This is a genomic window from Arthrobacter sp. 05T420 (genome assembly GCF_056396305.1).
Map to the genome: position 1 here is coordinate 1 of NZ_JBFTLG010000012.1, position 115,343 is coordinate 115,343.

Below are 115,343 nucleotides of genomic sequence, written 5' to 3' on the forward strand. Positions count from 1 at the left end.
CGGCGAACCTGAACGTGGACATGGCGGCCTCGCCCAACGGTGTGCGGTCCGTGCATGACGGGGACGGATCCGATTTCGGCCACGCCGGCCCGGCTGGGTCCAAGGCGATCGAGGACATCCTGTTCCGCTACTTCCAGGAGAACGCGCTGACCGCCGAGACCACGCCCTTTGACGGCGGCTCCGACTACGACGCCTTCCTCTCGGCCGGCATTCCCGGCGGCGGCTTGTTCACCGGCGATGTGGAAAGGAAGACCCAGGCCCAGGCGCAGTCCTTTGGCGGGGCGGCCGGCAAGGTCCTTGACCCCTGCTACCACGAGGCCTGCGACACCGTCGCCAACACCAACCCGGAACTGCTCAAGGAAATGTCGGGCGCCCTGGCCTACGCCACCGTGGCCTACGCGATGGGCAAGCCCAGCTAAACGACTGCTCCCATCAGCCGTTCCAAAAGCCGTCCCATCCGCCGTCATCGGGCGTCCCGGGCGTCTGCGAGCCGGGCGTCCGGGCCGTCGGCGTCCACGTCCAAGGGTGCCCCGCCGCCGGCGCATTTTTCCAAGGAGCCAGGCGCGGCTAGAGGCTTTGGACCTTCGCTGATTCGGGTAGTTAATCAGCCATTTCAGCGGAAAAAACAGGTACCCGCTACTCAGGTGCTGTGAGATTGCTGAGTTTACGATAAGGAACGAATAAGCAGTCGGGCAGCGCAAGTGATCTGCCCAGTTCACGTATAGAAAACCTCAATACGTGAATAAATAGGGGCCCGTAAACCAACGGTCAGTGCGCCACAGATGCTGCGCTGTCTCCATTCCGAGCCCGTCATCTAGAAAGCCTGAGTTGGGTTTACGCTCAGGAAACTTCGCTAGTCGGAAGTACGGGGGATCGACAGATGGATATCTTCGAAAGTTTGGAGTCTGAGGTTCGCAGCTACTGCCGCGGCTGGGACACCGTGTTTGATCGTGCGGCCGGCAGCAGCCTCTACAGCGAAGACGGCAGAGAATATCTGGATTTCTTTTCCGGCGCCGGCGCGCTGAACTACGGACATAACAATCCGGCACTGCTGCGGCCGCTGGTGGACTACCTCCTGTCGGGCTCAATCGTCCACTCACTCGATATGAAGACGCCCGCCAAGCGGCGCTTCCTGGAAACGTTCCGGGAGTTGATCCTCAAACCGCGGGATTTGGACTACAAAGTCATGTTCCCCGGTCCGACGGGAACAAACTCCGTGGAGGCGGCCCTGAAGCTCGCCCGGAAGGTCACCGGCAGGCAGCATGTCGTGAGCTTCACCAATGCCTTCCACGGGATGACGCTGGGATCGCTGTCAGTTACGGGCAATTCAATGAAACGGCAAGGAGCCGGCGTTCCTCTGACGAACACCTCCAGCATGCCCTATGACGGCTTTTTCAACGGTCAGGTACCGGACTTTTTGTGGCTCCGGCAGGCCTTGGAGGACAGGGGCTCGGGACTCGACAAGCCCGCTGCGGTGATCGTGGAAACTGTCCAGGGCGAGGGTGGGCTCAGGGCCGCCCGGGCGTCCTGGCTGCGAGGCCTTGCGGAGCTCTGCCGCCAACACGACATCCTGCTCATCGTGGATGACGTTCAGGCCGGATGCGGACGTACCGGGACATTTTTCAGTTTTGAAGAGGCGGGCATCACCCCTGATATCGTCTGCCTGTCGAAATCCATCTCGGGCTTTGGACTGCCTTTGTCACTGACCCTGTTCAAACCCGAGTTGGACATTTGGCAGCCTGGCGAGCACAACGGAACATTCCGGGGGCACAACCCGGCGTTCGTCACCGGCGCGGCTGCCCTGGAACACTACTGGCAGGACGGCAGCTTCCAGTCGAAGGTCGCAGGGCTCGTTTCGCAACTGCACGAGGGGCTTACACAGATCGCGGCGGGCGTCGAAGGCGCCACCGTCCGTGGCCGGGGATTGCTCGCAGGTGTCTACTACCCCGACTCTCAGACGGCGGGAAGGATTGCGGCTGAATCGTTTGCCAGGGGCCTGCTGGTGGAAACTTCGGGCCCGGAAGGTGAGGTCCTCAAGACGATGCCCGCGCTGACAATCAGCCCCGCAGACCTGCAGAAGGGACTCGATATTCTCGCTGCAGCCGCAGTGACAGTGACCGGAGAGCCGGTGGCCTTGGGATCAACCATTTGAGGATCCGTACAGAGGGCAGAGAGGGCCCACAGGGGCCAGTACCGCTTGCAAGAATCGAAGTAGATTTCGGGGAGAGAAATGGGTACCCGCAAGGAAACAGCTCTTAACGACAGTGATCTAGCGGAAACCGACCGGGCGATTCGCCCGGGAAGTGTCATCGTACAAAAATTTGGCGGTTCATCCCTGGCGGATGCCGCGGGTATTCTCCGGGCAGCCGAGCGGATCGCCAAAACGCGGACCAACGGCTACCGGGTCGTGGCCGTGGTGTCCGCCATGGGGGACACCACCGATGAACTATGCGACCTTGCTGCGGAAGTTTCCGCCCGGCCGCTTGCTGTGGACCTTGACGCCCTTCTGAGCATCGGCGAACTTGTGTCCTCGGCACTTTTGGCGATAGCCCTGGCGGATCTCGGCCAACTGCCCCGCACCTTTACCGGCAGTGCGGCCGGCCTCATTACCGACAGCATCCATGGCAAGGCACACATTACTGATGTCAGGCCGGACCGCGTCCGCAACAGTTTGAACCGTGGTGAAGTTCCCATCGTGGCAGGATTCCAGGGCAGGACGCAGAAGCGGAACAGGGTCACCACGCTCGGTCGCGGCGGCTCGGATCTCACCGCGGTCGCGCTGGCCGCAGCACTCGGGGCCGACATTTGCGAAATCTACACGGACGTCGACGGCGTCTACACCGCGGACCCGCGGGTTGTCCCGACAGCGCGAAAGATCGAGGTTCTTTCGAGCGAGGAAATGCTTGAATTCGCGGCCTCCGGGTGCAAGGTACTGCATCTGCGGTGTGTTGAATATGCCCGCCGGTTCGGTCTTCCAATCCATGTGCGGTCTTCATTCGTGCCCGAGCCTGGGACGTTGATCCTGCCAGGCCTTGACCGTCATCCAGTCCTCCAGCCCGCGCGGGAGCAACCGGAGGTGACCGGCGTGGCCGGGGTCAACTCGGCGTCGAAAATCACAGTTGTTGGAATTCCTGACCAGCCGGACAGCATGGCGCGCATCCTGCACGTCCTCTCGCGTTCGGGAGCGCACGTCCAGGCAATTGTCCAGAACACGGCCGGCCCGGGCTCGAAGCGTTCCGACGTTGCCCTGATCGTGCCGGCCGCCCATGCGGGCACAGCCCTGGCGGTGCTGGATGCTGAAAAGGGAACAATTGGTTTTCAGGGTTTGCAGCACGACAGCGAGGTGGGCAGGGTGTCCATCACCGGGCTGGGTATGCGCTCTTCCCCTGAAATTTTCTGCACCTTTCTCAAGGCCCTCTCGGACGCCAACGTTGACCTCGATCTCTTCGACATATCCGAGACCTCCGTGGGTGCCGTCACACCCGCCCACCGGCTAGCAGACGCCGAGCGGGCCGTCCGACGGGCATTCGGCATGGCCCCGGCGGCCGAGGACGCGATGGTGGCTCATGAGGACCACCTCATGCCCACTGTTGGCCCCCCGATCGAGACGTGGGCTGCAATTTCTGACGAGGATCTGACCCCTGTCCCGCAGGGGGACAGAACAGTGGCACGTCACTTCTAGCGAAGGAGCTAAAGGATGGGCAAGACCGCGAGGATCGGCAACAGCCTCACCAAACCCCCTGAGTTGCGCGGAAAAATGTCGGTGATCGGTGGTTCGGCGGGGGGAACCATCCTGACGTCGGCTGCGCTGGATCACGCGGCGCGGTGGCGCCGGGGCGAGCGGTTGGACCAACTTTTTGAGGACAGCTGTGACCGGTTGCGGGAACAGGGGCTGGGAGCCCAGGTTGCCGTGGATGCCGGGGACATCGTCCTGACCTACACAGAACTGGACGAACGGGCCAACCAGCTGGCGCGCCATCTCCTGGTGTGCGGGGCCCGGCCCGGTGACCGCATCGCGCTGCTGTTTGACCAGCCCTGGCGGGCCTATGTGGCGATGCTTGCCGTGCTGAAGATCCACGCGGCTTATGTTCCCCTTGATCCGGGGTTTCCGCCCGACCGTCTCCAGTACATTGTGGAAGACGCCAACGCGGCGATGATCCTCTCACTGTCACATTTGAAGGACCTGATGCCCGAAGTGGCCGCTGTGACGGTAAGTGTTGACGAGGTGCAGGCGCAGATTGACGCTCAGGACACCGCCCGGCTAGACGATGCGGAACTTGGCGGGACGAAGGATGAGCTGGTCTACATTATCTACACCTCTGGTTCGACGGGCCGGCCGAAGGGCGTGGCGGTGGACCAAGCAAGCATCTGCAATTTTGTCCGGGTGGCCTCCGACATTTACGGCATTCAGTCCACCGACCGCGTGTACCAAGGCATGACGATCGCTTTTGACTTTTCGGTCGAGGAAATCTGGGTGGCCTGGATGGTCGGAGCCACCCTGGTGCCTAAGCCGGGACGTTCCAGCATGCTCGGTGCCGAGCTCGCGGACTACCTGCAAGAAAAACGGATCACAGCTCTTTGCTGTGTTCCCACGCTGCTCGCGACACTTGACGAAGATCTGCCCGATTTGCGGTTCCTGCTGGTCTCCGGGGAGGCTTGCCCCAAGGACCTCGTCATGCGCTGGCATCGCCCCGGCCGTCGCTTCCTTAATGTTTATGGCCCGACTGAAGCTACCGTAACCGCCACGTGGTCGGTCCTCGACCCGGACCTGCCCGTCTCCCTAGGTGTACCGCTGCCCACCTACACGGCAGTTATTGTGGATCCCGCTGAGCTCCGGGTCCTGCCGCGCGGCGAAACAGGGGAAATCGGCCTGGCAGGGGTTGGCCTGGCGCGGGGGTACGTAAACCGTCAAGACCTGACGGACCGCGCGTTTGTCCCGGATTTCCTGGGAATCGAGAACAACCCCTCCGGCCGGATCTATCGCACCGGGGATCTCGGACGGGTGAACGACGACGGGCAACTCGAATACTTCGGCCGGATCGATACCCAGGTCAAAATACGCGGCTACCGCATCGAGCTGAGCGAAATCGAATCGGTCCTCCTGCAGCTCCCCGGGATCGCGCAGGCAGTCGTTCAGACCTATGAGCCGGAACAGGGAACCGTGGAACTGGCCGCCTATTACACGCTGCGCCAGGACGTTGCGGGCGTTGACGCCCACGACCTCCACCGGATGCTGCGCACCAGGCTCCCCGGGTACATGGTCCCGGCCTATTTTGAAGAGCTGGACGCAATTCCCATGATGGCCAGTGACAAGGTGGACCGGAAGCGGTTGCCTCGTCCAGAGCACAGGATCAGCCAGGCGGCCGCCGGAACCTATACCGCCCCAACGACCGCCGCTGAAGAGGCCCTGGCGGCGCAGCTTGGCGCCGTGCTGAGTCTTGACAAGGTCTCCACCGATGCCCATTTCTTCAACGACCTGGGTGCCGACTCATTGTTGATGGCGCGTTATTGCGCCCGTATTAGAAAAGAAACCGCCCTGCCGGCAGCTGCAATGCAGGATATCTATGAGAACCCAACGGTTCGGCAGCTTGCCGCGTGTCTGGAAGCCAGGCACAGTGAATCGGTTCTCAGCGCCGCTGTACCGGAGAACGACGCTGTGCTCCCGGCGCCGATGCCCCCGGTCAGCTCCTTCCGGTACGCCATGTGCGGTGCAATCCAGTTGCTGGTATTCCTGGGCTACTTGCTGTACTCGGCCTGGTTGCTGGTTTTTGGCTACGAATGGACGGTAGCGGGAACCAGTCCCCCCGACATGTGGCTCCGTTCTGTCGGTTTCGGTGCCGCCATGTTCGTGATCCTGTCCGTCACGCCGATCATCGCCAAATGGCTCCTCGTTGGGCGGTGGAAGCCCGGCACCATCCGGATATGGAGCGTTGCCTATCTCCGTTTCTGGACGGTCAAGACACTGACTCGGGCAAATCCACTCGTCTTGTTCGCCGGGTCTCCGCTCTACGTCGTGTACCTGCGGCTCCTGGGCGCAAAGATTGGCAAAGGTGTGGTGATCTTCTCCCGGCAGGTGCCCGCGTGCCCGGACCTGCTCACCGTTGGCGACAATACCGTCATCCACAAGGACGCCTCAATGCTGTGTTACCGGGCACGTGCCGGCATGATCGAAAAGGGTCCGGTGACGCTGGGACGAAACGTTCTTGTCTCTGAGCGGACTACCCTCGACATCGGAACGTCCATGGGCAATGACACCCAGCTCGGGCATGCTTCCTCGCTGCAGTCTCCACAGGCCGTACCGGACGGACAGGTCTGGCACGGTTCCCCTGCCGCACGCACCAGCACGAATTATCGGAGAGTCCCGGCCGCCCCCTGCAGCACGCGCCGGAGAGTCATTTTCACCCTGCTCCAGTTGTTCAACCGTCTGGTCCTGGTTGTTCCGGCCGCGGTTCTGGGCCTGGCCTTGTTCCTGCCGGCTTACTTGAACACCGGGCACCTGCAGCTGGGCGCCTACACATTTTTTGTCGAAGTCGCGGCCGTATCACTCATCGTGTTCATTGCCGGGCTGGTCACCGGACTGGTGATCGTCGTCTGCGTTCCGCGCTTCCTGAACATCTTCCTTAAGCCTGATGTGGTGTATCCGCTCTACGGGTGGCACTATTCGATCCATCGGCTGATTCTCCGGATCTCGAACGTCCGGATGTACAAAGACATCTTCGGCGACAGCTCCTACATCGTGCACTACCTCAAGGTCCTCGGCTGGAACTTGGGCAAGGTGGAACAAACGGGATCGAACTTCGGCCCCACCCTGGGCCACGAGACACCATTCCTCAGCTCGGTAGGGACCGGGACCATGGTTTCCGACGGCCTCAACATGATGAACGCCGACTACACCAACACCTCCTTCCGGCTCTCGCGGGTCCAGATCGCCGGCCGCAACTTCCTGGGCAACAGCATCACGTTTCCGATGGGAGCCCGGGTGGGGGAGAACTGCCTGCTGGCCACGAAGGTAATGATTCCGATTGACGGCCCGATCCGCAGGGATGTGGGACTGCTGGGGTCACCGGCCTTTGAGATTCCCCGGTCCGTCCAGCGTGACGCACAGTTTGACGAACTCAAGATCGCGGACGAAATGAAACGGAGCCTTCCTGCCAAGAACCGGCACAACATTTTGAGCATGGTGCTGTTCCTGGCGGTACGGTGGTTCCTGCTGTTCGTCGCCACAGTCGCCGGCGCCATCGCCGTATCGGCCCATAGTTTTCTCGGTGCGGTGGCCGTGGCCGGGTCAATGTTCGGTTTGATCGTTTTCCGCGTACTGTTTGGCGCCCTGGTGGAGCGTTCGGTCATGGGGTTCCGCCGCCTGAAGCCGCAATACTGCTCCATCTACGACAGCTACTTCTGGCGGCATGAACGTCTCTGGAAACTGCTCTCCGTGGGAGCCTACAACGGGACCCCGTTCAAACCCATGATCTGGAGGCTGTTGGGCGTCAAGGTAGGCAAGCGGCTCTACGACGCCGGCCTGAACATGCCGGAAAAGACCCTCGTCACGATAGGCGATGACTGCACGATCAACGAGGGAACACACGTCCAGGGCCACTCCATGGAGGACGGTACGTTCAAGTCCGACTACATCGTGATTGGCAACCGGTGTTCCCTCGGCGCGAACAGCTGGGTCAACTACGGAGTGACGATGCAGGATGGTTCGTCACTCGGTGCCGACGCCCTTCTGATGAAGGGCGAAGACGTCCCGGAGAATGCTACGTATTCCGGGAACCCGGCTCGCGAGGTAAACCCGTCCGCGCCAGCAACCGTCGCGGCCCTGGCGTCCAGCGGACCCCGTCACAGGGACGCAGCCGCGGCGGCCAGTGGCCGGCCGAAACTCCCCAAGGGAGCCCACGGAACCCATGGTGCCCACGGAACGCACCGGGCATCGCGGGACAAGGCAGGGGCACCGAGTTCTGGTTCCTAGTGCGAACCCGTTGGCAGGGCAGCGTCTTCGGGGAAGTCATCGGGGAAGTCCTCGGCCACGGCCGGCGCGGAATGACGCCCGCGGGGCAGGGACTTTTGCAGGGCCATGCGCTCACGCCGTCCTTCCACGAGCCGGTAGAGCACGGGGACCAGGATGAGCGTGAGGGCGGTTGAGGAGATCAGGCCGCCGATCACCACGATTGCCAGGGGCTGGGAGATGAAGCCGCCGCCGCCGGTCAGGCCCAGTGCCATCGGTGTCAGGGCAAACACCGTGGCCAGGGCCGTCATGAGGATGGGGCGGAGGCGCTGGCGGGCGCCATGCGTGATCGCGTCCGCCACGCCCATCCCGGGCTCCCCGTTGCGGGGCTGGCGGTACTGGTTGATGAGGTCGATCAGCACAATCGCGTTAGTCACCACGATGCCCACCAGCATCAGCATGCCGATCAGCGACGGCAGCCCCAGCGGCACACCGGTCACGACGAGCAGGGCGATGGCTCCTGTCGCCGCAAATGGGATGGAGACCAGCAGGATCAGCGGCTGGATGAGGGATTTGAACGCAGCCACCATGATCACGTAGACGATCGCGACGGCGGCCAGCAGCGCGAGGCCCAACTGCCGGAACGAGTCGGCCTGCTGGGTGGTGGCGCCTCCGATGGTGGCGGTGACCCCAGGTGGCAGCTGGACTGATTTGAGGCGGTTCTGCACTTCGGTGCTGACCGCGCCGAGGTTGGCACCCGACGGCGTCACCGAGACCCGGGCGGTGCGCTGGCCGTTACTGGCGGTGATGGAGACAGGCACGTCGACCTGTTCCACGGAGGCGATGCTGCCCAGCGGCACCGTGCCGGCCGCCGTCGGGAGCGGGATCGCCCTAACCGCCGCGATACTCGTGAAGCGGGTGCCTTCGCCGATCCGGACCGGGAAGTCGTTGGTGTCGATGCGGATCGTCCCCGCCGGAATCGGGCTGATCGTGGCGGCCAGGACCCCGGCCACGCGCTCCTCGTTCAGGCCGGCGGCGACGGCCTTGGCCCGGTCCACCTTGACCTGGACCACCGGTTGGCTGGCGGCCAGGTTGGTGGCCACCTCGCTGCTGCCCGGGACCCCGTCCATGGCCTTGACCATCGCGTCACTGGCCGTCCGGAGGTCGGCGGTCGAGGCCGCCTTGAGAGTGATGTCCACGGTCGATGACGTCCCGAAGCCGCCCTGCTGGGAACCGACGGTGATCTTGCCGGCGTCGCCGAGTTGGGCGAGCTCGCTGCGGACAGTGTCCTGGAGCTTGCCCTGGTTGGCCTTCTCGTCCGTCACCACCGTAAACGTCGAATTCGATGCGCCGCTGGAGAGCAGGGCCGAGAAACCGGTCTGGGCGTTGCCGGTGGTGGACTGGACGTCCTTGACCCCGTCGATGCCCCGCAGGACACTCTCAACCCGGATCGCCGATGCGCTGGCCTCGGCCAGGCTGGTGCCCGCCGGCATGGCCTGCCGGACGGTCATGCTGTTCTCGCCGGAGCGGCCGAGCAGATCGGTGGCGAGCAGCGGGGACATCGCCACGGTTCCGCCGAGCACCAGAGCCGCGGCGATCAGCGTGAGGACCGGGTGCCGCTGGGTACCGGCGAGGACGGGCAGGTAGCCGCGCTGCAGGAGCGTGCGCTGCTCGGCTTCGTGCGCCTTTGCCGCAATGCCAGCGGCAGGCCCAGCGCCTGAACCATCCCCAGAACCAGCCGCAGAACCAGCGGCACGGGCACCGGCAGCGGAGTCGGCGGGCGTGCGCAGGAACCAGTACGCCAGCACCGGCACGATGGTCAGCGAAACCAGCAGCGACGAGAGCAGGGCAATGGTCACAGTCAGGGCGAACGGCCGGAACAGCTCGCCGGCCAGGTCGCCCACGAAGGCGATCGGCAGGAATACGGCCACAGTGGTCAGGGTGGAGGCCGTGATGGCGCCGGCCACTTCGCGGATCGAGGTCAGGATTGCCGTGATCTTGGTTTCGCCGTAGCTCAGGTGCCGCTTGATGTTCTCGATGACGACGATCGAGTCGTCCACGACGCGGCCGATCGCGATGGTGAGCGCGCCCAGAGTCAGGATATTGAGCGAGTAGCCGGTGGCCGAGAGGCCGATGAACGTGATCAGCAGTGACAGCGGGATGGACACGGCAGTGACCAGGGTGGAGCGCACGGACATGAGGAACACCAGGATCACGGCGACGGCGAAGCCAAGGCCCAGCAAGCCCTCGGTGGTGAGGTCCTTGATCGACTTCTCGATGAACGGTGCCTGGTCGAAGACCGGGGTGAACTTGGCGTTGGAGCCAAGCTCTGCCTCGAGCTGCGGGATGGCGTCCTTGACCGCGTGGGAGATCGCTACAGTGTCGCCCTCGGGTTTCTTGGTCACGGACAGGGCGAGGGTTTCCTTGCCGTTCGTCCGCGTGATGGACGTGCGGGCGTCCTCGACCAAGCTGACGTCCGCCACGCTGCCGATGGTCGCCGCATCGCGGGCCGCGCCCAGTGGGAGGGCCTTGATGGCGTCGAGGGAGTCGACAGGGCTGCCGATCTGCAGCGAGAGGGTCTTGCCCTGTTCCTCGATGGTGCCGGCCGGAACCAGCGCGCCGTTGTTCTTCAGCGCCTCACTGATGGACTGGATGCTCGCACCCGACGCCGCCAGGTCCCGGGGCCGCGGCAGGATCTGGATGTGCTTGGTGGCGCCGCCGGTGACGTCGGCGCCCCTGACGCCGTCGAGCTTCTGCAGCCGGGGGACACTGAGCCGGGCGAGGTCGGCGTTCAGTTCGCTGAGCGGTTTATCCGAGGACACGGCCAGGAACACGATCGGGAAGTCGCTGATGCTCCCGGCGATCGCCTGCGGCTGGACGTCCTTCGGCAGGGCCTGCTTGGCGTTGGAGATTGCGCGGTCGATCTGATTCCGGGCCCGGTCCAGGCTGGTGCCGTACGTGAACGCCAGGGTGATCTGGGAGACGCCGTTGCGCGAAGTTGACGACGTCGACTCCAGGCCCTCGACGCCGTTGAGGGCCGTTTCCAGCGGGGCGCTGATCTGTTTGTCGACCACCTCCGGCGACGCGCCAGGCATCGAGGAGATGACGGTGATCTGCGGGAACTCGATGGACGGGATGAGCTCCTGCTTCAGCGAGGACATCGTGATCACGCCGAATACCGACGCGAACACGGTGATCAGCGCGATCAGGGCCCGGTTGGCGAGGGAGAGCTTTGCGAGCCGGAACATCTCATGGTCTCCTGGTGGGTCGAGAACGTACTGCCAACGGGGACGTCAAGGAGTTGCAGCGGTCCCAAACCAGCAGTGTAGACCAGCCAGGGCCCGACGCCCGGCTTAGTTGCGGGCGGAGACCTGCTCGAGTTGCAGCGTCTTGGCCGTCTCGGCCTCCAGGCGCGCGGCGAGCTCAGGGTTGTCGTTGAGCTTGACACCGTAGCCGGGCATCATGTCCTTGAGCTTGGACTGCCAGCCCTTGAAGTTCTTGGGGAAGGACTTCTGGAGCAGCTCGATCATGATCGGCACGGCCGTGGACGCGCCCGGGGAGGCGCCGAGCAGGGCACCGATGGTGCCGTCACGTCCGGCAATGACCTCGGTGCCGAACTGCAGCACGCCGCCCTTCTTCGGGTCCTTCTTGATGATCTGGACCCGCTGGCCGGCGGTGATGAGCTCCCAGTCGCCGTCCTGGGCCTCGGGGTAGTACTCGCGCAGGGCCTCGACCTTGTCGCCGTGGCGTTTGGCGACCTCCTTGATCAGGTAGGCGGTGAGGTCCATGTTGTCCTTGGCCACGGCCAGCATCGGGATGATGTTGGAGGGGCGGATGGACAGCGGCAGGTCCAGGTAGGAGCCGTTCTTGAGGAAGTTCGTGGAGAAGCCGGCGTAGGGGCCGAACAGCAGGGAGCGCTTGCCGTTGACGTAGCGCGTATCCAGGTGCGGCACGGACATGGGCGGGGCACCGACAGATGCCTGGCCGTAGACCTTCGCGCTGTGCTGGGCCGCGAGGGCCTCGTCGGTGCAGCGGAAGAACTGGCCGGAGACGGGGAAGCCGCCAAACCCCTTGCTCTCCGGAATGCCGGAAGCCTGCAGCAGGTGCAGGGCGCCGCCGCCGGCGCCGACGAACACGAATTTCGCGTGGATGGAGCCGTGCTCACCGGACTGCGGGTGCTTGAGCGACAGGTCCCAGCCTCCGCCGGATGCGCGCTTGATGTCACTGACGTTGTGGCCGTAGTTGATCTCCACGCCGTTGTTGCCCAGGTACGTGGTCAGCTCGCGGGTCAGGGCGCCGAAATCGACGTCGGTGCCCTCGGCTGCGCGGGTTGCCGCGACGCGCTGCTTGGGGTTTCGGCCCTTGACGATCAACGGGGCCCACTTGGCGATCTGGGCGTGGTCCTCGGAATACTCCATCGACCGGAACAGCGGGTTCGGCTTGAGCGCCTCGTAGCGGGTGCGGAGGAACTTGGCGTGGTCCTCGCCGATTACGAAGCTCATGTGCGGAACGGTGTTGATGAAGCCCTTGGGGGAGCCGATCAGGGAATTCGAGACGAGGTGGGACCAGAACTGGCGGGACAGCTGGAACTGCTCGTTGATGTTCAGGGCCTTGCCGGGGTCCACCGAGCCGTCTTTGGCTGCGGGGGAGTAATTAAGCTCACACAGGGCCGCGTGTCCGGTGCCGGCGTTGTTCCACGGGCCGGAGCTTTCCAGTCCCGGCTCGTCGAGCTTCTCGAAGAGCGAGATGGTCCAGTTCGGCTCAAGCTGCTTGATGAAAGCACCGAGAGTGGCGCTCATGATGCCGCCGCCAATCAGGACGACGTCGGCATGTTGGGTCTTGGAAATGAAAGTCACAATCAGTCTCCGATAGCAGCGGCTCTGGCTGTCACAGAATATCCCGCACCGCCCACTAACTGAAATTGGCCCCGTGCGTCAAGGCTTTAGCTCGACCTTTGTGAAAACTTCATTAAGCACCGGCGACGCCGGGTACTTCAGGACCCGGTCCGAGAGCGCCAGTGCCGAGATCGGGAAGGCAATGGGCACCGCGGGCACCGTGGCCGCGATCTGCGCATTGATGGTCTGGTACTGCGCAGTGCGGTCCGTGCCGTCCGGCAGGCCCCGGGCCCGGGCGATCTTGGAGAAGACCTGGGGGTCCTGGTAGCCGAATTCGCCGGTGTTCGCGCCAAAGAGCGGGCCCACGAAATTGTCGGGGTCTGAATAGGAGCCGTTCCAGCCCAGCAGGTGCAGGGCGTGGTCGCCCGGGGAGGTGACCTTCTGCAGATAGCCGTCCGCCCAGTCCACGGGCACGGGCTTGATGTTGAGCCCGATGGCGGTCAGTTGCCGGCTGATTTCGGCGTACACCTTCTCCGGCGTCGGCAGGTAGGGCCGCGTGACGTTGAGCGGGTAATAGAACTTCAGCACCTCACCCTTGTAGCCGGCCTCGGCGAGGAGTTCCTTGGCCTTGCCCGGGTTGTAGCCGAGCGCAGCGGCGTTGTTGTTGAAGCCGCTGAGCTTGGGCGGAACGAACTGGGACGCCTGGGCTGTGTTGTCGATGAAGAACCTGCGGATCAGCGTGTCTTTGTCCAGGCCCATCTCGATCGCCTGGCGCACCTTGAGGTTTTGCAGGATGGGAACTTCCTGGTTCATGCCCAGGTACATCACGGAGAAGGGGTCCCGCTGGATGATCTGCTTACCGCTCTTGACCAGCTGATCGAAGTTTCCGACCGTAACCGCGTCGTAGGCGTCGATCTTGCCTTCGAGGAGTGCCTGCATCCGGGTCTGCGGCTGATCGTAGGTCACGAACTTGATGGTCCCGATCTGACCCTTGTCGCCCCAATAGTCCTTGTTGCTGGCCAGGGTGACTCTGTCCGAGTCCCAGGAGCCGAAAACGTAGGGTCCGGTGCCCACCGGGTGGAGGCCGTAGGCGGACATCGGCTGCCCGCCCCGGCTCTGGTTCAGGACGTCCGCGTGCTCGGCGGCGAGGGCCTTGGGCGAAGAGATCGCAAAGGCCGGGAGGGTGAGGGCCTGGAGAAATCCCGTGAAGGGCTGGGTGAGGCCGATCCGCACGTTGTCCGGCGCCACGGCTGTGCATCCCTTGTAGATGGACAGCGGGGCCTGGTCCGCGTGGGCCTTGAACACACCCTTGAATGTGGTGCCCGAGGCCTGTTTGCGGAGGGCCGGCGAAAAGTTGAACCAGCGGTTGAAGTTGGTGCAGACAGCGGCGGCATCAAACGCCGTCCCGTCCTGGAACTTGACGTTCTCGCGCAGTTTGAACTCGTAGGTCCGGCCGTCATCGGTCTGGGACCACTCGGTTGCCAGCAGCGGCGTGGGCTCGCCAGTGGTCTGGTCCACGCCCACAAGGCCTTCCAGGACCTGCCGGGTGACGCGGTAGGACTCGACGTCGGAGACCAGGGCAGGATCGAGCCCCAGCGGTTCCGAGCCGGTGCCAAAGGTGAAGACCGCGGTGGGTGCCGCGCTGGACGTGGGTGAGGCGGTTGAAGAGCTGGGTGCCGGGCCGAGGCTGCCCGTGCAGGACGCCAGCGGCAGCACAAGAAGAGCGGCCCCGATGCTGGCGGCAATCCGCCGCACTGTCCTGCTGGGCACTGTACTGCTGGGCACTCGAGAATCACCTCTGGGAACTGGAAGGTCCGCCGGCTGCGGAACAGCCCCAGTCTAGTTGACGGCCGGGGCCGACAGCTTTTGTGGCACACCGTCGCCGGCCAACAGCCACGGTTCCCGCAGCACAAAAAAGCGAAGGCCCGCACCTGGTGGTGCGGGCCTTCGCTTCTCCTAATGGTCCAGGGAGTCAGGCTGGAGCCGGGGCAGGAGGGCTTTGACTGCCTACTTGGGCATCAGGACTGAGTCGACCATGTAGACAGTGGCGTTGGCGGTCTGGACGCCGCCGCAGACAACGTTGGCGCCGTCGACCTTGAGGGCATCCTTGGTGCCGGTCACCGTGACCGAACCGCCCTGAACCGTCTTGTGGGTGCCGACAATCTGGTCCGGGGTGATCTTGCCGGGGACCACGTGGTAAGTCAGGATCTTGCTCAGCGTGGCGTCATCCGTCTTCAGGGCCGCGATCGTGGCCGGGTCGATCTTCTTGAAGGCGTCATCGGTCGGGGCGAAGACGGTGAATTCGCTGCCGTTGAGCGTGTCCACCAGGTTGACCTTGGGGTTGAGCTTGCCGGAAACAGCGGCGGTCAGGGTGGTCAGAATCGGGTTGTTGGAAGCCGCGGTGGCTACCGGGTCAAGTGCCATGCCCGAGACGGAGCCGGCACCGCTCGGAACCTTGGCGGCGTAGGCCGCGCAGCCGGAGCCGACCAGGTTGGCAGCCGGATCCATGGCCGCGGCGGAGGCGCTCATGGACGGGGACGGCGCCATGCTGGATGCCGACGGCGCCGCGGAAGCGGGGGCCGAGGAGGCGGTGGTGCTGGATCCGCCGCAGGCAGTGAGGCTGAGCATGGCGGCAGCTGCGATACCTGCAACGGCGAACGTGGTGCGCTTGATGTTCTGCATTTCGGTTTCTCCTTTGTTGTGCCGATGGTTGCCTGCGGCGAATATTGCCGCTGCGGCCTTTCCCGACTGTTGGGCACCGACCCTTGGTTGGTGTCTCAATGGGTATTCGGCTGCTCGGAGGAAACGGATGGGTGCAGATGTGAAATTCTTTTTGACCCATTTAAAACCGCTGGAACTGCTGGTTCACGCCCGCTAGGAAACGCTGAAAACTGCTGGAAACGACGAGAACCCCGGTCCGAAGACCGGGGTTCTCTCTGTGCGCAAGGGGGGACTTGAACCCCCACGCCCGAAGGCACAGGAACCTAAATCCTGCGTGTCTGCCAATTCCACCACTCGCGCGCGGCGCCGTCGTCTTCCCGGGGTAAGTTCCCCGGCGGCGGTCGCCAGGGTCCATTGTACCTATCAGGCGTCGAGTTTCAGGTCCCGGCGAAGTTTGGCGACATGCCCGGTGGCCCGGACGTTGTACTGCGCGACTGCGACCTTGCCCTCGGCGTCGACAACGATGGTGGAGCGGATGAGGCCTTGGTAGGTCTTGCCGTAGTTTTTCTTTTCGCCCCAGGCCGCATATGCCTCGGCGACGGTGTGGTCCTCGTCGGAGAGCAGCGGGAAGGTCAGCCCCTCGGTGGCCGCGAACGCCGCAAGCTTCCCGACAGGGTCTGGGGAGATGCCCACCACGTCATAACCTGCGGCCTGAAGCGAGCCAAGGGAATCCCGGAAATCGCAGGCCTGCTTGGTGCATCCCGGTGTGGAGGCCGCCGGGTAGAAATAGATCACGGTCTTGCGGCCCCGGAAATCGCGCAAGCTAACGTCCTGTCCTTCGGCGTTCTTGAGGGTGAAATCCGGTGCTGTGGCACCGGCAGTGAGTCGCTCAGGCACGGGTGTCTCCTTGGGTGGGGTATGTGGTGAAGTGGGGTGACTATCCAGCGTAGTGAGCAGGTGGGCGCCGGACGAATCCGCTGCTCGCTATACTCTTGGGTATGCCTGATATGGATCGCTGGCCCACGGGCCGCCTATTGTCCACGGCAGCACGTCTTGTAGAACACTCCTGGAACGAAAAATTGGGGGCCATTGGCCTGACCCATGCCGGGGTGATCGCCATGGAAGTGCTTTCGGCGAATGGGCCTATGACACAAGCCCAACTGGCCCAACTCGTTCGGGTCCAGGCCCAGACCATGGGCAAGACTCTGAGCCGGCTGGAGGCGCACGGCCACATTTCGCGGCAGCGCAGCACTTCCGACCGGCGCAGCCACGTGGTGTCCCTGACTGACCAGGGGCGGCAGGCCGTCGCGGCGGCTGCCGATATGGAACGCTCCGTGCTCGCCGCAACGCCCATTGACCCGGACCTGCTGCGGCAGGAGCTCCAGGCTGTGGTCCGGGTGCTGGCAACGAAGTCCGCGTCTCCAGAGGCCACGGCCATCGTCACGGGCGCCGAGCCAGGCGTCGCTGCGGCCCCGGGCGTAGCTACCGACTCCGGCGTCGCCGCCGGGACCGCCCCGCTTAACTAGCCGGCGCCCCAAGGGGCTGTACTTCCCTCAGGCCCGCCTGCCCCTTGCCGCTCCCTAAATCGTCGCGGCCTGGTTGGCCAGGGTGGCCGCGATGGCGGACATCTTGAGACCGGTGAGCACCACGGTGAGCAGGATGACGCCGATCGTGGCCCATACCGGCGCGAGTCCGCGCCGCGGGGCCACCTCGTGGACAATCACCGAGCGGCCAATCACGTAGAGCTCCCGGCTGAGGAACACCCACGCCCAATGGAATGGCCGGATCACGCCGTCCTTGCGCAGCCGGTCCCAGTCCAGATACGCCAGAAGCGCGGACACTCCGTAGGCCACAAGGCCGGTCGCCAGCAGGAGGAAGTAAGGCGCCGTGAAGATCGACGCCGGGTCAATGATCTGGACTTGGCGCGTGCCCACGGTGCGCAGCCGGAACACCGGGTTCCAGAACATGAGCAGGATGAGGGGCACCAGCGGCAAGGCCACAATCATCCAGATATACGGGTTGTAGACCGGCGTCCCGGCACTGATGCGCGTGCGCGGTGCCACCCGGTGTTGGGCCGGCGCCGCCTGGAACTGGGGTGCGCTGAACTGTCCGGTCCACGCAGAACCGTTCCACCACTGATGCCGGCCGGAGCCAGCAGGGTCGGGATACCAGCCAGGGCCGGGGGCTGACGCTTTGGGCGGGACGGTCATGGGCTCTACATCCTTTGCGGGGCATGGTGCGTGCGCTGGTTCAATGCACTCTCCGGTTCTAAGACAGAGAGTACCCCAGTGAAACCCAAGGGCTGGCCGGCCGTTCAGGCGGAAATGAGCGGCCGCGAAGTATCGACGCGGCACTGCTTCGGAGGGACCATTAAAGGGCAGTCACCATGAAGGAGGTCAGTGATGTGCTACCAGTACAACAAGGATTTCCGCCGGGATGCCAGAAAGGATGCCGCGCGGGAACCTGAGGAACGCCCGGAGCCCCGGGTGGAGGCAAAGGAAGGCCGGTTCTGGGGCTTCCCGCGCCGCAGCAAGGAGTTCACAGTCGAAGAGCCGGAGACGGTAGTTGACCGGCCCCGCGAGAAGGTCTGAGGCCACGATGTGACTCGACGGCCGCTGAACCCCACATTGACATGTGATGGTTCGGCGGCCGCTTCACGGTTGAGCCGGCCGGCGGAGGCCAATCGCTCCGGAGAGCCCGATGAGGAGGCCACTTAGCGCAAGCAGGGATCCGGCGACGCTGAGCTGCCCGTCCGGTTCCGCATTACCATGCCCGGCCGCCGCGCCCAGCGGCTGCCCCGTTGAGTGGTCCTGGCCGGCGTCCGCCGCTGGAGGCGCGGAGGCCGCCGTCGTGATCGCTGCAACAGACTCCGTGGCCGGTGAAGGCGTCTTGTCCGGGTCCGCTGTTGAAACAGGGTCCGACGTCGGCGGCGCCGGGAGCTGCGCTGGCTTAGTGGGTTGTGCCTGGGACGGCGTTGCCTTCGGCTTTCGGGGAGGCGCTGGGGAAGGCGCAGCCCCTGACGGTGGCGGGGCGGAGATGCCGGGGACGGTCGGGCTGGGTGACGGGGAGGCCGACGGCGGGCCTGGAGTCGGTGGGGTCGGGCAGAATTTCGCCGGGAGGAGGCCGGCTGGCCCGCAGGGACCGGCCGCTGCGGGCAACGCCAGGATCAGCGGGGATGCGGCGAGCAGAAGGGCCACGGCGGATGCGTAACAGGCCTTCCGCATTGAGTTCATCCTCACCATCGTAGGGCTACGCCGCCCGCCGGCAGGGAACCCAGGCCCGGTGATGCTGCCTTTCACTGCCAATAAAGAACTGCCGGGAGGCACATGTGGCGGCAGTGGGTGCCGTCGAGTCGCTGTCCAATCCCTCAGAGGCCTTGTAGCTTCGCGGTAAGAACAGCTTGGGCGGTCTTCAGTCCCTGCGTTTCCGGGCCCGGCGCACGGCCAGGACGATAAAGACCGCTATGAACGCGACTGGCAGGAGCGCCAGCGGGTTCCAGCCTTTAAAGCTCATGTGGTTCCCCTTCCCGTCCGATGCGTGACACCGACGCCCGGACCGCCTGTTATCTGTTGCTGGCGAATATCGTGATCACAATAATGCCGCCGATGATGTCCAGCAAACCCAGGACTTTTCCGGCGGTGGCCTTGACCCCGGCCGCTTCGGCCCGGCGAGCCATGATGAATGCCATGACCCCCATGGCGATACCGAACAGGAACAGGCCGATGAGGCCGATGATGATGGAATTGCGGCGGTACTTCAATCCCTGCTGCAAGTGGAAGGCAGCCGCCTCCGACTCCGTCGGGAGTTCCTGCGTCGTGGCGGTGTGAAGATCGTTCGGCTCGTTCATGTGTTTCCCCCAATATTGTCGCCAAAGTCGGCGCAATTGAGAGGCTACTACCTAATGGCTTGCTCGGATAGGCGAACTCTAAGCAATTCCCGTTTCTCCGATTCGGAGATCCCGACCTTGACTGACCTGTCATGGGTCGGCCCTGAAATTGTCAAACCATTTCCCTAGAGGCAGGCTCCACTTCGCCACCGGCGAGCCTAGCTTGAACCTCATCGAAGAGCGGTTCTAGGCTCTGCCCATGCCGACCAGTGAGGGGCCCAAGAGTCGACACGCACTTGTGCGCCTGCTTGCTTCCCGCCACCGGTCTGCTTGCATGGAGTCACCTGCTCCGGTCGTGGTTAAGAGCTCTCCCAGTATTTTTCGCCAATAGCTTCGAGGTACCGGGACAGGAACTCGGATAGCGTCGACGCCACCCGTGGCCAGTCGGCGCGCGGATCCAAGGGCAGCGCGACCAGGACGCCGCCGTTGGCCTCCAGCACTAGGAGGTCGCTGTCGCCGAGGAACTCGCCGATCACGGCGTCGGTTGCCTCAAAGTCGCCCGGTCGCCTTCCTCGCTCGGCGTTGGTGAGCGCCGCCGCCGCGGCGGGGTCGAGGATGTGCAGGCCCCATTGGCCGTAGTCGATGTCCCGAAAAAGCCACGCCTCACGACTTGATAGCCAGAGTGCCTCCAGCTCGGGCAGTGCGTGAGCGGGCCAGGCTTCTGAAATTTCGTTGAGGGAGGCTTCTGACTCCACCTTGCTGGCGAGCCGGAATGGGTTCGACCCCACTCCGTCGCGGGGCTCGGTCCAGTTGCGATAGGGATCGAGAGCAGCGCTCGGGGTCGGCATCGGCAGTCCCTCCACTAGGCGTTGAGCTGGGCCTTAGGTACGGGGACTGGCTTAGAGGCCGGCCGGGAACTTGAACGCCGTGGGCAGCGGCTCCGGTGCCGTCCCATGAAACAGGACCACCTCGTCATGGGCTTTCAGGACGACAGCCTGGGCGGGCCCTTCCTGCTTCGCACCGTTCACGGCGACCGACCAGTCCGATGTGCTTGAGTGGGCGGTCCCGGGCTTGCCGGTGCCGCCCAGGACGCCCCATTCGGTCAGAAGCTGGCCAAGGGTATACGTGTCGCCGGCGACCGGCGCCTCAATGTGGACGATGCCGGACTCGTCGTGGGTGTGCAACGCCGAGATGCCGTTCGGCTGCCCGGTGGCGGAGAAGCTGAAGCCGATGTCCGCCGGGACAGTAATGGGCTTGCCGTCCACGAAGACGTCCAGATGGGCGTGGAAGTGCTCGGCTGCCCCTTCCGTGTTGAGGACCGGCAAGCCTGCTGCCTTGATCCGTTCGGCACCGCCTTTGGTGTCCAGCTCCCAGCCCGTGGTCGGAGTCGCGGCTGCGGCGGATGAGGCCACGCTCGGAGTCGGAACGGCTGTGCCTGGGCCAGGGGTGGCGGTTGAACATCCGCCAACGGACAAGACGACAGCGCCCAGCACGGCGAGGGGGAGGAGCTTCTTCACGGAGACATCTTTCATTCGGCCACAGGTTTTCAGCGTATGTGTGCGGACAGGACAGGAGCGCTTACAGTGCGCCCGGGGCGGGACACCTGAGGCGACTACCGGCTCACTCAGCCACGAGACGATGCTAACCGAACGAGTCGTTGGCCCCGCCTTTTGGATAATGGCGTCGACACGACCATCAGGCCCCCGGAACCCGGGCCGCGTAACGCTGACACTAGAACCATGTCCTTGTTGGGTTGGCAGGGAACGAACGGTTGGCCGCCTGCGTGTGGCCTAGATGTCCAATCCTCGAACGTACGGTAGCCAGGTCAGCTGACGGCAGCTGTTGCGGCGGCACTTGAGGGTCCAGGCACAACGAAGGGCGCACCTCGTTGTCGGAGATGCGCCCTTCGCCTGCGTTGGGGTCAGTCCTTCTTGAAGGCGTCCTTGACCTTCTCGCCGGCCTGCTTCAGGTCGCCTTTGGCCTGGTCAGTCTGGCCTTCGGCCTTCAGTCGGTCGTCGCCCGTGGCGTTGCCGGCAGCTTCCTTGGCCTTGCCGCCAGCCTTCTCAGCAGCGTTCTCAATCTTGTCGCCTAGTCCCATGGTGATTCCTCCTGTGGTGTTGGCAGCCGTTCGATCCGGCCATGACACTATCCTAAGCATGCTTAGGACCAAGAATTCAAGTGGGAGCATGCCCGGGCCGGCGATTATGGGCCGGTACGCCTGAACTTAGCTCGTCGCCCTGGCGGGGGAGCAGTGGCGTTACACGGTGCATGGAGGCGGCGTGCCAGTCGGGATCGGATGAAAGGCCTCGGCATCGTTCAAGGGCTCGGGGCTGCCCGAGAAACTCTGCGGCGGCTCGACCAAATCGTCTGACGAGCTCTCCAGCCTCACTGGCTCGTGATCTTTATCCCGGCCACGGCCCCTTTCCATGCACCGGTCGGGTCGTGCCGGGTCAACTGGGGCCCCGATGTACAAGGCGCCCGGGCCGGCCCCGCAACGTTCAACAGTGCGGGGCCCTTCCATTCCTACGTGACCGGCACCATCAACCTGGCTGCCGTGCTCGGGTAGTTGCCGCGGGTAGCCTGTTCAAGCCCGCCGCACAAATGAAGGAACATGATCATCACCCGCTCCGCAGTCACCAAGTCCCTAACCGTTCTCACCTGCCTGGTCCTGGCAGGTTCCCTCGCCGGCTGTAACGCCGCAGCCCATGTTGGTGCCAAGGTCGCCGACGCCATCCACAGCGCGGGAGCGTCCCAAGCCCCCGCTGCCGGTTCCAGCAACCCGGGCCAAACCGCCGCGGCCGTAGCCCAGCTGGCGTCCATCCCAGTGAAGGGCAAGGCCCCGAAGACCGGCTACAGCCGAGGGCAGTTCGGCCCCGCCTGGTCTGACGTGGACCACAACGGCTGCGACACGCGCAACGACATGCTCCGCCGCGACCTCACCGAGGTAACGACCAAACCGGGTACCAAAGACTGCGTCATCGCCTCCGGGAAGCTCGCCGACAAGTACACCGGCAAGCCCATCAACTTCACCCGCGGCCAGAACTCCGCCGCCGTCCAGATCGACCACATCATTCCGTTGTCCCTGGCTTGGCAGACCGGCGCCCAGCAGATCAGCGCCGAGCAGCGCCTCCAGCTCGCGAACGACCCCTTGAACCTCATGTCAGCCGATGGGTCCGCCAACCAGCAGAAATCGGACTCCTCGGCCGACGCGTGGCTGCCGGCGAACAAGGCATTCAGGTGTGAGTACGTCGCCCGCCAGACCGCCGTGAAGGCCAAGTACAAGCTCTGGGTCACCCAGCCAGAGCACGACGCCATCGCCGGTATCCTCGCCGCCTGCAAGTAACCGGCACCGTGGCCGGGGTAAAGCGGCCATAGATGTGGTGCGCCGCCTCGGATTCCCTTACGCTGACACCGGAGCCGACGACGATGGGGGTACAGGCGCTGATGAGTGAGCCGGGGGAGCTGGGGGAACCGAAGCGAATTCCGCTGCGGAAGCTTGAATAAATGGCCGGCAACCCGCTCCCGCCCGAGGACTGGCACAACCCCACACCGCTGCCACCGGGCTGGAACGCCAACCAGGTCCAGACATACTCCTCCTTCCAGGACCCCCGTGCCTGGGTTGCCCCGCGACCGATCCGGCCCTTCCGGGCCGTGCTCAAGATCACCGCAGCCCTTAGCGCCGGCGCGCTCCTGTTCGCCTTCAGCCTGTACCTGCACGGTTACCTGAAACCGTCGGCGTTCCTCGGCGGCCCCGCGAAAGCTCCTGGCATCAGCGAGCCCAGTACCAACGAACCAGGCCCTCTGATTTACCACACCGGCCAGAACCCCGCCGGCTCTAGGGCACCGGCTGACGCTGACGGGTCCGAGCCTTTCACCGACTACCCGACCCCGGGCCGGGAAGAGGCCGCTGCCCCGCTCGGACGCCCCGCAGCGGTGCCCGCCACGTCCGCCGCCTACGCCTTCAGCGACACCAGCGACGACGGGAACCCGGTCGGGTATGACCCGTGCCGGCCCATCCACTACGTCACCCGCGCCGCCAACTCACCCGCTGCCGGACCGGAGCTCATCAAGGAGGCCATCGCCGCGGTCTCCCGCGCGACCGGGCTGGTGTTCATCGACGACGGCGCCACCACGGAGGCTCCGTCGGCGCAGCGCGAGTCGTACCAGCCGGGCCGGTACGGGGACCGGTGGGCGCCGGTGCTCATCGCCTGGGAAAGTACAGCCGAGGAGTCCAGCTTCACCGACCTCGAGGGCCAGGGCACCATCCTTGGCCAGGCTGGCAGCGAGTCGGTCAGCGTCGGGGGAAGTGACTACACCTACGTCAGCGGCCAGCTGGAACTGAATGCTCCCGCCCTAAAGTCCCTGATCAAACAGGAAGGCCCGGCCCAGGCCAGAGGCACCATCGAACACGAACTCGACCACCTCGTGGGGCTGGACCACGTCCAGGACCCGACCCAGCTGATGAACCCGACCGACTCTGCGGGCCTGAACACCTACCAGGCCGGGGATCTCAACGGCCTGGCCCTCCTCGGCCAGGGGGAGTGCCGGCCCGGAGTCTGAGCGGGGGCGGTCCTGCCGCACACATACGAAGCATGAGTTCTGACGCGCCCGACACATCGACAACGCTGTCCCTTTGTCCTCAACGACGGTGGGGACAAGGAAGCGCCCGTGCAGCAGCCCCTCCCTGGCGAATTAGACTAGGGATCGTCTGCCTTCGGCATCGGCCAACGGAGCTCTCTGCACCTGAGAGCAGTGTCAGCCCAAGCAAAGGAAGGCCCCCAGTGAGCCAGATCGATCTCACCGCCCCCGCCGAGACCGGCCGCAAGTCCCGGCCTGTCCTCTGGATTTCGGGGCTGATCCTCCTGACCCTGGTTGCCGGTATCGCCGGGGCCCTGACGGCGCACGCCGCGTTCCCTGGCGCCGAGACTGCGCCCGCCACCTGGACGGTCGCCACTAAAACCACGCCGCAACCATCAACAACCGCACAGGCCAAGCCGGCCGACGCCGCAGAGAAGACGTTCCACTTCACCAACTGCAACGACGCTTGGGCCAGCGGCCAGGGGGCCTTCAAAAGAGGCGAGCCGGGCTACACCGAACAGCTGGACCCGGACGGCGACGGCATCGCGTGCCCGACCAGCCCGCAGCGCCCGACCAGCCCGCAGCGTTAGTACCTAGTAAACAACAGCCAGCGGTTCGTTAGCCTGTGGAGTTCCGGCATCGGACCCGCAGAACTGCCCAACAACGAAGTCCGTCATGTTGCTGTCCGCAGATTCCGCATTTCCACCCCGTTGCGCCCTGTCCGTCCATCTAAACCCCTGCTAGCTCTCTTGCCGTTCTTCCAGGCAGGTTCATCGGCGCTTGGGCTCCCAGTCCATCTTTAGGCGGCCAGCGCCAAATTCACGCAGAACCATTTCCGCCTCTAAGGACCCGACGCCGTCCGATCTTGCGAGAGTCTCCAGATAGGCCCGCCCTTCGATTTCAGCCCAGAACAGAGAATGAGCGGCGGACCATTGGGCCACGGTCGGGGTGGGATGGGCGATCATCGCCGTGATTGCCGCGCGCCCTTCAGCAGTCCTCCTCAGCTCTAGCTGGGCACGTTGCATCCGATGGACCTGCCTGTTCCATTGTCCGGCGCGCGCGTCGCCTGCCAAGGAGATCGAGTCCATTGCCTCCAGCGCGGCCAGATACGCATCGGCCCACTTGGCGACGTCCTCAGGCTTCATAACGTACCCCCGTGTGGATGTGCCGCCATTTTCATGATGCCCCACGCCGCTGCCGCGATCGCCTCAGCCGGTGCAGCAGCGACGAACTGGTGGTCCGCCGGCCCGGGCACCTCCCGGGCCGGCAGGTTTTCTTCCTATCGGCGGTTGATGCTGGTCGGATTCGGGACCCGGGAGCTTTTCAGCACTCCGCTCTGTGCCGTTGGCGCCGGAGCAGGAGTCGAAAGCGTGACCGTGAACTTTCCGTCCAGGCCGCGCGTCACCGACCCGTGTTCGAAGGACACCGCCGTCCCGCCGGCCACTGCGTGGACGCCGCTCGTGGGATAACCCAGGGCCTCCAGGTCCGGGACGCTGACTCCACCCAGCCAGGCGTTGGGCAGGTAGTGGACTCCAGCCCCGGTCTTGGAGACGATGGCGCCGTTCTGGAACCACTGGCCGGCAACCGAGATGGCGCCGGTCTCGTCATGGCCGATGCCCTGGTTGCTGGAGAGGTAGCCGACCACCTTGACCCCGCCGGCTGCGAGATACTCCTTGTAGTAGTCGCCGAACACGGCGTGGGCATGGGTCGGGTCCTCATTGAAGACAGGGACCCGCACCCCGTTCCAGGCGATCATGCCGTGCTCGAAGGTCTGGTAGACGAAGCTTGCGCCCGTGTTCTTGGCGGTGATCTCACCCGAGGTGGGGAACCCCAGTGCGCCCCGCTCAGCACCGGCCTGGGCATACAGCGAGCGAATCGCCCCCAGTGTGGAGTGGGCGCCGGCGGTCGGCGTCCAGTAGATGATCCCGCCCTTGAACTGCTGGTAGACGCCGCCTCCGACCGTCCGCTTTTCCTCGGTGATCGGCAGACCGAGCTTGCCGGCGTCGGTACCCAGGCGCCTGTATTCGCCGAGGATCCCGCCCCGGACCGAATGGGCGCCGGTGGCCGGGGACCAGTAGATGAGCCCGTACCGGAAGTTCTGGACCCGGTCCGCGTGACCGCTGTACTCGTTGGACGTCGGGGCCCCCAAGGTGCGTACCTGGGCGTTGTAAAGGGAGCCGATGGCCCCGCCGGTGGTGTATCCGGCCGCTTCAGCGGGGGCGGACACGGCAACAGCGCTGCCTGCGAGGGCCAGGACGGCCATGGCGAGCGTGAGCGGGCGTTTCTTGAACACTGCAGACCTCATTTTTCCGCAGCGCTCGGCGCTGCCTCGAACCGGTGATGTCGGGCTTGACGCGCCGGCTGAGACAGTTCCCCCCGCCTGATTGTTTCCCCCAGAGTGGAGACTACTTTCAACTCACGCATTTGGGAATAAAGAATCTGGACCAAAAAACTCCATCTGGACGCTCAAGGAGCCGCCTTCCGGGAGCGGCCAGCGCCATGCGGAATATGACACGGCCCGCCAGCCTGACTTTTGTCACGAAAATGACAAGCATACTTCTCTAGTCATTGGACAAAACCCGTGTCTAAAGTGATCGACATCACTCACTTCCAAGAGTGGAGCCACGATGTTTGTTGCGGTAGGCGGGGTCGGCGGAGTGGTTGGGGGACTGATCACCTGTGCCGAATAAGACGACCAAACCGTGGGTAGTCCGTGCTCTCGTCGCGGTGGTCGCATTTGTGATCTTCATGGCAATCTGGCTAGTCATCGTCGGGATTTCAACGCAGACAGTAATTGCCGGAGCTGTGGTTGGTGCCGTAGTGGTTGCAACCCTGTCGATGGTCTTTGCCATCAAAGGGGGACGACGATGACACCGGGTCATTTGACAGCTCGCGGAGAATCGTGGCTGTAGCGATTGCCACTGTCGTTGCTTCACCGCTCACGGCCAGTGCTAGCGGTGCGGCTGCCACGATCGTAGAGGAGTAGGTGCGGACATGGCTGTCGAGATGCTGAAGCCCTCACCCCGGGGCAGGTGGGAAAAGGCCGCTGTCACCTCACAGTTCTGGCTGCTCTTCGTCGCGACTATGGCCTCAAGCGTCGTCCGCGACGACCTGGGTTTCTGGGGATCCACTGCATTAACTGTTGTCATCATGGGCCTCGGATCGTTCCTGCTTGCCTACAAGGCGGTCCCCGAACGGAAAGAGCGTCTGGCCCGCGACGCCGAGCGCGGCGTGATCGAATGCGCACTCCGGTACGCGGACTCGCATCCCGATTCGCTCCGCGGCCGGTGGCTGCCGGGCTTCGCCGAAATCGGCACCGGCACGTTCAAGTTTCAGCCCGACTACATCGACAAGGGTGAGCCCGCAGGCAAGATCACGGTGTTCTCCGACGTCGCCCGCCAGGGCCAAGTCGAGCCGCCCCCGAAGCGGCCTCGCGAGCTGAAGAAGAACTGGGGGATTGTGGCCCTGACGACCGACAAGGGGCGGCTGCATCTGGCCACCGGCGAGCCTGGCGTGAAGGTCATCGATGAGCGACTGCGGTAAGCGTGGCGTGCGGTGGCCGACGTCGACGGTTCCACTTCTCCTGCTGTCTCGCGGCTGTCCCCGAGCTACTTGTGCCCGACGGTCGCCGCGACCTCGGGCGTAATGGCTGTGCCGGCGGCTGAGGAGACGTAGGCGGCGCCGGTGCAATGATGGTGGCCTGCAAGAATGGGCGCATGTCCCTGCACGACTATCCGATCCGCCGACTGACAGAGGATCCGAGCAACGTTCTGGACCGTCGGATATGGCCGGCGTCCCTGGCTCCCGTCGCCCAGGTCCTCGACCACGGACTCGATCTGACATCCGCCACCATCCTGGTCGGCGAAAACGGGTCCGGTAAATCCACGCTTGTGGAGGCCATCGCCTTGGCCTACGGCTTGTCGCCGGAAGGGGGATCAACTGGAGCGCGGCACACCACCAGGTCCACGGAATCCAAGCTCTCCTATCACCTCCGCCTGGTCCGAAACGCCGGCACCACCAGGCGGGGCTACTTTCTGCGCGCCGAAACCATGCACGGCTTCTTCACCTATCTCGAGGAAAACCCGAGCAGGACAGGGGACATCCCATTCCATGACATGTCACATGGGGAGTCTTTCCTGGAGCTGGCAGTGGATCGTTTCCGAGGACGCGGATTGTGGGTGCTCGACGAACCCGAATCCGCATTGTCCTTCAACGGATGCCTCACCCTCCTCGCCGTCTTGAAGGACCTGTTGGCCGCGGGCAACTCGCAGATCATCATGTCTACGCACTCACCCGTTCTGGCCGCCCTGCCTGGGGCGCAGATCCTGGAAGCCGGACCTTGGGGTCTACGGCCTCGGACATGGTCAGACTTGGAAATGGTCACAAACATGCGATCGTTCCTTGAAGCACCCGAGCGCTACCTTCGCCATCTCTAATGCCGACTCTAATGCCGAGACCTCGCGAATTGCCGCCCATGAAGCGAACCGGAAAGCCCAGGGCACTGATTTTCCTGACCACGCGGTCAGGAGTCTGCTGACACAGACTCGATGATCAGTCTGCGCCGCTTCATAACGGCGCCGATGAACATCGAGCGCACCCGGTCACCGCCCCGCCGCCGATGCAGTTGAGCAAATAGTCGGGCGGGAACGTCCTCACGTCCAGAATTTCTCGGGAGGCTGTTTTTCGACAACAAAAAAGAAACCCCGTCCTGCCGGCCGTTAGGCCTGCGGGACGAGGTTTCTCTGTGGTGCACCCCCCGGGACTCGAACCCGGAACCCATTGATTAAGAGTCAATTGCTCTGCCAGTTGAGCTAGAGGTGCAGCTGTTGTTTCGTTCCCCGCGGGCTTTTTATTTCCCGCGTTGTTCTCCGCAACGACATGAAACTCTACACGAGATTGGCTGTCGTGTGAAATCGAGACCCGCATGGCGGTTGCGGCTAGCCATGGAGGTCCAAAACCAGCGCGAAATCAGGGTTTTGGCCGTTGCTGAGGAGCCATAGCCGACCGTCAGGAGCGAGTGAAACGTTGCGCACCCGCCCGTACTTTCCGGTGAAATAGCTCACAGGTTTGTCGGCGAATTCGCCCCGGAGCGGAACAACCCAGAGTCTTTGGCCGCGCAGTGCGCCCAAGTAGGCGGTATTGCCGACTATTTCCAGTCCGCTGGGGGACGATTCCGCCGTCGACGGCCACACCACTTTGGCGTCCAGGAAGCCGGAGCGGTGCGGGGCGCCCGTTACGTCCGGCCAGCCGTAGTTGCCGCCGGGCACGATCAGGTTGAGCTCGTCGTCGACGGTGGGGCCGAATTCGCTGGCCCACAGCCGGCCCGCGCTGTCCCAGGCCAACCCCTGGACGTTCCGGTGGCCGATGCTGTAGACGGGGTTCTGGCCGAACGGGTTTCCCGGCGCCGGCCGGCCGTCGGCGGTGATCCGGAGGATCTTTCCGCCCAGTGCCGCTCTGTTTTGCGGCTGGTCGCGGCGCTGGGAGTCGCCCGTTCCCACATAGAGGAAACCGTCGGGCCCAAAGCGGATCCGTCCGCCGTTGTGCGTGCCGGCCTTTGGAATCCCCGTAAAAACGGGCTGCGGGGCGCCGAGCTCCAGCTGTCCGCCGTGCTCCTCCAGCCGCATGCGGGCGATTCTGTTGTCCGCCGCCGCGGTGAAGTAGGCGTAGAGGTACCGGTCGTTGGCAAAATTGGGGGAAAGGGCAAGGCCCAGAAGGCCACCTTCTCCGCCGGGGACGACGCCGGGCACCTTGCCGATCGTCCCCAGCTGCCCGCCTTTGATTGTCCTGAGCAGTGCGGTGTCGCGCTCGGAAATGACGGCGGTGCCGTCGGGCAGGTACACGGTGGACCACGGCAGGTGCAGCCCGTCTATGCGGCCGGCCACGGTGGGCTCCTGCGGTGTGGCCGCTGGGCCCGCTGGGCCGGAGCCGGCGGCGGTGCTGTCTCCTGACTGGACCACGGGCGAGGGTGGCCCGCCACCGGTACAGGCGCCCAAGCACACCAGCGCAACGGCCAAGGCGGCGGCCCGGGCCGCCGCCTTAATAGCCGCCGCCTTAATAAAAGGGGGCCCGCAAGAGAAACGGGGGAGCATCAAAGGACCAGATGAGATGGGGCGTCGGCCTGAGCCGCCAGCTACTGCCGCGTCCGGCGCGGCGGCCGGAACCCGGCTGCTTCGGCGTGCGCTGCGGAGGCAAACCAGACCTCAGCCCGGGTTTCTTCATACGCCGGGCTGGTCTCGTCGTGGTAGATCATGGACGAGGCATTGCCCTTGACGGTGAAACCAGCAGGGCCGCTTCCATCGGCTGCCGGAGCCGCTGAACCCTCGCCGTAGGGCTGGTCAGTGGCGAGATGGCCGCTGGGCTCCGCCGTGTGGCTCGCGAAGGCCTCGGATGTCGCGGACGAGGCTGCCGTCTGCGTTGTTTCTGCGTCAGCGAGCGACGCAGGCTGCGACCCGGGGGCGGCCGCGGCAGGCATCGCCGTGCCGGTGCCAGTGTCTTCGACGGCTTCGGCAGCTGCCGATTCCGCGCCCGGCAGAGTCGGTGCGTGGGGCTCGGTGTATTCCGGGTGGTGGACCGGATGGCCCGCCGCGGCTGCGGTTGCGGCTGCCATTTCAGCTGCCCTACCAGGCTCCGCCGTCGCAGCGTGTGCGCCATGGGCCGGTTCAGGATGGGCCGCTGGAGTATGCGTCTCCGCCGGAGGAGCGGTCTCGGACCACTGGGTCTCCCATTCAGCACTGCCCGGGGTACCTGCTGATTCCGGAGCCTCCGCGGCCCGGGGCTCGGAAGCCGTAGGGCCGGCTTCCGCCTCCTGCTCGACCGTCGGGCCGGCTGTGGCGGCCGCTGACTCGGACGCCTCGGGGGCGGTCGTTGACTCCTGGGCAGGCGTGGCCTGCTCAGTCGCGGCTGCCTGAGGCGCCTGCGCTGCGTCCGGCGCGGCCATGGCCGCTGTCGAACCGGCTGCCGCCGCCGAACCGGCTGCAGTCGCACCTGCCGCCGCCGTCGGACTGGCCGAAGTGCCGGCCGAAGCGCCGGCAGAGGTGTCCTTGCTGGTGCCTGCGGCGGAATCTGCGCCCGGGCGGCTCTTGTTGCGGTTCAGCAGCCACCAGACCACTGCAACCACAACGATGATGACAACGAGCCAGACGATCCAGTCCATAGCAGAGCCTTTCAGTCCGAATTCAGCCCATGAGGCATAGTTGCCGATGCTTGACGGTACGTCCGGGCGGAGCCGGCTGTCCAGCCTCATGACGGCCAAAACCGGGCATCCCTGGAACCCGGAGACGGCCCGGTGATCCGGCCCAAACCGAAATCAAACCCGGCCCGGCGTGTAGCCTCGCCTCATGGATTTCAAGCGACTGCAGATTCTGCGCGAACTCGCCGGCCGGGGGACCGTAGGCGCCACTGCCGAGGCCATGAAGGTCACACCGTCGGCTGTGTCGCAGCAGCTGAAGACATTGCAGGAGGAACTGGGCGTAGTGCTGGTGGAGAAGTCCGGCAGGGGAGTGCGGCTTACCGAGGCAGGGCTGGCCATGGCCGGGGCCGCCGCCGACGTCTCCACGGCCATGGCGCGGGCTGAGGCAACGATTGACACGTACCGGCGGGGCTGGCAGACGCGCGTGGTGGCGGCCTTCTTTCCCAGCGCCGCGGAGATGTTCCTGCCTGGCATGCTTCACCGGGTCAAGGCCGTGGAAGGGCTGCGGTTCGAAGCCCATTTCGAGGACCCGGGCGTTGCCGGGTTCGCCGGGCTGACCGCAGACTACGACATCGTCCTGGCGCACAGCGTGGACGGTCCGGAAGTCTTCGGCGGCCAGGGCCTGACGGTGGTGCCGCTGCTGGACGAACCGCTGGATGTGGCCCTCCCCGCAGGGCACGCTTTGGCCGGCAAGGCCACGCTGTGCGCCGAGGACGTCGTCGGCTTCCCGTGGATGGGAGTTCCCGAGGGCTTTCCCTTCGACACCGTGCTGCGCCAGATCGAGGTGCGGGCCGACTCGCAAGCCGTCCGCGCCCAGCAGTTCCCGGATCTGCGCGTGCTGGAAGCCCTGGTCAGCGCCGGACACGGGCTAAGCCTGCTGCCGCGGTACACGGCGGTCAGCAACCAGGGCAGGGGGTTCGTCCTGCGGCCGCTCGAGGGGGTGAAGGCTAGCCGGAGCATCGTTGCGCTGGCCCGTCCGGACGTCGCGGCCCGGACCACCATCCAACAGGTCCTGGCGATGCTCAAGGCCGAGGCCCAGGGTGTCGCCGAAGCCCCGGAACAACGTGACGCGGCTCACCGGGCCTGAGGAAAAACACCGCTCCATTTTCATGATGTGAGACGAGAGTCCACTATTTGATCGAAATATTCCCGGTTTTCCGCTTAACGCTCCGTTGTGGGGTCGTTGGCGTCTGCGGCGGAGCCCTAGACTTTGAGCCATGAGTCAGGACACCCAAAAAGCAGCAGACACCAAGCCGGACATCAAGCCCCGCAGCCGGGTCGTTACCGATGGAATCCACGCCGCCCCCGCGCGCGGCATGTTCCGGGCGGTCGGCATGGGCGACGACGACTTCGCCAAGCCGCAGATCGGCGTGGCGAGCTCGTGGAACGAGATCACGCCCTGCAACCTTTCCCTGAACCGCCTGGCCCAGGGCGCCAAGGAAGGCGTCCACGCCGGCGGCGGGTTCCCCATGCAGTTCGGCACCATCTCCGTCTCCGACGGCATCTCCATGGGCCACGAGGGCATGCATTTCTCCCTGGTGTCCCGCGAAGTCATTGCCGACTCGGTCGAGACAGTCATGCAGGCCGAACGGATCGACGGCTCGGTGCTCCTGGCCGGCTGCGACAAGTCGCTGCCCGGCATGCTGATGGCCGCGGCCCGCCTGGACCTGGCCTCGGTGTTCCTCTACGCCGGCTCCATCATGCCCGGCTGGGTCAAACTTGAGGACGGCTCCGAAAAGGAAGTCACCCTCATTGACGCGTTCGAAGCAGTCGGCGCCTGCGCCGCCGGCAAGATGAGCCTCGAGGACCTGACCCGCATCGAAAAAGCAATCTGCCCGGGCGAAGGCGCCTGCGGCGGCATGTACACGGCCAACACCATGGCCTGCATCGGCGAGGCGATGGGCATGTCCCTGCCCGGCTCAGCCGCCCCGCCCTCCGCGGACCGCCGCCGCGACGAATTCGCCCGCAAGTCCGGCGAGGCAGTGGTCAACCTCCTGCGCCTGGGCATCACCGCCCGCGACATCATGACCAAGAAGGCGTTCGAGAACGCCATCGCCGTGACCATGGCATTCGGCGGCTCCACCAACGCCGTCCTGCACCTGCTCGCCATCGCCCGCGAAGCCGAAGTTGAACTGACGCTCGATGACTTCAACCGGATCGGCGACAGGATCCCGCACCTCGGCGACCTGAAGCCGTTCGGCCGCTACGTCATGACCGACGTCGACAAGATCGGCGGCGTTCCGGTCATCATGCGCGCACTGCTCGACGCCGGACTGCTCCACGGCGACTGCCTCACCGTCACCGGCAAGACAGTTGCCGAGAACCTCGCCGCGATCAACCCGCCGGACCTGGACGGCAAGATCCTCCGCGCCCTGGACAACCCGATCCACAAGACCGGCGGCATCACCATCCTGCACGGCTCGATGGCCCCCGAAGGCGCCGTCGTGAAGAGCGCCGGCTTCGACGCCGACGTCTTCGAGGGCACCGCCCGCGTCTTCGAGCGCGAGCAGGGCGCCCTGGACGCGCTCGACAACGGCAAGATCAAGGCCGGCGACGTCGTGGTCATCCGCTACGAGGGTCCCAAGGGCGGCCCCGGCATGCGGGAGATGCTCGCCATCACCGGCGCCATCAAGGGCGCGGGCCTGGGCAAGGACGTCCTGCTGCTGACCGACGGACGGTTCTCCGGCGGAACCACCGGCCTCTGCATCGGCCACGTCGCGCCGGAAGCCGCCGACGGCGGCCCCATCGCGTTCGTCAAGGACGGTGACCGGATCCGCGTGGACATCGCGGCCCGCACGTTCGACCTGCTCGTTGACGAGACCGAGCTTGAAGCCCGCAAGGTGGGCTGGGAGCCGCTCCCGGCCAAATTCACCAAGGGCGTCCTCGCCAAGTACGCCAAGCTCGTCCACAGCGCCTCCACCGGCGCGTACTGCGGCTGATTCTCCGGGCCTGGGTGACCAGGCTTAATAAGGGAAGCTCCGAGGGGCCCCGAACGCACGGCGTCCGCGCCGGGCGTTCGGGGCAGGAGATTCCCGCCTGCCGCCAAAGTTGCTGGGTCACCAAGGGAATGGCGAGGACCAACCAGTGGACAGTGTTGTCCAGATAGTGAGACACGGGGCGGGCTCGTTGACACCTGTCTCACTCAGAGGGAAAACTGAACGCATGATCGAGATCGTTACCGCCGGAGCCGCTGCAGTCGAGAGCACTGCAGATGTTTCCGTCGTACTTACCAAGCGCGTGGCTCAATAGCCTTCACTGGTAACGAACCGTCACGCGCAACCCCTCGAAGAGCCCGCCGGCTGAGGGGTTTTTTTATTTCCCGCACCACAGCACCACCAGCACCATTCAGAAGTTCCACGATCACCGAAGATCCACAAAGGAAGAGTCCGATGAGCAAAGGATCGCCGATCAGCCCCTCGCTGATGGCCACCAAGTCCACTGGAGCCCACAAGGCTCCGGAACGCGTCGAACGTCCGGCTGACGCCGGCGTCGACTCTGCTGCCGTCTCTCCTGTCCTCGGACCGAACAACGTCGTACCCCCGACGGTCATGACCGGTTCGGAAGCAATTGTCCGCTCGCTCGAAGAACTCGGCGTCCAGGACATTTTCGGTTTGCCCGGTGGCGCGATCCTGCCCACCTACGACCCCTTGATGGCCTCCAAAATGAACCACGTTTTGGTCCGTCACGAACAGGGAGCCGGCCACGCCGCGCAAGGCTACGCCATGGTCACCGGACGGGTTGGCGTCTGCATCGCCACCTCGGGCCCCGGTGCCACAAACCTCGTTACCGCCATCATGGATGCCCACATGGACTCCGTGCCGATAGTGGCCATCACCGGTCAGGTCTCCAGCGGGGTGATCGGCACCGACGCCTTCCAGGAAGCGGACATCGTCGGGATCACCATGCCGATCACGAAGCACTCCTTCCTGGTCACGGACCCCAACGACATCCCGCATGTGATGGCTGAGGCCTTCCACTTGGCCTCCACCGGACGCCCGGGACCGGTCCTCGTGGACATCGCCAAGGACGCCCAGCAGGGCCAGATGACGTTCTCCTGGCCGCCCAAGATCGATCTCCCGGGATACCGGCCGGTGGTCCGCGGCCACAACAAGCAGGTCCGCGAGGCCGCGCGGCTCATTTCCGGTGCCAGCAAGCCCGTGCTCTACGTCGGCGGCGGTGTGGTCAAGGCCCACGCCTCGGCCGAACTGCGTGAACTCGCTGAGCTGACCGGCGCTCCCGTGGTGACCACCCTGATGGCCCGGGGCGTGTTCCCGGACTCGCACCCGCAGCACGTGGGCATGCCGGGCATGCACGGCACGGTGTCCGCCGTGACCGCCTTGCAGCAGTCCGACCTGCTGATCACCCTCGGCGCCCGGTTTGATGACCGGGTGACCGGCATCCTGAAGTCCTTTGCCCCGAACGCCAAGGTCATCCACGCCGACATCGATCCGGCGGAAATCTCCAAAAACCGCACGGCCGATGTCCCGATCGTTGGCTCGGTCAAGGAGATCATCCCGGAGCTGACCGAGGCCCTGCGTCTGCAGTTCGAGGCGTTCGGCACCCCGGATCTGACCACCTGGTGGGCCTTCCTCAACAACCTCAAGGAAACCTACCCGCTGGGCTGGACCGAGCCGGAGGACGGGCTCAGCGCCCCGCAGCGCGTCATCGAACGCATCGGCGCCCTGACCGGCCCCGAGGGAGTCTTCGTCGCCGGCGTCGGGCAGCATCAGATGTGGGCCTCGCAGTTCATCAAGTACGAACGCCCGCACGCCTGGCTCAACTCCGGCGGCGCCGGCACCATGGGTTACGCCGTGCCGGCGGCCATGGGCGCCAAGGTGGGCGAGCCGGACCGCGTGGTCTGGGCGATCGACGGCGACGGCTGCTTCCAGATGACCAACCAGGAACTGGCCACCTGCGCGATCAACAAGATCCCCATCAAGGTCGCCATCATCAACAACTCCTCCCTCGGCATGGTCCGGCAGTGGCAGACCCTCTTCTACGAGGGCCGCTACTCCAATACCGACCTCAACACCGGACACGACACAGTCCGCATCCCGGACTTCGTCAAGCTGGCGGACGCCTACGGCTGCGCCGCCTTCCGGTGCGAACGCGACGAGGACATCGACGCCACCATCCAGAAGGCACTGGAGATCAATGACCGCCCGGTGGTCATCGACTTCGTCGTGAGCCCCAACTCGATGGTGTGGCCGATGGTCCCCGCCGGGGTCAGCAACGACCAGATCCAGGTTGCCCGCAACATGACCCCGGAATGGGAAGAGGAGGACTGAACATGACCCGCCACACATTGTCCGTTCTGGTCGAAGACAAGCCTGGTGTGCTGACCCGCGTCGCCAGCCTCTTCGCCCGCCGGGCCTTCAACATCAATTCCCTGGCCGTCGGCCCCACCGAGGTCCCGGGCATGTCCCGGATGACCGTGGTGGTCGACGCCGACGGCGAGCTGATCGAACAGATCACGAAGCAGCTGAACAAGCTGGTCAACGTGATCAAGATCGTCGAGCTCACCTCAGAATCTTCCGTACAGCGCGACCACATCCTGGTCAAGGTACGTGCGGATGCCGCAACACGCCTGCAGGTCACCCAGGCTGCAGACCTGTTCCGCGCTTCAGTGGTCGACGTCTCCACAGAGTCGGTGGTCATTGAGGCAACGGGCCACCCCGAGAAGCTCACGGCACTTTTGTCAGTGCTTGAGCCTTTCGGCATCCGCGAAATCGTGCAGTCCGGCACCTTGGCCGTTGGGCGGGGATCCCGCTCCATGAGTGACAGGGCCCTACGCAGCGCTTAAGAACTGCGCAGCGCAGGCGCCCCGTTGTACCGCAGCACCACAGACAAGATCTACGAAGAAATCCACTCAAAAGGAGACACCCCAGTGACTGAAATGTTCTACGACGACGACGCCGACCTGTCGATCATCCAGGGCCGCACTGTCGCCGTCATCGGTTACGGCTCCCAGGGCCACGCCCACGCCCTCAGCCTGCGCGATTCCGGCGTTGACGTCCGCGTCGGCCTGAAGGAAGGCTCGAAGTCCCGTGCCAAGGCCGAGGCCGAGGGCCTGCGCGTCCTGAACGTTGCCGACGCTGTCGCCGAGGCCGACCTCATCATGGTCCTCACCCCGGACCAGGTCCAGCGCCACGTCTACGCCGAGGACATCGCCCCGAACCTGCAGCCGGGCGACGCCCTGTTCTTCGGCCACGGCTTCAACATCCGCTACGGCTACATCCAGCCCCCGGCCGACGTCGACGTCGCCCTCGTTGCCCCCAAGGGCCCGGGCCACATCGTGCGCCGCGAGTTCGAAGCCGGCCGCGGCGTGCCGGACCTGATCGCCGTCGAGCAGAACCCGTCCGGCAAGGCCAAGGAACTGGCCCTGTCCTACGCCAAGGCCATCGGCGGCACCCGTGCGGGCGTCATCGAGACCACCTTCACCGAGGAGACCGAAACCGACCTCTTCGGCGAGCAGGCTGTCCTCTGCGGCGGCGCCTCGCAGCTGATCCAGTACGGCTTCGAGACCCTTACCGAGGCCGGCTACAAGCCCGAGGTGGCGTACTTCGAGGTGCTGCACGAGCTCAAGCTGATCGTCGACCTCATGGTCGAGGGCGGCATCGCCAAGCAGCGCTGGAGCGTCTCCGACACCGCGGAATACGGCGACTACGTCTCCGGCCCGCGCGTCATCACCCCGCAGGTGAAGGAAAACATGAAGGCTGTCCTGGCCGACATCCAGGACGGCACCTTCGCCAAGCGCTTCATCGATGACCAGGACGCGGGCGCGCCGGAGTTCAAGGCACTGCGCAAGAAGGGTGAGGACCACCCGATCGAGGCCACCGGCCGCGAACTGCGCAAGCTGTTCTCCTGGATCAAGAACGAGGACGACTACACCGAAGGTTCAGTCGCCCGCTAGGCAACGCCCGGCAGGGGAGCCGGACACCATAACTTGGGGTCCGGCTTCCCTGCTGTCCAGCACCACCGCACCACCCGATTCACCAAAATCCCCACCAGATACACAAGAGAGCTAAAGAGGTCACCGGTGACAAGCACCAAACCTGTAGTACTCCTCGCTGAGGAACTTTCACCCGCCACAGTCGACGCCCTCGGCCCGGACTTTGAAATCCGCCAGACTGACGGCTCCGACCGTTCCCAGCTGCTCTCCGCGATCGCCGACGTCGACGCGATCCTGGTCCGCTCCGCCACCCAGCTGGACGCCGAGGCCATCGCCGCCGCCAAGAACCTCAAGGTAATCGCCCGCGCCGGCGTCGGCCTGGACAATGTGGACATCAAGGCGGCCACGCAGGCCGGCGTAATGGTGGTCAACGCGCCGACCTCGAACATCGTCTCCGCCGCGGAACTGACCGTCGGCCACATCCTCAGCCTCGCCCGGCACATCCCGCAGGCCAGCTCCGCCCTCAAGGACGGGGAGTGGAAGCGCTCCAAGTACACCGGCATTGAGCTCTTCGAGAAGAAGATCGGCATCATCGGCCTGGGCCGGATCGGCGCCCTGGTGGCAGCCCGCCTGAAGGGCTTCGACACCAAGATCCTCGCGTACGACCCCTACATCACCTCCGCCCGGGCCGCCCAGCTCGGCGTCCAGCTGGTGACGCTCGACGAGCTCCTTGCGCAGTCGGACTTCATCACCATCCACATGCCCAAGACCCCGGAAACCGTCGGTATGCTCGGCGCCGACGCCTTCAAGAAGATGAAGAACACGGCGTACGTCATCAACGTCGCCCGTGGCGGCCTGGTGGACGAGGAAGCCCTCTACGCCGCGCTGCAGGCCGGTGACATCGCCGGCGCCGGCATCGACGTGTTCCATAAGGAGCCCAGCACCGACCTGCCGTTCTTCAAGCTCGACAATGTCGTGGTGACCCCGCACCTGGGTGCTTCCACCGACGAGGCCCAGGAAAAGGCCGGCGTTTCGGTCGCCAAGTCCGTCCGCCTGGCACTCGCCGGCGAACTCGTCCCCGACGCCGTCAACGTCGCCGGCGGCGTCATCGCACCGGACGTCCGTCCCGGCATCCCGCTGATTGAAAAGCTGGGCCGGATCTTCACCGCGCTGACCCACGCCTCCCTCACGCAGTTCGACGTCGAGGTGGCAGGGGAGATCTCCTCGCTCGATGTCAAGGTTCTGGAACTCGCGGCGCTCAAGGGCATCTTCGCCGACGTCGTGACCGAGCAGGTCTCCTACGTCAACGCCCCCGTGATCGCCGAGCAGCGCGGCATCAATGTCCGCCTCATCACCACCCCGGACACCGAGTCGTACCGCAACGTCCTGACCCTGCGCGGCGCCCTCAGCGACGGGAGCCAGATCTCCGTCGCCGGAACCCTGACCGGCCCGAAGCAGATCCAGAAACTGGTCGGCGTCAACGGCTACGAGGTGGAGATCCCGATCAGCGAACACCTCGTGGTGGTTGCCTATACGGACCGCCCCGGCGTGATCGGCACGATCGGCCACATCCTGGGCATGAACAACATCAACATCGCCGGCATGCAGGTGGCACGCCAGGCAGAGGGCGGCCAGGTGCTTGCCCTGCTGACCATCGACAGCTCCGTTCCCCAGCAGGTCCTTGACGCGATCAAGGCCGGAATCGGCGCTGACATGGTCCGTGAGGTTGACCTCGAGGACTGAAATCCTCCCCGCAGGGCGCCGGCGGCGGCATGACCGCCGCCGGCGGCCACGAGCGGCCGGCTGGTCTGCGTACAATGGCTAGGACCGAATTTCGGGTCTTGGCCGGCAGACCGGCCTTTACTTTTGCACGCCCGGCACGGGACGCCTTCACTTCCGCAGGAAATGAACTGCGGCGTGCGCACGCAATCCAGCTTTCAGGAGCCCAATGAACGCCGTCCAGAGGTTCATCAGAAGCAGAGTGCTTCTGTTGACCGCGTCCATTTTGATCGTCGCCATGTGCCTGTCCGTGCTCGTCCAGGGTCAGTCCCAGGCGGCGCTGAACAGGACCGTGGATCAAAACTCCCGGGGCCTCTATGATGTCCTGGTCCAGGCCAAGGCCGATGACAACGGCGGCCTGATGCAGCCGGACATCGCCACCGGCCAGGGCGGCATCAGCTTCGAGCAGCTGGATTCGATCCGCCAACTCTCCGGCACCTCGGTGGCCGCACCCATCAGCCTGGTCTCGCGCGTCACGCAGAACCTGGAATCGCCGCGGCTGGACGCCACTGACTACCTCGGCTTCAACGCCGGCCTCGCGGGCACGTCCGGCGACCCGACCGCCACGGACCCGAGCAAGTGGCCGGCCGCGGAATCGGTGCTGAACGACACCCCGAAGAAATACCGCCTCACCGCCAGCGCCGTCAGCTCCGACGGCCACTCCGACCAGACCCTGTTCAAGACCACGGCAGAAGGCTCCCTCGGCAAGGCGAAGCTCGTCGAAGAGCAGGTTGAAGGCGGCAAGAACGTCCGCATCCAGGGCCCGGACGGCGAGACGGGGATCAAGTTCCCCACCCCGGCCGGCGGCTCCGAGCACAATCTCTTCAACCTCTCCGTTTCGCTGCCCATGGCGCCGCAGGTGACCGAGTCCGTCGTCGCCGTCGACCCCGTCTCCGAACGCGCCCTGCTCGGCGGAGCCGGCGACTTCCTGGCCCCGCTGGAGAAGGCCCCGCCCGCGGACGCCCGCAACGCCGGCGCGATCGGCCGGCACTTCGAGAGCCTCTTCACCAACGGCATCTCCATGGAACAACTCAAGGAAGGCCCGGACTTCCTCGGCGTCAAGCTCAAGTACTGGGCACCGCTGATGACCCAGTACCAGCAGGCCAAGCGCGACGGCCAGCTCACCGCCGATTCGCAGGCCATCCCGCTGATCGTGCGTTCAGGCACCGCCCTGGACCTGAAGTACTCGGTCAAGATCGAGGAAATCGACGGTTCCGGCAACGTCACCAAGGACGTCGGCACGGTCACCCGCTCGCTGGACAAGGACTACCTGCCGTTCGTCTCGAAGTCCCCGTTCGCCCTCGCCTGGCCCGGGTCCAAGGACCTCTCCCAGCTCATGGGTGACACCGGATCCTTCAGCCAGGGCCTCTACAACCCCGCCACATGGAGCACCAACTTTGCCGCCGCCCCGGTGTACAAGGACGGCGACGCCGCCGCCAACGGCGCCGTGGACAAGAGCGCCACCCCCGGTGACTGGGTCACCGTGAACCGGCTGCCGGACAAGGCCGCCAACGGCGCCGCCGTCGACCAGACCCAGCGCGACCCCGTGGACGAGCGCTCCTACCGGCAGAACCTCGAGACCGGCAAGAAGCTGGCCACGCCGCTGGCCATGGTCTACGGCACCTTCGACGCCGCGAACGTCAAGGCTGCCGCCGGCGACGTCAACCGGCTGCCGCTGGGCGGCTACGACCCCGCGCCGTTCACCCTGACCAAGGACGCGTCCGGCACTGACGTCAACACCGAACTCAAGCCCTCGCTGAGCGCCACGGGACTGGTTAGCCAGTCCGCCGGTGCCATCACCGACTACTACGGCCTCGCGGCCGCCCGCGGCTATGAGAAGAACGCCTCCGTGATCGACGCCGTCCGGGTCCGCGCCAAGGTTCCGGGCAGTTGGAAGCAGGCGCAGCCCGAGGTGGAGAAGCTCGCCAACGAGATCCGCGACATGGGCCTGCAGGCCACCGTTGTGGCCGGCTCGGCCCGCGAAGACGCCAACATCGCCGTTCCCGGCTACTCCAAGGACGGCGCCGGCAAGGAATCGCCGCTGGGCACCGTGCAGCAATCGTGGGTCCGCCAGGACGCCGCTGACGCCGTTTCCAGCTCCCTGACCGCCACGAACCTGACCCTGCTGTTCCTGACCCTCTGCGGGGCCGCCCTTCTGACCGGCGCCTCCACCGTCAGCTACATCCGCAAGCGGCGCAGCGAGGCCGGAACCCTGCGTGCCATGGGCTGGACCCAGCGCAAGATCCGCTCCTGGGTGCTGGCCGAATTCGGCGTCGGCGCCGCGCTGCTGGCCGTCGTCGGCGTTGCCCTGAGCCTGATCACCTGGAGCGCCGCCACCGCGGTGGTCTCGGCGTCGGTCCTGGTGCTGTACGTGGGTGCGGCGTTCATCGCTGCGCAGCAACTGCGCCACCGCGAGGTAGTGGACCAGGAGCCGCAACACGACGAACGGCTCATTGCGGTCGATTCCCCGCTGACCTTCGCCAACCGGCAGCTGAGCACCAACAAGTTCAACACCATCTCGCTGGCCGTTGCAGTCGGTGTCTTCGGCGCCGCTGTCGGCGGACTGGTGGCCCTGCTGATCGACATTCCCCGGGCCGCCGGCGCCAGCGCCCTCAGCGGGCTGGCCGCGGCCAGCATCGCGCTCCCGAGCATCGTCCTGGGCGTGTCCGGCGTGGCCGTCGGGCTGCTGCTGACCATGGTCACCGGGCGCTTCGAGCTGCAGGCCAAGCGCCAGTACCTCGGCACGCTGCGGGCCATGGGCTGGAACCCGGACATGCTGGGCCAGGTCCGCCTGTTTGAGAACGCCATGGTGGGAGCCGTCGCGCTGCCCCTCGGCATTGTGGGCGCCCTCGGCATCGGCCTCCTCCTCGCCCCCTATGCCGCGCTGTGGGCCGCAATTGCCGGTCTCGTAGCTGTACTTTGCTGGATTCCGATTGCAACGAAAGTGGTCCAATGACTAACGAGCTGAACCTTGACCGGGAGGCACACGACCGGATGACCGCCAGCACCCGTCGCGGTGCGCATAAGACCCGCGCCAACACGATCGTGAAGGCCGCGGACCACGCCACGCCACTGGAACTGAGCAACATCACCATCCACTACGGCGGCGGCAAGGGCGGTGCCGAGGCCGTCAACGTCGTGGACGACTTCAACATGACGCTGCACGCTGGCGAAATGCACTGCGTCGCCGGCCGCTCCGGTTCGGGCAAGACCAGCATCCTGACCGTCGGCGCGGGGCTGACCCTGCCGACGTCGGGCCGGGTGTTCTGGGAAGGCGACTCGCTCGAGACCATGGGCGACGACGAGATCGCCGACCGCCGCCGCGCCCTGATCGGCTACGTTGACCAGGGCGGCGCGCTGATCGACGGGATGAGCGCGCTGGAGAACGTCCTGCTGCCGGCCGTGCCCGACGGCGAGGTGGAGAAGCGCCGCGACATGGCCAAGGACCTCCTGGACCTCGTGGGCCTGGGCCGGCGCATGCGCCACCGCCCGGCGCAGCTCTCCGGCGGCGAACGCCAGCGCGTGGCGATCGCCCGGGCGCTCATCCTCGGCACCCGCGTCCTGGTGGTCGACGAGCCCACGGCCAGCCTGGACCGTGCCGCGGCCAACCGCATCATCAGCATCCTCAAGGACACCACCTCGGACGGCATTGCCGTGCTGGTCGCTTCACATGACCACGAACTGGTCCGCCAGAGCGATACCCTCACAGAACTGATCTAGATTTAGACCGTGACTTCAACTGATAAGACCCCGTTCTACATCACCACGGCCATCACGTACCCCAATGGGGTGCCGCACATCGGCCATGCGTACGAGTACATCGCCACCGACGCGATGGCCCGCTTTAAGCGCCTGGACGGGTACGACGTCTTCTTCCTGACCGGCACCGACGAGCACGGCATGAAGATCGCCCAGGCGGCCGAGAAGGAAGGCGTCACGCCCAAGGAACTGGTGGATCGGAACGCGGAGATCTACAAGGGGGCGCACGCCGCCCTGGGCGTCTCGTACGACCGCTTCATCCGCACCACGGACGCCGACCACTACGCGGCGTCGCAGGCCATCTGGAAGAAGATGGAGGCCAACGGGGACATCTACCTGTCCAAGTACGAGGGCTGGTATTCGGTCCGCGACGAGGCGTTTTACGTCGAGGACGACACCGTGGTCAAGGACGACGGCATCCGCTACTCGCGCGAATCGGACACCGAGGTCACCTGGACGGCCGAGGAGAGTTACTTCTTCCGGCTCTCCGCCTATCAGGACAGACTGCTGGCGCTCTACGAGGCCCACCCCGAATTTGGCGCCCCGCAGTCCCGCTTCAACGAGGTCATCAGCTTCGTCAGGCGCGGACTGGAGGACCTGTCCATCAGCCGGACCACGTTCGACTGGGGCGTTCCCGTGCCCGGCAACGACAAGCACGTCATGTACGTGTGGGTCGACGCGCTGACCAACTACCTGACCGGCGTCGGCTACCCGGACATCGACTCGGAATCCTTCAAGAAATTCTGGCCCGCCGATGTCCATGTGATCGGCAAGGACATCTCCCGCTTCCACGCCATCTACTGGCCGGCGTTCCTCATGAGCGCTGGACTCGAGCTGCCGAAGCGGATCATGATCCACGGCTTCCTGCAGAACAACGGCGTCAAGATGTCCAAGTCGCTGGGCAACGTGGTGGCGCCGGCGGACTTCGTGGCCAAGTACGGCCTGGACCAGGTTCGCTACTTCTTCCTGCGCGAGGTCCCCTTCGGGGCGGACGGCAACTACAACCACGAGGCAATCGTGGGCCGGATGAACTCCGACCTCGCCAACAACTTCGGCAACCTGGCCCAGCGGTCGCTGTCCATGGTGGCCAAGAACTGCGAGGGCCGGGTGCCCGCGCCCGGCACGTTCTCCGCCGAGGACACCGCGCTGCTCGGCCAGGCCAACGATCTGCTGGACGCCGCCCGGGCCGCGTTTGAAAAGCAGGAGTTCAGCCGCGCACTGGAGGCGATCTGGGCTGTCCTGGGGGACACCAACGCCTACTTCGCCGAGCAGGCCCCGTGGGTGCTGCGCAAGACCGACGTCGAACGCATGAACACGGTCCTCTATGTGACGCTCGAGGTGTTGCGGATCGTCGCGATCCTGACCCAGCCGGTGATGCCGACGGCGACGGCGGCGATCCTGCACACGCTCGGCCAGCCGGAGGGCGAGGCGCGCCAGTTCACGGCCCTGGGGACCCCGATTGTGCCCGGCACGGAACTGCCCGCCCCGGCCCCGGCGTTCCCGAAGTACGAGGAACCCGCCGAGGCCTGAGCCAGCGAATTGAATGACGCTCCCGTGCCTCCGAAAGGAAGTTGCGGGGGCGTCATTTTTTCTTCGGGCGATCGAATAGTGAGACAACTTGACCAGAATGTGGGACTCTTGGCTACGCTGAAAACATGAGCGCATCCACGATTGATCTGGCAGTCATCCCGGGCGACGGCATTGGTCCGGAGGTCACGGCCGAAGCCCTGAAGGTTCTTGAGAAGGCCGCGGCCGCCGAGGGGATCGTGCTCCAGCAGACCCACTACAAGCTGGGCGCGGAGCACTGGCTCGAGTCGGGGGAGACCCTCCCCGCGGCCACCCTCGCCGATCTCCGCACGCGCGACGCCATCTTGTTCGGCGCCGTCGGGGCGGCCCCCGGCGATACCCGGATCCCGTCCGGCGTTATCGAGCGCGAACTCCTGCTCAAGCTGCGCTTCAGCCTGGACCACTTCGTTAACCTGCGGCCCTCCCGCCTCTACGCCGGGGTCGGCAGCCCGCTCGCCAACCCCGGCAAGATCGATTTCATCGTGGTCCGCGAGGGCACCGAAGGCCCCTACGTCGGCAACGGCGGTACGCTGCGCGCCGGCACCCCGCACGAGGTGGCCACCGAGGTCTCCCTGAACACGGCCCACGGCGTGGAGCGCGTGGTCCGCGACGCGTTCCGCCGGGCCAACGACCGCCCCCGCAAGAAGCTCACGCTGGTGCACAAGCACAACGTCCTGGTCTTCGCCGGCCAGCTCTGGAAGCGCACGGTTGAGGCCGTGGCCCAGGAGTTTCCTGACGTCACGCACGACTACCTTCACGTTGACGCCGCCACGATTTTCATGGTCACCGATCCGGCCCGCTTCGACGTGATCGTCACCGACAACCTGTTCGGCGACATCATTACCGACCTCGCGGCCGCCGTGACCGGCGGGATCGGCCTCGCCGCCTCCGCCAACCTCAACATGGACCGCACGGCGCCGTCCATGTTCGAACCGGTCCACGGGTCCGCCCCGGACATCGCCGGCCAGCAGAAGGCCGACCCCACCGCGGCCATCCTCTCCGCGGCGCTCCTGCTCGACCACCTCGGCTTTGGCGCCGCCGCGCGGAAGATCGAGGCGGCCGTGACGGCCGACGTCGAGGCCCGCGACGGCGCCGTCCGCACCACCAGCGCGGTGGGCGACGCCATCGCGGCGGCGCTGTAAGCCGCAGTAGCTCAGACGCTGTAGGTTGCGCTGTACTGTAGGTTGCGCTGTACGGGGCCCTGCGGGCGCCGCAAAACCCCGCTGCCAACGGGCGTAAGCTTGTGTCGAATCACCAATATGCTGCCGTGGTCCGAGGGTGAACCACGTTCCCACACCAGGCAGCCGATCGTGGAGGAACCATGACTCAGACTGCCCATGGCGTCGAATTCACCCAGCACCTGTCGGAGACCCCGAAGTCTGCTGAAGAGCGTGCAGCCATCCTGGCAAACCCGGGGTTCGGCGACTATTTCACCGACCACACCGCGATTGTCGACTACACCGTCGACGCCGCAGGCAACGGTGACTGGCACGACGCTCGGGTTGAGCCCTACGGCCCGATCTCCCTGGACCCGTCCGCCGCAGTGCTGCACTACGGCCAGGAGATCTTCGAAGGCCTCAAGGCCTACCGCCACGCAGACGGCTCGATCTGGACGTTCCGGGCCGAGGCCAACGCCGCCCGGCTGAACAGGTCCGCCCGGCGGCTGGCCCTGCCCGAACTCCCGGAAGAATACTTCCTCGGCGCCATCCGCGAACTCGTCGCGGCCGACAAGGACTGGGTGCCCTCCGGCGACGGCGAAGCCCTGTACCTGCGGCCCTTCATGATCGCCACCGAGGCGTTCCTGGGCGTGCGGGCCGCACGCGAGGTCTCCTTCCGCGTGATCGCCTCCCCGGCCGGCAACTATTTCGGCGGCGAACTCAAGCCCGTCTCCATCTGGATCTCGCGTGAATACGCCCGCGCCGGCCGCGGCGGAACAGGTGCCGCCAAGTGCGGCGGCAACTACGCGGCGTCACTGATCGCCCAGCAGGAGGCCGAGGCTCAGGGCTGCAAGCAGGTCCTCTTCCTCGACCAGTTCAACGACAACGCCGTCGAGGAACTCGGCGGCATGAACGTCTTCTTCGTCATGAAGGACGGCTCGCTGGTCACCCCCGCGCTGTCCGGGACCATCCTGGAAGGCATCACCCGGATGTCCGTAATGCAGGTGGCCCGGGACATGGGCCGGGAAGTCACCGAACGCAAGATCACCCTGGATGAGTGGCGCGACGGCGTCGCCTCGGGGGAAATCGCCGAGGTCTTCGCCTGCGGCACCGCCGCGGTCATCACCCCGATCGGCGTGCTCAAGGACGCCACCGAGTTCATCGGCGCCGAAGACGCGACGGCGGGGGAGACCACCTTGGCCATCCGCGCCCAGCTGCTCGGGATCCAGACCGGCACCGTGGAGGACACCCACGGCTGGCTGACCCGCCTCGCCTAACCCCTAACGCTCACAGCGCCGGAACCACCGGCACGACGGCGGCCCCCACCTTCCTGTGGCGGCCGCCGTCGGCGTCTGCAGCCGCAAGGGGGTTCGGTGCAGGGTCAGATTTCAGCGCAAGGGTTGGGTTCGGTGCAAGGATGGGACCGTGAGCACCGAGAATTTCCGCGACATTGTCCGCAGCAGTGAACTGACCCGGTTCCGCCTCGCCCCGAACCCGGGCCCCATGAGCCTGGCCGGAACCAACTCCTATCTCATTGCCGGCCCGGGGGCGGCGGGCCGGGTGGTTGTCGACCCCGGGCCCCTCGACGAGCCGCACCTGCAGGCGCTGGCCGGCGACGGGCCGGTCGAACTCATCCTGATCACGCACCGCCACGCCGACCACACTGCTGCCGCCGCGCGGTTTTCGGAGCTCACGGGCGCACCTGTCCGGGCCGCGGATCCCGCCCACTGCCATGGCGCACCCCCGCTGCGGGACGGCGAAACCATCCGGGCGGCCGGAACGGACATCAGGGTCCTGGCGACGCCGGGCCATACCGCGGATTCGCTGTGCTTCCACCTGCCGCAGGACGGCCCGCACGGCTCGGTGCTCACCGGGGACACGATTCTGGGCTCCGGTACCACCGTGCTGGACTACCCCGACGGCACCCTCCGCGACTACCTCGAAACGCTGGACCGGCTCGAGCGCCTCGGGCCGGCCACGGTGCTGCCGGCCCACGGCCCGGTGCTGCCGGCACTGGACGCCGTCGCCCGCGCCTACCGGGAACACCGGCAGGAGCGGCTCGAGCAGATCCGGGCCGCCCTCGCGGCACTGGGTAAGGACGCCGGCGCTGACGCCGATGTCCGGGCCGTCACGGACGCCGTGTACGCCGACGTCGATCCCTCTGTCCGACGCGCCGCGGAGCTCTCCGTCGCGGCGCAGCTGGACTACCTGCGGAGTCACCCAGGTTCGCCCAACTGACTGGCAGCAGGGGCCGTTTTGGGCCTTCATAACGGCCCCTGCTGCGAGTTAGTTGGGAAGGGCACACCCCGGGGACCGGTAGGCTGGGAACCATGCGTATCGCCCGGTTTGTAGTTGATTCTGATCCCCTCTACGGCATCGTGGAAGGTGAGCCCGGCAGTGAGGAAGTCACTGTCATCAAAGGCGACCCCTTCTTCCACGGCGTGGAACGAACCCCCATGAAGCACAAGCTGGAGGACGTCCGCCTGCTGGCGCCGATCATCCCGCGCAGCAAGGTCATCGGGGTCGGCCGCAACTTCGCGGAGCACGCCCGGGAACTCGGCAACGAGGTCCCGGCCCAGCCCTTGCTGTTCCTCAAGCCCAACACCTCCGTGATCGGGCCCAACGATCCCATTGTCCTGCCGGAGTTCTCCGAGGATGTCTCCTTCGAAGCCGAGCTGTGCGTCGTGATCGGCCGGATCTGCAAGGACGTGCCCGAGAACCGGGTGGACGACGTCATCTTCGGCTACACCTGCGGCAACGACCTCACCGCCCGCGACGTCCAGAAGACGGACCTGCAGTGGGCCCGGGCCAAGGGCTTCGACACCTCGGCACCGCTGGGTCCGTGGATCGAGACCGAGCTCGACACCGAGGACCTGCAGATCCAGGGCCGGCTCAATGGCGAACTGCGCCAGGACGGCAGCACCAACCAGATGATCCGCGGCGTCCGGGAGTTGGTCTCCATCGTCTCGCAGGCCTTCACCCTGCTGCCCGGCGACGTCATCATGACCGGTACCCCGGCCGGAGTCGGCGCGGTAAAGGCCGGCGACCGCTACGAGGTCGAGATCGAGGGCATCGGACGCCTCTCCAACCCGGTGGTCCGCCGCTAACCCGCTCCGCCAGGAAGATGTAGCGCCGAGTTCGGACAGTCGCACAGGGGATCTGCCGTTTAGATCCACTGTGCGGCTGTCCTTTTGCGTGGCGGCATTCCGGGCAAGTGGCGATGGGAGAGATTGGTAATGTTGGTACCACTATGACTACTCCTTCCGCGTCCGACGCCGTTTCCAGCTCCGCCCTTGCTGCCCCCACCGGTGAAGTCACCGCTGACACCCCGGTCCGTGTCCGGTTCTGCCCCTCGCCCACGGGCACCCCGCACGTCGGCCTGATCCGCACGGCCCTGTTCAACTGGGCCCATGCCCGGCACACCAAGGGCACCTTTGTGTTCCGGATCGAGGACACGGACGCGGCCCGCGACTCGGAGGAAAGCTACCAGCAGCTGCTTGAAGCCCTTAAATGGCTCGGCATCACCTGGGAAGAAGGCGTGGAGGTCGGCGGCCCGCACGAGCCCTACCGCCAGTCGCAGCGGCTGGACCTGTACAAGGATGTCGTGGCCAAGCTGATCGAGGCCGGCTACGCCTACGAGTGCTACTCCTCGCCGGACGAGGTCGAGGCCCGCCACCGGGCAGCCGGCCGCGACCCCAAGCTGGGCTACGACAACTTCGACCGCGAGCTCTCCGAGGAACAGCTGGCCGCGTTCAAGGCCGAGGGCCGCCAGCCCGTGCTGCGCGTCCGCATGCCCGACGAGGACGTCACGTTCACGGACATGGTCCGCGGCGAGATCACCTTCAAGGCCGGCAGCATCCCGGACTACGTCATTGTCCGTGCCGACGGATCCCCGCTCTACACCCTGGTCAACCCGGTGGATGACGCACTGATGGGGATCACCCATGTGCTCCGCGGCGAGGACCTGCTTTCCTCCACGCCCCGCCAGGTGGTGCTGATCCGCGCCCTCATGGACATCGGCGTCGCCAGCTACATGCCCGTCTTCGCCCACCTGCCGTACGTCATGGGCGAGGGCAACAAGAAGCTCTCCAAGCGTGACCCCCAGTCCAACCTGTTCCTGCTCCGGGACCGCGGCTTCATCCCCGAAGGCCTGCTCAACTACCTGTCCCTGCTCGGCTGGAGCCTCTCCGCCGACGAGGACATCTTCACCGTCGATCAGCTGATCGAGCACTTCGATGTCAACGATGTGCTGGCCAACCCGGCCCGTTTCGACATCAAGAAGGCCGAAGCGATCAACGGCACCCACATCCGCATGCTCGGTGCCGAGGACTTCCGCGGCCGCCTGGTGCCCTACCTCCAGGCCGCCGGATTCGTAGGGGAGAGCCTCACGGCCCGCGAGGAGGAAATCCTGGCCGAGGCCGCCCCGCTGATCCAGGAGCGCATCTCGCTGCTGGGCGAGGCCCCCGAAATGCTCGCGTTCCTGTTCAAGGCCGATGACGCGATCGACGTCGCCGACGACGCCCGCAAGGGCCTGCCGGAGAACCTCACCGAGGTGCTCGACGCTGCCCTGTCCGCGCTGGAGCCCGTCGCCGACTGGACGGCCGAGAACATCCAGGCTGCCCTGAAGGAGGCCCTCGTGGAAGGCCTCGGCATCAAGCCGCGCCTGGCCTTCGGACCGGTCCGCACGGCCGTCTCGGGCCGGCGGATCTCGCCGCCGCTGTTCGAATCCATGGTCATCTTGGGCAAAGACTCATCCCTGGCCCGCCTCCGCGCCTTCCGCGGCTGACATGCTGGCAGCGGGTCTGGGCGCCGGCGGTGTCCAAGGGATCCTGTTCGACATCGATGACACCTTGGTGGACCTCGAATTCGCCATGACGACGGCCCTCCGCGACGTCAGCGAGCACCTCCTGCCCGGCCTGGACGAGGCCGGGTGGGAGCGGTTCGGGCGGATCTTCACCCATGAGACCACCCACTTCTACGACCGCTATCTGGCCGGCGAGCTGACGTTCAATGAGCAGCGGCTGCTCCGCGGCCGGGCGGCGCTGGGGTATTTCGGCGTCGAACTGGCGGACGGCGAACAGGCCCACCACTGGGTGAGTTCGTACGCGAGCCGCCAACACGGCTACATCCGCGCGTTCGACGACGTCGGACCGCTGCTGGACGCCCTGGACGCCGCCGGCATTCCCTACGGTGCCGTGAGCAACAACGTCCACGACTACCAGCGTGTGAAGCTGGACGCGGCCGGGCTGGAACGGATTGCCGTTCTGGTGGGCACCGATACCGTCGGCGTCGCAAAACCGGACCCGGCCATCTACCTCGAAGGTGTACGGCGGATCGGTACCGGCCCCGGCCAAACCCTGTACGTCGGGGACAACCGGCTGCTCGACGCGGAAGGCTCGACGGCGGCCGGCCTCCTCGGTGTCTGGCTGAACCGCGGCGGGGAACCGGCCCCGGGCTTCGTGGGCCGCGAGGTCGGCTCCCTGCTGGACCTGCTGGCGTAGCCGGTCCGCAGAAACCGGCGCCGGAGGCTACCGGGGGACGGACTGCTTCGTCCGCAGCGCCAGGAAGGCGCCGACGGAGCCGAGGGCCAGCACTGCGAGCGTGCCGGTGCCGTCCGCGATCTTGGCGTTGCCGTCCGCGGGTTTGTCTGCGCGCGTAGCCAGCTGGGAGGAGCCGGACGCAAGCTTGGTGCTGCCGGCCGAGAGTTCTGAGGCGCCGGAAGCCAGTGCCCGGGAGCCGTTGAGCAGGCGGGGGTTGGCCGGATCGCCGGGATTGCCCCTGATGCCGACGTTCAACGCCATGGTTCCGTCGGCGAGCCGGGAGCTGCCCGCGGTCATCCGGGCGGCGGCCTTGAGCGCCGTCCTCCAGGTGGCCAGCTCCGGCGGAAGCCTGGGCGCCCCATCCTTGAGCTTCGCTGAGCCGTCGGTGATGCGGCTTGTGAGGAGGGTATAGAACCCCAGCAGGGCGATGAGCGGCTTTGTTGCCGGCCACCCCAGGTAATGTGATGCAGCTAACAACGGAAAATGATCGCAAAACTGCCCGCAGCGGAGTGGGGGAGGGGTGGTTACTCGTTGGTAACTTACAGAGCGTAGACTCGTTTTGGCGGGATTGGCAAGGCCTGGCTTGGGTTTTGCCACCGTTGAAGCGGCGCTCGGCCTGCCCGGACGGCTCGATCCCGGCGCTGCACGCCCGATTTGTGGAAGTGAAAACTCTCGGGTAAAGTAATTACTCGTGCTGAGGCGCCGGGAGCGAAGGTTTAGGCCTAAAGATCCGGACCGAAAGTGCCTTTGGGATATGGTGTAATTGGCAACACTACGGTTTCTGGTACCGTCATTCTAGGTTCGAGTCCTGGTATCCCAGCTCTGAAAGTCCGCGGGTTTCCGCTGAAATTCGGAAGTTTTGAATCGGCTGGTCCGATTTGAAACGGTGGCCAAGTGTATGAAACAATCATTTGGCTTGAATGGCACAAGTGCTGTTCTGGAAGTACGCGGCCCCATCGTATAGCGGCCTAGTACGCTGCCCTCTCACGGCGGTAACGCGGGTTCGAATCCCGCTGGGGTCACAACGGAAACGGTCCCGGGCATCTGCCCGGGGCCGTTTTGCTTTGCCCGGACGCGCGGATCCCGCTGCGCAACGTGCCGCCGTTGCTGGCCGGGCCGCTGGCCGCCGCGCCAAGGCCCAGCTGCGGGTTAGAGCGTGACCCAGGCGCCGGCTCGCGCCTGCAGGCAGTTTCCGGTGGCCGTATCCGTCCAAGTTGAACCGTTCTTGAACACAACCGTCGTGTTTGTCTTTCCGATGATGTCGGCGTAGAACTGCCGGGACGAGGCCGACGCCGAGACCGTGTTGACTACGGAATCCTCGAAGCGGAGGGTTACACGGTTGAATCCCGTCCAGGTTCCCTCCGCGGTGTATTCACCTTTGCCGGAGTAGAACCCGCCGGCTTTGGCGTCCGTGATGGTGACCGTAGCGTCGATCTCGAGGTTGCTGAAGTTGTTTGCGGCCCCGCCGGGCTGCCCGTTAGCGAGGTAGATTGCCCACCCTGTCGTCTGGTCGATGATCGCACCGTTGATCTTCACATGGGAGACATCCCCCAGCTCGGAATCGATGAAGATGCCGTAGTTGTTGGCTTTCCGAATGTCCGGATCTGTGATCTGCATGTGTGTCACGCCGCCGATGCGGATGCCGGAGTGCCCCGAGTTTGCTTTGTTCCGGTTGCGGACGATTGGACTGACGACCTTGACGTAGTTGGCCATTTGGATCAGGAACCCGCATGTGTTCCGGTTCACCAGGCCACAGTCCTCCGCAAGGCAGTTCAGGATGAACAAGTTCTCGTTGTAGACACCCACGGCGGGAAGGCTGCCGAGAACCTTGAACCCGGTGCCTGTGCAGTTGATGGCGGAGCAGTTGTTGATCCAAAGGTTTCTGATCTGTGCCGGGCCGGAGGCGCGGAAGCCGTGCTCGCCGGCGTCGTGCACGGCGACGTTGTCAATGTGTATGTCCTCTGACGGTTGGTTCGCTTCCAGAAGGACGCCGTTGTGTCCGGGCGTGTAGATCGAGTCCGGGGATGCACCCCGGATCCAGCCGCCGTTGAGGCGAAGCTGAGATACGTCGCGAAAATGCGCGCCGTTGACGTAGGTGTGGATTTCGAGCCAGTTGATGGTCAGGTTCGGAACTGTCTCGGCGAACAAGGCGTAGTCGAAGTTCTTGATCCGGGCACGGTCAATGGTGATGTAGCTGGAGCCGTTGATGTTCAGCCCGTTGTCCCGGATGTTGCCGCTGCCTTGTCCGGGGACAGTCGATTCGACGTCCACGACGTCGATCCGGACGTTTGTTGCGTCCTGGATAGACAAACCCGAGCCGCTGGCGCCGCCCAGTGTGGTGATGAAAATGCCGCCGGTGACGGTCGTATTTGAGCCGATCCTGATTTGTGGGCTGCGGCCCGTCCGGGCACTCGCACGGAACTTCGCACCGTTGGTGTGCAGGCGAAGCCCAGCGGGAAGGACCAGTGCGGCGCCGAGGACCATGGTGTAGGTGGCCGGGATGACCAGCGGGTAGCCGAGCGCCACCGCCGCGTTCGCAGCCGCCAGCACTGCAGCCCGGTCATCCGTGGTTCCGTTGCCGGTCACACCATAGTCTCGGGCATTAATGAAGAGTTCGCCTTTGCCGACGGGGGCATTCAGGGCCGTGGCGGCTTGACCCCGGACGGCCTGATCACTCTGTGTGGCAGCAGCTAGTCCGAGACCACCGGAAATAATGGCTGTTCTACGTGTTACGGACATGACGATCGGCCCTTCATCCGGCCAACAGCGCTTCCTCGACCATCATGGACCAACGAGCCTTGGAAAACCCTATGATCGTGCGCCTTCACATATTGTCGCCCCGACACACTTTGTGTCGCTATGGACGTTGCCGACGGCGACGAGTCAGTCAGACGCTCGCTGCGGCGTCGCGGACCTTGATCATGGTGCGGAGATTGCGGGTGGTGGTGGAAGCCTTGTACTTCGCCTTCGAGGAAAGCTTGCTGAAGGGGCTGTCCAGGGTTCCGCCGGCGGGGGCGAGCCAGGCCAGGGCTTCAGGGCCCAGCCGGGTGAGTTTGGCCCCGTCCAGGGCGCTGCCTGCCTCGAACAGCTCCAAGAGTGCTGCTTCATCAGAGGCGAGCGTCAGATACGTGTGGGTGGACGCGTCGTCGGCCGGATAGGGGCAGGCCTCCACCAGGGCTGCCACGCGGGCCGCCGTCAGCACCACCACCCAGGCGTCGTAGCCGAAGGTTTCCCGCAGGCACGCCTCGAACTCCTGCTTGACCCCAGCCGGATCCAGCTCGCTGGCCAGCACCACGTTGCCGCTGGCGAGCAGGGTCACGACCCCCGAAAACGGCCGTGACTTCAGTGCGCTCTTGAGATCGGCCATCTTGATATTGATGCCGCCCACGTTGATGCCCCGCAGAAACACCGCATAGCTGTTCATGGGCACAGCATACTTAGTCGTTGGTCTTGCGGAGCGCCTCGGTCAAGACACGCCCGGCGTTGCAGACCACTTCGGCGTGCAGCCGCCCCGGCTGGCGGGTCAGGCGCTCGATCGGACCGGAAATGGACACTGCAGCGATCACGCGGCCGGACGGCCCGCGGACCGGTGCCGAAACGGAGGCGACCCCCGGCTCACGTTCGCCGAGGCTCTGGCCCCAGCCCCGGCGTCGAACTCCGGCCAGAACCGTTGGGGTGAAGCGGGCTGACTGGAGGCCTTCCAGGAGACGGTCGTGGTCCTCCCACGCCAGCAGCACCTGGGCGGCGGAGCCGGCCTTCATGGACAGCTGGGTGCCAACGGGAATCGTGTCGCGCAGCCCGATGGGGCGTTCGGCGGAGGCCACGCAGACGCGCCAGTCGCCCTGGCGGCGGAAGATCTGGGCGCTCTCGCCGGTGGCGTCGCGCAGTTGCATGAGCACGGGGCCCGCGGAGGCGATGAGGCGGTCCTCGCCAGCGGCCGAGGCCAGTTCCACCAGGCGGCTCCCGAGCACGAAACGGCCCTGGATGTCGCGGCTCACGAGCCTGTGGTGCACCAGGGCCAGAGCCAGCCGGTGCACCGTGGGCCGGGCCAGTCCCGTGGCCGCCACAAGCTGCGCCAGGGTGGTGGGGCCAGCCTCAAGTGCGTCAAGCACATGGGCCGCTTTATCGATGACACCGACTCCACTAGAATTGTCCATGTAATGATATTGACGTCTCATTATCTGAGATGCAAGTCAACGCGCTGGCGTATTACTTGGCTGTGCTGGTTCAGTGGAAGCAATAGTCCGTAGAACGCACATTATTGACCGCAGTGAAGGGAGCAGGCCGTGGCAAAGACACTGGCCGAGAAAGTCTGGGACGCGCACGTTGTGCGCAAGGGGGACGGCGAAGGAGCCAACGCCCAGCCGGACCTCCTTTTCATCGACCTCCATCTGGTGCACGAGGTGACGTCGCCGCAGGCCTTTGAGGGCCTGCGCCTGGCCGGGCGAAAGCTGCGCCGGCCGGACCTCACCATCGCCACCGAAGACCACAACACTCCCACGCTGGACATCGACAAGCCAATTGCCGATCTCACCAGCCGCACCCAGATCCAGACCCTGCGCAACAACTGCCAGGAGTTCGGCGTCCGGCTGCACTCCCTCGGCGACGCCGAGCAGGGAATCGTGCACGTGGTGGGCCCTCAGCTGGGCCTCACGCAGCCCGGCATGACCGTGGTCTGCGGCGACTCGCACACGTCAACGCACGGCGCCTTCGGAGCGCTGGCCATGGGCATCGGCACCTCCGAGGTGGAGCACGTCATGGCCACCCAGACGCTGTCCCTGAAGCCGTTCAAGACCATGGCCATCAACGTTGAGGGCACGCTGCGCCCCGGCGTCAGCGCCAAGGACATCATCCTGGCCGTCATTGCCAAGATCGGCACCGGCGGCGGGCAGGGCTACGTGCTGGAGTACCGCGGCTCGGCCATCCGCGCGCTGTCCATGGAAGCCCGGATGACCATCTGCAACATGTCCATCGAAGCCGGCGCGCGCGCCGGGCTGGTGGCTCCGGACCAGACCACGTACGACTACATGTACGGCCGCCCGCATGCGCCCCAGGGCGCCGACTGGGATGCCGCCGTCGATTACTGGAACACGCTGAGCACCGACGACGGCGCGGCGTTCGACGTCGAGGTGGACCTCGACGCCGACACCCTGGAGCCGTTCGTGACGTGGGGTACCAACCCTGGCCAGGGCGTGTCGCTCTCTGCCAAGGTGCCGTCCCCGGATGACTTCGGCGATGAAAACGCCAAGGCCGCCGCCGAACGCGCCCTGCAGTACATGGGGCTCGAGGCCGGCACGCCGATGAAGGACATCCGGGTGGACACGGTGTTCCTGGGCTCATGCACCAACTCCCGGATGGAGGACCTCCGGGCCGCGGCCGACGTCATCCGGGGCCGGACCAAGGACCCGGCCGTGCGCATGCTGGTGGTGCCCGGCTCCGCCCGCGTTCGGCTCGAGGCTGAAGCCGAGGGCCTGGACAAGGTCTTCAAGGACTTCGGGGCCGAGTGGCGCTTTGCCGGTTGCTCCATGTGCCTGGGCATGAACCCGGATCAGCTGGAAGTGGGGGAGCGCTGCGCCTCAACGTCCAACCGAAACTTCGAGGGGCGCCAAGGCAAGGGTGGCCGCACCCACCTCGTCTCGCCGGTGGTCGCTGCGGCCACGGCGGTCCGAGGCACGCTGAGCTCGCCGTCGGATCTGGACCCCGCTCCGGAGTCGGCAGCGGTCCGCGTCGACGCCGCGTAGTTTCCGCCGCGTAGTCTCCGCCCGGATTCAAGCCCCGATCCACTCAGTCCGATCCACACAGCCCCGATCCATACAGTCCCGAAGGATCCGCCATGGAAAAGTTCACCACCCACACCGGCATCGGTGTCCCGCTGCGCCAGAGCAACGTTGACACGGACCAGATCATCCCTGCCGTGTACCTCAAGCGCATCACCCGCACCGGCTTTGAAGACGCGCTTTTCGCCGCGTGGCGCAAAGACCCGTCCTTCATCCTGAACCAGGCACCGTTCAGCGCAGGATCGGTTCTGGTGGCCGGCCCCGATTTCGGCACCGGCTCGTCCCGCGAGCACGCCGTCTGGGCCTTGAAGGACTTCGGCTTCAAGACCGTTCTGTCGTCCCGCTTTGCCGACATCTTCCGGGGCAACTCCGGCAAGCAGGGCCTGCTCGCCGCCGAGCTCGCCCAGGACGACATCGAGCTCATCTGGAAGGAACTTGAGAACGCCCCCGGAACCGAAGTCACGGTGGATCTCGTGTCCAAGACCGTGCAGTGCGGCAACATTGTGGCGCCCTTCGAGATTGACGATTACACACGGTGGCGCCTCCTGGAAGGCCTGGATGACATTGGGCTGACCCTCAAGCACGAACCAGATATCACCGCGTACGAGGCCACGCGGCCTTCCTTCAAGCCCAGGACGCTGCCTGCCCGGTTGTCGTCCTGAGGGTCCAGATCTGAGGACCCGAGGCCAGGCAAGAGCTCAGGGCCGCGGGCAACAGGTCGTGCGGGCAGCCGCCCAGTCTCGGTCGTTCGACTAGTTCTGACGTGCCGCCGTCGAGTTGCAAGACTCGACGGCGGCACTTTTGTCGTCACTTCTCGTTTCTAGGCCCAGCTGGCACGCCCATCCGACGTCACGAGTCAGCGACACGAGTTACCGGTCCTAGGCCACCGCAACTGAAAGACGCTTTCGGATCCTGAGTGCCTTCGCCCGGTGCCGGAGCTGGCGACGGTACCGGGACGTTGGCCCATCCGTTCCGTGCGCACGTGGGTCAAGAGGCGTTGTTGCGGCAATCGGATCCGCCGTGGGCAGATCGCCGCAGGAAGCTGGTTCTGACAACGGCGTTCCCGGGAGCGGTGGTGCGGTGGAGTGGTAGGTGTGGCCGGTGGGTGTGGTGAGTTCGATGGTGTGCCTGTTTCTGCTGTGCCCGGGCACGGCTGCTGGACCGGGTGCTGGTCGGGGTCCAGAGTCCGCGTGCTGTGCTCGTGCAACGTTTGCGGGGCGGGCTCGCCAGCCGGGGGTTTCTTTGGTGTGGTTGCAGGCTTCGCAGAGTCCGGCGCCGTTGGTCTGGGTGGTGGGTCCGCCATGGTGCCAGGGGATGATGTGGTCCAGGTGCCGGATCGGGGCCGTCGCAGTAGGGGGTGCGGCAGGTGTCGTCCCGGGTCTGGATAAGGCCGCGGAGCCGGTGCGGGAAGATCCGGGCGCGGGAGTCCATGGCGACGAGTTCGCCGGTGCGCGGGTGGGTGTAGAGCCGGCGGAGAAAGACGGTGAAAGCGTTCGCATCGGCATCGGCATCGGCATCGGCGCTCCTGGGCGTGCCGGGTCCCCGGGGTCCGCCGCCTGGTTCAGGGGGACCGGCGGTTGACTCGCCGGACTCCTGTGGGCCGTTTTGTCCGGGTGAATCGACGCCGGCTATGCCGTCCTTAGCTTTGGTGGCGTTGATGAGGGTGCGGGCCCAGCCGGCGGGGACGGTGCCGTAGCCGGGGATCCGGGCCGGTTCACTGTCGGCCTGGAAGAGGGTGCGGTCGGTCATGACGACCTGGATTTCGACCCCGGTGATCCCGCCCGGCGTGCCGGTGCAGCGCTCGACGAGGGTGTCGGCCATGGCCTGGCCGCGGCCCCTCGGGTCCCCGGCGGCCCGGAGGGTGTCGGCGTGCCGGGCCAGGGCGGTGTAGATGCCGACGCCGGCGGTGACCGGGAGCAGGGCGGTGAGGTAGCACATGGTGTCTGGGGCCGGGCGGAGGCTGACATGCCGCTCGGACATGGCGTGCGCGGCGCGGTCGGTGACGGTGCGCGGGTCCAGCCGGTACGCGGCGGCCCGGGCGGTGGCCACCAGCCGCCGGTCCCCGGCCCCGGCGAGGGTCCCGGTGTCGGGTGCGAGGTGTTCGTCGACGGCGGCCCGGTCCGCGGCGGTCAGGCACGCGGTTTCGCGCACGAGCAGGGTGGCGCGCCATTCGTTCAGCTGCCCGGATTCGAGCGCGGCGAGGGTGTGCGGCATCTCGGCCACGAGGGCTTTGGCGAGGCCCAGGAGCCGGCCGCCCTTGGCGGGGGATTCGTGCCGGGCCAGGGCGATCTGCGCGCCGATCCCGGCGCCGAGCTGCTCGGCGGGGATCCCGGCGGCAGCCTGCTCGCGGCGCTGGAGCAGATCAAAAGCCACAGCCAGCCGAGCCTGCTCTGCGGAGGCGGCGCACTTCTCGTTTTCCAGTTCCCGGATCCGGTCGATGATCGCGGCACTGGCCGCGGCCGGTGGGAGGGTGGCCAGCCGGGCGGCGGCGGCAATGACTGATCTGCGGCGGTGGTCTGCGGCCAGCAGGCCCGCGACGGACGTCTCCGTGGTGCCCTGGCCGGTGGCCGTACCGCGCCCGGCACGACTGAGGTCGCCGTCGCCGTCTCCTGCCGGAACCACTTCGGGCCCTTGATTGCCGTCCATGAATCCAGTTTTTCAGGGACCTCTGACAATAATTGCCGCATAGTTCCGCCCGCCTGCCAATTGCGTTGAGAAATCCCTGTTGCTAGCGGACGGCCTTGGACGTGGGCACGGAGGCTAGGGATTTCGTGGTGAATCCGCCCTTCTTGCGTGTGCTCGGACCGTGCAGGGTTGAGCTCCGACTTCGCCGCCTGGGTCGGCGGCGCCCTGCTTCGCCGGGGTCGGGGGGTGTCAGATCATCGTGGCGATGCAAGGCGTGCACCTAGTCCGTCCGCCACAGGGGCAGCGGGACTACGCTCCGACTGCGTCCTGACTCATCCAACACATGTCCGAGCCGTTTGTAGGTGCGCACCACCGCCTGCCGGGTGATCACAGTGCTTCCCGGCGCCCGGGCTGCCAGCTCACGCTCGTGCCCTTGGACCTCCAGATAGTTGCGGACCCACAACGTCACCAAAAGGTTCTGGGCACCTAGAACCTGCGCACTCAAGCGGCAACTTGGCAGTCCGGCGAAGTATCGGCCGATAGAGTCCACATGGGTCGCAGGTACGTTGAGACTCAGGCTCACCTCCCGCAGGCCCTGCTGGCCGGCGACGGAAGTATCGCACCTCATCGTCATGTAGCCGGACGCCAGGAACCGTTCCACCCGACGTCGGGCCGTCTGGGGCGATACGCCGGAGGCAGCGCCCAGCTCTGCCCAACTGGCCCGCCCATCGCGAGCGAGCTCCTCCAGCAGGGAGGCGTCCATCCGGTCAGGGGCGTAGGCCGGCGGTGGGGGAGTGGACTCCTTCGCCATGAGCCGCGCCCGCGCTGGTTCCAGGGTCCCGCTGCGCCACTCCGAGGCTTGCCTATAGAGCTGTGTGACGAAGACAACCTCTCTGCGCGTCACCCCAGGTAGGTCCGCGAAAGCGCCCGTGACGATCGCCATGAGTTCCTCATGGCTGGATGCGAAGCAGTCCACGAACAGGTCGTGGGCTCCCGATACCAGGGATACCGTCCCGAAGGCGGGTTCTGCGCAGAGCCGGTGGATGAGGGCCTCGTGCTCGCCCGGCACTGAGGACAGATAGATGAAAGCTGACCAGCCCGCACTGAGGTACCGAGGCCCTGGAGACGGGGTGATCCACGCTAGTCCGTGTTCCGCGAGCGCGTTCCAGCGTCGGGCGACGGTGGGTCCGGACAGGCCGAGGACGTCCCCCACGCGGGCCCAGTCGGCCCTTGGGTTGATCTGGAGAGCGTTTACGATTTCGAGATCCAATTCAGAGATCATGGCTGATTCTTTCAAATTTCTTGATGCATTGGGGATTTAGAGCAATGTGGGGGCTATGGATGGGGCCGAAGCTAACGTTGTGACTCGCATCACTCCAAGTCAGGTGTCCCGAATCCCAAGGAAGTAACATGACAAGTAAGACAGCCCCACCGGCGACGGCGGCCATCACCCGTCGAACGATTACCGGCATGGTCGTGGCGATGGCTTTGATCGAATCACTCAGCGGCGTCACCCAGGGGTACTTGAACCCCATCTTGCCCGCCCTCGGGCCCGTCCTGTCGATAGATGATCCGACGATCAACGGCATCTTCCTGATCTCCAACGTCAGTTTCGCCGTGCTCACGCCCATCATCTCCCGGCTCGGAGACAGCTACGGCTACAGGCTGGTGCTCCGCTGGTCAACAGCGGTCGTCGCTGCGGGAGTGCTCATGATGGCACTTTGGCCGTCTCTGGGGACCGTGACCGTGGGCGTCGTGCTGCTCACGTGCGTCGTGGGATTCATCCCGCTCATGATGGGAATCCTGCGGGTCAGCAGCCCCGCTCACACCCGCACCGGAGTCAGCGTGATGATAGGCATGCTCATGATCATGGTCGGTGCAGGCGGGCTGCTGGCGGGGATTGTGGGCGTCAGCGACCCCGCGCTCGGCTTCTGGGTGGCGGTTCCGTTCGCCGTCGTGGCACTGGTGTGTTCTTTCCTGTTGCCCGACGCCGGAACTCCCACCCGGGAGGGAATTGCTCTGGTGCCCCTGCTGGCCTGTTCCGTCGGCCTGATCGGCTTCGTCGTCGCCCTTTCGATGGGGCCGGACTGGGGCTGGCTCGATGCGCGGACGCTCGGATCCGGTCTGGTTGGACTGGCGCTGCTGGCCTTCTGGGCTCTGATAGACGCCCGGGGCCCCGAGCGCGGCAAGAAGTTTGTGGATCTGCGCATGCTTGCAAACCCGCGTATCCGCACAGTCTCGCTGGCCACCTTCTTCTTCGGCTTCGCGTCCATCAGCTACTTCGGGACCAACGGTATCTTCCTGCACGCCAACCCCGACAAGACCGGTTATGGATTTGCTCTCACCCCACTTATGATCGCAATTGTCCTTGCCGCTGCATCTGTGCTCTCATTCGTGTCTTCGATGTTGACCGCGCGGGCGCTCAAGGTGTTCGGCGAGCGCGCCACGCTTGTCTTCGCGGGCCTGCTGCTTGCGGGTGGTTTCGTGGCGATGATCGCTGCGCACGCCTCCCTGGCCGGGTACTGCGTCGGGTTCGCCATGTTCAACCTGAGCCTCGGCATCTACCAGGCCGGGACCCGTTCGCTGTCTGTCGAGGGTGTGGCACTGGAGGAGACCTCGACGGCGGCCGGACTCAACGAGTTGGCCCTGTCGGTCGGCATTGCGGTGGGCGCCGCCGTCGTCAAGCTCCTCTCTTCGTCGTTGGCGGAGTCCGGGCGCATCACTGAGGGTGGCCTCGTGTCCATCTGGGGAGCGCTCGCAATAGCAGCATTGATCGCGGCGGCAGCCTCCGCACGCTACCCGAAGCGTCAGTCAGCGGAGGTCCTGCCATGAACCCTGCTGCGCTGACGCCGGCAGGCCGTGCTCCTGCTTCCGGGTTTGGGATCCACGGCCGAATCTCCGCGGCATTGGAACGCTGGCAGCCCGAGATTCTTCGTCTGAGCCATGAGATCCACGCCGATCCGGAACTCGGGGGCGAAGAGTTCCGGGCCGCCAAACGGGCCGCCGTGCTGTTGCGCGCCGCCGGCTTCAGCTTTGACAGCTCCCAGCCTGTATTTCCGACCGCTTTCAGTGCCCGGTACGGAAACGGTGAGCTCGTGGTGGCTATCTGCGTCGAATACGACGCACTGCCGGCCATTGGACATGCCTGCGGACACAATGTGAACGCCGCCAGTGCCGTGGGGGCGGCGCTGGCGCTGGCCGCCGTGGCGGACGACCTCGGCATCACCGTCAAGGTGCTCGGCACTCCCGCCGAGGAGACGACCGGAGGCAAAGTGGATCTCATCGAGGAGGGCTTCTTCGACGACGTGGCTCTGGCGATGATGGCCCATGCAGGCGCCGAGGACGTCATCGGCGGTTCATCGTTGGCGATGTCCATGTGGGATGTGCTGTACGAGGGGCGTCCGGCACACGCTGCAGCGGCGCCGGCCGAAGGCATCAACGCGCTGGACGCACTCGTGGTCGCCCAAACGGCGATTGCCCTGGGCCGGCAGCAGCTTCCGTCGGGCTCCATCGTGTCGCTGATCGTCACGGAGGGCGGGAGCGCCGTGAACGTCGTCCCTGATCGGGCCCGGGCCAGCGTGGAGATGCGCTCGCCGAACATTGCCACACTCCGGGTGATCGAGGAAAAAGTGCGGCGCTGTCTTGAGGCCGGTGCTCTTGCCAGTGGCGCCACACTTCAGGTCACGCCTAACGGTAACGCGTATGCCGAGCTGAGGCAGGACAGTTTCCTCTCCGAGGCATACCGCGAGGCGATGGCCGTCCGGGGGAGGGACGTCATCTTCAACGCCACACCAGTGGCTTCCACGGACATGGGCAATGTCTCTCAACTGGTGCCGAGCATCCACCCGCTGCTCGGCTACGATGTGGGCGGCGCAGCCCATCACACGGCCGAGTTCGCCGCCTTTGGGTCCTCCGTTTCTGCGGACCGGGCCGTGCTGGACGGTGCCTTCGGTCTGGCTGCGGCGGCCAGTGCAGCGGCAGGGGATGCACGGCAGCGTGCCCGCCTGCTTGGCGGCAGCCCCCGCTGACACCGCGGTCCAGCCGGACCGTAGTGGGTCGTTAACCCCGCGTCTGGTCCCCGAGGGCGCGCCGGACCGGCGGCTTGGACCACATGACCGGCGGCTTGGACCACAGTATGACCGTCGGCTTGGACCACATGAGCGACGCCTGGACCGTAGTATGACCGACGGCGCCGCGCATGCGGCGCCGTCGGCGCAGGCAGGGCCAATGTGAGGCTTATCGAACCGCTCCGTATTTCAGATCGGTAACGGATGCTCCTATGCTTAGCTGGAGCCTTTGTAAGGATTTGGGGGCGAGTAGTCGTGAGGAAACCGGTATATGAGTAGTGTTCTGACAATCCGCGGAGGCGTCCCGCTAACTGGCCGCGTCACCGTTCGCGGGGCCAAGAATCTTGTCCCCAAGGCCATGGTTGCTGCCCTCCTGGGCAACGAGCCATCGGTGTTGCGCAACGTGCCTGAAATTAAGGACGTCGAGGTTGTCACGAGCCTGCTTCAGCTCCACGGCGTCAGGGTTGATAAGGACCCTGTGACCGGCGACCTGACGCTGGACCCGAAGGACGCCAAGACCGCCTCCAGCACGGCCATCGATGCCCACGCCGGCGATTCTCGCATCCCGATCCTGCTGTGCGGGCCTCTGATCCACGCGATCGGCGAGGCCTTCATCCCCGATCTGGGCGGCTGCAAGATCGGCGACCGTCCGATCGATTACCACCTCAATGTCCTGCGCCAGTTCGGTGCAGTGGTGGAAAAGCGCCCCGGCGGCATCCACATCTCCGCGCCCAACGGGCTCAAGGGCGCCAAGATTGTGCTGCCCTACCCGTCCGTCGGCGCCACCGAGCAGGTCCTGCTGAGCGCCACCCGCGCCGAGGGCATCACCGAGCTCTCCGGCGCGGCCACCGAGCCGGAAATCGTGGACCTCATCGCGGTCCTGCAAAAGATGGGCGCGATCATCAGCGTCCAGACTGACCGCACCATCCGGATCGAAGGCGTCCGCGACCTCGGCGGGTACAACCACCGGGCACTCTCGGACCGCAACGAATCCGCCTCCTGGGCGTCCGCGGCCTTGGTCACCCGGGGCGATATCTTTGTCGAAGGCGCCACGCAGCGGGACATGATGACCTTCCTGAACACCTACCGCAAGGTGGGCGGCGGCATGGACATCGGCGACGACGGGATCCGCTTCTACCACCGTGGAGGCAAGCTCAACCCGCTGGTCCTCGAAACGGACGTGCACCCCGGCTTCATGACGGACTGGCAGCAGCCCCTCATCGTCGCCCTGACCCAGGCCGAGGGCGTTTCGATCGTCCACGAAACCGTGTACGAGAACCGGTTCGGCTTCACCGAAGCACTGATCCGCATGGGCGCCAACATCCAGGTCCACCGCGAGTGCCTCGGCAGCGTGCCGTGCCGCTTCGGCCAGCGCAACTTCCTGCACTCCGCCGTAATCTCCGGACCTACGCAGCTCACAGGCACCGACATCGACGTCCCGGACCTGCGCGGCGGATTCAGCCATCTCATCGCCGCGCTGGCGGCCGACGGTACCTCCCGCGTCACGGGAATCGACATCATCAACCGCGGTTACGAGCGCTTCACCGAGAAGCTCGCGGGCCTCGGCGCCGATTTCGACATCACGTCAGCCAAGTAGCGGGGACCAGGTGAAGGAATCGGCCAAGAGCCACGCCACGTTTGTGGTGGTCGCCGGGATCGTCCGGCCCGTGATGAACCTGCTGATGAACAAGAAGTGGGAAGGCCTAGAGAAGCTTCCTGCCGGGGGTTTCATCGCCGCACCCAACCACTGCACCGAGATTGACCCGCTGGTGGTGGGGCACATGCTCTATAACCAGAAACGGATGCCGCACTTCCTCGCGAAAGCCGGTCTCTTCAAGGTGCCCGTGCTGGGTGCTGTTTTGCGGTCCACCAAGCAGATCCCGGTGGAACGCTCGACGGCGGGGGCGAACCGTTCGCTGCAGCTCGCCAAGGAGATCGTGAACGAGGGCGGGGCGATCATCATCTACCCCGAGGGAACCCTGACCAGAGACCCGGCACTGTGGCCGATGAGGGGGCACACTGGCGCCGCGCGCATGGCGCTGGAAAGCGGTATTCCCGTGGTGCCCATAGCCCATTGGGGTGCCCAAGAGGTCTTCCCCCGGTATGCGAAGCGTTTCTACATCTTCCCCCGCAAGACGTCCCGCCTGGTGGTGGGAGATCCCGTGGACCTGAGCGCCTTTGCAGGCCGCCCGCTGGACAAAGCGACGCTCGCCGCCGCCACGAATGTCATCATGGATGCCATTACCGGCCTTCTGGCGGGACTGCGCGGCGAACAGCCGCCCGCGGAGCGGTGGGACCCGGCGGCCCATAAGCAGTCCAGGCAGGGTCGCTTCATCGAGCGGGGCACCGAAGGCAGTGCCATCCAAGAGGGGGGCGCATCAAACGAGAACACTGGGGACAGCGCCGGATGACGGTTAACTCTGAACGAGAAACTTCGGCCAGCACGGTGGCCGTCTTGGGGGCAGGTTCCTGGGGTACCACTTTCGCCAAGGTGGTCGCAGACGCAGCCGCGGCCTCCGGGGTCGAACGAAGCATTCGCCTTTGGGGCCGGCGTCCGGAAATTGTGGACCAGATCAACAACCAGCACCGCAACGAGCAGTATCTGAAGGGCATCACGCTGCCTTCCAGCATCACCGCGTCCAAGGACGTCTCCGAGGTCCTGGCGGGCGCGGAACTGGTCATCCTGGCGGTCCCGGCACAGACACTGCGGCCACAACTGCAGGCCTGGAAGGAGCATCTGGCGCCCGGCGCCATTGTGGTCTCCCTCATGAAGGGCCTTGAACTCCACACCGACGCCCGCATGAGCGAGGTCATCTGCACGGAGCTGGACCTGCCGGCGGACCGCGTCGCCGTGGTATCCGGGCCCAACCTGGCCATGGAGATCGCCAGGGAAGAACCGACCGCGTCCGTCGTGGCCTGCACGGATCCGGTCACGGCCGGATGGATCGCCCGCAGCTGCACGGCGCCCTATTTCCGCCCGTACACCACCACGGACGTGATCGGCGTCGAAATCGGCGGGATCGTCAAGAACGTCATCGCCCTGGCGGTGGGAATCTGCGAGGGCAAGAAGATGGGGGACAACACCAAGGCCTCCGTCATCACACGCGGCCTGGCGGAGACCTCCCGGCTGACCCTCGCCCTGGGCGGCGAGGCCCGGACCATGGCCGGGCTGGCCGGTCTGGGTGACCTCGTGGCCACCTGTTCCTCCCCGCTGTCACGTAACCACACAGCCGGCAGGCTGCTCGGCAAGGGTCTGACCCTCGAAGAAGTCACGGCCGAAATGAAGCAGACGGCTGAAGGCATCAAGTCCAGCCAAGCGGTCCACGAACTTGCCGGGAAACTCGGCGTCGACATGCCCATCACGGCAGCCGTCGTCGCAGTCCTGGCCGGAAAACTGTCCGTCGACGAACTGGGTCCGCTGCTGCTGTCCCGGGACCTGAAACCCGAAGGCGATCACTGAGAGTGTCAGAGGAAATCATGACCACAGAAGGCCGTACGGCCCAGCCCAAGCCCCGGGTGGCGGTGCTGTTCGGCGGCCGCTCCAGCGAGCACGCCGTGAGCTGCGTGACGGCCGCCGGCGTTTTGGGCGCCATCGACACCGACAAGTACGACGTCATCCCGATCGGGATCGCCAAGACCGGCCAATGGGTTTTGGTGTCCGGCGATACCAACGCGTGGTCGCTCTCCGCCTCGTCGCTGCCCGAGGTGGTGCCGTCGGCACAGACCGTGGCACTGGCGGAGATCGGCGGCGCGCACCAGCTGATCGTGGCCGCCCCGAACACGGTCCCAGAAGAGCTCGGCGCAGTCGACGTCGTCTTCCCGCTGCTGCACGGGCCCTTCGGCGAAGACGGAACCATCCAGGGCCTCCTGGAACTGTCCGACACCCGCTATGTGGGCGCTGGCGTGCTCGCGTCCGCGGTCGGCATGGATAAGCACTTCATGAAGGTGGTCTTTGAATCGGTCGGGCTCCACGTGGGACCGTACATCGCCGTGACCGACCGGCAGTGGCGCAATGACCCGGAGACCGTCCGCAAGCGCGTGGACCAACTCGGCTTCCCCGTGTTCGTCAAGCCGGCCCGGGCGGGGTCCTCCATGGGCATCTCCAAGGTGGATTCCCTCGAAGGCCTGGACGCCGCAATCGAGACAGCGCGGGAGCACGATCCCAAGCTGGTCATCGAGGCCGGCATCACGGGACGCGAAATTGAATGCGCCGTTTTGGAGGGCAGGGGGACCGATGGTCCCCGGACGTCCATGCCGGGCGAGATTTCCGTGGCAGGCGGCGGGCACGAGTTCTATGACTTCAACGCCAAATATGTGGACGACGCCGCGGCGCTCAGCTGCCCGGCCGACCTGCCCGAGGAAGCGATCACCCGGGTCCGGGAACTGGCCGCCGTCGCCTTCGACGCCGTCGGCGGTGAGGGACTGAGCCGGGTGGACTTCTTCTACACGCCAGATGGCGATCTGATTATCAATGAGATCAACACGATGCCCGGCTTTACGCCCAAGAGCATGTACCCGCAGATGTGGAAGGCCTCAGGCCTGGGCTACGCCGCGCTGATTGACGAGCTGATCCACCTCGCACTGCATCGCAAGACCGGCCTGCGCTAGGCCCCACCGGCGCCCTAACCTCGCTCCGCTTCGGCCAGGGAACCCAGCCGGCGTGGGCCCACCCCCGGGCCCGGCCTACTTGCTGGTCGGAAGGTTCTGCAGGTCCGCCTGGCCCACGCACTTCCGGGTCGCCTTGATCTTCTGTGCCGCGGCGGAGAGGTCTGCCAGCACGGTGGCCGAACTGATCTTGTTCGGATCCATCAGGATCTCCGTTGCTGGCTGGCGGCCAAACGTGGTCAGCGTCCACACGGGGTTGCCCTCCTTGATGACCCAGTCGACGTCGTTGACGCTGACGCAGCGATCCGTGGTGGGTCCTGGGACGTTGACTCCACAGCGAAGGATCACCGCGGATGGATCGCCCCACGCCGCCGTGGCCTGGGCATTTGTCTTGCGCAGCTTGGCGTCGCCGATTGCGTCTGGAAGCGCCAGCATCATGGGCGCGCAGGCCGCGTTCGCGGCGTCCTTGGCCGGTGTGACGTCGACCACCGGGGAGCAGGACGTCAGGGCAAGGCCGGCCGCGATGGCCGCAACGGCGAGGGAAGGGCGCGCCGAAACGAACCGTCTGAAGTGGAGCATTCATCCAGCTTATCCCGGCCCGCGTGGCGCCATGGTCCCGGCTCTGCCTGCCCTATATCATGGCCCGGTGGCACTGAGGTGAACAGTCCCGGCGTTCGGTCAAGTAGACTGGGGGGACCGTGCACCGCTGGGGTTTTGCCGACAATGACGTTTGTGATGGCCACGACCGCACACACTTGATGAATTCTCGTACCTGGGGGAGGGCCTGTCGATGACGTCGCGCAGCCAAAAACTGAAGTCCGCACGTGTCGGGCTGGGAGCACTGCTCCTGGCTGTCGCGGCGATGGGCACGGCGACAGCCGCCAACGCGGATGACTTGGTGATTCCTGGCCCCATGGAAAGTGCAATTTCGCCCGCTCCCGCTCCCAGCGGACCCACCGATCCGGGCACCGGCGGCACGACTGATCCCGGAGCCGGTGGCGGTGTGACTGATCCTGGAGCCGGTGGCGGTGTGACTGATCCTGGCACCGGTGGTGGTGTGACTGATCCTGGCACCGGTGGTGGTGTGACTGATCCTGGAACCGGCGGTGGTGTGACTAACCCCGGAACCGGCGGTGGTGTGACTAACCCCGGCACCGGCGGCGTAGTGCCCATCCCCGCGCCGGCGGTCCCGCCCGTAGTGCGGCCGGCTCCGTCCGTCGTGACGCCCGCGCCCGCGATCGAAACGCCGCCCGTCGTCGCACCTGTGGCTCCGGCGCCCGTGCGAGAAGCCCCGTCGGCAACGCCGACCCCTTCGGCGACGCCCTCCGCCACCCCAAAGGCGGCCCCCTCGACGGCCCCAGCGGTGATCGCCACTCCTAGCGAGCCTCCCGTCATGGTGAAGTCCGAAGTCCAGGCCGCCGTGGCAGTAGCTACCGGCAGCCCGTTGGGCGTTCAACTCGTCACGGTCCTGATCCTGCTCGGTGCCGGCTTGCTGTACTTCCGATTCCTTGCCGGCAGGAGCCCAGTCGGTTCCGCCAAGGCTGGAAAGTAACTCTCTACACATGCGCCCTGAATCCGTAGAACGAACCCCCCAGAAGACGCAGGCCGAGGGCTTGCGCATCACTTTGCTGACGCATTCCTACTGGCCGGAGCAGAGCCCGCCCCAGCGCCGCTGGAGCGCCATGATCAAGGAGTTTTCCCGATCAGGCTGGCACGTCGACGTCGTGACGCCGGTGGCGCACTATCCGTTCGGCCGGCGGGACCTCCCGCGCCGGATGGCGGGGCAGCCGTTCCGCCTCCAAAAAGGGCAATTTACCGAGAAGATCCTCCGTGTGCCGTACCTTCGCCACGGCAACTCCCGGGCGGCACGCCTGCTGGACCAGTGCTATTCGGCCGCACTATCCGTTCCGGGCGGATTCATGGTCCGGAAACCGGACGTCGTCATAGTTACGGCGCCCGGGCTGCCTTCGCTCGCTGCCGGATACATCCTGGCCAGGGCCCGCGGCGTGCCGCTGATCGTGGAAATGCGGGATGCCTGGCCGGACCTGGCGCGTGATGCGCGGTTGGTCCAAGGCAGCGTGAAAAGCGTGGTTGAGCGCGTGGTGGATTTTGTCCAGCACCGCGCCAACCTGGTGGTCACTGTGACCGAGGGATTCGCCGCTACGCTGCGGGCTCGCGGTGTCCGCAACGTGGCTACCGTCAGCAACGGCGTCCATTTGGACTCCATCCCTGTGGTGGGTCCGCCGGAACCCGAACGGGACGTGTTCGAGGCCCTCTACCTTGGAAACCACGGCGAAAGCCAGCGGCTCGATGTGGCCATCAGGGCAAGCGCCCTCGTGGGTGACTCCATGCACCTGCACATGGTGGGCCACGGGACGCAGCGTCCGGCGCTGGAGAAGTTGGCGCGGGAACTGAAGGCCCCGGTCACTTTTCATGCCCCCATGACGGGGGACGCCATGCTGGAACGCTATGCGTCAGCCGATACCTGCCTCGTCTCCCTTCGCGACGACTGGAAATCCTTCGAAACCACCGTCCCGTCAAAGACCTATGAGGTCTTGGCCATCGGGCGGCACGTAACAGCCATGGTGCGCGGCGAAGCGGCTCGGATCGTCCTGGACGCCGAGGCCGGGGACATCGTTCCCAGCTCTCCAGAGGCCATGGCGGATCTGTGGCGCGAGCTCGCCTCTGATCGGAGCCGGCTGGTGCGTAACGGAGACAGCCGCCAGTGGGTCAAGGCCAACGCGGAATATGGGCAGCTCGCCGACCGCTACATGGACCTCATCTCAGAGCTCCTGGCGGAAACCGTCACCGGCAAATGATCCAGCTCGTTAAAAATGCGCGGCTTGCCGTGGGCGTTATCAGCCAACACCTCGTTGACGACCCGTTCCTTCTGTACCTGCAGGCGTCGCGCCGGCTTCCCGCCGTCGTACGCCCGTTGGGCCGGGTGGTGACCGCGGTCTTCCCGAAGAACTCGGTGGCCGTGCCGGTGTTGCTCGCATCGATGAGCAACGGGGACGACGCCGACGTCAAGCGCCGCCTCGACCTTGCCCTCCGCGGGGACGCCAAGGGGGAGCAGATCCGGCGTTTGGCCGACATTGCCCTAGCCGCCGGCCTGACGGAGATTTCAGACACACTTTTGGCCAAGGCCGGGAACGCTCCCGGCCTCAAAGCTGTACGGGCCCGCAGGCTGTGGCATGACGGGAACCTTAGCGGAGCCGTCACCGCCCTGGACGGCTCCGGCCCGGCAGGACGGCGGCAGCAGGCACGGCTCGCCGGGGAGGCCGCGGTCTACGCAGGCGCGGCACCCTCGCTGCAGCGGCAGGAGTTCACGCCAGTGCCCGGCCGGGTCCTGCATTTGCTCACAAATTCGCTGCCCCACACCGCCAGCGGCTACGCCCAGCGGTCCCACTCCATCATGGTGGCCCAACGCGAAGCGGGCTGGGACGTCCTGGCCGTCACACGGCTCGGGTACCCCGTCCAGGTGGGCAAATTCCTGGCGCAGGCCAGCGACGTGGTGGATGGCGTCCGTTACCGGCGCCTCCTCCCGGCGCGGATGGCGCGGACCATGGACGCGCGTCTCCAGCAACAGGCCGAGGAATTACTGCAGGCGGCCTTGGAATTCAGGCCCAGCGTCCTGCACACCACCACTCACTTCGTCAACGGACTGGTGGTCCGGGCCGTGGCCCAGGCTCTGGGCATTCCGTGGGTGTACGAGGTCCGCGGCCAGTTGGCGGACACCTGGGCCGCCACACGGGGACCTGAGGCGCTGGACAGCGAGAAGTACGCGCTTTTCCAAGCTCGGGAAACTGAAGTCATGCAGGACGCCGACTTGGTGGTGACGCTGGGGCAGGCGATGAAGGCCAACATAGTGGCCGCTGGCATCCCCGGCGAGAAGATCATCATCGCTCCCAACGCCGTCGGCGGAGCCTTCCTCCAGCAGCCGCGTGACGCCGCCGCCGCGCGCCGCGAACTCGGCCTCCCGGAGGACGGACTCTACATCGGCACCGTCAGCAGCCTTGTCGCGTATGAAGGCCTGGACGACCTCGTCCGCTCCTTCGCACTCCTGGCGCCGGACTTTCCGCAGCTGCGCCTGCTGATTGTTGGCGACGGTGTGGCCGGCCCCGCTCTGCAGAAGCAGGTCCAGGGACTCGGACTCGCTGACAGGGCAATCTTCACGGGCAGGGTACCCCGGGACCAGACGCCGCTTTATCATCAGGCCCTGGACGTGTTCGTGGTGCCGCGCAAGGATCTGGACGTGACCCGCGCGGTGACCCCGCTCAAGCCAATAGAGGCCTTGGCGAGTGCGCGGCCTGTGGTTGGAAGCGACTTGCCCGCACTTCGGGAGATAATAGACGACGGCGGTAACGGGCTTTTGGTCCCTGCCGCGTCACCGGACCGGCTTGCACACACGATCTCGGCGCTGCTTCTCGATGCGCGCCGACGGGCGTCGATGGGGCACGCAGGCCGGGCCGCAGTTCTGGCCGAGAGGACCTGGGCTGCCAACGCCAAGGCCTTGGCCGCGCGTTACGCCGGGCTGCACCATGAACATGAGGAGATCGACTAGTGTCCGCAGATAGTGCAATAGACCCGGAGCCGGTGGCTGTACAGCCCCTCTCCGTGGACATGCGGCGGCTGACCCGTGTCGGTTCGCGGCCCAGCTTCCTGGACTACCTGGTTCAGCTGTGGGACTTCCGGCAGTTCATTTTTTATGATGCCCGTGCCCGCGTTCAAAGCGGCACCCGCCGCGACCGGCTCGGCAGCGCCTGGCTGCTCCTGAACCCCATCTTCAACGGGCTGACGTACTTCCTGATTTTCGGACTGTTGCTGAAAACCAGCAAGGGTGTCGAGAACTTCGTGGGCTACATCGTGGTGGGCATCTTCGTTTTCCAGTTCAGTTCCGGGGCCATCACGTCCGGCGCGCGCTCCATCCGGAGTAATAAATCCATTGTTCAGGCGTTCAACTTCCCGCGCGCCGCACTTCCCATCGGCGCGAACGTTCGCGAGCTGTTGTCCGCTGTGCCCCTGATCCTGGCCATGCTCCTGATCGTCGTGGTGCTGCCGCCAGCCGAGAACATCACGTGGCTGTGGGTACTGGTGGTACCGGCCATCCTGCTGCAATCGCTCTTCAATCTTGGCATGGGCCTCATCCTTGCCCGGATTATCTCCCGCGTTCACGACGTCACGCACCTGCTTCCCTTCGCGCTGCGGGCGTGGATGTACGGATCTGCGATCTTCTATACCTACGAACGCTTTGTGACCCACCCCGAGATGCTAGCCGTCATCAAGCTCAATCCCTTGTTCAACGTCATTGACATCATCCGGGATTGCGTCCTCTATTCACGGGTTCCCCAGTGGCAGTCGTGGGCAATACTCGCTGCCTGGGCCCTGGGGGCGCTGGCTGTCGGACTTGTGTACTTCTGGAAGGGGGAGGAATCCTATGGACGCGGGTGAGAAGGAAATTTTCATCGAGGGACATCCATGCGTGGTGGTGGACAGCGTGCGGATGCGCTATCGGGTAGCCTCGAGCGCCGCTTCTGACGAGGACGCGGGGCCGAGCAAGCCACGGCTCCTGCGCCGTGCCGTCAACAAACCCCACATGGTGACCGTGCAGGCCCTGAATGAGCTCTCCCTAGTGGTGGAGCGTGGCGAGTCAGTGGGCATTATTGGTAGGAACGGGTCCGGGAAAAGCACGCTCATGAAGATCATCAGCGGCCAATCCAAGCCGACGTCGGGCGCAGTGTATGCATCCAGCACACCGATCATGCTCGGCGTGAACGCAGCTCTGGTCCAAGACCTGTCCGGAGACCAAAATGTCATCCTTGGGTGCCTTGCCATGGGCATGAGCCGGGCAGAGGTGGAAGAAAAGTTCAGCAGTATCGTCGAACTGTCCGGACTCGAGAAGTCCATTCACTTACCAATGAAGTCCTATTCTTCGGGGATGGCGTCGCGCCTCCGGTTTGCCATCGCAGCGAGCGTCGATCCGGAGATTCTCTTGGTGGATGAGGCACTCAATACCGGCGATGCCCAGTTTGGTGACCGCAGCAAATTGCGGATGGCCGAGCTCCGTGAGCAGGCAGGCTGCGTCTTCCTGGTCAGCCACAGCTTGGACACTATCAAGGCAATGTGCACACGGGTGATTTGGCTCGACAAGGGCGATCTCATCATGGACGATGAGCCGGAAGTGGCCATCAAGGCCTATCAGGACTTCACCCGCCACCTGTCCAAAGGCAACAATGTTTCGGCCGCCCAGATTCTCGACGACGCAAAAGCGAATCTTGTGGCCACCGAGGTTCGCGGACGGTCCTCGCGTCGGAGTCGAGGTTGATGGCGGGTCTGGGGGAGATCCGGGCCGGACTGTGGCACCTGCGCAGGGGCGGTCCTGCGCAGTTCAAGTCATGGCGGTCCCGTCAGCGGATCGAGCAGGGCTTCGCCGCGCCGCGCAATGTCCAGGGCGTGGAAGCGGCTTGGACCGGACGCGGGCGTAAACGACGGCTCTCGCTGATGCCGGCCGCCCTTCCGCAACAACAGCCATCCCGTCCGGACGTCCGCGCCGCGGTGATCCTGGACGACTTTTCCGCGCTGGCCTTCGGCTACGAGTGGACCACCAGCGCCGTGCACCCGCATACCTGGCGCAGCGACCTGGCATCCGGCGCCGTGGACCTCCTGTTTGTCGAATCGGCCTGGGCGGGAAACGGTGGGCTGTGGCGCGGGAAGCTAGCTGGCCCCAACGGGCCCAGCGACGAGTTCCGCGCGCTGGTCCAGTGGTGCCGGGAGCAGGGAATCCCCACGGTGTTCTGGAACAAGGAAGACCCGCCGCATTACGAGGATTTCCTGCCCGTGGCCCGGCTGTTTGACCACGTCTTCACATCTGATTCCGGCCGCATTGCGCAGTACACCGTGGATCTGGGGCATGAGCGCGTAGCAGTGCTTCCGTTTGCGGCTCAGCCTGCCATCCACAATCCCGTGCGGCCCGGACAGGGCCGGCACCAGCGCGACGTCGCCTTTGCGGGAATGTACTTCGCTCATAAGTATCCGGAACGCCGCGCCCAGATGGACCTCCTCCTGGGCGGTGCGCTGGACGCCTCCGCCCGGATGCGGACGGGACTGGAGATCTTCTCACGCCAGCTTGGCGGCAACGCCGAGTACCAGTTCCCGGCGCCGCTGGACTCGCGCGTCGTCGGTTCGCTGACTTATGCCCAGACACTGTCCGCCTACAAGGCCTACAAGGTTTTCCTCAACGTAAATTCGGTTGTGGACTCGCCAAGCATGTGCGCCCGCCGCATCTTCGAAATCTCGGCATCAGGGACTCCGGTCATCACCGCGCCCAGCCAGGCCATGGGAGCGTTCTTCACCCCCGCAGCCGTACCTGTGGCCGCCACCCGCAGGGAAGCCGAGCACCTCACCCGGGCGCTGGTTTCCAACCCGGAACTGAATGACCGCACGGCCCACCTGGCGCAGCGGACCATCTGGGCGCACCACACCTACTCCCACCGGGCCGCCACGGTGTTGGAGCACGCCGTGCCGGGGATTGCGGCCACCGTGGCACAGCCCGCATTGTCTGTACTATTGCCGACCATCCGGCCCCAGAACCTGGAACGTGTCTTCCGGACCCTGGCCGGACAGCGCGGCGTGGAGCCGGAACTGGTGCTGCTCACGCACGGCTTCCAGCTCTCTGCCGAACGCTTGGCAGAGCTGTGCGAAGCCTCCGGGCTGCGGAATGTCGTGCTCCTGGAGGCACCGCGGGAAGTGTCGCTGGGGGAGTGCCTGAACCGCTGCGTCGCAGCGGCCAGCGGGCAGGTCCTAACGAAGATGGACGACGACGACCACTACGGCCCGCACTATCTCAGCGACCAGCTGCATGCTCTCTCCTACTCAGGCGCCGACGTCGTGGGGAAACAGGCGCATTACATGCACCTTGAGACGACAAATGCCGCGATCCTGCGGTTTGCGGCCCGGGAACACCGGTTCACCGACTTCGTCATGGGGCCAACCATCATGGCCCGCAGGGAAGTCTTCACCGACCACCCCTTCCTGGACGTCACAGTCGGCGAGGACACAGGATTTCTCCGTGCCGCCCATGCCGCCGGTAGGATCATTTACTCGGCGGACCGCTTCAACTACTTCCAGGTCCGTACCGGTGACGGGCACACCTGGCAGGTGGAGGACGCAGAACTGCTGGCGTCCGGAGACGTGAAATTCTACGGAAAGTTAAATGAACATGTTGACATCTAAGACTGCCGAGACTGAGGCTCCCATCAGGACGGTGGCCGTCGTCGGCCTGGGCTACATAGGGCTGCCCACGGCTGCCATCCTGGCCACCAACGGGCTTGTTGTGATCGGCGTCGACGTCAATCCGGGCACCGTGAAAGCCATCAACAACGGCGACGTGCCTTTTGTGGAACCTGACCTTGGGGTCCACGTGGCCGGCGCCGTCAGCCAGGGCCGGCTCCGGGCTCAGCTCGAGACCCCCGCCGCGGATGCCTACATTGTGGCGGTGCCCACCCCGTTCAAGGCAGACAAATCCGCCGACATGTCCTACATCGCCGCAGCTGCACGGGCCATCGCCCCGATGCTGACTGGCGGGGAACTGGTGATCCTCGAGTCCACGTCGCCTCCCGGCAGCACAGCCCGGCTGGCCGAGCTGATCCTGGGACTGCGCCCGGACCTCAGCCTGGACGGCCACGACGGCAAACCGAAGCTGCTGGTGGCACACTGCCCTGAAAGGGTGCTGCCGGGCCGGATCATGATCGAGTTGGTCACCAATGACCGCGTGGTGGGTGGCCTCACCCCCGAGGCTGCAGAGGCCGCCGCGGCGCTGTATGCGGTGTTCTGCCAGGGTGAAATCCACCTCACCGACGCCGCCACGGCAGAAATGTCCAAGCTGGTCGAGAACGCCTACCGCGACGTCAACATCGCCTTTGCGAACGAGCTGTCTGTCATCAGCGACAACCTCAATATCGACGTGTGGGAACTCATCCGCCTGGCCAATCATCACCCCCGCGTCAACATCCTCCAGCCGGGCCCCGGCGTCGGCGGCCACTGCATCGCCGTGGACCCTTGGTTCATTGTGGCTGCCGACCCCGAGAATTCGACCCTGATCCGGACCGCCCGGGAAGTCAATGACGGCAAGCCTGGCTACATCGTGGAACAGGTCCGAAAGGCCGTCAGCGAGATCAGCAGTCCCACCATTGCCTGCCTGGGCCTGGCTTTCAAGGCAAATATCGACGACGTCCGGGAGTCCCCGGCCGTGGAGATCGTCCGACGTGTGGCTGTGCAGCATCCGGGTGCCGAGATTCTGGTCGCGGCACCGCACAAGGATCACCTGCCGGAGGTGCTGGCCGAGCTGCCGAACGTAAGTCACGTGGACACAGAGAAGGCTATCGAGGCTGCCCAGGTGGTGGTGCTCCTGGTGGATCACGACAAGTTCCGCGAGATCGAGCCGGCCAGCCTTGAAGGCAAGCGCCTCATCGATACCCGCGGTTTCTGGCGCTGACGCCGGCATTCCGACGATCGGGTGTAGAGACTCTGAGCCTCTGCACTTTAGGGCAACATGCGGATACCTCCGGGACGGCTTGACTTGCCGCCGGATGCGCCCACCTTGTGCCTAACCGCCCCCCGGGAGCGACCGATAGTCCTGAGCACAAGGATTGTCGCCGTAGTTGTGACCTGATGGGAACCTCTAATGTCTTCTCTCTTGGTAGGCCGGACCGGAAAGATCGCTGCTGCGGTTGCCACGCTGGCAGCATTGGCTTTGGCTGTCACCGCGCCCCAATTCTCGTCGGATTCGAGTTTGACTGGCACAGTTACGTCCGGCTCCAGAGTTGAGCGGCTGGCGTCAAATCTGACGGCGCTAGCCGCGCCCGCTGGGTTGAAAGCGGTGGGCCAGACCGGGGACTCCGTCTCCTTGACATGGGGTGCCGTTGCAGGCACAGCTGAGTATCGGGTCATGGTGTCGTCAAATGCGGACATGAGCGGCGCTCTATATTGGCGATTCCCGTCCACTGCGGGAACGGTTAAGTTGCTGAAGGCGCAGACGAAGTACTACTTCAAAGTGCGGTCGTTGAAGTCTGACGGCTCGTCCTTGACGGGCTACTCGCCTGCGATATCGGCTGCAACAGGACTTGCGGCACCGGTTCCGCCCGCCGGCCTGAAGGCGACGGGCCAGACCGGCGAATCAATCTCGCTGTCCTGGGGTGCCGTGGCCGGCACGGCTGAGTACCGCGTCATGGTGTCGGCGAATGCGGACATGAGCAGTGCCTTGTATTGGCGGTTTCCCTCTACATCTGGGACGGTGAAGATACTGAAACCGGGTACCACTTACTACTTCAAGATCCGGTCGCTAAAGTCCGACGGCTCGGCGCTGACCGCCTACTCAGCGGCAGTGTCGGCTAAGACGGGCACCGCGACACCCGCCGCCCCGACCGGTCTCCGGATGTCCTTCCAAACGCCCACCGCTCTGGGCTTGGCCTGGGTAGCGTCCCCGGCTGCTGAACGCTACCGCGTGGCGTGGAGTCCCAATGCCGACATGAGTAAAGCTGTGTACTACAGGTTCACAGAACTATCGGCGGACATCAGGGGCCTAACTCCCGGGACCGCCTACTTCGCCCAGGTTCGCTCCATCAAGGCGGACGGGACAAACATCAGCGCGTACAGTCCGATCGTCCGGATCCAGACGGCGGTGGCGCCGGTCCTTGGACCCGTAACGAACCCCTTGTCAGTGGCGAGCTACAACATTCACTGCGCCAACTGCGAAGACCAGATGCCCACGGAGGTTCCCTGGGTTGACCGGCGCGGTGCGGTGGTCAGCACGATAGTGTCCAAGCACCCGGACATCATGGGTATCCAGGAAGCGTCACAGGGATGGCTTATCGATTCCCCCGACGGCGGGCTGTCCCAGTTCGAAGACCTCCGAAACCGCCTCAGCGCTGCCGGCGCCACGTACAAGCTGACAAATGAAATGCGCAACAACTGCGTCGATCCGCACACTCCGACCGACTGCGTTCCCAAGGATCAAGGCGCCACCAGGGGAACCAGGATCTTCTACAACCCTGCTGCGGTCCGGATCATTCGCTCGGGCTCTAAGCTTCTGCCCTCGCTTTCTCCGGAAAAGAACCAGCGGTACTTTGCGTGGGCCGAGGTCCAGCAGATCTCCACCGGTAAGCACTTCTTCTTTGGAGACACCCACCTCGAGGTGGACAAGGCAGACGGTTACAACGAGCTGAGGCGCCAACAGGCCAGCACCATCGTCCAGGTCATCAAGGCGCAGAATACGACGAATCTACCGGTCCTCATGGTGGGGGACATGAACTCCAGCAAGTGGCTGGACCCGTCGAACGCACCCTACGACGTCTTCACCGCTGCCGGCCTGGTCGATCCGCTCGGCAACACCTATGGCAGCAGCCTGCCGAGCGGTTACGCGACAGCGGAGAAGACGAAGAACCGGAACATAAACAGCTGGAACGGATTTGAAAAGCTGGCCCGGGCAAGTGCCCCGGGAACCAACGGAACGTACATTGACTACATCTTCACGTCCAAGATGCGGGTGCCAACCTGGGAGACCGTTGCCAACGTGGACAGCTCGGGTAACTACGTGGGTCAGATTCCCTCTGACCACAATATGGTCTACGCCACGGTGAGTCTCCCGTAATCTGTGTTTGGACGCCTACGAAGGCGGCCTGAATGGCTTAGGGTTATTCTTTGGGGCGGCATCGCAGGCGGAGCCGGCCACCGCCGCAGTGTTGGCGCGTATCGGACTTTCTGGCGCGCCGGCCATCAATCGTTGCTAAGGAGCACCAAGACCATGCCGCAAGGCCCCCACGCCGACGTCGAATCCTCCGAAGACGTGCCCGAGGTTTCGGTTGTCGTCCCCATTTTCAATGCCATGCCGTATCTCCGTGAACTGCTCGATTCGCTTGCGGCGCAGGATCTGGGTGCAGACGCGTTTGAAGTCTTCCTTGTGGACGACGGATCCACCGACGGCGGATCGGCGTACATGGATGAGTTCGCCTCGCGCCACGCCAACGTGACGGTGCACCACCAGGAGAATCACGGTTGGCCCGGTCAGCCTCGAAACGTTGGCATCGCAAGCACGACGGGGAGGTACTTGTTCTTCGCCGACGCCGACGACGTACTTGCTCCGCAAGCGCTGAGGGAGCTGGTTGCCTTTGCCGACGCTCACGGTTCCGACGTCGTCATTCCGTCAATGGCAGGAACTCACGGCCGCATTGTCCCTCCCTGGCTTTACATCAAGACTGACATAGACGTTGCTTTGCCTAAGGCGTTCAAGACGCTTGCCCCGCAAAAGCTTTACCGGCGCTCATTGCTGGCCGATAACGACATCCGCTTTCCTGAAGAGAAGGTTCGCCTCGAGGACGGAATCTTCAACGCGGCGGCCTACCTCGCCGCGAAACGAATCTCGGTCTTGGGCGGCGAAACTCTCTACTTCCTGCGCAATCGAGACGACGGAAAGAACATCAGCTCCGGCGGGTTTGATCCGGCCGGGTACACCGGCTCGGTGGCAGTCATCTGCGCCGAAGTCGTTGCTGCCGATCTTGACCCTGACGTTACGGCGGACGTTCTCGCCGGCCTATACCGAAGGAAATGCCTCAAGATATATACGCCCGGCCGTTTTGAGCGTTACTCCGCAAAGCGACGACAGGAATGGCTCGAGGCTCACGGGGACTTCATTGCACGGTTCATTCCCGAGAACGTCGAAGACCGGCTGCCCGAGCCGTACCGTAGCCGCTCTGCATTAGTGCGACGACAGGACGCAGAGGCGTTGGTGGACCTAGGCCGCAACGAGGCGGATCCGCGGTTTGCTGCCGCATTCTGGGGTGGACGGTACATCGAAAACGAGGGCCTGGAGCTCCTCTTTGAATCATCGGTGATCGGTCGCTTTGAAATGCCCGACCTCGTCTGTGAATTGCGCCACAGAGACGGCAATGGCGTGGTAGCGGTTTCCCTCCAGCGTGATCGGCGGATCGAGACGGCTTACTCGAAGCCGGGGCTTTTCCGGGGATTGTTGTCTACTGAGGCGCTAAATGCGATGCGTCGTGGCACGCATGACTTTTTCCTGGCGACATACATGGACAGGAAATACATCACGGCACGGGTCGGGCAACCCGAGCACAGTGTGCTTCCCGTCATGGATAGCATGGTGCATTTGTATGGAACCGCCCATGGCAACCTGAGCCTCTCCGTAGCGAATTGATATTTGCCTTCGGCGTGTCGAAGGCTCGGGTTAGGGATTGTGCTGATTTAATGCGAGACTTCGAAAGTCTCTCAGCCCACCAGCCTTATTCAGCGTCTCGCGAGGTTACTCTTGGCCACAATGCCTGCCCTGTCCTTAGTTCGCTCCGCCCGGCGTTGGCGTATTTTGCCAGTGGCGCTGTTGGTCCTACTTCTTGCTATGCCACTGCCGGCTGCTACGGCCACTACATACGCTGTTCCGACCGGACTTAGATCGTCCGTTCAGGGCACGACAGCCCTCACCTATAAGTGGAACGCCGTTGCTGGAGCGCCGAAATATCGGATTTCCATCTCGCCCAACGCTGACATGTCCGGCGCCACGTTTTTCAGGTTCTCTTCCGCGTCGGGAGAAATCAGGAACTTGAAGCCGAACACCAAGTACTACGCGAAAGTCCGCGTCATCACGTTGGACGGGGCAAGCCTGAGTGCGTATTCCGCGGCTGTCGCGGCCAAGACGCTCGCCGTCACTACTCTGCCACCCATTACGAATCCACTCTCGGTGGCGAGCTACAACGTCAAATGCGACAACTGCTTTGACGGATTGGCGAATGAGCTGTCCTGGGCCGGTCGCAGGGATGCAGTGGTGTCAAGCATCGTGTCCAAGCGGCCGGACGTCGTCGGGGTTCAGGAGGCCTCCCAAGGCTGGCTGAAGAACGAAACACGTGCCGGCGGACTGACGCAGTTCGAGGACCTCCAGGAGAGGCTGTACAAGCGGGGAGTCAATTACCAGTTGGCCAACGCCAAACGCAATAACTGCGTCAATGACGTCTCGCCGACCAACTGTGTTTTCGCGGATAAAGGGGCCTCGCAGGGAACCAAGATTGTCTACAACAAGGGCACTCTGGAACTCATGAAGCAGGGCTCGGTTGCGCTTCCGAAGATTAGCTCGGCGGACAACACGAGGTACCTCGCTTGGGCGATCCTGCGCCAACGGTCCACCGGGAAATCCTTTTTCTTTGGTGACACCCAGTTGGACTCAAGCAAAGCCAGTGCCTACTACCTGCTGAGGCAGTCGCAGACTTCGGCCATAGTCTCCGCTATAGCGCGCCTCAACACAACTAAACTGCCCGTACTTATGGTGGGCGATTTCAATTCCCACAAGTGGACGGAACCCTCAAACGCTCCGTACGACAAGATGATTGCGGCCGGATATGTTGACCCGCTGGGCAACACATACAAGAACGATGCCCCGTCATCGGCGGCGACCGCTGAACAGCGGGTTCGAGCCAACTACGACAGCTTCAACGGGTTCGAGCGCAAAGCTAGGGCGCGCAACACAACAGGGAACGGGACATACCTCGACTACATCTTTACCTCCAAGATGAGGGTGGGGAAGTGGGAGACAGTGATCAACATCGATTCTGCAGGCAACTTCGTGGGGACCATCCCTTCAGACCACAACATGGTCAATGCGGTAGTCCAGTTGCCGTAAACTCGATGGTTGGAGCGCGGGCGCCTGCGCGGCAAGTTATGCTGCATCAGGTGCCCGTTCGCGCAAGATTATGCAGATGGCGCCCAGTCGATGGCTGGCGTTGCTATGACGGAAGCTGTGACCTGGCTCGGTGGTTGGCAGACTGACGGACGCGACAAGAAGCAAACCAGGGGAAACTTGTGGAACGTAAACGAAATATCATGGTCATTCTGGCCGGTGGCGTTGGCAACCGTGTTGGATTGACTATTCCAAAGCAGCTGGTCAAAATAGCCGGCCGGCCTATCATGGAGCACACGCTGGCCGTGGCACAAGAGTGTGACTTGGTCGACGAGATCATAGTCATGATGACCCCCGGTTATCTCGACAACGTCCGCGCCATGGTGAAAAAATCGTCCTTTACCAAAGTAACCGCCATCCTGGAAGGCGCAGCAGAGCGGAACGGGACCACGAAGCTGGCTCTCGACGCAATCGGCGATCAGGACGTCAACGTAATCTTCCATGACGCCGTGCGGCCACTGGTCTCCGTCCGCATCATCTCGGACGTCATAGCCGCCCTGGACGATCACGAAGCTGTGGACGTGGCCATTCCGTCCGCCGACACGATCATTGTCGTTTCCCAAGAGGATTCGATGCAGGGCAAGACGTCAGATCTGGCTAAGATCCGTGAGGTACCGCCACGGGGCTACCTCCGCCGAGGCCAGACGCCTCAGGCATTCCACCTCTCCACTATCAAGAAGGCTTACGAGGTGGCCCAAAAAGACCCTGACTTCAAAGCCACCGACGACTGCACCGTTGTCTTGCGTTACCTGCCGGACGTCCCCATCGCGGTGGTTCTGGGCGATGAACGGAACATGAAGATCACGCAGCCCATTGACATCTATCTGGCAGACAAACTCTTTCAGCTCGCCCGCACCCACGACGGCCTCCAGCACACGGCCCTCCAGTTCAGCGACAAACTGAGGGGTAAGACCCTGGTGGTCTTGGGCGGGTCCTACGGGATTGGGGCGGACATTGCAGCTCTGGCGACCAAACATGGCGCCACCGTCAAGGTGTTTTCCCGGAGTCTGACAAACACACACGTGAATCGTCGAGCAGATCTCGTGAAGGCGCGCGACCAAGTGCTGGCCGAGACCGGCCGCATTGACTACGTGGTCAACACCGCCGGTGTCCTTCCGATGGGGGCCCTAGCTGAGGCGTCCGAGGAAACGATCTACCTCGCGACGGAAGTCAACTACATTGCTCCGATGCTCATCGCCCAGACTTTTCACGATGAACTCGCGAAGACTCGGGGTGCGCTGCTGCTCTTTACCTCGAGCTCTTACACCCGAGGGCGGGCGGGCTACAGTCTCTACAGCTCTGCGAAGGCGGCAACGGTCAACCTCACCCAGGCACTGGCCGATGAGTGGTCCCATGAGGGGATCCGGGTTAACTGCGTGAACCCCGAGCGAACAGCCACCCCGATGCGTACCAACGCCTTCGGATCGGAACCCGCTGCCGAACTGCTGGACTCTGGCGAAGTGGCTCGGACGTCGCTGGACGTTCTCATCACCAATACGACGGGTCACGTTATTGACGTCCGCAAAATGGACCCGCTGAGTGTTGCAGTGATGGATAGCCGTGACGCTCAGGACGAACTCCAGATGGCGGAGTCGGTCTTGGGAAGCTGACTTGGGTTACTTGCCCCGAATGAGAACGTGCACCTTGATTTGGAGATAGTTGTTGGAACGCATTGAACCCGTTAAATCGCTAAGTGGATCGCCGCTTCAGTCCACTCGACTGCGAACACGGGAATGGATCGAGCGCACTACGGCGATGAAGGACGATCCTGACGGGCTTCGCCAGTGGCAGCTTGCGGAGCTGTGCGGTCCCTTGCTGCTGGACATCTCGGCGGCGGCGGAATCTGGCGATCCCTGGTTGAGGGTTGCGGTTGCTGACCAGTGCCGCCTCTTCCAGGCGCAAGCGGACGCACCCAACTTTGGGTTGACGGACCCGGGAATAAAGGCCGCCATTGGATTGGCGGCAAGTGACCTGTGGGACGAAGTGAGGGACCTCGTCACCGCGGGAGTGCTCCCGTCTGCGAAATTGCCCGTAAAACCGGCGCACGACGACGGGGAGTTGGCGTTGCCGACCGCGAGCCGGGTCCGCCCGGCGCAGGACTCCTCGGGAGTTCGCATCAGGCCTGAGGCAACGTCCCAGACAGCCGTTCTGGAGACATGTAGGTGGCTTGACGACGGCAGCCTCGAAGTGGTCGGGGCCGCTTACATCGCTGGGCTTCCCTCCGATCCAGGGACCCTCGACGTTGCATTGGTACTGACCGATGAAGCCGGGAATAGCCAGACTCTGACGGTTGTGCGGGATAACAATCCTAGGTCCGGTACTGCTGGGGAAGATCCGAAGGGATATTACGGCGAGGCCAGTTTCAAGGCGGCGATTGACGTATGTGGACTCGCAGCAGCATTCGCCGAAGTGTCTCGGAGCGGCAACCTGGCAGTCTGGACTTTTGCTGTGGAACTCAGGGTCGCCGGCCAGACCCGTCAGGTTCCCTTCCAGCAGCGGTCCTACGGGCAAGTGATGCGCACGATTTTGTCCGAACGTGTCCTGGGCGATCTTCTTGCCAGCCCGGAGTATTCAGCTGACGCTGGCTTCCGACTTGTATTGCGGCGGGCAGCCGTGGTGGCTGAGGGTATTGAGATCTCCGGAAGGCGAATTGCGCTCAAGCTACGCGAAACTGATGACAAGCTGCGGTTCACCAAAGTGGTCGCCCGCATGGGTTCGCTGACTGCCCAAGCCTCTGTGACCAGTGGACCGGACGGACTCCGTCATGCAGTTCTGGACTTGGCGGAAAGTGCTGGCGACGGAGTTGCGTTTCCGCAGTGGACGCTTCGTGCCGTAACAGATGCCGGCGTCGAACGCGCCCTGGGATGGGGGCTTTCCTCCTCGAGCTCGGGCAGCCATGTGTATCCGGGGGATGGACCGCTTGTGGCCAGCGCAAATGCTGCCGGCAACCTCAGCCTTCTCGACAGTGACGCAATCCTGTTGGTCGATTCCCTCACACTAGATCCACAGGGCACGTCAATGCGTTTGGTTGTGAAGACGCAGGATGCCATGTCGGCGCCCAGCGTGCACCTGCAGGGAAAGATCACGGTGCTGCCGACGTCGGTGCGGACCGCTCCCGACGGGCACTTCGAAGTAGTGTTCCCGGTCCCCGGTCCGGGCGACTACAAGTTGGTGTGCGTCTCCCGTGGGGGGAAGGAAGCGGCAGCCTCCGTGGTCCGTGTGGGGCGCAACCTTGCCCGCGACCGGGCCTTCCTGGGCAACGGGCGGGTGGACGTCACACTGGCCGCAAGGACCCAGGGCGGCCTGAATCTAACAGTCCGACCTGCGTCCGCGGCAGGGACTGGGGCATCTGTACGTCAATATGTCCGGGGCCTGTTGTCCGTCGTGGTACCGATGCACAATGCCGATGTCTACATCCGCGACTGTCTGGAAAGTCTGACCACCCAGAGCTATCCGGATATCGAGGTGATCGTCATTGACGACGGATCCACCGATATTTCTGCGGAAATCGTCAGAGGCTTCCAGGCCCAAGACCCCCGTGTCCGGCTAATCCGACAGGAACGCTCCGGCCCCGGAACAGCGCGGGACAGAGGCGTCCTTGCTGCGCGCGGCGAATTCATCACATTTGTGGACTCCGACGACATGGTCGCGGACGACGGCTTTGAACGATTGATAGCGTCCTTGGCGAAATCGAAGTCGGATTTCGCGGTCGCTGGGGTTCAGGTTTTCCAAGGCCAGAAGTTGCTGCCCGTGCCGTGGCAGGAATTGCTGAACCATTCGGTACGCTCACGCCAGACATTGCCTCAGGCGCCCGTTGCACTGCGCCACATGACCGCCGTGGGGACAGTGTTCCGCACATCGTTCTGGGACGCTAACGCCCTTCGGTTTGACGCCAGCCGCGCTTTCGAAAGCGACCGGCCCATGCTTACCGCGTTCAAAACCGGAACGTTCGACCTCCTCCCGGACGTTGTCTACCGCTGGCGTCTCTGGACCCAACGCGAAAAGCAGGCGGACGAGCAGATCCTGGTCGAGCGCATGCGTGGCATCCTGCCAAGCTGGCGATCGATGACAAGAGAACTGGCTGAGCACCTGGAGGGACGGCAGGAGTTCGAGTCGCATTTTCTTGAGCACGTCCTCCTTAAGAGCGCCCTCTTGGCGGTCAGTCACGACTTCCCGGAACTCCGGCTACTGGCTCAGAAGAACTGCCGAGAAATACTTGAAGGGGTTAACAAGCAGTCCTGGTTCGGCCTCTCACTGCAAGATCGGATTGTCCTGAAGCTTGTAGCCGCTGGGCAGTTCGAGCTATTGGCACGCGTCCTTGAACACAATGCACCTGCATTCGCTTTTGCGCCACTGAAACGGACAGCTGAAGGGGTAATCTATAGCGCCCCGCTGATCGAAGAAATCGCACCATATCTTTCAGACGACACGCTGTTGCGGCCCTATGGGTCCCTTCCCGCCGTCTCGGTCCTTACAGCGGTCCACTGGGCGGGGGATGAAAAGACCTTGTTGATTGAGGGCGCCGCCTACATCGAAGGTCTCCCTGCGGATCCGGAGAACTTGCAGATTGGCCTGGAACTTGTCGGACCGGGAGGACGTGTCTATCCGGCGAAATTAGAACGAACCGTGGATCCGCGCATAGATCAACTCGCCAAAGACCCTCACAACAGCTACGCTCAGGCGTGCTTCGTGGCGAGCATTGATTTCGAGGGGGTTATCGACGAGACCGAACTTCCGGATCGGGCCGGGTTTGTCCAGACGTACGCCGTGAGGCTGACGCTTCAGACCCCCGAAACGGAGCGCAAGTGTGCAATCAAGAGAAGGCATAACTTCCGGATTCAGCAGACCCTTCTTGCCCGGGAACACAGGAACCAGGCCTGGATCACTCCCGAGTTCACAACCGCAGACGGTCTGCGCGTACGGCTTCGACGAAGCGCCATTTGGGCGACAGATGCCAGCTTGGAGGACCGCACCCTGCGGGTCGCACTGCAAGAGTTCGGTTCGCAGTTGCAGTTCCACTTCCTGCGTCTCACCGCCGGCGGACGATCGGTTCAGTCGGAGCTGGTGAGGGACAGCGCGACCGGGCTACATGGCAGTATTGAGGTCCCTGAAGGTGAATGGCCGGCGTCGGGGCTGCGGCACTGGATTGTGGACGCCGTGACATCAGACGGACGAACGCGTCGCATTGGCTGGGCTCTGGATGGCGGGTTCGACGCCGCGGGGGAAATCGCCGCCGGGGACGGGAGCCTACGGCTTACCCGCACCAGCCAGGGAAACCTCACTCTGACGGACGATCCGTTGTGGACCGAAGTCGTCGATGTGCGCTTCGATGCTAGCCTCACGTCTCTCGTCTTCGACGTCAGGACTGACTCTCCGGATGCATTGCCTGCCTTTGAATTGGCCAGTGACCGCCATACTTTCACCGGATTTGCCGTGAAACCACTGGCAAAGGGTTTATACGAGCTGACCTTCGGCCTCTCTGTCTCCGACTGGGGCCGCAAACGCCAAGTTCCGCCGAGTGGGCGCTACTACTTACGGCGCGTTGCTTCGACGGACGGTGACCTGTCATATTCCGCCATCACACGCACCTCGCCCGAACTTGGGGCACGAGGCAACCGCCTGGACTGCAGTCGCGTCGCGGTGCACCTAGGCGCCAGCCACACTGGTACGTTCCGGGTGACGTTCCAACCGGTGCTCACAGTCGAGGAAAAGAGCCAGCGCGGACAGTTGGCGCTTTACCAGCGCCACGTCGAAGACCCGGTGCTCCCGCTGGATCCGGATGCCTTCTTCTTCCGGTGCTACTTCGGCGAGGTCGCCAACGACAGCCAGGTGGAGCTGCACAAGGAAGCACGGCGCCGTTGGCCACATGCGAAGCTGTACTGGGAAGTTGCGGATTTCTCGGTGTCATTGCCTGAGGGCGGTATTCCGGTGGTTAAGCGTTCGGAAGCCTGGTACGAGGCTCGGAGTACGGCCACCTACACCTTCTCTAACAACGACGCCGACTGGTGGAAGCTCAGGCGGCCGGGCCAGACGGTGGTTCAGACATTCCATGGACACCCCTTCAAACGGATGGGCCGTTCGCGCTGGCTGAGCCTTGGTGTGGGCCCCGAGCGCGTCGCACGCCGGATTGAAGTCAAGAACGACCAGTGGAGCCACATCGTTAGCCAGAGCCCAAAGGCCACAGAGCTCTATGCCGGCGAATACGGGTTCCGAGGCCAGATGCTCGAGCTAGGCTATCCCCGGAACGACGTTTTCAAGGGGCCCCAGGCGGCGCGCACCGCGGCCCACACCCGAAGCTTGCTGGGCATCGACGCCTCCAAAACTGTCGTTTTGTACGCGCCCACTTGGCGGGAGTCGGACCAGAAGTCGACCACGGAGACCGTAGTTTCCGACCTGTTCGATGCCAAGAAGATTGCCGAGGACCTGGGACCCGACTACGTGCTGCTGATGCGGGGCCACAGGTACAGCGTTAAGGCCGGTCCTGTGGACCGCGGTGCCGCACGCATCATCGACGTCACCTCGTATCCAGACTCGGCTGACTTGTGTCTCGCGTCGGACATCGGCGTGTTCGACTATTCTTCAATTCGGTTCGACTATGCGGTTACGGGCAAGCCCATGGTCTTCTATGTCCCCGACTACTCGCTGTACGAGAACGAAAGAGGTTGGCTTTTTCCTTATGAAGAGTCTGCTCCCGGACCCTTGGTTTTTGAGGAAAAAGGACTTGCTGCTCGGATCAAGGAACACCAGCTCTGGCGGGGAGATTTCTCCGACCAATACTCGCGTTTCCTCGAGAACTATGCCCCCTACGACGACGGTTCTGCGGCTGGCCGCATTTTGGATTCCGTGACGCCTGAATAATTCTATGAGCTCTAGCGTGTCGGGTATTCGTGGGGGGTGTCCCTATGCTTTTGGTCAAGCTGCCTGGGTGGGCTTCTCGTCGTAGAAGGTGCCGTGTCTGAGCATGGAGTAGATGACGTCGCCGCGGCGCCGGGCCAGGAAGGTGCGGGCATCGCCGATGGTCAGGAGCATCGTCGCTGCGGTCTTGATGCCGACACCTGGCATGGAAGTCAAGACCGTGAAAAGAGGGAAGTCATCGAGGAGTTTTTCGACTTCTTCGGCGACGATGGCACGTTGGTGTTTGAGTTCCCTGATTTGCGCCGCGACGCGGGGGATGACCAGTTCGACGGCTTCGGTGCCGATCACGCTCACGGTCTGCTCGCCATGTGCCGAGAAGACCGCATCGATGAGGTTAACGGGCTCTTCAAGGTTCGTGGGGAAATGGATTCCCGGATGAGTGTCATGCCGTCGTCCCGACGGCACTTCGCATGAGGATAACCGATTTGTAGTTGGCGGGGTTGCGGTAGCCGCAAGCGGTTCGTTTGATGTGTTTGAAGACGGTGTTGTTTGCCTCGACTTTGCCGGTGGTGGCGCCGGTGACGATGAGGACTTCGATCTCGTTCCACCATCGGCACACGGTGCGGTAGAGCTTGTTGGTCTCTGGCCGTCCGGCAGCGTCCACGAGCATCTTCAGTTCCTCTTTTGCGGCGGCGTCTTGGAGGGAACTGGTGTGCAGCAGGGCCCTGACTTGTTCCTTCCACACGGCCTGCAGCTTGCCGGTAGCGTCATCGGCGGCGAAGACCTCGGCCAGGCGGCGTGCCGCGTTCCCGGTGAGTGTGTCGCCGGCTCGCAGGAGCAGCATCCGGTGGGCCCAGGCCTTGTCGATCCCGCGGCCGCGGCGGCCCTTGACCTGCTGGGAGAGGTTCTGCCGGGCCTCGGTCACGGCTTGGTTGGCCAGGGAGACCAGGTGGAAGTGATCGACCGCGACGGCGGTGCGGGGCAGCCACATCCTCAAGGCTTTCCGGAACGCCGCCGACGGGTCGATCGCGACGACTTGGACACCCAGCCGCCAGACCAGGGGTCGGGCGAAGAGCCAGTCCCCGACGCCCTTGTGGTCCCGCCCGTCCACGATCCCCAGGACCTGGCCGGTGTCCAGTCAGCGATGGTCGTCATCCGCGGCTCATGCCTGACCCACAACGTGGAGTCAGGGTCCCGGAAGTAGCGCACGGACCGGAACCGGTGTTCGTCGATGCCGAGCATCCGCGGGTTGAGCTCATTCACGTCTGGCAGCGTGAGAAAACAGGCCTCGGTCAGGCGGCGCGGACCATCCGGTGGCTGGTCGGTTTCGAATGACCCGGCGCCTGCCGTCGTCCAGAACGGTGGCGGAGATGATGCGGTAGTCGGGCAGGTTGAAGATGCTGGTGGCAGCGTCAGCCGCCACAAAGGTAGGCTCAGTCAAGGCTCGTGGTCCTGTTCCTGGTTGAATGCTAGACACACTCATCCCAGCAGGGCCACGGGCCCCATATTTAGCTACGACACGAAATCAATTCCCCACTAACCGTGAAGAGCCGGTTTTCCAGGTTCTTTCAGCCAGCTTCCTGGCTACACCGATGGTGGCCTGGGTATGGCAGTGGCCGCGTTCGGTCATGAACCGGTGATAGAACGCGGCCAGTTGTGGTTCCATGGTCCGGGGGTGCTGCCGGCCTGGTAGAAGGCCAGGCGCAGGGGTGCCGGTCCCTCTTTGCTGATGGCTAGGCGGGACTGGTTCATCGTCCCGGAGGACCAGTCCGAGGGGGTAATGCCGATGTATCTTGCTGCCTTCATGGTGCTGTCGAACCCGGAAGCTTGGTATCGCCGGCCTTTCTGTTAAATCAATGGATCTGGAAGAAAGATTAACCGACTTGCGATGTAAGTCGAAAAGGGGCAAAAGCGCCTTTGTATTAATTTAAGTTAAACTTCTCCCAATCCATTATAACTTCCTTAGAGAACGCAACCGAACCAGATTTATTTGCGGAGAGAAATTGAGGTTTCCTTTTTTCATCGTATTTAAAGTCAAATTTAATAGATATAAATCCGTTTTTGTCCTTGCTTAATCCGAAGACCTGAGCAACATTCCCTCTGGATTTCCGCGGAACGCCGTCCCTGTCCGAACAGACAAAATTCGCCTTTCCGTCTTGAATGAATGATATGAAACATTCAGAGCTATCATAATTAGCAGTAATCCTGATGGGGATAAAGCTAGCGTTATCTAGCACCGCTTCATCCACCGCCCTAACCATATCCTCATAAACAGAATAGGCCATAATATCACCATGTGAGTTAGTAACATTCTTATTTACAAACTTCCGGTCATCAATGTTAACTACAAATCCAGTTTCTAAACATTTTGACATTTTATGCTCATCAAAAACATGCATCTTTAAATATGCATCGTGAAGTGATTCTTCACCGCTCTCCGCATAACGATCCGTAAGGTATCTGGTTCTAATCTTAGACGCCTCATCTAGGAACGGGGTGTTGTAAACCTTGCCTGCACGGTTAATCATTTTCTGCACAAACAGTGGTCTTGTCATTGCCTCAAAATGCAGTATAAACATTGAGTTAATCACGAATCCGTGAGAGAAACTTTCATTCATGGGAATTGGCAGATGGCAAGATGGTCTAAAAATATCCTCGGATGTTCTGATAAAGCTTTTACCGGTGACATGACCAAAGAATCCAGACTTATGCTTCAGTCCTTCATCTGGATAAATTTCATTCCAGAAACTATAGTCAAGCTTTCTTCTTGATTTGAAGTACCTCGTATCAAATGTATTGATCAGCGACGCGGGTTCCTTGTTTAAATAAACAGCCTCCAGGGGCCGAATTAAAACAGAAAATATATTGCTCGGAACGTATGATAGCTCTTCTTCTATGTTATTTACCGGGAAAAGCAATTCATCAATATCGACATTTAGCAACCATTCTGTTTGGCAGATGGACGACGCGTGAAGCAAATTATGATACTGCCTATACTCGACATAATCAGGACGCTGACCTTTTTTATATCTTAATGGGTTGAAATGCTCTCTGTCTTTCCAGAAATTGTCATCACATAAGAAGAAGACAACTCGATCATCATTTAGCTTATTATATATATCTTGATCAATTGGGGAGTCCAGAAATATATACATTTTTGAAACGCCGAGATTGATGTAATGGTGAATGAACTTTTCTATTAATTCGTCAGGTGCTTTTACTGTGGTAACCAATGACCATGTAGAGGGCATACTTCGTCCTAAATTATTCTTGTGAAAAAATATCTGATTGTCTTTATAGGCATTTTTGTGCCATAAGTCTATAGCATCCGGGAAGTCCCCTGGAGCAGCAGCCGCCGCCCAGGTAGTCTCAATCAAGGATCGTGGTCCTGTCCCTGGTTTGAATGCTTAGCCACACTCAGCCCAGCAGGGCCATGGGCCCATTCTTTATCTACGACGCGGAATCAATTCGCCAACAACCACGAAGAGCCGGTTTGATGACGGTGTCTAGTCTCACCAAAGTCGCCCGGGAAGAGGCCCCGAATGACGTTTGACGGATAAATTAGGGAAATATTTGCTGCGCACGATCTGACCGGATCCTTGCGTGCAGCCGCGAACCCCGGGAACCACCCCGTCCTGGACGTCAGAGAGCTTCAACCACCGATGACAGGCTGCCGGGGAAACACCAAAGTCCTCCGATCCTGGACCAGGGATTCGCCCTTGCGGGCCACCGCGACCACGGCGCGGCGAACCCATCAGGAAAAGCTTTAGGCACGTTCAACATTTTTTCACCTGCGAGCCAAGAGGTCACAACTCAGATGGCAATCAAGCCTTGGGCAGACCCTCCTGAATCACCGCGGGTGTTTTGCCCTCGTAGAGTACGGAGAGCGCGAAGTGGATTGTCCATAACATTTGGGTGAGTATGTCAGAAAGTAAAACAGAAGCATCCGTCCCAGAATCCCAACTGGCAAGGTTGTGGCGTTCCCCATTTTGCTGTAAGAGACTTGCTCGACCAACTAGCAAATCACGGAGGAAGCGCTTTGAGTCCGCGTCTCTTCCGACGACGGATAGGCGCCAACCATCTCGTGTCCAATTTAGGTCAAAGGCTATTCGATGATTGAGCACGACATGTTCGAGAACTAAACAAGTAGGGTTGTACATCCTCGACTTAATGAATGTGAGTGGAAGCTGGGGGGATCGGTCGATTCGTTCCTTGAGCTTGAGCACCAATTCTTCGGGGTTAGGTTTTGCAATCATCGCCACGACCTCCTCGGGGGAACTTGAGAAGAGCGTGTCAAGCAGTTCACGAATGTGACTGTTCGCATTCCCTCGTAGTCGGTCGTTCCAGAGATGCGACACCTTGCGAGCCCGGTCGATCAATTGTTGCTGCTCACTACGGTCGAGCGCGAGGAAACGACGGTTGAACGCGAGCGTGAGTCCGGCCCCTCCAGTGAAGAACCGCTCGAGGAGCATGTCGCGCCGGACGCCGGAATCTGTGTGCCTCTCGACCACGTCGATGACCGTCAGGTTCTTCGTCAGATCCTTTCCCGGCGGCTGGCCGGCTTTGCTTATGTTTCCGGCGGAGGGTGTGCCTGGAACGCCGTCGGGACGATTTCGTATCCAGTAGTAGATTTGGTCGGAGATCGCTGAAATGTGGTTTGATTCGAGGTAAGCCCGCATCACAAATGGCTGGTCTTCGCCGTTGCTGTACCCTAGCGGGAATCGGATCCTATGCAGTTCGATCATGGAGCGCCGGAACATCTTCATCGGGCTCAAGGTGCGGTAGGCGAAGCTGTCTATGAAATCCTCGGCGCGACGTTCGGTCTTGAAAACGGAGCGAGGCAGGGACCGCGTTCCGATACCGAAGTTCTCCATCTTGCAGAGGACGACGTCGGATCCCGACTCGTCAGCCGCCTTCAAAAGGTTCTTCACGGTTTGCGGAGCGATCAGGTCATCGGAGTCGAGAAAAAAGACAAACTCGCCTCTCGCTATGTCCAGAGCAACATTCCGTGGGAGTGCCGCTGAACCGCTGTTCGGGATCCCGCGGACGATACAGTTACTATGCTTGGCAGCGTAGTCGTTGAGGATTTCAAGACTGTCGTCCGTTGATCCGTCGTCGACAGCAATCAGCTCAAAGTCTTGCGATGTTTGAGCCGGGAGCGAATCGAGAGTTTCGCGCAGGTACGTTGCGGCGTTGTACACGGGCATGACGATGCTTAGGCGAGGTTGCTGCCGCACTGTTTTCCGTTCTTTGGACTTGGGTCATCCCAGTTCTTACGTTACCCGTTGGTTGATATTTGGGGGGCCGTTTGGGTGGTCTTGTATATTGTCTCAAACTCGATTGATTTTTGCTTGCCGAGTCCCCGTTGGCGGCGGCGGAATCTGTCAGTGCGTTTGGGACACATCCACCTGGTCAGGCGTGTGCGGGGACCTCGCTTTGCTGTGGCTGGTTTGATCCACGCAGCTGAGGGGCTGCCGATCGCATACTCGGGAGGTGCCGGTCGCTCGGTCAGTCGGGGCTTGCGGTGATGCCGATGGCTTCCTTGTCCGGCCATAGCGCATCAAAGACCCGGCTTGTAGCCTCACCGTCGCAGTGCGGGGCAAACATCTTGACGAATGCCTCGTATTTGAGGGCGTAAAGGCTGGAAACGGCAGAAATATCCTTGATGGACTGGACGACTTCCTCCGTGGTGTTATGCAGGGGACCCGGTGCCATTTCTTCAAGATCGAAGTAGAAGCCGCGTGTCTCGTCCCGGTACTGCGCGATGTCCGGTGTCAGGAAGATAATTGGCTTGCCCGTGACACAGAAGTCGAACATGACGGATGAGTAGTCGTTCACCAAGATGTCCGCGGCCGTGTAGAGGTCGTTGACTTCCGGGTACTCGGTCACATCGATGACGAACTTGTTTGCCGCCGTCTGCCGCTGGCCAGCTATGTTGTGGTGTCCGCGCAGGAGCAGCACGTAATCGCTGCCCAGCTGCTTCTGGGCCTTTTCGAAATCGAGGTAGCTGACCATTTCGTACTGCCGTGCGGCGTTCTTTGCATCGTCGCGCCAGGTGGGGGCATAAAGGATCGCAGTCTTGCCGTCGGGGATTCCGAGCTTGGCGCGGATGCCGGCCCGGTTCTGCTCCATCCGCTCGGGGGCGAGGCTGTCGTTACGGGGATAGCCCTCGGCCACAACCCGTCCCTCGAACCCGAAGCAGTTGGCAAGGACCCCGGCGGCGTATTCGTTCTGCGCCAAGAGGGCATCCCAGTACTCCGCCTCCCGCCACATGAGGTTCCAGTAGGACAGGGAGAAGCTGGTCCGGGCGACGTCGTTGCCCAGCTTCTTAAGCGGAGTGCCGTGCCATGTCTGGATGTAGACCTGCCCCTCGCGCTTGCGGAAGTAGAACGGGAAGTTGTTGTTGTTGATCAGGATCCGGGTCTCGGTCAAGAGCTGGTACCACAACCTGGAACCAATCAACACCGGTGAGGTTCCGGCAGGTATGGGCACGGAGTGGTCCGCGACCGCCCAGTACATGGGCCACGGGGTTCCCCGCCGTTGGAATTCCTCCAGGAGGCGACGGGGGCTGTCGGTGGCGCGGCGCCCACCGAAGCACATGAACAGGACGGCGTCCTTGAGCTCCGCGCTTCCGGCCAGGGTTGCCGGCGTGCGCAGCGTTTGTTGGGCGAATCTGCCAATCTCATCAGCGGCGAAAGGCGGGCGAAGGTGGATAGTTAGCCCACCGTTCCCTGGCGTGCGGCTGACTCCGATTTCGAGCCGGTCCGCTTCCATTCGCGCGGGCATCTGCGACTGTAGTCCGGGCGACGCCGGGATCCAGTACCCGAGGTGGTCGGCGACCCCGGGCGGGACGTGACGCACGCTGTAGGCCCCGGTTTCCGGCATTACCTCGTCGCCGCCCCAGGGCCGCTGGGGCAACAGGAAATCGGCAGTGAAGACGTTGCTTCCCCCATTGGTGCGGACCGTCAAGATGACGTTAGTCGCAGGGATGACGGCCTTCCCGCTGGCGAGGACAAGGCGGGGGACCGGGGTCATCGGCAGATCTGCAGTGCCTTCGATCCGTAGGATGCGTTTGTCGGGTGAAACTTCGACTTTGGACGCACTAATGCGGCTCTTGCGCTCCTGGACGGTGATGAACCCGTAACCTGTCAGTCCCACCCTGAGGCTTCGGGTCTGGTTGGACTGGGCCTCGAGCTCGTGGGTGCCGCCCTGCCACGCCACTGGCTGAGGCGCATTAAGTCCGTTGTCCAGACGCAGCTGCCACTCGTACTCGACTGTTGCCTCGGCTGCTGTTGCGAGCGCCGGGATGTCGATGGTGTAGACGGCTCGGTTCCCGGCCACGTCCTGGCAGGTAGCAGTCTTCCGGATGCCAAACTTTCGGCTCTCCATGGAAACCCTGGGGGCCACAGGGGCCGCATGGGCCTCGACGGTGAGCTTCAGAGTTCGTCCCTCCAGCTCCACGGATGTAGCCACATACCGTGGTGTGACCGGAATCAAAGTCAGGCCGGTGGTTGATACGCGCATCTCCACGGCCAACCTTGTGATGTCCTGCATGGGCCCCACGGGCAGCCGACCAGTTGCACCGTTGAGATCACGGCGCGTCAGAGGCGCTGAGAGCGTTTGCCCGCCGGCACTGACGGTCAGGAGAACGTGCCAGCTGGCGGGGACTGCAGCCCCCTTCTCTTCAAGCACCACGGCCGGGTCAATGGTGGCAGTGAAACCCGCGTCGGCGTAGGACGTCCAGTTGTCGTTGGACTCCCAATCGATAGATTTGTCCGAGTGGCGCGCCACAGCAAGGGGGACAGTCTCGCCGGAGCTGGTGTTGACCAGGGAAGCCTGGATGGAGAGGTTGCCGCTGTTCGGGTCCACGGAGGAGATATACGCGTGACCGCCGATTACTAGCTGGCCGTCGTCCTGCCAGTCGAAGCTGGTCATCTTGCTGACCAGGCGCAGGTCAATATCGCGGCAGGACAGGAGCCCGGGTTCGTAGGCTGAGAGTTCCTCCAGATACCGGGGCTGAGCGAGAATCCCGGAATCCGTCACCTGCGTTGGGAAGCTGGACGCGTAGTCGCTCCGGTGATTGCAGATGCGGACAACGTCCTCGCGCTTGTTCGCGATGACGGCGGAGAGGATCAGCCGGTTGTGGATCCGAATGAGATCCCAGTCCAGTTCCTGACCTTCGCTAAGGCGCAGCACGGTGGCGTGCAGCAAATCCCAGTACTCGGGGCCGGTGCGGGGCACCACCTCGTAGTACCGGAATAGCCCGTTTCCCAGTTCTTCGGAAAGTAAACTCCGATAGTCATCGGGCGCCAACACCGTGCGGACTCCAGCGGCCAGGGACTCGAGACGGTGCAGGCGGTCTTCGAGGTATCCCGGCTGGCAGATCAGCTCGCGGGACGGGGGCCGGATAGCGGAGTCCAAGGATGTATTGACGACCTTGCGGTTAAGAACGTCGAATGACTTGGCGCGCGTGTACAGGGTTGCAACGGCCTCGTACTGCCAGTGTTCGCGATCCACTGGGACGTCGGCGCTAGCCGAAATCCAGAAGTCACGCCTGAATAGTTTGTTGGCAAGGGCGCCATCCACGAGGATCTCCGGGACGTCCGTAAAACTGGCCCTGGGCCGGGGTTTCGCGTGGATTTTCTGCTGCCGCGGCGACGTGGAGCTAATTTTGCCCTTCACGATTCCGGTCATGCCGACGGCGAAGGACGAGCCGGTCTCCCGCAGCGAGCGGAGCATGGTGTCCAAGCTGTATTTTTCAACCACATCTCCCGCCGTGAGGAACATGAGGTACGGGGCCCGGGAAGAGGCCACGGCGCGGGCGCGGGCTTCTTCCTCGCCGACGCCGGAAAATGCGAGGTACTTTACCCGGCGGTCACGCTTCACGAACGGCTCTACTGCTCCCTTCCCCACGCCGCCCGACGATGTATCAATGACGATCATTTCCAAGGCGGGTTTCTGGCCAACCAGGCTTCTCAGCGTCTTATCTGGATCGGAAGCGTAGTCTGCCACTAGGACCACAACGGAGAGCTGTGGTAGCTGCAAGAGGCCCAGCGGGGACGCGTTGAGCGCACGTTGGACTTTTGCCAGATTGGCCGGATGGGCCAACTTTCGGATCTGCTGTTGATGCTGCGGCGGCAGCGCCCGCCACACGCGCCGCAGGTTCCTCTTGGCAGCGGCCTTCAACGAAGCTATGGCTTGGCTCTCTCTGCGACCTGGCATTCTTGAATTCGCTTCTTTCGTCTGTTTCCAACCGGCGGTTGTTCCGTCTTTGGGTACAAGTAGATGGGTGCGGCCTCCGCGCCGCCCGATGGACACTCTGTCAATAATGGCACGGCGTCCCGCGACAGGCCGATCCAGGTGGGCTGAAGCTTAGAAGGGCTTCTTGAGGATCAAGTCAACATTCTGGTCCTTGATGCCGCCACTCATCTCAATGCGGTCCAGCCCTGGACGGTTCATGGCGAGTTCAAGGCTCAGGGCCGCAAGGGACTGGGCAGTTTGCTCGCCCTCGTGCCGCACGCTCTCCGGCGTCGAATGATCCACCAAAGTGGCCGCAATTGACAGCGTTCCGTCGCCGTTATCCATAAGCTCGACAATTCTCGATTGCTGCGGATAGTCGATGAGGGAAGCCGTGGTAATTTCCCAGAATCCACCATATTCATATTTGGCTTGGTGCGGGGTCACTTTGTGCTTGTGCCTGTGGCCGTTCATCCAGGCGACCACGTTGGGGTAGCGGGACAGCAGCCCCAGGAGTGCCGATCGATTCAACGGCGGCCGGCCGCCGTCGGAGGATTGCTCCTCCTTATCAAAGGTGGACAGCGGATGGTGGCTGAACAACACCACGAGACGGTCGTGGGCAGTGGATGCGGTAAGCCTGCCCTTGGAATCGTAGGATTTCGCAGATACACCCTTGAGTTGTTCCTCAAGCCAGTCGGCCTGGGCTGCATCCAGGACGGCCACAGTGCTCCCGTCCGGGCTCGCCGTGTTCAGCATGACGCCGACTACGTCAGGAGAGAGGTCGAAGGTGTAGTACGGCGTCGCCTCGGAGTCAGGGCCGGATCCAAACTGCACCTTGGTTTCACCGGCCGGCAAGGCGTCCATGAACTCTGCCTTGGTGAACGGGCGGCGTAGTTTCGAGGCACTCACGGTTCGGGACGGCATTGACTTGATAAGCCTGCGCCGTTCGCCGCCATTGGAACTATTGACATCCTTCCAGAAGTCAGTGGTGTCCATGCCTTGCGGGAGCCTAAGCGGAAGCCGGTCACCGACTCGAAGGGTGTCAACGAACTCCGCCTTGGAGGAAATCGGGTCCGAAGGAGACCGACCGGCTTCATCGTGATTTCCCACGCCGATGTACCACGGAAAAGCTGAACCCTGCGCGTTCACCGGCTTGATGGCCGCCGTGAGAAATCCGGGAACGGTAGGGTAACCGTGAAGCGCCTTCCAATCATCCGGGGAGACCAGGGTAATTTCCGGCTCGGGATGCCAAACGCTCTTCGACAGCTCGCTAGGAGCCGGACCGTGATCCTGGACGCCGCGGTAGGCGGCGGTGGGATGTGAGGTCACGGATCCCCCCTTGAAAACACCGACTGCGGCCGACAGTTCGCTGAGGGCAAAGGTGTTGGTGAGATCGCCCGTAGTCACTAAGCAGTCAATAGCGCGTTGTCCGATGGGGCCGAAGCGGACGGCGTTGAGCTTGCGGACCGTCGCGTCCAAAACGTGGACCGTTAGGAGATCCTGGGGCCTAAACCTCCCGGACGAAGGGTACCCGTCCGCGAAGTCAAAGTATTGCCACAGAAAGGACAGCCTGCCGGGATTGGCTGCGTCGAGAACGTGCGCGTCCGTCAGATGCCCGAACGTTGCCAGGCCGATTCGTCGGCGGCTAACAGCGCGGCCCCGGGTGCAGAGGTCCTCACGGACTAGTGTCTCAAGGGCCGGTCCGCGCGCCAGCCTCTGGTAAGGCAGGCGAGGCGCGGACCGGGACCCTAAGATGACGGTGGCTTCCAGTGTTGACAGCGGTGCTGCCGGCTCCGGATCTGCCTGTGCGTTCCCCGAGGACTTGGAGGAGGATTCCGGTGTTGATCCGGAAACCCCCAGCACAGTGACGCCTACCGCACCAGCGAGAGACCACCGGATTGCCCTTCGCCGTGAGACAGGCGTGTTGTTCGGGTGTCGCACTTGCTGTTGTAACCCTTGCTGTTGCGCTCGGCTTGCGGTGGCGTCAGTCGCCTGAGCCACCAAGCTTCGGACTGCTGAGCTGCCCTTAGAGGCTGGCGTTGGCCCGGGCCAGGTCGTCCGGGAAGTCGACCTCCACAGCGTAGAAATCGCTGATGTCCACGGGGGTCCACTTGACGTCGTCCTGCTTGATGGTCAACTCGATCGCGGCCTCGAAGTAGTCCTGGTCGTCGACTTCGATGAGTCGCTTGAGGAATTTCTTCTTGTCTTTGGAGCTGACGTAGTTGATGCCGACAGCCTCGCCCTGGGCAACGTCGGCGGGGACAGTCTTGGACAGCTCCAGGATGTTGCCGTCAGCGTCAGTGGTGTATTTGACTTCCTCGTCGGAAACCGAGGACACATCAACGGTGATGAAGGATTCATCACGCTTGATGTAGGGCGCCAGCATCTGAAGAATGTCGGGGTCAAACACGACGTCGCCGTTCATCCAGAGGACGCCGCCCTTGGCCGAATTCCGGATCGCCTTCAGGAGGCTCTTGGAGGTGTTGGTCTGATCAAAATTCTCGTTGTACACAAACGACGCGTTCGGAACGTGTTCGAGGATCATCTCGAGCTTGAAACCGACGGCAACGGTGAGCCGGAGCCCCTTGCCGAATGCCTTCTGCAGGTTGTGGACCTGCTGGTGCATGATGGTGCGTCCGTCACTAAGCTCCGTCATGGGCTTCGGGTGCGGGCGCGCAAGCCGCGTTCCCATTCCGGCGGCAAGAATTACTGCCTGAACTCTCATTTGTCTTTCCTCTTCTACGAGCGATCCTGGTGGCGGGAGCGGTGAGCCATTGCATCGCTAGAGATCGCCCCGGAACCGTATGGACCGGCCAGAGGGCGCTGCCCCGCGTCCAAGCATAAGGGCTTGGGCACCGTGGCGCCGAATAGTGGTGGCCACTCTCAGTTAACGCAGTGTTAACTCCCCGGATGACATCCCGTTGCCGTGGGCGCAATATTGCGACTGGCGCTTACCCGCCGGTGAACTCGCTAATCCGGGATCCCACGCCCACCAGTTCCTCGATGGCTGCCACGGTCCGCGCGGCCGCCTTGCCGTCCCCGTAGGGGTTGACGGCGTTTGCCATCGCGGCAAAATGTCCGGGGTTATGGAGCAGGCGGGTCACCTCGGTGACGATCCGTTCTTCGTCCGTACCGATCAGCTTCACGGTGCCGGCTTCAAGGGCTTCGGGCCGTTCCGTGTTTTCCCGCATCACCAGGACCGGCTTGCCCAGGCTTGGGGCCTCCTCCTGGACTCCGCCCGAGTCCGTCAGCACCACATGGGCAACGGACAGCAGCCGGGTGAATTCGCCGTAGGCAAGCGGTTCGGTCACCAGGACGTTGGCCTTGCCCTCCAGTGCGGGAAGCACTGCCTCGCGCACCACGGGATTCTTGTGGGCGGGCAGGACGATCACGAGGTCCGGCTCGGCGTCGGCGATCCGGGCCAGCGCCCGCCCCACGCCGCGCATGGATTCGCCCTGGTTCTCACGACGGTGCGTGGTAACCAGCAGGATCCGTCGGCCACTGGCGGCAAGTTCTTCCAGCCTGGGGTCCGTGAAGGGGAGCTGCTTGTCCACTGTGGCGAGCAGGGCGTCGATCACCGTGTTGCCGGTCACCACGATGTCCTGGGGGCTGATGCCTTCCCTCAGCAGGTTTTCCCTGCTGGTGGAGGTGGGTGCCAGGTGTAGGCGGGTGATCTGGCTGGTGATCTTGCGGTTGGCTTCCTCCGGAAAGGGGGAGAGCAGGACGCCGCTGCGCAGGCCGGCCTCGACATGGACCACCGGGATGCCGTGATAGAACGCCGCGATGGCGGCAGCCGTGGACGTGGTGGTGTCGCCCTGGACAACCACGGCGTCGGGCCGCGACTGGGCGAAGAGCGTTTCCAAGCCGTCGATGGTGCGCGTCATGATGGCGGACAGCGACTGGCGGTGCTGCAGGATGTTGAGGTCATGGTCCGGAACGATGCCGAACAATTCGTTGACCTGGTCCAGCATCTCGCGGTGCTGGCCCGTGACTGTCACAATGCAGCGGAAGTGCGGAGACTCCTGCAGGGCACTGACGATCGGCGCCATCTTGATGGCTTCCGGCCTTGTTCCGAAAATCGGCATGATGCTGTGCATGGACTATCCCCCAGAAAAGGTTGGTTGTGGTGTGTAAAGGCTAGCGGGGCCGGTTCAGCCCAGCAGCAACAAGGCGATCACGAGAGCCGGGACGCTGACCGCGACGAAGACGACGGCGATCAGTGCCGCCAGGCGCTTGCGGCGGTAGGCGACTTCCGCGTCGTCGAGGTCCAGATTTGCGGCCCGCTTGGCCGGCGCTGACCGTTCGCTTTCCTGCTGCTGTGTGGTCGGTTCACGCGATGCGCGGACCGCGGACAGCGGAAGCGGCGCGGCATCCGGGACCAGAAGCATATCTGGAATGTCCTCGTGCAGGCGGCGCCGGCGCAAGTGTCGCGGGGCCGCGACCAGCGGGGGAGCGCCGTCGGCAGGGTTCTCCAACGTATCGTCCTCCTCGGCTCAATGAATGGTCGATCAGGCAGACGGCTGCAACCTGACGAGGTTCAATTCTTACATTTATGCGCCATGATTGGCGCATTCCGGCCGCAAGGAAGCGTCGATCAGTCCTCCGGTTTCGATGACGAAGCGCCGGATCCATTGGCCCAAGTCCAGACTTGGATGCGAGGCAACCATCTGGACTTCCGCCGTCGTGCACTGTCCTATGAGACGGCCCGCGCGGGTGACGTGATAGCTGGAGGTCACCACGGTGACGGACTTCCAGCCATTGGCCTCGATCAGGCGGGAGATTGCCCGCGCCTCCCCGCGGGTGTCCAGGTCCGGGGGGCGGAAGCAGATGACAGCCGCGTTGGGGAAGGCGGCTGAATTGCAAGCCTCATCCGCCTCACGGTTGCCGAAAGTGTCCGTGTGCGAGATCACCAAAACCGGGATGTGAAATTCGGCCTGGACCTGGCGGGCCACTGGCAGACGTTCGGAGGCCGCGCCGCCCAGCATGATGACGGCGTCCGTCCGGTGCACGCTGAGCGGATCCACGTTGATGAACAGCTGAACGGCGATGATCAGCCACAGCAGGACGCCCCCGGCGGTGAAGGCGAGCACCCGGCGGGTGGCGGTATTTACCGCGGGGACAGAAAGAGGCACGGCTGAAAGTCTTTCACGCGCTGGCGAGTGGAAGAAATGGTGGCGGATCCCTGCGGAGAAACTTTCCCAACAGCAGAGTGGTCCGGTGTTGTTTGGCCTTCGTTCATCTTGGACCGCCATTCCCTTTACCTGAGCCTCCTACCTTCGATGAAGGTAGGGGGCCCAGGGTCTTTTTGGCCCTGTGACGGATTTCCTTTGGCACCTTGGCCGGAGGGGCGCATCGCTGAGGAGAACCGAGTAGTGCCTGCAGACGGAATGACTTGCCGTAGGAGCCTGGCCTGATGGGCATCCTCAGCGACACGCGAAAGGCTCTGCGGCATTTGAACTCTGCTGTACGGCCGCGGGCCAGGGGTTCAGCGGGCGAATGGTCCGGGCGGGGCGGAGACCGCCAGTTGCAGTTCAGGCCGTACGACAGTTCTGTACAGGGGCCGCGGCGCGCAGACCTGAACGTGGGCGTGATTCTTGATGATTTCTCCCGCACGGCTATGCGGTTCGAGTGGAATTTAGTCGAACTGCGCCGGGAAGAGTGGCGTGATCAACTTGGCCAGACTCGGATCGATTTCTTGTTCGTCGAATCTGCATGGAACGGGAATTCCGGGTCCTGGCAATATCAGCTCACCGGTTCTTCGGGTCCAGGTGTCGAGCTGGTCCGGCTGGTGGACTGGTGCCGTTCCCAGGGAATTCCTACAGTGTTCTGGAATAAGGAAGATCCTCCCCATTACGATGATTTTCTGCCCGCAGCCAAGCTGTTCGACCACGTCTTCACGAGTGATTCGGACCGCATTCCTGATTACGTGAGGGATTTGGGCCACACCCAGATAGACACCCTTCCTTTTGCAGCCCAGCCAGCCATTCACAACCCTGTCCGGACCGGCCTCGGATGGCACTCGCGTGGCGTGGCTTTCGCGGGGATGTACTTTGCCCACAAGTTTCCGCAACGCCGCGCCCAGATGGACATGCTCCTGGGCGCAGCCATTGCTGAAGCGGGATCGGGCGGCGCCGAGCTGGAAATCTTCTCCCGCCAACTGGGAGGCGACAAGAAATATCAGTTCCCTGAGCCGTTTGACCAACACGTTGTCGGGTCATTGAGCTACGCCCAGATGCTGACCGCCTACCGGGCGTACAAGGCCTTCTTGAATGTAAATTCCGTGACCGATTCGCCCAGCATGTGCGCCCGGCGGATCTTTGAGATCACGGCCTCGGGAACACCGGTGGTCTCGACGCCCAGCGCGGCGATATCGCGCTTCTTCGAGGACGGCGAGGTGCTGGTTGCCGGGGCCAAGCCTGAGGCGGAGAGGTTGCTGCGGAGGCTGACGTCCGACGCCGAATTCAATGAAAGGGCGGTCCACAAGGCCCAGCGCCGGATTTGGGGCGAGCATACGTACGCGCACCGAGCAGAAGCCATTGTTCAAGCGGTCGCGCCGGAACGATGCGGGCCGGTCGGCCTGCCGTCAGCCAGTGCATTGGTGAGCGCAACAAGCCCGCAACAGCTGAGGCAAATATTTCAGACCGTCGGCGGCCAGGACGGCGTCGACTTGGAGCTCGTCCTGCTGACTCGCGGCTTCGCAGCCGCCGAGGGCCTGCTCGCTGAGCTGGCCCACACCTATGGCGTGGCGAAATACAAAGTCCTTCCTGCCCCGGCCGCCCTGACTCTCGGGGAGTGCCTCAACCGGTGCGTTGAAGCATCGACGGGGGTGGTGCTGACCAGGATGGACGGCGAGGACTACTACGCGCCCAACTATCTGGTTGATCTGCTGCATGCGCTCACTTATTCCGGCGCGGACGTGGTGGGGAAGCAGTCCCACTACTCGCACTTGCGGCCCAGCCGGGCCACGGTGCTCCGTGCTGCGCACCAGGAGCACCGGTTCAGCGGGCAGGTGGCTGGATCCACCATCACCGCACCCAGGGCGGTCTTTGAGGCGCACCCGTTTAAGGCGCTGAGCCACGGCGAGGACACGGCCTTCCTTACGTCCGTCGCGGCGGCCAAGGGCTCCATTTACTCCGCCGACAGATTCAACTACTGCCAGATGCGCGCCGACGACGGGAAGGGCCCGGGCGTGCCGGACGACGGACCCGCAGGGGCCGGCGAGATTCAAATTTTCGATAATCCACGTGAATTCATCACGCTTTGATAGGGGTCAACAGATTGACTAGCTTCCAGACCATCGCCGTCATTGGACTTGGGTACATCGGGCTGCCTACAGCCGCGATCCTGGCGACCAACGGCCTTGACGTGATCGGCGTCGACGTCAATCAGCGGACCGTCGACGCCGTGAACGATGGGCGGGTCCCCTTTGTTGAACCGGACCTCGGGATCCACGTCGCTGGAGCCGTGAGCCAGGGCCGGCTCAAGGCAACCACCCAGACGCCCGCCGCAGATGCGTACATTGTGGCCGTGCCGACGCCGTTCACGGCTGACAAGAGCGCCGACCTGAGCTATATCGAGGCGGCCGCGCGGGGGATCGCGCCGGTACTGCAGGGCGGCGAACTGATCATCCTGGAATCAACCTCACCCCCGGGGGCAACTCGCCACCTGGGCGAGTACATCGTCTCGCTCCGGCCGGACTTGTCGCTGGACGGCGCCGACGGCAGGCCTGCGATTCTCCTGGCCCACTGCCCCGAGCGAGTATTGCCGGGCAAAGTCATGATTGAGCTTGTGACCAACGACAGGATTGTTGGAGGGGTCACCCGCCGGGCCGCGGATCTTGCTAAAGAGCTCTACTCGGTGTTTTGCCAGGGGGAAATACTGGTCACCGATGACGTGACCGCGGAAATGGCCAAACTGGTCGAAAACTCCTACCGCGACGTCAATATTGCGTTCGCCAATGAACTGTCGGTCATTAGTGCAAAGTTGGGCATCAACGTCTGGGAACTGATCCGGCTGGCAAATCACCACCCGCGCGTCGACATCCTGCAACCGGGCCCCGGCGTCGGTGGGCACTGCATCGCGGTTGATCCCTGGTTCATCGTCGCTGCGGCGCCTGCCGAGTCGCGTTTGATCAGGACAGCCCGGACCGTCAACGACGACAAGCCCCGCTGGGTCCTTGACCAGGTGCATGCTGCTTTCGCCAAGCTGCCCAAGAACACCGAGATTGCTCTCCTTGGGCTCGCGTTCAAGGCAAATATCGATGACCTGCGCGAGTCGCCCGCCATTGAAATTGCGCAGGCCATCGCCGAATCGATGACAGGAATCCGGATTAACGTGGCCGAGCCACACATCGACAGGCTGCCCGGGAGCCTTCGGCGTCAGGACAACGTCCGGCTAATGCCGCTGGAGGAAGCCGTGAGCCGTTCCTCGCTGGTGGTGGTGCTGGTTGACCATGACGCCGTCCGTGCGCTGCCCCCCGAAGTCCTGGCCGGCAAGCTCCTGGTCGATACCCGAGGGGTTTTCAGCTCATGATTCTTCGAATCCAACAGAGAATGCGCTCAGCCTTCAAGAGCCGGGGCGTCGTTGCGATGGCCCTCTGCGGGATGGTGGCCGCGCTCGGTGGATCCCTGTACTTGGTGTTCGGGCACCCGGCGTTCGCGGTTCTGTCCCTCGCACTGTTCACGCTCATGGCGGTGCTGGCCGTTTCGCAGCTGGTCAGCGTGCGGTGGCTTCAGGAAACCGAAGCCAGGAAGGCCCGCTCGCGCTTCCGCGAGCTGCGCGACATGGTGGCCGGGCTTTCCGTTCTGGACCACCAGGTGCCGAAAACGGCAGCCGCGGCGGCGGTGAAGAAAGAACCGGCTCCGCCCGCAACTGCGGCCTCCGGCCGGGCGGTGGGCCGGCTCGCGGCAGCCGTCGTGGACGACGGGGACCGTCAAGCCAAAATTCTCGGCTACCTCGGAGCGCCTCCAACGGCGCCGTGGGGCGGACGGATTGTCTACGCGATCGCGGGCCAGGACCTTCAGCAGTACCTTGGCGACGCGTATGCGCTTGAAACCCTGCGGCCCAGCACCATAGCGGCCCAAATCGCGAATGGGCGCGGCTCCGCGCTGATTCTCGATGACAGCGCCTTCACCGCCGGGATCTGGTTCGGCGCCGATTCCGCGGCGGGGACCTTGCTTGCAAATGACATCCTTCAGGCTCTCGCTGAGTGCCGGTCCCAAGGGATGCCTGCCTACTTCGTGAGGACACGGCGGGAGGCCGACACCTACACCACGGAGTTCGAAGCCGCAGCGGATGTTGTGTTTTCGGATCGTTCCTCCATGGAGGCGTGGGCCGAAGACTACAAATTCGGGCTGCTCAATTCGCTCGACACTTTCGCCAAAATGAACAAGGGAGCGCTCATTGGATCGCACTGACACAAGCGGGTCAACGCGAACGGTCCTCCTCTACGGGGACGTCGACCTCAATATCATCGACGGATCCTCCGTGTGGCTTGTTTCCATGGCCGAGGCGTTGTCACTGACGGGCTCCAACGTCTGCGTCCTGCTTAAGACTGAGGTCACGAAGACCCGGCTGCTTGAGCGGATAGCGGAGCTGCCCGGAGTGGAGATCGCCCAGCCCGGCGACACCGTGGGCATGGAGGCGCTGCAGCCACGCGTTGCAGCCCAGCGCATGGCCCAACTTGACGCGGAAAGGCCGTTCGACGTCGTGATCGCCCGCGGCACCCAGGTAGCCGCGCACGTCGCAAACTCCAAAGTCCTTGGTCCCAAGTCGTGGCTCTACATCACGGACATCGCTCATCCGAGTTCCCGGCTTTCCGAAAAGGATCTTGCGATGCTTAGGCGGACCGTCGGACAATGCCGGCGCTTCTTCGTGCAGACGGAGGCCGCGCGGTCCTATGTAGAAGCGACGATTCCCGAAGCTGCCGGGAAGACGCTTGTCCTGACGCCGATGGTGCCCGATGAATACTTTGACCTGCGGGGGGATGCCCCGGCCACCGGTAGGAAATTGAGTGCCGTCTATTCCGGCAAGTTTGCCAAGAAGTGGCGCACGCTCGAGATGTGCTCCCTCCCCGCCGCGGGCGGGGAGCAAAAGCTAGCCCTGGCGGTGACGATGATCGGGGACAAATTCCAGCATGATCACCAGGACCCGTCCTGGTCGGCCTCCATGGAGGAGGCTGTGGGCTCGCCGGGCATTGACTGGCTGGGCGGGATGTCCCGCGATGCGGCCGCTAAGGAGGTCAGCAGGCACGACGTCGGCCTTAGTTGGCGGGACGGAAGCATGGACGCAAGCCTCGAGATCTCCACCAAGGTTCTCGAGTACGCTGCCCTCGGGGTGCCGCCCATGGTGAACCGCAACGCCCAGCATCTTGAGCTTTTCGGCGCCGACTACCCGCTGTACGTCGATGACGATTCGACCGAAGGAGTGGTCAGCACCCTCCTGAGTGCCAGGGACAACTTGGCCGAGCTGAAGAAGACGGTCAGCAACCGCGTCCGGCATTACTCGATTTCGTCAGCGGCGGCCCGGTTGAAAGCCTATTTCGAGCGGTCCGAGGCAGACTACGTCCGCAGCCCGCGGGGCAAGCATAAGACGAGGGTCCTGATTGCAGGCCACGATCTCAAGTTTGCCGGCGAGCTCGTTTCCGTCCTCGAAATGCGCGATGACATCGAGCTTGCCTTCGACCACTGGAAATCACTGCACCACCACGACGTCCAGGAGTCCGAACGGCTCAGGGACTGGGCCGATGTCATCATCTGCGAATGGTGCGGCCCCAACGCCGTCTGGTACTCGAATAACAAACGCCGCAGGCAAAAGCTCATTGTGCGTCTTCACATGTTCGAGCTCAACGGTCCCTGGATGAAGGATGTGGACGCAGACAACATTGACTCCCTGATCTGCGTCTCACGGCTCTACGTGGATCGCACCCGCGCAAGTACGGCCTGGACCGACACCGCTTTCCGGGTCATCCCGAACGCCGTCGACCTCATGGACCTCCGCAGATCCAAGGAACCTGATCATCGCTTCCGGCTGGGGCTGGTGGGCATCGTCCCCATGCGTAAGCGCCTGGACCGGGCCCTTGACCTGCTGGAAGGGCTTCTGCAGGAGGACCCCCGGTACACGCTGCATGTGCGCGGACGAATGCCGTGGGAATACGCCTACGAGTGGAAGAAGCCGTTCCAGCGGGAGGCGTACCTGGAAATCTTTGACCGGATCGGACGGTCCCCGGCGCTGCGGGATGCCGTAGTCTTCGAACCGTTCGGCCCGGACATGGCGTCCTGGCTGCGGAAGATCGGCTATGTTCTGTCGCCCAGTTCGGATGAGAGCTTCCACCTGGCACCGGCTGAGGGAATGGCGTCAGGGTCGGTGCCGCTGTTCTGGCAAAGGCCGGGAGTGGAAGACATATTTAGCAGCCGCTGGACCGGCGAGACCACATCCCAGATCCGGGCCTTCGTCTCCGCTCTCAACAGTTCCCCGGAAGCGTATGCCGAAGAGGCCAGGGCCGCTGCAGAATACGTGCGACGGTTCGACATGCGGTCCACGGGCGAACAATGGCTGGAGGAAATATTCAGCAGCTGAAGTCACGGCCCGGCTCTGTCAGCCCCTCGCGGTAGCGTAGGGCTGTGCCTGAAACTCCTGTGCCCGAAACGGCTGTGCCCGAATCTCCCGTGCCCGAACACCAGCCGCCGGACGCCGCCTTGACCGTTGCCGGGCTCTCGGAGTCCCAGCTGCTGGGGCGCATCTTCCCGCGGCTCACTGTCTCTGGGCGCACTGGGCCCACGGGCGGCCCGGAAGGGGCGGGGTACTTGCTGCTGGGGCCGGGGGACGACGCCGCCATTGTCGCCGCGCCGGACGGGCGGACTGTGTTGAGCATCGACACGCAGGTGGCCGACCAGGACTTCCGGCTCCAGTGGAACAACGGCTACCGGACCACCGGGTACGACGTCGGCTGGAAGGCCGCCGCGCAAAACCTCAGCGACATCAATGCCATGGGCGCCCGGGCCACCTCCCTTGTGGTGAGCCTGACGATGCCGCCGGAGACCCTTGTCCGCTGGGTGGAAGATTTCGCGGACGGCCTCGTGGCCGGAATCAGGGGGCTGGGGGCTCCGGCCTGCGCGGTGGCCGGCGGCGACCTCGGCCGCGGCCGCGAGCTGGCGGTCAGCGTGGCCATCCTGGGGACCCTTGACGGCAAGGATCCCGTGCTGCGTTCCGGAGCCCGGCCAGGGGATACCGTGGCGCTGGCGGGAACAGTGGGCCGGGCCGCCGCCGGGCTGGCGCTGCTGGAGTCGGACGTTCCCGTGGGGGACCTGACCACGGAGCAGCGCTCACTCATGGACACCCAGTGCCGGCCGCAGCCGCCGCTCGCGGCGGGACCTTTGGCGCGTGAGGCCGGGGCGTCGGCCATGATGGACATCTCGGACGGCCTGGTCCGGGACGGAAACCGCATGGCGGCCGCCAGCCACGCCGTGCTGAACCTGGACGCCGCCGCCCTGAAGGAACTGGCCGCTGCGCTGCTGCCGGCATCCGAGCTGTTGGGCGCAGACCCGATGTCCTGGGTCCTCGGCGGCGGCGAGGACCACGGACTGCTGGCCACTTTTCCCGCAGGGGTTCAGCTCCCTCCCGGGTTCACTGCGATAGGCTCGGTAGAGGCCCCTGCACCAACCGAGAGCACGGGAGTATCGATCGCGGGCAGGCCCGCTAATGCTGTGGGATGGGATCACTTTGCAGACTAAGATTGCCGCCAACGCGCAAGCGATGAAGCGGTGGTTGGGCAAGGCGGAGACCACGCTCGGCAACCACAGCGACCGCCTGAACGCCATCAACATCTTTCCCGTTGCCGACGGCGACACCGGCACCAACCTCTACCTGACCGTCCGTGCCGCGGCCCACGCCGCGGACGCCGTGGTCGGTGGAGCCACGGATCCGCATCCCGCCGCCGACCCGCACGACGTCGGCGCCGTCCTGGCGCAGGCCGGCCAGGTGGCCATGGAACAGGCCCGCGGCAACTCCGGAACCCTGTTTGCCGTCTTCCTCGCCGCCGCCGCCGAACCGCTGGCCGGGCACACCCGGATCAGCTCACCGTTGCTGGCCGCGGCCCTGAACCGGGCCCAGATCCGGGCCTGGTCCGCGCTGAGTGATCCCGTGCCCGGCACTATGCTCTCCGTCATGGAGGCCGCCGCCCGCGCCGCGGCCGCCGTCGACTCCGCCCACGACGGCGATGACAGCAACCAGACCCTCGGCCTGGCCCTGGATGCCGCCGTCGAGGCAGCCCTGGCCGCCGTGGTGCGCACGGAGGACCAGCTCGATGCCCTGCACGCCGCCCACGTGGTGGACGCCGGCGGCGTGGGCATGCTCCTGATCCTGGACTGCCTCCGCTCCGCCGTGCTGGGCGAGGAGCTCCAGAGCGAACTGCTGGACGGCCTGCACGGCTACGACGTCCAGGACCCGCACATCCACGCCAGCATGCCGCGCGACGAAGGCGTCGAGGTCATGTGCACCATCTCCCTGTCCCCGCTGGATGCCGCGATGATGCGCCAACGGCTCGACGAAATGGGCGACTCTGTCATCATGAGCCAGGTGGGCGGGGCCGCGGACGCCACCGGGCAGTACCGCTGGCGTGTCCATGTCCACGTCCTGGATGCCGACCCCGCCGTCGCCCTGATCCGTTCCCTGGGCGTCCCCACGGACATTTCCGTGAGTGAGCTCGCAGTGCCGCGCGATCCGCAACCCCAGGCCGCCACCGTTGCCGCCTCCGCTGCTGCCAGCACTGCTGCCTCCGATGCCGCCAGCACTGCCCCGGCGGCCGCCGCCGAAACCCGAAACCCCGACGGACATGCACGCTGAACTTGAACTGGGCCTCGAGCGCCGCATCGGCAAGCGCTCCGCGGCTGTCATCGAAAAACACCTCGGCATCACCACCGTCGGCGGGCTCCTGAACTACTTCCCCCGCCGCTACCTCAGCCGCGGCGAGCTGACACCCATCAGCGAGGTCCCGCTGGACGAGGAAGTGACACTGATCGCCCGGGTGGTCTCCAACAGCACCCGATCCATGCGCGCCCGGCGCGGTTCCCTCACCGACGTCGTGATCTCCGACGACGCCGGCGGAGCACTGCCGGGCACGCTCAAGGTCAGCTTCTTCAACGGGTTCCGGGCCAAAGCGGAGCTGCAGCCGGGCCGGCGCGCCATGTTTTCCGGCAAGGTCACCCGCTACGGCGGATCCCTCGGCCTGACCAACCCCGATTTCCTGCTGCTCGACGAGGATCCCGACACCCCGGGCATCGACCCGGAGACGCTCGCCGCCATGCCGATCCCGGTCTACCCGGCCACGGCCAAGCTCACCAGCTGGTCTATCCAGAAGGTCATCTCGACCCTGCTGGACACCATGGATCTTGAAACCCTCGGGGACCCGCTGCCTGCGGAGATCGCGGCGCGGGAGAAGTTCCTGCCGGTCGCGGACGCCTACCGGCTGATCCACGCCCCGCAGACCCCGGCGGACTTCCAGCGCGCCCGCGACAGGTTCCGCTACCAGGAAGCCCTGGTGCTCCAGTCGGCCCTGGCCCGCCGCCGCGCCCAGCTCGCCGCCGAGGAAGCAACGGGCCGCCGCCCGGCACCGGACGGGCTGCTGCCCGCCTTCGACCGCCAGTTGCCGTTCACGCTGACCGCGGGCCAGGCCGCCGTCGGCAAGACGCTCTCCGACGAGCTCGCCCAGAACTCGCCCATGAACCGGCTGCTCCAGGGCGAGGTGGGCTCCGGCAAGACGATCGTGGCCCTGCGCGCCATGCTGCAGGTGGTGGACGCAGGGGGACAGGCTGCCCTGCTGGCCCCCACGGAAGTCCTCGCCGCCCAGCACTATGACTCCATCCGGCGCACGCTCGGTCCGCTCTCCCGGGACGGGATGCTCGGCGGGTTCGGCCCGGACGCCGTCCAGGTCACCCTCCTCACCGGCTCCATGCCCACCGCGGCCCGGAAGCAGGCCATGCTGGACGCGGCTTCCGGAACGGCGGGCATCGTGATCGGCACCCACGCCCTGCTCAGCGACAACGTGTCCTTTTACGACCTCGGCCTGATTGTGGTGGACGAGCAGCACCGCTTCGGCGTGGAACAGCGCGACGCCCTCCGGGCCAAGGCCAGCAAACCGCCGCACCTGCTGGTAATGACCGCCACCCCGATTCCCCGGACCGTGGCCATGACCGTGTTCGGAGACCTCGAAACCTCCGTGCTGGATGAGCTCCCCGCCGGCCGTGCCCCGATCTCCACGCACGTGGTGGGGCTCGCCGAACACCCGGCCTGGGCCACCCGCATCTGGTCCCGTTCGCGGGAGGAGATCGACGCCGGCCATCAGGTCTACGTGGTCTGCCCCAAGATCGGCACGGACGACGACGGCGACTTCACCCCGGGCGAGGCCGAACCGTCCGCCGCAGACCTCGAAGGCGAGAACGGCTCGCGGGAACTCGCCTCCGTCACCGGCGTCGTGGAACTCCTCCAGGACGAACCGGCCCTCGCCGGGGTGTCGGTGGCGCCGCTGCACGGCCGGCAGGACCCGGCGCTGAAGTCCGAGACCATGGCCTCCTTCACGGCCAATCAGACCAAACTGCTGGTCTCCACCACCGTGATTGAGGTGGGCGTGGACGTGCACAACGCCACGCTCATGGTGATCCTGGACGCGGACCGGTTTGGCATCTCCCAACTCCACCAGCTGCGGGGCCGGGTGGGCC

Annotated in this window: 83 protein-coding genes, 4 tRNA genes and 3 pseudogenes (1 of these 90 running past the window's edge); 55 read left to right on the top strand and 35 right to left on the bottom strand. The window is 64.1% G+C overall.

The features are described 5' to 3' along the window. From AC1DEM_RS12725 to AC1DEM_RS12740, 4 genes are all read left to right on the top strand, one after another. On the top strand, nucleotides 1-419 hold a 419-nt coding region (locus AC1DEM_RS12725; protein ID WP_476884716.1), incomplete at its 5' end, for a M28 family peptidase. Nucleotides 420-880: 461 nt separating this feature from the next. Continuing rightward, the gene (gene ectB / locus AC1DEM_RS12730) at nucleotides 881-2,152 is read left to right on the top strand and encodes a diaminobutyrate--2-oxoglutarate transaminase (RefSeq protein WP_476884717.1); all 1,272 of its coding nucleotides are present in this window, start codon (nucleotides 881-883) and stop codon (nucleotides 2,150-2,152) included. 78 nt (nucleotides 2,153-2,230) lie between these two features. Continuing rightward, nucleotides 2,231-3,682: an aspartate kinase gene (locus AC1DEM_RS12735; protein WP_476884718.1), complete on the top strand. Its 1,452-nt coding sequence runs from the start codon at nucleotides 2,231-2,233 to the stop codon at nucleotides 3,680-3,682. Nucleotides 3,683-3,697: 15 nt separating this feature from the next. Beyond that, on the top strand, nucleotides 3,698-7,969 hold the full coding sequence (locus AC1DEM_RS12740; RefSeq protein ID WP_476884719.1) for a Pls/PosA family non-ribosomal peptide synthetase: 4,272 nt from the start codon (nucleotides 3,698-3,700) through the stop codon (nucleotides 7,967-7,969). Here the strand turns inward: AC1DEM_RS12740 and AC1DEM_RS12745 are convergent. The 6 genes from AC1DEM_RS12745 to bcp all read right to left on the bottom strand — a co-directional run bounded on the left by AC1DEM_RS12745 (nucleotide 7,966) and on the right by bcp (nucleotide 16,338). Further along, nucleotides 7,966-11,193, bottom strand: coding sequence for an efflux RND transporter permease subunit (locus AC1DEM_RS12745; protein ID WP_476884720.1), 3,228 nt, complete (start codon nucleotides 11,191-11,193; stop codon nucleotides 7,966-7,968). The two genes, AC1DEM_RS12740 and AC1DEM_RS12745, sit on opposite strands and share 4 nt — an antisense overlap. A gap of 105 nt (nucleotides 11,194-11,298) precedes the next feature. Beyond that, on the bottom strand, nucleotides 11,299-12,801 hold the full coding sequence (locus AC1DEM_RS12750) for a malate:quinone oxidoreductase (protein WP_476884721.1): 1,503 nt from the start codon (nucleotides 12,799-12,801) through the stop codon (nucleotides 11,299-11,301). 78 nt (nucleotides 12,802-12,879) lie between these two features. Next, complete coding sequence (locus tag AC1DEM_RS12755; protein ID WP_476884822.1) at nucleotides 12,880-14,535, bottom strand: ABC transporter substrate-binding protein; 1,656 nt, start codon at nucleotides 14,533-14,535, stop codon at nucleotides 12,880-12,882. 252 nt (nucleotides 14,536-14,787) lie between these two features. Further along, nucleotides 14,788-15,462, bottom strand: a complete 675-nt coding sequence (locus AC1DEM_RS12760; RefSeq protein ID WP_476884722.1) for a fasciclin domain-containing protein — start codon at nucleotides 15,460-15,462, stop codon at nucleotides 14,788-14,790. Between the two features lie 257 nt (nucleotides 15,463-15,719). After that, nucleotides 15,720-15,801: transfer RNA gene (locus AC1DEM_RS12765), tRNA-Leu, on the bottom strand. A gap of 63 nt (nucleotides 15,802-15,864) precedes the next feature. Then, nucleotides 15,865-16,338: a thioredoxin-dependent thiol peroxidase gene (gene bcp / locus AC1DEM_RS12770; RefSeq protein WP_476884723.1), complete on the bottom strand. Its 474-nt coding sequence runs from the start codon at nucleotides 16,336-16,338 to the stop codon at nucleotides 15,865-15,867. Between the two features lie 110 nt (nucleotides 16,339-16,448). Here bcp and AC1DEM_RS12775 point away from each other — a divergent pair, with 110 nt between their 5' ends. Further along, on the top strand, nucleotides 16,449-16,967 hold the full coding sequence (locus AC1DEM_RS12775) for a MarR family winged helix-turn-helix transcriptional regulator (RefSeq protein ID WP_476884823.1): 519 nt from the start codon (nucleotides 16,449-16,451) through the stop codon (nucleotides 16,965-16,967). Between the two features lie 54 nt (nucleotides 16,968-17,021). Here AC1DEM_RS12775 and AC1DEM_RS12780 read toward each other — a convergent pair whose 3' ends face one another. Then, on the bottom strand, nucleotides 17,022-17,651 hold the full coding sequence (locus AC1DEM_RS12780) for a DUF2510 domain-containing protein (RefSeq protein ID WP_476884724.1): 630 nt from the start codon (nucleotides 17,649-17,651) through the stop codon (nucleotides 17,022-17,024). A gap of 192 nt (nucleotides 17,652-17,843) precedes the next feature. Here AC1DEM_RS12780 and AC1DEM_RS12785 point away from each other — a divergent pair, with 192 nt between their 5' ends. Next, nucleotides 17,844-18,032: a hypothetical protein gene (locus AC1DEM_RS12785; protein WP_476884725.1), complete on the top strand. Its 189-nt coding sequence runs from the start codon at nucleotides 17,844-17,846 to the stop codon at nucleotides 18,030-18,032. Nucleotides 18,033-19,003: 971 nt separating this feature from the next. Here AC1DEM_RS12785 and AC1DEM_RS12790 read toward each other — a convergent pair. The 4 genes from AC1DEM_RS12790 to AC1DEM_RS12805 form a co-directional block, all read right to left on the bottom strand. Then, nucleotides 19,004-19,288 carry a hypothetical protein gene (locus AC1DEM_RS12790; RefSeq protein WP_476884726.1) on the bottom strand — a complete coding sequence of 95 codons (285 nt, stop codon included), beginning with the start codon at nucleotides 19,286-19,288 and terminating at the stop codon, nucleotides 19,004-19,006. 338 nt (nucleotides 19,289-19,626) lie between these two features. Next, nucleotides 19,627-20,115 (bottom strand): hypothetical protein, encoded by a 489-nt coding sequence (locus AC1DEM_RS12795; RefSeq protein WP_476884727.1) that lies wholly within the window; start codon nucleotides 20,113-20,115, stop codon nucleotides 19,627-19,629. A gap of 51 nt (nucleotides 20,116-20,166) precedes the next feature. Next, nucleotides 20,167-20,784 carry a hypothetical protein gene (locus tag AC1DEM_RS12800; RefSeq protein WP_476884728.1) on the bottom strand — a complete coding sequence of 206 codons (618 nt, stop codon included), beginning with the start codon at nucleotides 20,782-20,784 and terminating at the stop codon, nucleotides 20,167-20,169. Nucleotides 20,785-21,188: 404 nt separating this feature from the next. Further along, nucleotides 21,189-21,365 (bottom strand): CsbD family protein, encoded by a 177-nt coding sequence (locus AC1DEM_RS12805; RefSeq protein ID WP_476884729.1) that lies wholly within the window; start codon nucleotides 21,363-21,365, stop codon nucleotides 21,189-21,191. 513 nt (nucleotides 21,366-21,878) lie between these two features. On the opposite strand from AC1DEM_RS12805, the gene AC1DEM_RS12810 reads away from it, so the two are divergent. The 3 genes from AC1DEM_RS12810 (at nucleotide 21,879) to AC1DEM_RS12820 (ending at nucleotide 24,435) form a co-directional block, all read left to right on the top strand. After that, nucleotides 21,879-22,610 (top strand): HNH endonuclease family protein, encoded by a 732-nt coding sequence (locus AC1DEM_RS12810; RefSeq protein WP_476884730.1) that lies wholly within the window; start codon nucleotides 21,879-21,881, stop codon nucleotides 22,608-22,610. A 161-nt stretch (nucleotides 22,611-22,771) separates the two neighbouring features. Further along, nucleotides 22,772-23,827 carry a hypothetical protein gene (locus AC1DEM_RS12815; protein WP_476884731.1) on the top strand — a complete coding sequence of 352 codons (1,056 nt, stop codon included), beginning with the start codon at nucleotides 22,772-22,774 and terminating at the stop codon, nucleotides 23,825-23,827. A 221-nt stretch (nucleotides 23,828-24,048) separates the two neighbouring features. Further along, nucleotides 24,049-24,435: an excalibur calcium-binding domain-containing protein gene (locus AC1DEM_RS12820; protein ID WP_476884732.1), complete on the top strand. Its 387-nt coding sequence runs from the start codon at nucleotides 24,049-24,051 to the stop codon at nucleotides 24,433-24,435. Between the two features lie 180 nt (nucleotides 24,436-24,615). On the opposite strand, the gene AC1DEM_RS12825 is transcribed toward AC1DEM_RS12820, so the two are convergent. Both AC1DEM_RS12825 and AC1DEM_RS12830 read right to left on the bottom strand, forming a co-directional pair. Beyond that, nucleotides 24,616-24,990, bottom strand: coding sequence for a hypothetical protein (locus AC1DEM_RS12825; protein ID WP_476884733.1), 375 nt, complete (start codon nucleotides 24,988-24,990; stop codon nucleotides 24,616-24,618). Between the two features lie 134 nt (nucleotides 24,991-25,124). Further along, on the bottom strand, nucleotides 25,125-26,138 hold the full coding sequence (locus tag AC1DEM_RS12830; protein WP_476884734.1) for an LGFP repeat-containing protein: 1,014 nt from the start codon (nucleotides 26,136-26,138) through the stop codon (nucleotides 25,125-25,127). A 701-nt stretch (nucleotides 26,139-26,839) separates the two neighbouring features. Here AC1DEM_RS12830 and AC1DEM_RS12835 point away from each other — a divergent pair. After that, the gene (locus AC1DEM_RS12835; RefSeq protein WP_476884735.1) at nucleotides 26,840-27,388 is read left to right on the top strand and encodes a hypothetical protein; all 549 of its coding nucleotides are present in this window, start codon (nucleotides 26,840-26,842) and stop codon (nucleotides 27,386-27,388) included. 173 nt (nucleotides 27,389-27,561) lie between these two features. After that, the gene (locus tag AC1DEM_RS12840; RefSeq protein WP_476884736.1) at nucleotides 27,562-28,281 is read left to right on the top strand and encodes an AAA family ATPase; all 720 of its coding nucleotides are present in this window, start codon (nucleotides 27,562-27,564) and stop codon (nucleotides 28,279-28,281) included. A gap of 309 nt (nucleotides 28,282-28,590) precedes the next feature. On the opposite strand, the gene AC1DEM_RS12845 is transcribed toward AC1DEM_RS12840, so the two are convergent. From AC1DEM_RS12845 to AC1DEM_RS12855, 3 genes are all read right to left on the bottom strand, one after another. After that, nucleotides 28,591-28,666, bottom strand: a tRNA-Lys gene (locus tag AC1DEM_RS12845). A gap of 116 nt (nucleotides 28,667-28,782) precedes the next feature. Next, nucleotides 28,783-29,934, bottom strand: a complete 1,152-nt coding sequence (locus AC1DEM_RS12850) for a PQQ-dependent sugar dehydrogenase (protein ID WP_476884737.1) — start codon at nucleotides 29,932-29,934, stop codon at nucleotides 28,783-28,785. A gap of 41 nt (nucleotides 29,935-29,975) precedes the next feature. Further along, entirely contained in the window at nucleotides 29,976-30,998 is a 1,023-nt protein-coding gene (locus AC1DEM_RS12855) for a sunset domain-containing protein (protein ID WP_476884738.1), read from the bottom strand. Between the two features lie 184 nt (nucleotides 30,999-31,182). Between AC1DEM_RS12855 and AC1DEM_RS12860 the strand changes: the two genes are divergently transcribed. The 15 genes from AC1DEM_RS12860 (at nucleotide 31,183) to AC1DEM_RS12930 (ending at nucleotide 51,688) form a co-directional block, all read left to right on the top strand. Next, complete coding sequence (locus tag AC1DEM_RS12860; protein ID WP_476884739.1) at nucleotides 31,183-32,121, top strand: LysR family transcriptional regulator; 939 nt, start codon at nucleotides 31,183-31,185, stop codon at nucleotides 32,119-32,121. Nucleotides 32,122-32,251: 130 nt separating this feature from the next. After that, the gene (gene ilvD / locus AC1DEM_RS12865) at nucleotides 32,252-33,973 is read left to right on the top strand and encodes a dihydroxy-acid dehydratase (RefSeq protein ID WP_476884740.1); all 1,722 of its coding nucleotides are present in this window, start codon (nucleotides 32,252-32,254) and stop codon (nucleotides 33,971-33,973) included. A 450-nt stretch (nucleotides 33,974-34,423) separates the two neighbouring features. Next, nucleotides 34,424-36,322, top strand: a complete 1,899-nt coding sequence (locus tag AC1DEM_RS12870) for an acetolactate synthase large subunit (protein ID WP_476884741.1) — start codon at nucleotides 34,424-34,426, stop codon at nucleotides 36,320-36,322. A gap of 2 nt (nucleotides 36,323-36,324) precedes the next feature. Next, on the top strand, nucleotides 36,325-36,837 hold the full coding sequence (gene ilvN / locus AC1DEM_RS12875; protein WP_069952167.1) for an acetolactate synthase small subunit: 513 nt from the start codon (nucleotides 36,325-36,327) through the stop codon (nucleotides 36,835-36,837). Between the two features lie 84 nt (nucleotides 36,838-36,921). Beyond that, nucleotides 36,922-37,947, top strand: a complete 1,026-nt coding sequence (ilvC, locus tag AC1DEM_RS12880) for a ketol-acid reductoisomerase (protein ID WP_026538933.1) — start codon at nucleotides 36,922-36,924, stop codon at nucleotides 37,945-37,947. A 126-nt stretch (nucleotides 37,948-38,073) separates the two neighbouring features. Further along, nucleotides 38,074-39,669 (top strand): phosphoglycerate dehydrogenase, encoded by a 1,596-nt coding sequence (serA, locus tag AC1DEM_RS12885; protein ID WP_476884742.1) that lies wholly within the window; start codon nucleotides 38,074-38,076, stop codon nucleotides 39,667-39,669. A gap of 205 nt (nucleotides 39,670-39,874) precedes the next feature. After that, on the top strand, nucleotides 39,875-42,661 hold the full coding sequence (locus AC1DEM_RS12890) for an ABC transporter permease (RefSeq protein WP_476884743.1): 2,787 nt from the start codon (nucleotides 39,875-39,877) through the stop codon (nucleotides 42,659-42,661). Then, a complete protein-coding gene (locus AC1DEM_RS12895; RefSeq protein ID WP_377985106.1) occupies nucleotides 42,658-43,425 on the top strand; it encodes an ABC transporter ATP-binding protein in 768 nt (255 codons plus the stop codon). Before AC1DEM_RS12890 ends, AC1DEM_RS12895 begins: the two co-directional genes overlap by 4 nt. A 9-nt stretch (nucleotides 43,426-43,434) precedes the next feature. Further along, nucleotides 43,435-44,994 (top strand): methionine--tRNA ligase, encoded by a 1,560-nt coding sequence (metG, locus tag AC1DEM_RS12900; protein ID WP_476884744.1) that lies wholly within the window; start codon nucleotides 43,435-43,437, stop codon nucleotides 44,992-44,994. A 125-nt stretch (nucleotides 44,995-45,119) separates the two neighbouring features. Next, entirely contained in the window at nucleotides 45,120-46,172 is a 1,053-nt protein-coding gene (locus tag AC1DEM_RS12905) for a 3-isopropylmalate dehydrogenase (protein WP_476884745.1), read from the top strand. Between the two features lie 179 nt (nucleotides 46,173-46,351). Then, entirely contained in the window at nucleotides 46,352-47,464 is a 1,113-nt protein-coding gene (locus tag AC1DEM_RS12910; RefSeq protein WP_476884746.1) for a branched-chain amino acid aminotransferase, read from the top strand. A gap of 148 nt (nucleotides 47,465-47,612) precedes the next feature. Further along, nucleotides 47,613-48,425, top strand: a complete 813-nt coding sequence (locus tag AC1DEM_RS12915) for an MBL fold metallo-hydrolase (protein ID WP_476884747.1) — start codon at nucleotides 47,613-47,615, stop codon at nucleotides 48,423-48,425. A gap of 92 nt (nucleotides 48,426-48,517) precedes the next feature. Beyond that, on the top strand, nucleotides 48,518-49,294 hold the full coding sequence (locus AC1DEM_RS12920) for a fumarylacetoacetate hydrolase family protein (RefSeq protein ID WP_377985101.1): 777 nt from the start codon (nucleotides 48,518-48,520) through the stop codon (nucleotides 49,292-49,294). A gap of 143 nt (nucleotides 49,295-49,437) precedes the next feature. After that, the gene (gene gltX, locus AC1DEM_RS12925) at nucleotides 49,438-50,973 is read left to right on the top strand and encodes a glutamate--tRNA ligase (RefSeq protein WP_476884748.1); all 1,536 of its coding nucleotides are present in this window, start codon (nucleotides 49,438-49,440) and stop codon (nucleotides 50,971-50,973) included. Nucleotide 50,974: 1 nt separating this feature from the next. Continuing rightward, complete coding sequence (locus tag AC1DEM_RS12930) at nucleotides 50,975-51,688, top strand: HAD family hydrolase (protein ID WP_476884749.1); 714 nt, start codon at nucleotides 50,975-50,977, stop codon at nucleotides 51,686-51,688. Between the two features lie 27 nt (nucleotides 51,689-51,715). Here the strand turns inward: AC1DEM_RS12930 and AC1DEM_RS12935 are convergent, their stop codons facing one another. Beyond that, nucleotides 51,716-52,204, bottom strand: coding sequence for a hypothetical protein (locus AC1DEM_RS12935; RefSeq protein WP_476884750.1), 489 nt, complete (start codon nucleotides 52,202-52,204; stop codon nucleotides 51,716-51,718). Between the two features lie 271 nt (nucleotides 52,205-52,475). Between AC1DEM_RS12935 and AC1DEM_RS12940 the strand changes: the two genes are divergently transcribed. Together AC1DEM_RS12940 and AC1DEM_RS12945 are read left to right on the top strand one after the other, a co-directional pair. Beyond that, a tRNA-Gln gene (locus tag AC1DEM_RS12940) sits at nucleotides 52,476-52,547 on the top strand. Nucleotides 52,548-52,676: 129 nt separating this feature from the next. Continuing rightward, a tRNA-Glu gene (locus AC1DEM_RS12945) sits at nucleotides 52,677-52,749 on the top strand. Nucleotides 52,750-52,876: 127 nt separating this feature from the next. Here AC1DEM_RS12945 and AC1DEM_RS12950 read toward each other — a convergent pair. The 3 genes from AC1DEM_RS12950 to AC1DEM_RS12960 all read right to left on the bottom strand — a co-directional run bounded on the left by AC1DEM_RS12950 (nucleotide 52,877) and on the right by AC1DEM_RS12960 (nucleotide 55,884). Next, nucleotides 52,877-54,313 carry a hypothetical protein gene (locus AC1DEM_RS12950; protein ID WP_476884751.1) on the bottom strand — a complete coding sequence of 479 codons (1,437 nt, stop codon included), beginning with the start codon at nucleotides 54,311-54,313 and terminating at the stop codon, nucleotides 52,877-52,879. Between the two features lie 301 nt (nucleotides 54,314-54,614). Further along, a complete protein-coding gene (locus tag AC1DEM_RS12955; RefSeq protein WP_476884752.1) occupies nucleotides 54,615-55,151 on the bottom strand; it encodes a DUF1697 domain-containing protein in 537 nt (178 codons plus the stop codon). A 13-nt stretch (nucleotides 55,152-55,164) separates the two neighbouring features. Beyond that, nucleotides 55,165-55,884, bottom strand: a complete 720-nt coding sequence (locus tag AC1DEM_RS12960) for an IclR family transcriptional regulator (RefSeq protein WP_026266447.1) — start codon at nucleotides 55,882-55,884, stop codon at nucleotides 55,165-55,167. Between the two features lie 129 nt (nucleotides 55,885-56,013). On the opposite strand from AC1DEM_RS12960, the gene leuC reads away from it, so the two are divergent. After that, a complete protein-coding gene (gene leuC / locus AC1DEM_RS12965; RefSeq protein WP_476884753.1) occupies nucleotides 56,014-57,468 on the top strand; it encodes a 3-isopropylmalate dehydratase large subunit in 1,455 nt (484 codons plus the stop codon). 92 nt (nucleotides 57,469-57,560) lie between these two features. Continuing rightward, complete coding sequence (gene leuD, locus AC1DEM_RS12970) at nucleotides 57,561-58,166, top strand: 3-isopropylmalate dehydratase small subunit (protein ID WP_476884754.1); 606 nt, start codon at nucleotides 57,561-57,563, stop codon at nucleotides 58,164-58,166. Between the two features lie 216 nt (nucleotides 58,167-58,382). Here leuD and AC1DEM_RS12975 read toward each other — a convergent pair. Both AC1DEM_RS12975 and AC1DEM_RS12980 read right to left on the bottom strand, forming a co-directional pair. Then, nucleotides 58,383-60,150 (bottom strand): annotated as a pseudogene (locus AC1DEM_RS12975) (HNH endonuclease). 259 nt (nucleotides 60,151-60,409) lie between these two features. Next, nucleotides 60,410-61,411 carry an Lrp/AsnC family transcriptional regulator gene (locus AC1DEM_RS12980; protein ID WP_476884755.1) on the bottom strand — a complete coding sequence of 334 codons (1,002 nt, stop codon included), beginning with the start codon at nucleotides 61,409-61,411 and terminating at the stop codon, nucleotides 60,410-60,412. A gap of 128 nt (nucleotides 61,412-61,539) precedes the next feature. Here AC1DEM_RS12980 and AC1DEM_RS12985 point away from each other — a divergent pair, with 128 nt between their 5' ends. The 6 genes from AC1DEM_RS12985 (at nucleotide 61,540) to AC1DEM_RS13010 (ending at nucleotide 68,804) form a co-directional block, all read left to right on the top strand. After that, the gene (locus AC1DEM_RS12985; protein ID WP_476884756.1) at nucleotides 61,540-62,961 is read left to right on the top strand and encodes an MFS transporter; all 1,422 of its coding nucleotides are present in this window, start codon (nucleotides 61,540-61,542) and stop codon (nucleotides 62,959-62,961) included. Next, on the top strand, nucleotides 62,958-64,157 hold the full coding sequence (locus AC1DEM_RS12990; protein WP_476884757.1) for a M20 family metallopeptidase: 1,200 nt from the start codon (nucleotides 62,958-62,960) through the stop codon (nucleotides 64,155-64,157). The genes AC1DEM_RS12985 and AC1DEM_RS12990 overlap by 4 nt, the downstream gene beginning before the upstream one ends. 310 nt (nucleotides 64,158-64,467) lie before the next feature. Beyond that, nucleotides 64,468-65,793: a UDP-N-acetylglucosamine 1-carboxyvinyltransferase gene (gene murA / locus AC1DEM_RS12995; RefSeq protein WP_476884758.1), complete on the top strand. Its 1,326-nt coding sequence runs from the start codon at nucleotides 64,468-64,470 to the stop codon at nucleotides 65,791-65,793. Between the two features lie 10 nt (nucleotides 65,794-65,803). Continuing rightward, nucleotides 65,804-66,607, top strand: a complete 804-nt coding sequence (locus tag AC1DEM_RS13000) for a lysophospholipid acyltransferase family protein (RefSeq protein ID WP_476884759.1) — start codon at nucleotides 65,804-65,806, stop codon at nucleotides 66,605-66,607. After that, nucleotides 66,604-67,656: an NAD(P)H-dependent glycerol-3-phosphate dehydrogenase gene (locus AC1DEM_RS13005; protein ID WP_476884760.1), complete on the top strand. Its 1,053-nt coding sequence runs from the start codon at nucleotides 66,604-66,606 to the stop codon at nucleotides 67,654-67,656. The genes AC1DEM_RS13000 and AC1DEM_RS13005 overlap by 4 nt, the downstream gene beginning before the upstream one ends. Before the next feature lie 17 nt (nucleotides 67,657-67,673). Then, on the top strand, nucleotides 67,674-68,804 hold the full coding sequence (locus AC1DEM_RS13010; protein WP_476884761.1) for a D-alanine--D-alanine ligase family protein: 1,131 nt from the start codon (nucleotides 67,674-67,676) through the stop codon (nucleotides 68,802-68,804). A 75-nt stretch (nucleotides 68,805-68,879) separates the two neighbouring features. Here the strand turns inward: AC1DEM_RS13010 and AC1DEM_RS13015 are convergent, their stop codons facing one another. After that, on the bottom strand, nucleotides 68,880-69,380 hold the full coding sequence (locus AC1DEM_RS13015) for a DUF3515 family protein (RefSeq protein WP_476884762.1): 501 nt from the start codon (nucleotides 69,378-69,380) through the stop codon (nucleotides 68,880-68,882). A 532-nt stretch (nucleotides 69,381-69,912) separates the two neighbouring features. On the opposite strand from AC1DEM_RS13015, the gene AC1DEM_RS13020 reads away from it, so the two are divergent. The 7 genes from AC1DEM_RS13020 to wecC (AC1DEM_RS13050) are packed head-to-tail and all read left to right on the top strand — an operon-like array spanning nucleotide 69,913 to nucleotide 78,294. After that, on the top strand, nucleotides 69,913-70,353 hold the full coding sequence (locus AC1DEM_RS13020; RefSeq protein WP_476884763.1) for a hypothetical protein: 441 nt from the start codon (nucleotides 69,913-69,915) through the stop codon (nucleotides 70,351-70,353). Between the two features lie 10 nt (nucleotides 70,354-70,363). Continuing rightward, the gene (locus tag AC1DEM_RS13025) at nucleotides 70,364-71,620 is read left to right on the top strand and encodes a glycosyltransferase family 4 protein (protein WP_476884764.1); all 1,257 of its coding nucleotides are present in this window, start codon (nucleotides 70,364-70,366) and stop codon (nucleotides 71,618-71,620) included. After that, nucleotides 71,617-73,365 (top strand): glycosyltransferase family 4 protein, encoded by a 1,749-nt coding sequence (locus AC1DEM_RS13030; protein WP_476884765.1) that lies wholly within the window; start codon nucleotides 71,617-71,619, stop codon nucleotides 73,363-73,365. The genes AC1DEM_RS13025 and AC1DEM_RS13030 overlap by 4 nt, the downstream gene beginning before the upstream one ends. 32 nt (nucleotides 73,366-73,397) lie before the next feature. Further along, nucleotides 73,398-74,252 carry an ABC transporter permease gene (locus AC1DEM_RS13035; RefSeq protein WP_476884766.1) on the top strand — a complete coding sequence of 285 codons (855 nt, stop codon included), beginning with the start codon at nucleotides 73,398-73,400 and terminating at the stop codon, nucleotides 74,250-74,252. Beyond that, a complete protein-coding gene (locus tag AC1DEM_RS13040) occupies nucleotides 74,239-75,126 on the top strand; it encodes an ABC transporter ATP-binding protein (protein WP_476884767.1) in 888 nt (295 codons plus the stop codon). Before AC1DEM_RS13035 ends, AC1DEM_RS13040 begins: the two co-directional genes overlap by 14 nt. Beyond that, nucleotides 75,126-77,033: a glycosyltransferase family protein gene (locus tag AC1DEM_RS13045; RefSeq protein WP_476884768.1), complete on the top strand. Its 1,908-nt coding sequence runs from the start codon at nucleotides 75,126-75,128 to the stop codon at nucleotides 77,031-77,033. The genes AC1DEM_RS13040 and AC1DEM_RS13045 overlap by 1 nt, the downstream gene beginning before the upstream one ends. After that, nucleotides 77,014-78,294 (top strand): UDP-N-acetyl-D-mannosamine dehydrogenase, encoded by a 1,281-nt coding sequence (gene wecC, locus AC1DEM_RS13050; RefSeq protein ID WP_476884769.1) that lies wholly within the window; start codon nucleotides 77,014-77,016, stop codon nucleotides 78,292-78,294. The genes AC1DEM_RS13045 and wecC (AC1DEM_RS13050) overlap by 20 nt, the downstream gene beginning before the upstream one ends. Before the next feature lie 596 nt (nucleotides 78,295-78,890). On the opposite strand, the gene AC1DEM_RS13055 is transcribed toward wecC (AC1DEM_RS13050), so the two are convergent. Continuing rightward, nucleotides 78,891-79,049 (bottom strand): hypothetical protein, encoded by a 159-nt coding sequence (locus AC1DEM_RS13055; protein ID WP_476884829.1) that lies wholly within the window; start codon nucleotides 79,047-79,049, stop codon nucleotides 78,891-78,893. Here AC1DEM_RS13055 and AC1DEM_RS13060 point away from each other — a divergent pair. The 5 genes from AC1DEM_RS13060 (at nucleotide 78,985) to AC1DEM_RS13080 (ending at nucleotide 90,396) form a co-directional block, all read left to right on the top strand. Next, nucleotides 78,985-80,448: a fibronectin type III domain-containing protein gene (locus AC1DEM_RS13060; protein ID WP_476884824.1), complete on the top strand. Its 1,464-nt coding sequence runs from the start codon at nucleotides 78,985-78,987 to the stop codon at nucleotides 80,446-80,448. The genes AC1DEM_RS13055 and AC1DEM_RS13060 overlap by 65 nt on opposite strands. Nucleotides 80,449-80,601: 153 nt before the next feature. Further along, entirely contained in the window at nucleotides 80,602-82,011 is a 1,410-nt protein-coding gene (locus tag AC1DEM_RS13065) for a glycosyltransferase family 2 protein (RefSeq protein ID WP_476884770.1), read from the top strand. Nucleotides 82,012-82,356: 345 nt separating this feature from the next. After that, the gene (locus AC1DEM_RS13070; protein WP_476884771.1) at nucleotides 82,357-83,481 is read left to right on the top strand and encodes an endonuclease/exonuclease/phosphatase family protein; all 1,125 of its coding nucleotides are present in this window, start codon (nucleotides 82,357-82,359) and stop codon (nucleotides 83,479-83,481) included. A gap of 179 nt (nucleotides 83,482-83,660) precedes the next feature. Next, nucleotides 83,661-85,148 (top strand): SDR family NAD(P)-dependent oxidoreductase, encoded by a 1,488-nt coding sequence (locus AC1DEM_RS13075; protein WP_476884772.1) that lies wholly within the window; start codon nucleotides 83,661-83,663, stop codon nucleotides 85,146-85,148. A gap of 145 nt (nucleotides 85,149-85,293) precedes the next feature. After that, entirely contained in the window at nucleotides 85,294-90,396 is a 5,103-nt protein-coding gene (locus tag AC1DEM_RS13080) for a bifunctional glycosyltransferase/CDP-glycerol:glycerophosphate glycerophosphotransferase (protein ID WP_476884773.1), read from the top strand. Between the two features lie 54 nt (nucleotides 90,397-90,450). Here AC1DEM_RS13080 and AC1DEM_RS13085 read toward each other — a convergent pair. The 11 genes and pseudogenes from AC1DEM_RS13085 to AC1DEM_RS13135 all read right to left on the bottom strand — a co-directional run. Beyond that, nucleotides 90,451-90,795 (bottom strand): annotated as a pseudogene (locus AC1DEM_RS13085) (transposase); the annotation flags it as partial. Between the two features lie 40 nt (nucleotides 90,796-90,835). Then, nucleotides 90,836-91,504 (bottom strand): ISL3 family transposase, encoded by a 669-nt coding sequence (locus AC1DEM_RS13090; RefSeq protein WP_476884774.1) that lies wholly within the window; start codon nucleotides 91,502-91,504, stop codon nucleotides 90,836-90,838. A 515-nt stretch (nucleotides 91,505-92,019) separates the two neighbouring features. Next, nucleotides 92,020-92,205, bottom strand: a pseudogene (locus tag AC1DEM_RS13095) (transposase); the annotation flags it as partial. 110 nt (nucleotides 92,206-92,315) lie between these two features. Further along, nucleotides 92,316-93,770: a glycosyltransferase family 2 protein gene (locus AC1DEM_RS13100; RefSeq protein ID WP_476884775.1), complete on the bottom strand. Its 1,455-nt coding sequence runs from the start codon at nucleotides 93,768-93,770 to the stop codon at nucleotides 92,316-92,318. A 447-nt stretch (nucleotides 93,771-94,217) separates the two neighbouring features. Then, nucleotides 94,218-95,630, bottom strand: a complete 1,413-nt coding sequence (locus AC1DEM_RS13105) for a glycosyltransferase family 2 protein (RefSeq protein ID WP_476884776.1) — start codon at nucleotides 95,628-95,630, stop codon at nucleotides 94,218-94,220. Between the two features lie 271 nt (nucleotides 95,631-95,901). Further along, nucleotides 95,902-99,615, bottom strand: a complete 3,714-nt coding sequence (locus tag AC1DEM_RS13110) for a bifunctional glycosyltransferase/CDP-glycerol:glycerophosphate glycerophosphotransferase (protein ID WP_476884777.1) — start codon at nucleotides 99,613-99,615, stop codon at nucleotides 95,902-95,904. A gap of 150 nt (nucleotides 99,616-99,765) precedes the next feature. Then, nucleotides 99,766-101,631: a TIGR03767 family metallophosphoesterase gene (locus tag AC1DEM_RS13115; protein WP_476884778.1), complete on the bottom strand. Its 1,866-nt coding sequence runs from the start codon at nucleotides 101,629-101,631 to the stop codon at nucleotides 99,766-99,768. 25 nt (nucleotides 101,632-101,656) lie between these two features. Continuing rightward, complete coding sequence (locus AC1DEM_RS13120) at nucleotides 101,657-102,355, bottom strand: phosphocholine cytidylyltransferase family protein (RefSeq protein WP_476884779.1); 699 nt, start codon at nucleotides 102,353-102,355, stop codon at nucleotides 101,657-101,659. 226 nt (nucleotides 102,356-102,581) lie between these two features. Beyond that, complete coding sequence (gene wecB / locus AC1DEM_RS13125) at nucleotides 102,582-103,727, bottom strand: non-hydrolyzing UDP-N-acetylglucosamine 2-epimerase (protein ID WP_476884780.1); 1,146 nt, start codon at nucleotides 103,725-103,727, stop codon at nucleotides 102,582-102,584. 54 nt (nucleotides 103,728-103,781) lie between these two features. Then, nucleotides 103,782-104,105, bottom strand: coding sequence for a hypothetical protein (locus AC1DEM_RS13130; protein WP_476884781.1), 324 nt, complete (start codon nucleotides 104,103-104,105; stop codon nucleotides 103,782-103,784). A 75-nt stretch (nucleotides 104,106-104,180) separates the two neighbouring features. Beyond that, nucleotides 104,181-104,762 carry a YdcF family protein gene (locus tag AC1DEM_RS13135; RefSeq protein WP_476884782.1) on the bottom strand — a complete coding sequence of 194 codons (582 nt, stop codon included), beginning with the start codon at nucleotides 104,760-104,762 and terminating at the stop codon, nucleotides 104,181-104,183. A gap of 281 nt (nucleotides 104,763-105,043) precedes the next feature. Between AC1DEM_RS13135 and AC1DEM_RS13140 the strand changes: the two genes are divergently transcribed. The 7 genes from AC1DEM_RS13140 to AC1DEM_RS13170 form a co-directional block, all read left to right on the top strand. Continuing rightward, nucleotides 105,044-106,894 carry a glycosyltransferase family protein gene (locus tag AC1DEM_RS13140; RefSeq protein ID WP_476884783.1) on the top strand — a complete coding sequence of 617 codons (1,851 nt, stop codon included), beginning with the start codon at nucleotides 105,044-105,046 and terminating at the stop codon, nucleotides 106,892-106,894. 14 nt (nucleotides 106,895-106,908) lie between these two features. Continuing rightward, the gene (gene wecC, locus AC1DEM_RS13145; RefSeq protein ID WP_476884784.1) at nucleotides 106,909-108,162 is read left to right on the top strand and encodes a UDP-N-acetyl-D-mannosamine dehydrogenase; all 1,254 of its coding nucleotides are present in this window, start codon (nucleotides 106,909-106,911) and stop codon (nucleotides 108,160-108,162) included. 20 nt (nucleotides 108,163-108,182) lie between these two features. Further along, on the top strand, nucleotides 108,183-109,046 hold the full coding sequence (locus tag AC1DEM_RS13150) for a hypothetical protein (protein ID WP_476884785.1): 864 nt from the start codon (nucleotides 108,183-108,185) through the stop codon (nucleotides 109,044-109,046). Then, on the top strand, nucleotides 109,033-111,207 hold the full coding sequence (locus AC1DEM_RS13155) for a glycosyltransferase family protein (RefSeq protein WP_476884786.1): 2,175 nt from the start codon (nucleotides 109,033-109,035) through the stop codon (nucleotides 111,205-111,207). The genes AC1DEM_RS13150 and AC1DEM_RS13155 overlap by 14 nt, the downstream gene beginning before the upstream one ends. Before the next feature lie 89 nt (nucleotides 111,208-111,296). Further along, nucleotides 111,297-112,361, top strand: a complete 1,065-nt coding sequence (thiL, locus tag AC1DEM_RS13160) for a thiamine-phosphate kinase (RefSeq protein WP_476884825.1) — start codon at nucleotides 111,297-111,299, stop codon at nucleotides 112,359-112,361. A gap of 22 nt (nucleotides 112,362-112,383) precedes the next feature. Continuing rightward, complete coding sequence (locus tag AC1DEM_RS13165) at nucleotides 112,384-113,472, top strand: DAK2 domain-containing protein (RefSeq protein WP_476884826.1); 1,089 nt, start codon at nucleotides 112,384-112,386, stop codon at nucleotides 113,470-113,472. Further along, nucleotides 113,462-115,343, top strand: the 5' portion of a protein-coding gene (locus AC1DEM_RS13170) for an ATP-dependent DNA helicase RecG (protein WP_476884787.1). 347 nt of this gene lie beyond the right edge of the window; the window shows 1,882 of its 2,229 coding nt (coding positions 1-1,882); the start codon lies at nucleotides 113,462-113,464; its stop codon lies beyond the right edge, outside the window. Before AC1DEM_RS13165 ends, AC1DEM_RS13170 begins: the two co-directional genes overlap by 11 nt.

Bases quoted from the DNA above. Each gene is read 5' to 3' on its own strand.
- gltX (WP_476884748.1), top strand. From the start codon at position 49,438: ATGACTACTCCTTCCGCGTCCGACGCCGTTTCCAGCTCCGCCCTTGCT.
- ectB (WP_476884717.1), top strand. From the start codon at position 881: ATGGATATCTTCGAAAGTTTGGAGTCTGAGGTTCGCAGCTACTGCCGC.
- AC1DEM_RS13070 (WP_476884771.1), top strand. From the start codon at position 82,357: ATGTCCGGCGCCACGTTTTTCAGGTTCTCTTCCGCGTCGGGAGAAATC.
- wecC (WP_476884769.1), top strand. From the start codon at position 77,014: ATGAACATGTTGACATCTAAGACTGCCGAGACTGAGGCTCCCATCAGG.
- AC1DEM_RS13080 (WP_476884773.1), top strand. From the start codon at position 85,294: ATGAAGGACGATCCTGACGGGCTTCGCCAGTGGCAGCTTGCGGAGCTG.
- AC1DEM_RS12810 (WP_476884730.1), top strand. From the start codon at position 21,879: ATGATCATCACCCGCTCCGCAGTCACCAAGTCCCTAACCGTTCTCACC.
- AC1DEM_RS12740 (WP_476884719.1), top strand. From the start codon at position 3,698: ATGGGCAAGACCGCGAGGATCGGCAACAGCCTCACCAAACCCCCTGAG.
- AC1DEM_RS12775 (WP_476884823.1), top strand. From the start codon at position 16,449: ATGGATCGCTGGCCCACGGGCCGCCTATTGTCCACGGCAGCACGTCTT.
- wecB (WP_476884780.1), bottom strand. From the start codon at position 103,727: ATGCACAGCATCATGCCGATTTTCGGAACAAGGCCGGAAGCCATCAAG.
- AC1DEM_RS12860 (WP_476884739.1), top strand. From the start codon at position 31,183: ATGGATTTCAAGCGACTGCAGATTCTGCGCGAACTCGCCGGCCGGGGG.
- AC1DEM_RS12735 (WP_476884718.1), top strand. From the start codon at position 2,231: ATGGGTACCCGCAAGGAAACAGCTCTTAACGACAGTGATCTAGCGGAA.
- AC1DEM_RS12955 (WP_476884752.1), bottom strand. From the start codon at position 55,151: ATGAACAGCTATGCGGTGTTTCTGCGGGGCATCAACGTGGGCGGCATC.
- AC1DEM_RS12985 (WP_476884756.1), top strand. From the start codon at position 61,540: ATGACAAGTAAGACAGCCCCACCGGCGACGGCGGCCATCACCCGTCGA.
- AC1DEM_RS12855 (WP_476884738.1), bottom strand. From the start codon at position 30,998: ATGGACTGGATCGTCTGGCTCGTTGTCATCATCGTTGTGGTTGCAGTG.
- AC1DEM_RS12850 (WP_476884737.1), bottom strand. From the start codon at position 29,934: ATGCTCCCCCGTTTCTCTTGCGGGCCCCCTTTTATTAAGGCGGCGGCT.
- AC1DEM_RS13120 (WP_476884779.1), bottom strand. From the start codon at position 102,355: ATGAGAGTTCAGGCAGTAATTCTTGCCGCCGGAATGGGAACGCGGCTT.
- AC1DEM_RS13055 (WP_476884829.1), bottom strand. From the start codon at position 79,049: ATGTCCGCATTCGCCGACACCATGACGCGGTACTCAGCCGTGCCGGCC.
- AC1DEM_RS12795 (WP_476884727.1), bottom strand. From the start codon at position 20,115: ATGCCGACCCCGAGCGCTGCTCTCGATCCCTATCGCAACTGGACCGAG.
- AC1DEM_RS13065 (WP_476884770.1), top strand. From the start codon at position 80,602: ATGCCGCAAGGCCCCCACGCCGACGTCGAATCCTCCGAAGACGTGCCC.
- AC1DEM_RS12825 (WP_476884733.1), bottom strand. From the start codon at position 24,990: ATGAAGCCTGAGGACGTCGCCAAGTGGGCCGATGCGTATCTGGCCGCG.
- AC1DEM_RS12930 (WP_476884749.1), top strand. From the start codon at position 50,975: ATGCTGGCAGCGGGTCTGGGCGCCGGCGGTGTCCAAGGGATCCTGTTC.
- AC1DEM_RS12890 (WP_476884743.1), top strand. From the start codon at position 39,875: ATGAACGCCGTCCAGAGGTTCATCAGAAGCAGAGTGCTTCTGTTGACC.
- AC1DEM_RS13150 (WP_476884785.1), top strand. From the start codon at position 108,183: ATGCGCTCAGCCTTCAAGAGCCGGGGCGTCGTTGCGATGGCCCTCTGC.
- AC1DEM_RS13040 (WP_476884767.1), top strand. From the start codon at position 74,239: ATGGACGCGGGTGAGAAGGAAATTTTCATCGAGGGACATCCATGCGTG.
- AC1DEM_RS13140 (WP_476884783.1), top strand. From the start codon at position 105,044: ATGGGCATCCTCAGCGACACGCGAAAGGCTCTGCGGCATTTGAACTCT.
- AC1DEM_RS13015 (WP_476884762.1), bottom strand. From the start codon at position 69,380: ATGCTCCACTTCAGACGGTTCGTTTCGGCGCGCCCTTCCCTCGCCGTT.
- AC1DEM_RS13030 (WP_476884765.1), top strand. From the start codon at position 71,617: ATGATCCAGCTCGTTAAAAATGCGCGGCTTGCCGTGGGCGTTATCAGC.
- AC1DEM_RS12745 (WP_476884720.1), bottom strand. From the start codon at position 11,193: ATGTTCCGGCTCGCAAAGCTCTCCCTCGCCAACCGGGCCCTGATCGCG.
- AC1DEM_RS13045 (WP_476884768.1), top strand. From the start codon at position 75,126: ATGGCGGGTCTGGGGGAGATCCGGGCCGGACTGTGGCACCTGCGCAGG.
- AC1DEM_RS12895 (WP_377985106.1), top strand. From the start codon at position 42,658: ATGACTAACGAGCTGAACCTTGACCGGGAGGCACACGACCGGATGACC.
- AC1DEM_RS12760 (WP_476884722.1), bottom strand. From the start codon at position 15,462: ATGCAGAACATCAAGCGCACCACGTTCGCCGTTGCAGGTATCGCAGCT.
- AC1DEM_RS13110 (WP_476884777.1), bottom strand. From the start codon at position 99,615: ATGCCAGGTCGCAGAGAGAGCCAAGCCATAGCTTCGTTGAAGGCCGCT.
- AC1DEM_RS12785 (WP_476884725.1), top strand. From the start codon at position 17,844: ATGTGCTACCAGTACAACAAGGATTTCCGCCGGGATGCCAGAAAGGAT.
- AC1DEM_RS12840 (WP_476884736.1), top strand. From the start codon at position 27,562: ATGTCCCTGCACGACTATCCGATCCGCCGACTGACAGAGGATCCGAGC.
- AC1DEM_RS13010 (WP_476884761.1), top strand. From the start codon at position 67,674: ATGACCACAGAAGGCCGTACGGCCCAGCCCAAGCCCCGGGTGGCGGTG.
- AC1DEM_RS12780 (WP_476884724.1), bottom strand. From the start codon at position 17,651: ATGACCGTCCCGCCCAAAGCGTCAGCCCCCGGCCCTGGCTGGTATCCC.
- AC1DEM_RS12980 (WP_476884755.1), bottom strand. From the start codon at position 61,411: ATGATCTCTGAATTGGATCTCGAAATCGTAAACGCTCTCCAGATCAAC.
- leuD (WP_476884754.1), top strand. From the start codon at position 57,561: ATGGAAAAGTTCACCACCCACACCGGCATCGGTGTCCCGCTGCGCCAG.
- AC1DEM_RS12910 (WP_476884746.1), top strand. From the start codon at position 46,352: ATGACTCAGACTGCCCATGGCGTCGAATTCACCCAGCACCTGTCGGAG.
- murA (WP_476884758.1), top strand. From the start codon at position 64,468: ATGAGTAGTGTTCTGACAATCCGCGGAGGCGTCCCGCTAACTGGCCGC.
- AC1DEM_RS13025 (WP_476884764.1), top strand. From the start codon at position 70,364: ATGCGCCCTGAATCCGTAGAACGAACCCCCCAGAAGACGCAGGCCGAG.
- AC1DEM_RS12870 (WP_476884741.1), top strand. From the start codon at position 34,424: ATGAGCAAAGGATCGCCGATCAGCCCCTCGCTGATGGCCACCAAGTCC.
- AC1DEM_RS12815 (WP_476884731.1), top strand. From the start codon at position 22,772: ATGGCCGGCAACCCGCTCCCGCCCGAGGACTGGCACAACCCCACACCG.
- AC1DEM_RS13165 (WP_476884826.1), top strand. From the start codon at position 112,384: ATGAAGCGGTGGTTGGGCAAGGCGGAGACCACGCTCGGCAACCACAGC.
- AC1DEM_RS12805 (WP_476884729.1), bottom strand. From the start codon at position 21,365: ATGGGACTAGGCGACAAGATTGAGAACGCTGCTGAGAAGGCTGGCGGC.
- AC1DEM_RS12990 (WP_476884757.1), top strand. From the start codon at position 62,958: ATGAACCCTGCTGCGCTGACGCCGGCAGGCCGTGCTCCTGCTTCCGGG.
- AC1DEM_RS12920 (WP_377985101.1), top strand. From the start codon at position 48,518: ATGCGTATCGCCCGGTTTGTAGTTGATTCTGATCCCCTCTACGGCATC.
- AC1DEM_RS13005 (WP_476884760.1), top strand. From the start codon at position 66,604: ATGACGGTTAACTCTGAACGAGAAACTTCGGCCAGCACGGTGGCCGTC.
- ilvN (WP_069952167.1), top strand. From the start codon at position 36,325: ATGACCCGCCACACATTGTCCGTTCTGGTCGAAGACAAGCCTGGTGTG.
- AC1DEM_RS12960 (WP_026266447.1), bottom strand. From the start codon at position 55,884: ATGGACAATTCTAGTGGAGTCGGTGTCATCGATAAAGCGGCCCATGTG.
- AC1DEM_RS12905 (WP_476884745.1), top strand. From the start codon at position 45,120: ATGAGCGCATCCACGATTGATCTGGCAGTCATCCCGGGCGACGGCATT.
- AC1DEM_RS12835 (WP_476884735.1), top strand. From the start codon at position 26,840: ATGGCTGTCGAGATGCTGAAGCCCTCACCCCGGGGCAGGTGGGAAAAG.
- ilvD (WP_476884740.1), top strand. From the start codon at position 32,252: ATGAGTCAGGACACCCAAAAAGCAGCAGACACCAAGCCGGACATCAAG.
- AC1DEM_RS12790 (WP_476884726.1), bottom strand. From the start codon at position 19,288: ATGAACGAGCCGAACGATCTTCACACCGCCACGACGCAGGAACTCCCG.